The following is a 111,411-nucleotide window of genomic DNA, read 5'->3' as shown; positions in this document are numbered from 1 at the left end:
CTGGCGGGGCTTCCGTGGACCGGGCACCCGGCGTCGTACTTCCGGTGGCTGCCGCTCGCTCCCGACTCCCGGCCGGACCGCATCGCGGCGGAACTGGCCCGGCGGCGGGTGGCGGTCGCCACAGCCGAGCCGTTCGCGACGACTTCGTCGGTGCCGCAGGCGCTTCGGCTGGCGCTCGGCTCGGTGGGACACGCCGAACTGCGCGCCGGGCTCGAAGCGGTCCGCGAGGAGGTCGAGCGGGATGTTCACCGCTGATCACGGCTTGATGACGAAGGTCACGCTGCGTACCGGAGCACTCACGTATTAACATGATCCACGGGTCCGCGCTCCATGAGCGGAAGTGGCATATCCAACAGCCCGCTGACCCGCTGCCAACAGGCGCTTCCCAGTGCCTTCATGGGAAATTCACAGAATGGGTGGCAAGTCTGACAACGTGAACCACGCCGACGACGGTGCCGGAACGGCGGCACGATGACGACTGCCCAGGCCACTCTCGAAGCTCCCTCCCGGATCGCGAGACCGGGTGGGAAAGCGCCGTACCTGCACCAGATCGACCTGTTCCGGCTGGTCACGTTCGCCTGCGTGATCCTCATCCACGTGGTCGGCGCGACGAACTTCCCGCAGGACGTCGGCGCCAACGCCGTCGAGACCCCGCTGCACTTCACGCGGGAGGCGTTCTTCGCGCTCACCGGGTTCGTGCTGGTGTTCCAGAACCGCGGCCGCGAGATCACGCCGTCGGACTTCTGGCGCAAGCGGCTGCCGCTCGTCGCGACGCCCTACCTGGCGTGGTCGATGTTCTTCTGGGCGTTCTCGCTGGTGACCGGCACGCAGCAGCCGGGGTCGCTCGAGGCGTCGATGCGCCTGCTGCTCAAGGACCTCGTCACCGGCGGCGCCTGGTACCACCTGTACTTCCTGCTCGTGACGATGCAGGTGTACCTGCTGTTCCCGTGGATCATGAAGCTGCTGCGGGCGACCGAGGGCAAGCACAAGTGGCTGCTGCTCGGCAGCGCCGGGCTGCAGGTCGGCGTCACGCTCTTCATGACGTACCAGCCGTTCGGCGTGAGCTACGAGACGATCACCCACCTGTACGCCACGGTCCTGCCGTACCAGTTCTACACACTGCTCGGCGCCGTCGTGGCCATGCACTTCGAGGCCGTGCACGCCTGGGTCGGGCGGCACCGGCTGCTGCTCGGCGGCCTGCTCGTGGCGGTGCTGGCCGGCACCGAGTGGGTCTACCTGCGGACCGTCCACAGTGGAACGTTTCCGCAGGTGGCCAGCGACCCGTTCCAGCCGTACCTGATCCCGTGGTGCGTCACCGTCATCGCCGCGATCTACGCGTTCGCCACCTGGTGGTCGGGCCGTCGCCGCGAGGGCAGCCGGGGCGCCCGCCTGGTCTCCTGGGCGGCGAACCGGTCGTTCAGCATCTTCCTCGTCCACCCCCTCGCCCTGGCCCTGCTCGGCCCGGTGATCCCGGTCGTGGCGGAGCACTTCGGCGCGCCCTGGCTCAGCGTGGTCATCTACCTGGCGACGATCGTGTCGACGATCCTGATCGTCGAGGCCCTGCGCCGCCTCCCGGGCAGCCGCGCGCTCACCGGACGGCCGCGGCTGCGGCCCGCGAAGGCCGCCGCCTGATCCGCCCCCGAAAGGGTGGTCAGGAGCACAAAAGACGGTTCGGGCGAGTCACAGCGCGCGGATCCGCGGACTTGGGATATGCTGGCGGCCCGTGGGACTTCAGTCACGGGCTACCAAGTACGTTTTTGTCACCGGAGGCGTCGCCTCCTCTCTGGGTAAAGGACTCACGGCTTCGAGCCTGGGACAACTCCTTACCGCGCGCGGGCTTCGCGTCACGATGCAGAAGCTCGATCCGTACCTCAACGTCGACCCCGGGACGATGAACCCGTTCCAGCACGGTGAGGTGTTCGTCACCGACGACGGCGCCGAAACCGACCTCGACATCGGGCACTACGAGCGCTTCCTCGACCGCGACCTCGACGGCAAGGCCAACGTCACGACCGGTCAGGTCTACTCCGAGGTGATCGCCAAGGAGCGCCGCGGCGAGTACCTCGGCGACACCGTGCAGGTCATCCCGCACATCACCGACGAGATCAAGTCCCGGATCACCGCCGCGGCCGAGCCCGACGAAGCCGGGAACGCCCCGGACGTCGTGATCACCGAGGTCGGCGGCACGGTCGGCGACATCGAGTCCCTGCCGTTCCTGGAGGCCTGCCGCCAGGTCCGCCACGACGTCGGGCGCGACCACTGCTTCTTCCTGCACGTCTCGCTGGTGCCGTACCTGGCGCCGTCGGGCGAGCTCAAGACGAAGCCGACCCAGCACTCGGTCGCCGCGCTGCGCAACATCGGCATCCAGCCCGACGCGCTGGTCTGCCGGGCCGACCGGGAGATCCCCGAGGACCTCAAGCGCAAGATCGGCCTGATGTGCGACGTCGACACCGAGGCCGTCATCGCCTGCCCGGACGCGCGGTCGATCTACGACATCCCGAAGGTGCTGCACGGCGAGGCGCTCGACGCCTACGTCGTCCGCCGCCTCGGGCTGCCGTTCCGCGACGTCGACTGGACGGTGTGGGGCGACCTGCTCGACCGGGTGCACAACCCGAACGAGATCGTGCGGATCGCGGTCGTCGGCAAGTACATCGACCTGCCGGACGCCTACCTGTCGGTCACCGAGGCCCTGCGCGCGGGCGGGTTCGCCCACCGCGCCAAGGTCGAGATCGTCTGGGTCGCCTCCGACGACGCGCAGACCGCGTCCGGCGCGGCTTCGGTGTTGTCCGATGTGGACGGTGTGCTGATCCCGGGCGGGTTCGGCATCCGCGGCATCGAGGGCAAGGTCGGCGCGATCGAGTACGCGCGCACCCGCGGTGTCCCGCTGCTGGGCCTGTGCCTCGGCCTGCAGTGCATGGTCATCGAGGCCGCGCGGCACCTGGCCGGGATCAAGGACGCCGGGTCGTCGGAGTTCGACGAGAACACCACGCACCCGGTGATCTCGACGATGGCCGACCAGCGCGACGTCGTCGCGGGGGAGCGGGACATGGGCGGCACCATGCGGCTCGGTGCCTACCCGGCGAAGCTCAAGGCGGGTTCGCAGGTCGCGAAGGCGTACGGCACCACCGAGGTGTCCGAACGCCACCGCCACCGCTACGAGGTGAACAACGCCTACCGCAAGCAGCTCTCGGACGCGGGCCTGGTCTTCTCCGGCACCTCGCCGGACGACCACCTGGTCGAGTTCGTCGAGCTGCCGGCCGACAAGCACCCGTTCTTCGTCGGCACGCAGGCGCACCCCGAGCTGAAGAGCCGCCCGACCCGGCCGCACCCGCTGTTCAGCGCGTTCGTCAAGGCCGTCGTGGACCGCAAGGTCGCCGAGCGGCTGCCGGTGGAGTTGCCCGAGGCGCCGGTGGCGGCCCGATGACCGCGCCGGGCGAGCACGAGTTCAGCGTCGCTTCGAGCCGGGACGTCCACATCGGACGCGTCGTCGGCCTGCGCGTCGACGACGTCGTGATGCCGGGTGGCGACACCGCGGTCCGCGAGGTGATCGAGCACCTCGGCGCGGTGGCGATCGTCGCGCTGGACGACGAGCAGCAGGTCACGCTGATCCACCAGTACCGGCACCCGATCGGGCACCGGCTGTGGGAGCTGCCGGCGGGCCTGATCGACCACCTCGGCGAGGACCCGGTGGGCACGGCCAAGCGCGAGCTGGTCGAGGAGGTCGGGCTGGCGGCGTCGGACTGGGTGACGCTGGTCGACGTCGCGGCGTCGCCGGGCTTCACCGACGAGGTCGTGCGGGTCTTCCTGGCCCGCGGACTGTCCGATGTGGACCGGGATGTGCTCGGCGAGGAGGAGGCGGACCTGGTCATCCGCAAGTTCCCGCTCGCCGAGGCGGTCCGGATGGCCCTGGCGGGCGAGCTGCTGAACGGCGCCACGGTGTCGGGGGTGCTGGCGACGCACGCGGTGCTCACCGGCGCGGGCACGGCGCGTCCGGCGGATGCCCCGTGGGAGGACCGCCCGACGGCGTTCGCCAAGCGCAAGCAGTCCTGACCACCGAGTACTGACGTGAATGACTCATTCATGTCGCCAGGCGACATGAATGAGTCATTCACGTCAGTTCAGGGGCGCAGGGGGCGGCCTTGGGAGTCGAGGCCGCCGTCGCGCAGCAGCATGATGCCGTCGATGATCGGCCACAGGATGCCGATCCCGGTCACCAGCACCACGAACAGCTGGAGCAGGCCCAGCCCGACCTGGCCGGTGTAGAACCGCCCGGCGCCGAACGGCAGCACGATCTGCAGCACGCCCGCCACGGTCTTGGACCGGTAGGAGTACGGGACCGGCGCGTACGGCATCGGGGGCGGCGGGGCGTACGGCATCGGCATCTGCACCGTCTGCTGCGCGTACGACGGCGGCGGTCCGAAGAACCCCGGGTGCGGTGGTGGCAGGTCGCGGAACAGCGGCCGCAGGTCGCCGAGCGTCGTCGCCGCGTAGGCGTCCGTCACCCGCGTCTCGTACTCGTCCGGCGTGATGCGGCCCATGCCGAAGTGGTCGGCGAGCAGCCGCGCCGCTTCCTCCCGCTCGGCCGTGCCGATGCGGAGCTGGTCCGACTCCATGAATCCAAGGTAACCGCGCGAAGCTGAGAACGGGGTTTCTGCCGGGTCACGAGCCCCGGGCGGCCTAAGGTGTGCCGCGTGGCCTCCAGCCCGGACAGCACGGACGGCGTGATCGCCGCGTACCTCGACCACCTGGCCGTCGAACGCGGGACCGCGCGCAACACGCTGGACAGCTACGCCCGTGACCTGCGCCGGTACGCCGCGCACCTCGACGGCGCCGGCGTCGCCAAGATCGCCGACGTCACTTCCGCGCACGTCACGTCCTTCGGTGCCGCGCTGCGCGAAGGCGACGAGGAACACCGGCCCCTGGCGGCGTCTTCGGCCGCGCGGGCGCTCGTCGCCGTGCGCGGCCTGCACAAGTTCGCCCACGCCGAGGGCCTCACCGAGCACAACCCGGCCCGCGAGGTCCGGCCGCCGACGCCGGCGAAGCGGCTGCCCAAGGCGTTGCCGGTCGACGACGTCCTGCGGCTGCTCGAGACCCCGCCGCCGGACGGCGAGCGCCCGCTGCGCGACCGGGCGCTGCTGGAGCTGCTGTACTCGACCGGCGCCCGCATCTCGGAGGCCGTCGGGCTGGACGTCGACGACGTCGACGACGCCGAACGCACCGTCCTGCTCGACGGCAAGGGCGGCAAGCAGCGGCTGGTCCCGATCGGGCGTCCCGCGCTCGCCGCGGTGCACGCCTACACCGTCCGGGCGCGGCCGGCCCTCGCCGCGCACGGCCGCGGCACCGCGGCGCTGTTCCTCAACGCCCGCGGCAGCCGGCTTTCGCGGCAGAGCGCGTGGCAGGTCCTCAAGGACACCGCCGAACGAGCGGGGATCGTCGCCGCCGTCTCGCCGCACACGCTCCGCCACTCCTTCGCCACGCATCTGCTCGAGGGCGGCGCGGACGTCCGCGTCGTGCAGGAACTGCTCGGCCACGCCTCCGTCACGACGACGCAGGTGTACACGCTGGTCACGGTCAACACCCTGCGCGAGGTGTACGCGACGGCGCACCCGCGAGCACTGGGCTAGATGGCCCTATAGGGGGTCAAGGGCCTTCATACGCTGCACCGACGGTCGAGTGACATTGCCCCGTCGAGTCCGGCGCGTTGCTTTGCCGGGGCTCCGGCTCCGCGCATAGGCTGCGTCGGACGCGACGAACAAGGAGTCTTCTCGCCATGTCGACACCGAACCAGCCGGCCGTACCGGCCGAGTCCGCCGGGTCGGCGGCGGCGAACCTCAACGACGTCAAGATCGCGACGCCGGAGATCCACGACGGCGACGAGCCGCAGGAGCGCAACGGCAAGAAGGTCAAGCTCGAAGGCATCGGGCCGACCGGCCGCCCGATCCGCGAGCACCCCGATCCGGCGCCGCTGGAGACCCACGGCCCGGCCAAGATCATGGCGATGTGCAACCAGAAGGGCGGCGTCGGCAAGACGACGTCGACCATCAACCTGGGTGCCGCGCTCGCCGAGTACGGCCGCAAGGTGCTGCTCGTCGACTTCGACCCGCAGGGCGCGCTCGCGGTCGGCCTCGGCATCCAGCCGCACGAACTGGACCACACGGTCTACAACGCCATCATGGAGCGGTCGGTCAGCGCCACCGACGTGTTGATGAAAACCCGCGTCGACGGCGTTGACCTGCTGCCGAGCAACATCGACCTGTCCGCGGCGGAGGTCCAGCTCGTCGCTGAGGTAGGGCGCGAGCACACGTTGTTACGGGTCCTGCGTCCGGTCATGAACGACTACGACTATGTTCTTGTCGACTGCCAGCCCTCACTCGGCTTGCTCACGGTGAACGCGCTGACCGCCGCGGACGGCGTGATCATCCCGCTCGAGTGCGAGTTCTTCAGTCTCCGAGGCGTCGCGCTCCTGATCGACACGATCGAGAAGGTGCAGGAACGCCTCAACCCCAAACTGGACATAGTCGGGATTCTCGCCACCATGTACGACCCGAGAACCCTGCACTCGAAGGAGGTCATGGCTCGCGTGGTGGAGGCATTCGGCGAGACCGTGTTCGACACGGTCATCAACCGCACCGTGCGGTTCCCCGAGACGACGGTCGCGGGTGAGCCGATCACGACCTGGGCGCCCAAGTCGGCCGGCGCGGCGGCGTACCGCCAGCTGGCCCGCGAGGTGATCGCTCGGTGAGCAGGCGCGCCTCCCTGCCCGGAGCGTCGGAACTCTTCCGCATCACCTCCAACCCCGCCCTCGATCTCCCTCCCCAGGCCCCGCCCGAGCCTCCCGCCGAGAAGCCCAAGCCTGCGAGCGACGGCCGCGCGGAACAGCTCTCCCGCAGCGCGGCCCCGCACGGCTCGGGCCGGACCAAGCACGACGCGAAGATCACCGTGTACGTCTCCGGCGACGAGCTCGTCGCGATGGAGCAGGCCCGGCTGACGCTGCGCGCGAAGCACGACCTGGTCGTCGACCGCGGCCGGCTGGTCCGCGAGGCGGTCGCCGTGCTGCTGGCCGACTTCGACCAGAACGGCGAAGAATCGGTGCTGGTGCAGCGGCTGCGGGTGGTCGGCTCAGACGGCGGCGAAACCGAGGGCTGATGGACGAGCCGGCACCGGCTCCGGAGGTCCCCGAAGAGCACCAGACGGTGCACGGCGGGATGATCCCCGAAGGCGTCAACACCGAAGAGCTGAGCACGTCGAAGTTCAAGGTGCGGCTGGCCAACTTCGAGGGACCGTTCGACCTGCTGCTGCAGCTGATCTCGCAGCACCAGCTCGACGTCACCGAGGTCGCGCTGCACCGGGTCACCGACGACTTCATCGCGTACACGCGGGCGCTGGGCACCGACTGGAACCTCGACGAGACGACGGAGTTCCTGGTCATCGCGGCGACGCTCCTGGACCTGAAGGCAGCGCGGCTGTTGCCCGCGGCCGAAGTCGAGAGCGAAGACGACCTGGCGCTGTTGGAGGCCCGCGACCTGTTGTTCGCGCGCGTGCTGCAGTACCGCGCGTACAAGCAGGTGGCGGCGCTGTTCGGCGAGCTGGAGCAGGGTGCGCTGCGGCGCTACCCGCGGTCGGTGGCGCTGGAGGAGCGGTTCATCGGGTTGCTGCCCGAGGTGATGCTGGGCGTGACGCCGCAGAAGTTCGCGGAGATCGCGGTGGCGGTGTTCCGGCCGAAGCCGCCGCCGACGGTGTCGATCGCCCACATCCACATGGGCCGCGTGTCGGTCCGCGAGCACGCGGCGCTGCTGCGGGTGAAACTGGCTGCCCGTGGGCAGGCCACGTTCGGCGAGCTGGTCGACGACTGCGAGCACACGGTCGAGATCGTGGCGAGGTTCCTGGCGCTGCTGGAGCTCTACCGCGAGGCGACGGTCCAGTTCGAGCAGACGGAGGCGCTGGCGGAGCTGCACGTCCGCTGGACGGGCGGCTCGATGGCGGACGCCTCCGCGGCGGCCGAGCTGGACCGGTCCGCCGGAGACGAAGAGGAGTACGGGTGAGCCCCGAAGACGAGACGCCGGAGCCGGTTCCGGAGGCCGCCGAGGCGGAGCTTTCACGTGAAAGCTCCGCACCCGCGGAGCCCGAGCCCGAAGCCGAGGCGGCACTTTCACGTGAAAGTGCCGCGCCGGCCGAGTCTGAAGCCGCGGCCGAGATGGTGCTGGAGGAGGCGCTGTCCGGCGAGCCGGTCACCGAGGAAGGTGAGCCGGAGGAGCCGCTGCCCGCGCCGGTGCCGCCCGAGCCCGAGCCCGAGGCGGAGCTTTCACGTGAAAGCTCCGCGCCCGCGGAGTCCGAAGCCGCGGCCGCCGCGCTCGATGCCGACGATCCCGAATCCGACCTCGTCGCCACCGGGGACATCAGCCTGCTGCCCGACGTCACCTCCGACGAGGCCCTCGAAGCCGCGCTCGAAGCGCTTCTCCTCGTCGTCGACTCGCCGGCCAGCGAGGAACTCCTCGCCGACACCCTCGAACAACCCAAGGCGCGGATCGTCGTCGCCTTGCGCACCATGGCGCAGAAGCTCACCGACCGGACCTCCGGGATCGACCTGCGGCGCGTCGGGGAAGGGTGGCGGTTCTACACTAGGGACGTCCATGCCCCGTTCGTGGAGAAGCTCCTGCTGGACGGCCAGCGGTCGAAGCTGACCCGGGCCGCGCTGGAGAGCCTCGCCGTGATCGCGTACCGGCAGCCGGTGACCCGCGCCAGGGTCGCCGCGGTGCGGGGCGTGAACGTGGACGGCGTGATCCGGACGCTGCTCGCGCGCGGCCTCATCGAAGAGATGGGGACCGACCCCGAGACGACCGGCACGCTGTACGTGACGACCGAGCTGTTCCTGGAGCGACTGGGGCTGTCGTCACTGAACGACCTGCCCCCGATCGCTCCGCTGCTACCCGAAGTGGACACCATCGATGACATCCAGTGAACACCCCGACGGCATCCGCCTGCAGAAGGTGCTGTCGCAGGCCGGGGTCGCCTCCCGGCGTGCGGCGGAGGACCTGATCGCGGCCGGCCGGGTCGAGGTGGACGGCGAGGTCGTCACCGAGCTGGGCCGCCGCGTCCACCCCGACGAGGCGATCATCCACGTCGACGGCACCCGCGTGAACCTGCGCGACGACCTGATCTACCTCGCCCTGAACAAGCCCAAGGGCGTGCACTCGACCATGTCGGACGACCGCGGCCGCCCGTGCGTCGGCGACTACCTCGCCGGCCGCTACGAGGAGACGCCTGGCGTCGTGCACGTCGGACGGCTCGACGAGAACACCGAGGGCCTGCTGCTGCTCACCAACGACGGCGACCTCGGTCACCGGCTGATGCACCCGTCCTACCGGGTGCTCAAGACCTACCTCGCCGAGGTGGACGGCCTGGTGCCGCGCGGGCTGGGCAAGGAACTGCGCAACGGCTGGGAGCTGCCGGACGGCATCATCAAGGTCGACCAGTTCCGGGTCAAGGACATGCACTCCGGCAAGTCGCTGGTGGAGCTGGTCATCCACGAGGGCAAGAAGCACATCGTGCGCCGCCTGCTCAAGGACACCGGCCACCCGGTGCTCAAGCTGGTCCGCACCGCGGTCGGCGACGTCCAGCTCGGCAACCAGCGCGTCGGCTCGATCCGGCGGCTCACGAAGGGTGAGGTCGGGGCGCTCTACCGGAACGTGGAGCTCTGACGCACGGCCGTCACGAATCCGTCGAGTGTCTCGTCGCCCGGACGGTCGTACTCCACGGCCAGCTCGGCGTGGGACACGACGGTGGGGGCCCAGCCGTGGCCGCGCAGCCACTCCGGTGCCCCGCCGCCGAGACCGCCCTGCCACAGCCGGGTGACGCGCTCGGCACCCGGGGTGGCCTTGGCGCGGGCGAGCAGGCCGTCCCGCGTTTCGGCCGACCGGTGTTCGAACGACACCCGGCTGCCCGGCGCCGACAGCTCGGTCACGGTCGAAAGCAGCTTTCCGGCGTCTTCGCGGGACAGGTAGACCAGCAGGCCCTCGGCGAGCCACGCCGTCGGGACGCCCGGGTCGAACCCGGCCGCCCGCAGCGCGGCCGCCCAGTCGCCGCGCAGGTCGGCCGGGACCACCACGCGCTCGCACGACGGCACGGCGTCCTGGCGGGCGAGCACCTCGTCCTTGAACGCGAGGACCTCGGGCAGGTCGAGCTCGAACAGTCGCACGCCCGGCGGCCAGCCGAGCCGGAACGCGCGGGCGTCGAGGCCCGCGGCCAGCACCACGACCTGCGCGCACCCGGCGGCCAGCAGGTAGTCGTCGTAGAACCGGGTGCGGATCGCCACCTGCCGGGCGAAGAGCGCGCCGAGGCCACCCTGCGGGGTCTCGCCCGGCGCGACGGGCAGCAGAGAGCTCCCGGCGGCGTGGAACGCCGCTGCGTACGGGTCGTCGAACAGCCGGTCCGGTCGGCGGCTTTCGTACGCGCGCAGCGCGGCGACCCCGACGGCGGTGACGCTCACGGCGGGCAGCGACTCGGTCATGATCTCCAACGTACGCCCGACTTTCCGCCGTGGTGGACGCCCGCGCCGGCTCGCTAGCGTGACGGGCATGCGACTCGGGGTGGTGTGCGGGGTCCTGGCGGTGCTCCTGTCCGGTGCGGTGGCCCCGGCGGCCGCGGCTCCCGCGGCGAGCGAACCGGTCTACGACTACGCGAAGGCGATCCGCGAAACCGTCTGGGTCGACATCGGCCACGACGGCGACGGCGACGGCCGCTCCGACCGCGTCGCCGCCGACATCGTGCGGCCGAGCGAGGCGACTTCGCGCGTGCCGGTGATCATGGACGCCAGCCCGTACTACTCGTGCTGCGGGCGCGGCAACGAGAGCGAGCTGAAGTCGTACGACAGCGCCGGGAAGCCGGTGAAGTTCCCGCTGTTCTACGACAACTACTTCGTGCCGCGCGGGTACGCCGTGGTGCTCGTCGATCTGGCCGGGACGAACCGCTCGGCCGGCTGCGCGGACGTCGGCGGCGGCTCCGACGTCGACTCGGCGCGCAAGGTCGTCGACTGGCTGAACGGCCGCGCCACCGGCTACAGCGCCAAGACCGGCGGCAGCGCGGTGACGGCGGGCTGGAGCACCGGGAACGTCGGGATGATCGGCAAGTCCTACGACGGCACGATCGCCAACGGCGTCGCGGCGACGGGCGTCGCCGGGCTGAAGACGATCGTGCCGATCTCGGCGATCAGCTCCTGGTACGACTACTACCGCTCCGACGGCGCGACGTTCGGCTTCAACCCGGCGGGCCTCGCGCAGACCGTCGAGGCGCGCAACAGCGGGCAGAACTGCTCGGCGCAGAACCAGGTCCTCACCACCGGCGCCACGGCCAACGGCGACTACGGGCCGCTGTGGGCCGACCGGGACTACGTGAAGAACGCGGGCAACGTGCGGGCGAGCGTGCTGCTTTCGCACGGCGTCAACGACCTCAACGTCAAGACCATCCACTTCGGACAGTGGTGGGCCGGGCTGAAGGTCGAGAAGAAGATCTGGCTGGCGCAGACCGGGCACGTCGACCCGTTCGACTACCGGCGCTCCGACTGGGTGGACCTGCTGCACCGGTGGTTCGACCACTACCTGCTCGGCCTCGACAACGGCGTCCAGAACGGGCCGCAGGCGAGCGTCGAGCGGCAGCCGGACCAGTGGGTGGACCAGAGCGCGTACCCGGCGGCGAACGCGATCGCGACGACGTTGCGGCCTCGTGCGGGTGGCACGCTCGGCACTTCGCCGGCGTCCGGGACGGCGTCGTTCACCGACAACCCCAATCTGGGCGAGGACACCTGGGTGACGAACCCGGGCGGCGCGGCGCTGACGTACTCGACCGGGACGCTGGCGTCGGACCTGCAGGTTTCCGGGACGACGTCGCTGACCGTGACGGCGACGCCGAGCACGTCGTCGGCCCGGCTGTCGGCGCTGCTCGTGGACCTCGGCCCGGCGACGATCCGCAACTTCGCCGGCAGCGGCGAGGGGATCAAGACGGGGACTTCCGAAAGCTGCTGGGGCTCGTCGGCTTCGGGCGACGACGCTTGCTACCGGATCGCGTCGGCGGACGTGAAGAAGGTGAACTACACGATCCTCAGCCGGGGCTGGGCGGACTTGGCGAACTACGCGTCGCTGTCGCAGGAGCGGCCGCTGACCCCGGGCACGCCGTACACGATGACGTTCCGGCTGGCGTCGACCGACCACATCGTGCCGAAGGGGCACGCGCTGGCGCTGATCATCGGCGGGACGGACGGGAGCTTCATCCGCGGGCCGGCCCAGCCGGGCCGGGTGACGCTGGACCTGTCGCGGACGTCGGCATCGGTGCCGCTGGCGGGCGTGGTGCCCGCGGCGACGACCCACCCGACCCTCGCCGGCGGTGAGCACGTGCCGTCGGCGGGCCGGGCCGACCTGCGCTAGTTGGCCTCGGCCGGCGCGGTCCGGGTGGCCGACTTCCGTTGCACCGCACGGACGATCGGCTCCACCACCCGTGCCGCCGTCGGGCCGAGGATCGCCATCAGCAGCACGTACGCCGTGGCCAGCGCGGCCAGTTCGCCGTCCACCGCTCCCGCCGTCACCGCCAACCCCGCGATCACGATCGAGAACTCGCCTCGCGCCACCAACGCCGCTCCCGCGCGGGCCCGGCCCATCTTCCCGATGCCCTGCCTGCGCGCCGCCCACCAACCGGTGCCGACCTTCGTCAACGTCGTCACCACCGCCAGCACGATCGCCCAGCCGAGCACCGGGGGGATCGACGCCGGGTTCGTGTTGAGGCCGAACACCACGAAGAACACCGCCGCGAACAAGTCGCGCAACGGTTCCAGCAGGTGCGTCGCGTTCTCCGCCGTCGAACCCGAGATCGCGATGCCCAGCAGGAACGCGCCGACCGCCGCCGACACCTGCATCGCCGACGCCACCCCCGCCACCAGCAGCGCCGCGCCGAGGACCTTGAGCAGGAACACCTCGCGGTCGGGGCTGTCGACCGCCGCCGAGACGTAGCGGCCGAACTTCAGCGCGATCACCAGCACCACCGTGATCACCAGCAGCGAGATCCCGACGGCCTCCATGCCGCCGAGCAGCGACACCCCGCCCAGCACCGCCGTGAGGATCGGCAGGTAGAGCGCCATCACCAGGTCCTCGAACACGAGGATCGACAGCACCACCGGCGTCTCGCGGTTGCCGAGCCGGCCCAGGTCGCCGAGGACCTTCGCGACGATCCCGGACGACGAGATGTACGTGACGCCCGCCATCACCATCGCGCCGACCGGGCCCCAGCCCAGCAGCAGCGCCACCGCCGCGCCCGGGGCGGCGTTGAGGACGATGTCGAGCAGGCCCGCGATCCACGACCGGCGCAGCCCGGTGAACAGCTCGGCCGCCGAGTACTCGAGGCCCAGCAGCAACAGCAGGAGCACGACGCCGATTTCGCTGGCCAGGTGCGTGAAGCCGCCGATGTCGGTCAGCGGGATCAGCCCGCCGGAGCCGAAGCAGAGGCCGCCGAGCAGGTAGAGCGGGATGGGGGAGAGGCCGATCTTGCCGGCCAGGCGCCCGAGCGCGCCCAGCACGAAGAAGACCGCCCCCAGTTCGATCAGGGACAGCGCGGTGTGGTCCATCGTGGGATCAGCCGTACTTCAGGATCTTGGCGGCGGCTTCGAGGCCCTCGCTGGTGCCGACCGCGACGAGCAGGTCGCCGCCGGTGAGCGTGAAGTCGGGCGTGGGCGAGGGGTGCACCTGGCCTGCCCGCGCCACCGCGACCACCGAGACGCCGGTGCGGGTGCGCATCGCCGTGTCGCCGAGCGTCCGGCCGTCGAAGGGGCCGGACGGCTTGATCGGCAGCTGCCGGGTGCTGATCCCCGGCAGGTCCCGGTGCTCCTCCGTGAGCTGCGCGACCAGCTGCGGCGCGCCGAGCAGGTTGGCCAGCGTGCCCGCCTCGTCCGCGGTCAGCGGGATCGAGGCGGCGCAGGCGTCGGCGTCGTCCGCCTTGGACACGATGAGCTCGGTGTGGCCGTCCCGCTGGGTGACGACCCCGATGCGGCGGCCGGTCCGGGTGCTGAAGTCCTTGCGGACCCCGATGCCGGGCAGAGGAGTTACTTCGACGTTCACCCAACCACCGTAACCCACGTGTCCGATTCGCGACGTTCAGCCGAGCAGGAGCAGGCCCGCCGCGATGACCATCACGAGGGCGGTCAGACCGTGGACGCTGTAGGCGATGACCTTCTTCCCGCGGTGGCGCAGGACGATCAGCATGTCGAAGACGGGCCAGACGGCCGCGGCGAGGATGGCCCAGCCCAGCGCGTGCGGGTCGCCGTAGACCATCAGGGCCAGGGGGACCAGGCCGGCGCCGACGTCCCGGCCGCCCTTGACGTTGAGGAAGCTCTCGGCGTGTTCGGGGACGTCGGTGAAACCGAAGCCCGCGGCGATCTTCTTCGGCGCGAAGAGGTAGTTGAGACCGACGTAGATGATGCCGAGCGAGACGAGCCCGACGAGGACGTAACCGGCGACGAGCATGGTGTTCCCTCCAGTTTTCTAGCATCGCTAAGATTGCTAGCAACGCTAATCTAGCGACGCTAGTTTGTCTAGCGGTGCTAGCATGTGACGTATGACCCAGCGACAGCGGCGTGTGCGCGACCGGACCGAACGCGGGCAGCGGATCGTCACCGCGGCCCGGGAACTGGCCGAGGCGGAGGGCTGGGACGCCGTCACGACCCGGCGGCTGGCGGCGCTGATCGAGTACAGCCAGCCGGTGCTCTACAGCCACTTCCCCGGCGGCAAGGACGCGATCATGGCGGCGGCCGCGCTGGAGGGCTTCACCGAGCTGGCGGCGACGCTGGTGGCGGCCCGCCCCGGCGGCCTCGGCGGGGTGGCGGCGGCGTACGTGGCCTTCGCCGAGGTGAAACCGGGTCTCTACGACGCGATGTTCACGCACGCGTCGGAACTGCGGTTCGCCCGGGACGACACCCCGGACGTGATGAAGGCGTGCTTCGAGGAGCTCTACGCGGTCATCGAGCCGACGGCGAGCGAGCGGAACGCGGGCGCGTTGACCGAGGTGTTCTGGAGCACGCTGCACGGGTTGGTGACCCTGGACCGCGGCCATCGGCTGTCGCCCGTCCACCGTGACGAGCGCCTCGCGCTGGTGGTGGAGCGCTTCGGCGCGCGGGCCGACTGATCTCCCCCGCGGCCCGACCGGCAGAATGGGGGACGGCCCAGCCATGTCGAGAACGCGAGGAGAGTGCCGGTGACGGGAGCCCTACGTGGTGTGGTCGCGCTGGACGGCCCGTCGGGGACCGGGAAGACCACCGTCGCCCGCAAGCTCGCCCAGCGGCTCGGGGCCGGCTACCTCGACACCGGCGCCATGTACCGGATGGTCACCCTCGCCGTGCTGCGGGCCGGGGTCGACCCGGCCGACGCGGGCGCCGTCGCCCGGCTCGCCGACAGCGCCGACTTCGCCATCGGCACCAGCCCCGACCGGCCCGAGATCCGGCTGGCGGGCGAGGACGTCGCCGCCGACATCCGCGGGCCCGAGGTCACCAAGGCCGTCTCGCCCGTCTCCGCCGTCCCGCACGTGCGCGAGCTGCTGGTCGCCCGGCAGCGGGAGATCATCGACGACGTCGTCGGGCACCGCGGCGGCATCGTCGTCGAGGGCCGGGACATCGGCACGGTCGTCACGCCGGACTCGCCGCTGAAGGTCTTCCTCACCGCGTCCGCCGACGTCCGCGCGTCGCGCCGCAGCACCCAGGACACCGCCGCCGGCCGGAAGTCGTCGGTCGCCGACGCCCTCGCGAGCGTCGAGCGCCGCGACCACCTCGACTCGACCCGTGCCGCCTCGCCGCTGCGCGCGGCCGACGACGCCGTGCACGTCGACACCTCGGAGCTGTCGATCGACCAGGTGATCACCGCACTGGCCGAGCTGGCCAGCCACCGCGGCATCCTGGCCGATTGCAAAGAAGAAGTCGTTCGATGACCGCTGACGGACTCCCCGCGGGATCCGTCGGCGCACTCCACGACGCCGGGCGGATTTTCGCCCGGTACCATCTGCGGTCGGCCTTCCGCATCCGGGTGCACGGCCGCGAGCGCATGCCCGCCACCGGGCCGGTGCTGGTGATCGCCAACCACAGCTCCATGATCGAACCGCAGCTGATCTTCGGAATGCTTCCCCGGCGTTCGGCGTTCCTGGTCAAGGCGGAGATGTTCACCGGGATCGTCGGGAAGTTCTTCCTGGCGATCGGGCAGATCCCGCTCAAGCGCGGCGAGATCGACCGCAAACCGCTGCTGACCGCGGTCGGCGTGCTGAAGGACGGCGGTGTCGTGGGCATCTTCCCCGAGGGGACCCGCGGGGCGGGCGACGTCGGCGCGGCCGAACGCGGCGCGGCCTGGCTCGTCCGGGCCTCCGGCGCGACCGTGCTCCCGGTCGCGACGCGGGGCACGCGCAAACCCGCCGACGGCAAGCGGCGGTTCCGGCCACGGGTGGACATCCTCGTGGGCGAGCCGTTCACGCCGAAGGTCGGACCCGGGAAGACCGGGCTCGACCAGGGCACCGAAGAGCTCCGCGGCGAGCTCGCGGCGCTCGTGAAGACTTTGGACGATTGGCGTTCCGAAAACGGATTCGGCTCGCCATAAGGGAAATTGGGTTCTGATGGCAGTGTATGATTCCGCCTCCGCGGGAAAGAGTGCGTCGGCGGAGCTAGACAGCGTCGGCGAGATCGACGGCACCTGGTCCGACGAGACCGAGTTCGCCGCGCTCGACGCGCAGATCGAGGCGGCGGAAGCGGCCGAGGAGGCCGCCCTCGGGCAGCCGGTGCTCGCCGTCGTCGGCCGCCCGAACGTGGGCAAGTCGACGCTGGTCAACCGCATCCTCGGCCGCCGCGAAGCCGTCGTGCAGGACGTGCCGGGCGTGACCCGCGACCGCGTCGCCTACGACGCCTACTGGGGCGGGCGCAAGTTCACCCTGGTCGACACCGGGGGCTGGGAGCCGGACGCGACCGGCCTGCAGGCCTCGGTCGCCGCGCAGGCCGAGCTGGCCATGCAGACCGCGGACGCCGTGCTCCTGGTCATCGACGCCACGGTCGGCGCCACCGCCACCGACGAGGCCGTCTCGAAGGTCCTGCGCCGCTCCAAGAAGCCGGTGCTGCTGGCCGCGAACAAGGTCGACGACGACCGCCTGCTCGCCGACACCGCGTCGCTGTGGTCGCTCGGCCTCGGCGAGCCGCACCCGGTCAGCGCGCTGCACGGCCGCAGCTCCGGCGACCTGCTCGACGCCATCCTCAAGGCCCTGCCCGAGGCGCCGCGCGAAGGCGGAGCCGTCTCGAGCGGCCCGCGCCGCGTCGCGCTGGTCGGCAAGCCGAACGTCGGCAAGTCGAGCCTGCTCAACAAGCTCTCCGGCGAGGAGCGCTCGGTCGTCGACTCGGTCGCCGGCACCACCGTCGACCCGGTCGACTCGCTGGTCGAGCTGGACGGCGAGACCTGGCGGTTCGTCGACACGGCCGGCCTGCGCAAGCGCGTCAACTTCGCCGCCGGCGCCGAGTACTACGCCTCGCTGCGCACCAAGACCGCGATCGACGCGGCCGAGGTCGCGGTCGTGCTGCTGGACGCGGCCGAGCCGATCTCGGAGCAGGACCTGCGGGTGCTGACCATGGTCGTCGAGGCCGGACGCGCCTGCGTGCTCGTGTTCAACAAGTGGGACCTGGTCGACGAGGACCGCCGGCACGCGATGGTCCGCGAGCTCGAGCGCGGCCTGGTCCGCGTGCCGTGGGCGGAGAAGGTCAACGTCTCGGCGCTGACCGGCCGCTCGGTGCGCAAGATCGCCCCGGCGCTGCGGACGGCGCTGGCGTCGTGGGACAAGCGGGTGCCGACCGGCCAGCTCAACGCGTGGCTGTCCGACCTCATCGCGGCCACCCCGCCGCCGGTGCGCGGCGGCAAGCAGCCGAAGGTGCTGTTCGCGACGCAGGCCGGCATCCGGCCGCCGACGCTCGTGCTGTTCACCACCGGCTTCCTCGAGGCGGGTTACCGCCGGTTCATCGAGCGTAAGTTCCGCGAACAGTTCGGTTTCGCGGGCAGCCCCGTCCGGGTGAATGTGCGGGTTCGCGAAAAGAAGGCGAAACCGAAGATCGGCGGGAAGGCCGCCCGGACGCGGTGATTTCCCCCCGTGGCGGACCCGCGTGAGGTCCGACACTCCCTCGTGACCCTGTGGACATCTTTTCGTCATCCGCGGGTATGGTGAAAGGTCGTCGCGGGCGCCTCAACCAGGAGAGCGAGCCCGGTTGAGGCTCCCGGAAGGTGAGTGATGGGCTTGCGCGCCCATGGTTTGTCCCTGCACGTCTTCGGCACGGTCGAGGTGATCGGTCGATGACCGTCACGATCGAACCCGCGGAATCCGCCGCCGAGGTGACGCTCGCCCCGGTCGCCGACCGCGCGCTGTTCTGGTCCAGCCTCGGCGCGAGCGAGCGCACCCTGCTCGACGTCCTCGCCGCGACCGCCGAGCAGCACCCCACCGCCGCCGCGATCGACGACGGCACCACCACGCTGACCTACCGGCGGCTGCTCGAGGAGATCGACGCCTACGGCCGCCGCCTGCGCGGCTACGGCGTGGGCCTCGGCGACCGCGTCGGCATCCGGATCTCCTCCGGCACCGCCGAGCTGTACATCGCGATCCTCGCCACGCTGTCCGTCGGCGCCGCCTACGTGCCGGTCGACGCCGACGACCCGGACGAGCGCGCCGAACTGGTCTTCGAAGAGGCCCAGGTCGCGGCCGTCGCCACCGACGGCAAGATCGAGGTCCACAGCACCCCGGGCGGCCGTGACGGCGTCCCCGGCCCGGCCGACGACGCCTGGATCATCTTCACCTCCGGGTCCACCGGCAAGCCGAAGGGCGTCGCGGTCACGCACGCCTCCGCCGCCGCGTTCGTCGACGCCGAGGCCGAGCTGTTCCTCACCGACGAGCCGATCGGCCCCGGCGACCGCGTCCTGGCCGGCCTGAGCGTCGCCTTCGACGCCTCCTGCGAAGAGATGTGGCTGGCCTGGCGCCACGGCGCCTGCCTGGTCCCGGCACCGCGCGCGCTGGTCCGCACCGGTGTCGACCTCGGCCCGTGGCTGGTCGCGCAGCGCATCACCGTCGTCTCGACCGTGCCGACGCTGGCTGCGCTGTGGCCCGCCGACGCCCTCGAAGACGTCCGCCTGCTCATCTTCGGCGGCGAAGCGTGCCCGCCGGAGCTGGCCGAGCGCGTCGCCGTCGAAGGCCGCGAAGTCTGGAACACCTACGGCCCGACCGAGGCCACCGTCGTCGCCTGCGCCGCGCAGCTGACCGGCGAGGGCCCGGTCCGGATCGGCCTGCCCCTGTCCGGCTGGCAGCTCGCGGTCGTCAACGACGAGGGCGAGCCGGTCGCCATGGGCGAGACCGGCGAGCTGGTCATCGGCGGCGTCGGCCTGGCCCGCTACCTCGACGAGCAGAAGGACGCCGAGAAGTTCGCGGCGCTGCCGTCGCTGGGCTGGCAGCGCGCCTACCGCTCGGGTGACATGGTCCGCGCCGAAGAAGAGGGCCTGCTGTTCCTCGGCCGCCTCGACGAGCAGGTCAAGCTCGGCGGCCGCCGCATCGAGCTGGGCGAGGTCGACGCCGCGCTGCAGGCCCTGCCGGGTGTGCAGGGCGCGGCCGCCGCGATCCGCCGCACCAAGGCCGGCAACCAGGTCCTCGTCGGGTACGTCGTGCCGACGGGCGAGAGCTTCGACCACGACGAAGCCGCGACCCGGCTGCGCGAGCACCTGCCCGCCGCGCTGGTGCCGCTGCTGGCCGTCGTCGACGACCTGCCGACCCGCACGTCCGGCAAGGTCGACCGCGCCGCGCTTCCCTGGCCGCTGTCCACTGTGGACGCCGCCGGGCTGTCGCCGACCGAGACGTGGCTCGCCGAAGGCTGGGCCGAGATCCTCGGCGTGTCGGTCGACGACCCGAAGGCCGACTTCTTCACCCACGGCGGCGGCAGCCTCACGGCCGCGCAGGTCGTCGCGCGCATCCGCACCCGGCACCCGCAGGTGTCGGTCGCCGACATCTACGCCCACCCCAAGCTGGGTGCGCTGGCCGCGATGCTGGACGCGCTCGACGGGCAGGCCACCGAGCGCCGCGACATCGCGCCGACCCCGCGCCGCGCGGGAGTCGTCCAGACGCTGCTGACGGTCCCGCTGATGGGCCTGGTCGGACTCCGCTGGGCGACGCTCGCCGCCGCGCTGTCGAACGTCATGGCGCTGCTCGGGGTCGCCTGGGCGCCGACGCTGAGCTGGGCGTGGATCGGCCTGGCCTGGGTCGTGCTGTTCAGCCCGGCCGGGCGCATCGCGATCGCCGCAGGTGGCGCGCGCGTGCTGCTGTCGGGCGTGACTCCCGGCACGTACCCGCGTGGCGGCAGTGTCCACTTGCGACTGTGGACGGCCGAGAAGCTCGCCGAGTTCTCCGGCGCGGACAGCGTCGCCGGCGCGTCCTGGATGACGACGTACGCGAAGGCGCTCGGCGCGCGGATCGGCAAGGACGTCGACCTGCACTCGCCGCCGCCGGTCACCGGCTTCCTCAAGCTGGGCCGCGGTGCCGCGATCGAGCCCGAGGTCGACCTGACCGGCCACTGGGTCGACGGCGACGTCGTGCACATCGGCAAGGTCCGCGTCGGGGCGGAAGCCCGCGTCGGCGCGCGCAGCACGTTGTTCCCGGGTGTCCGCATCGGCAAGGGCGCGGAGATCGCGGCGGGCTCGACCGTCCGCGGCGCCGTCCCGGCCGGGCAGCGCTGGGCCGGTTCGCCCGCCGCCCGCGTCGCCAAGGACGAGCGCGACGCGCTGAAGTGGCCGTCGAGCCGCCCGCCGCGGTCGCACTTCTGGGCCGCCGTCTACGGCGCGACCTCCCTGGCGCTCGGCTTCATGCCCGGCGTGGCCGCGCTGGCCGGCGTCGCCGTGTTCGGCTACGCGATCGCCGGTGCGCCGACGCTGCTCGACGCGTTCACCCGCGCGCTGGTCTTCGTCCCGGCCGCGACGGCCGCGTACTTCCTCGCGTACATGCTGCTCGTGCTCGTCGGCGTCCGGTGCTTGAGCATCGGCATGGTCGAGGGCTACCACCCGGTGCACGGCCGCGTCGCGTGGCAGGTCTGGGCCACCGAACGGCTGATGAACATGGCCCGCGAAGGCCTGTTCCCGTTGTACGCCAGCCTGTTCACGCCGGTGTGGCTGCGGCTGCTCGGCGCGAAGGTCGGCCGCAACGTCGAGGCGTCGACGGTGCTGGCGCTGCCGAAGATGACCAAGGTCGACAGCGGCGCGTTCCTGGCCGACGACACCATGGTCGCCACCTACGAGCTCGGCCACGGCTGGCTGCACGTCGCCCCGGCCCGGATCGGCAAGCAGGCCTTCCTCGGCAACTCGGGGATGACCGCGCCCGGCCGTTCGGTGCCGAAGCGCGGACTCGTGGGTGTGTTGTCCTCGACGCCGCTGAAGGCGAAGAAGGGCTCGTCGTACCTCGGGATGCCGCCGCTGCCGGTCCGCCGCGCGATCGGCGAGGCCGACACCAGCCGCACCTACACCCCGGCGCTGCACCTCAAGGCGGCGCGGGCGCTGGTCGAGCTGTGCCGGATCATCCCGGTGATGTGCGGGGTCGCGCTGACCGTCTCGGTCGCCTTCGGGCTGCTGTGGGCCGCGTCGACGTTCGGCTTCGGCGTGGCGCTGCTGCTGGCCGGGCCCGCCCTGCTCGCCGCCGGCGTCGTCGCGGCGCTGACCGCGACCGCGATGAAGTGGCTGCTGGTCGGCAAGTTCCGCGAGATCGACCACCCGCTGTGGAGCTCGTTCGTCTGGCGCAACGAGCTGGCCGACACCTTCGTCGAGGCCCTTGCCGTGCCGTGGCTGATCGGCTCGGTGGGCGGTACCCCGCTGCTGAGCGCGTGGCTGCGCACGATGGGCGTCAAGATCGGCCGCGGCGTGTGGCTGGAGACGTACTGGCTGCCCGAGGCCGACCTCGTCGAACTCGGCGACGGCGCGACGATCAACCGCGGCTGCGTCGTGCAGACGCACCTGTTCCACGACCGGATCATGAGCATGTCGCGCGTGGCCCTCGGCGAGGGCGCGACGCTCGGCCCGCACGGGATCGTGCTGCCGGGCGCCGGCATCGGGGCGCGCACCACGGTCGGTCCGGGCTCGCTGGTGACCCGCGGCGACGAGGTGCCGGCCGACACGCGCTGGCTCGGCAACCCGATCTCCGCGTGGACGGGTAAGTAGAAGGTCACGAAGTACCCGCCTGGCTCGCCGGACTCACTCGTCCGTGCGAGCCTGGTTTGGTACGTCGGTACGAGGAAAGGTTCGGCACGGGTGATTTCGAAGGCTCCGGCTCCGGCTCCGGCACCCGGCGCGGATACTTCCGGTGATCCCTACCTCCCGGCCCACGGCAACGGCGGCTACCGCGTCCGGCACTACGAGCTGAACCTGGACTACAAGGTCGGGCCGAACCGGCTGTCGGCGTCCGCGGTGCTCACCGCCGAGGCGACGCAGGCGCTTTCCCGCGTCAGCCTGGACTTCGGCGAGTTCCGGGTCAACCGCGTGCTCGTCGACGGCAAGCCCGCGAAGTACCTCAAGCGCGGCGCGAAGCTGCACGTCCGGCCGGCGAGGTCGATCGCGCCGGGCGCGGTGTTCCTCGTCGAGGTGCACTACGTCGGCAACCCGCGTCCGGTGCGCAGCCGCTGGGGCGACGTCGGCTGGGACGAGCTGACCGACGGCGCGCTCGTCGCGAGCCAGCCGGTCGGCGCGCCGTCGTGGTTCCCGTGCAACGACCACCCGTCGGACAAGGCCACCTACCGCGTGACGCTGACGACGGCGTCGCCGTACCTGGTGGCCGTCACCGGCAACCTGGTCGAGCGGGTCATCGGCGGCAGCACCACGCGGTGGGTGTTCGAGCGGCCCGAGCCGACGGCGACATACCTGATGGGTGTCCAGATCGGCCGCTACGACGAACTGGAGCTGACCGGCCGCGGCTGGTTCCCGCACACCGGCGTCGGCACGCGCCGGTTCACGCTCGGCTTCGGCCGCGGGCACGTCGACTCGGTCCTGCAGACCGTGCCGCAGCGGGCCGCCGTGCCCCCGCGGCTGCGCCGGGCGTTCGAGCGCGACTTCGGCCGGCAGGGCCGGATGGTCGAGATGCTGCAGCGGCTGTTCGGGCCGTACCCGTTCGCCGAGTACGTCGTCGTCGTCACCGACGACGACCTCGACGACCCGATCGAGGCCCAGGGGATGGCGATCTTCGGCGCCAACCACGTCGACGGCCGCCGCACGTACGAGCGGCTGGTGGTGCACGAGCTGGCCCACCAGTGGTTCGGCAACAGCCTGACAGTCGCGGATTGGCGCCACATCTGGCTGAACGAGGGCTTCGCGACGTACGCGGAGTGGCTGTGGTCGGAGGAGTCAGGCGGCCAGTCGGCTTCGGCTTCGGCCCGCGGCTGGCACACCCGGATCAAGACCAGGCCGGCGGACGTCCGGATCGCGGACCCCGGGGTTTCGCGGATGTTCGACGAGCGCGTGTACAAGCGTGGCGGGCTGACGCTGCACGCGCTGCGGGCGGAGATCGGGGACCCGGCGTTCTTCGCGTTGCTGAAGGCGTGGACCTTGGATCACCGGCATGGACTGGTGACGACCGAGCAGTTCGTCGCGATGGCCGAGGCCTATGCGGCCCGGTCGCTGGACACGTTCTTCTCGCAGTGGCTCTTCACCCCGGCGCTGCCCCCGCTGCCCGGCGCCTGATCTCAGACATCGGATGTCTCTTCCGCTTTCCGGGTGAATCCTCCTGGCGTTTCGGGACGCTCTCTGCAAGTATGGCCGCACGCCGCCTGCTGATCTCGCCGAAACGTAGTATGAATTCGGAGGACGCTTCATGGATGCAGTGTCGCGGCGTGCGGTGCTTCGCTCTGCTTCGGTCACCCTGGGGGCCGCCGCGCTCGGAGGCCTCTGGGCGAGCGCCGCCCCGCCCGCGTTCGCTGTTGGTGGCGGCGACGGTGGGAACCCGCACCGGGACGTCGCCGCCGATGCGCGGATGGTCTGGAAGCGGCTCCCGAAGAACTGGCAGGAAGGTCCCTTCCTCGCCAACGGCTTCCTCGGCGCCCAGGTCTACGCCGGCAAGACCCCGGAAACCCTCAAGGTCATGCTGAGCCACACCCAGGTGCAGGACCAGCGCATTCAGTGGGAAGCCGGCATCGGGCTGTCCCGCCTGCCGATCGGCTACCTCACGCTCACCCTCGCCGGCGCGATCACCGCCGTCGACTGGACGCTCGACCTCTACAACGCCGAGCTCGGCGGCACCATCACCACCACCCGGGGCTCGGTCGCCTTCTCCGCCGTCGTGCACAACGACCTCGGCGTGCTGCTCTTCTCGCTGACCCCGAGCGCAGGCGAAAAGAACGCCGCCTGGGCGTTCCAGCCGCTGGAGTCCGCGACCACCCGGACCGTCCGCAAGCCGCCCGAGTACGTCGCCAACCCCGCTCCCGAGGTCGCCGACGGCCACTGCGCGCAGCCGATGCTCGCCGGCGGCGGCTACACGACCGCGTGGCGTGAACGCGCGATCGGCACGAAACGGCTGCTCGCCGCGACCGTCGCCTACAGCTTCCCCGGCACCACACACACCGCGGACGCCCTCGAGAGCGTCGAGAAAGCGCTTGCCGCCCGCCCGGACGCGCTGCTGGCCCGCCACCGCCGCTGGTGGAACGACTACCACCGCCGCAGCTTCGTTTCGGTGCCGGACAAGCAGGTCCAGCGGTTCTACTGGATCCAGCTGTACAAGATCGCCGCCGCCACCCGCGCGGACGGGCCGGTCGTGTCCGAGTGGGGGCCGTGGTTCCCCGAGGTCGGCAACAGCTGGACCGCCGTCTGGTGGAACCTCAACGTCCAGGTCACCTACCCGATCGTGAACAGCAGCAACCACCCCGAACTCGACGCCGTCACCGAGACCTTCCGGCGCGACCACGCCAACCTCGAGACGTCCGTGCCGCCCGCCTACCGCGACGGCGACACCTACGCGCTCTCGCACCCGGGGGACTGGCGGCTGCGGCCCGGCGGAACGCGCTCGGTCGGCGTCCCCGGGACGACGTCCAAGACGGACCAGACCGGAAACCTGCTGTGGGGCCTGCACAACGTCTGGCTCGCCTACCGCCACCACCTCGACCGGCGCGTCCTGCGTGACGTCCTGTACCCGACGCTGGCCAAGGCGCTCAACTTCTACCGCCACTTCCTGGTCACCGGCCCGGACGGGTTCCTGCACCTGCCGCTGACCCGCTCGCCGGAGTACGCCGACGCGCCCGACTGCACCTACGACCTGTCGCTGATCCGGTGGGCCGCCCGGACGCTCGTCGACACCGCGCGGATCCTGCGCCTCGACGAGCCGCGCGTGCCGATCTGGCGGGAGATCGGCGCGAAACTCGTGCCCTACCACGAAGATCCCGCGAACGGTGTGCTGATCGGCGACGGTGTCCCCTTGGCCGCGTCGCACCGGCACTTCTCGCACCTGCTTTGGCTCTACCCGCTGCGGGAGAAGGTCTGGGACCGGCCGGCCGACCGCGACCTCATGACGCGGACCTTCGACCACTGGGCCGCCGACCAGTCCGCTTGGCACGGCTACAGCTACGCGGCCGCGTCCTCGATGAAGTCCGCAATGGACTCACCGGAGGAAGCGTTGCGCTACCTGAAGTTCTTCCTCGACCGCAACGTCGTCGCCGACACCGAGCTGACCGCGAACACCGTGTACCGTGAGGGTTCCAACTTCGCCATCGAGAGCCCGATCACCGCTGCACAGTCCGTTGTGGACATGCTGATGCAGGGCTCCGGCGGCGTGCTCAAGGTCTTCCCCTCGGTGTCGCGGACCTGGCGGGATGCCTCGATCGCCGGGCTGCGCGCGGAAGGCGCGTTCCTCGTGGACGCCTCCCGTCGCGACGGCCGGACCGAATTCGTCCGCGTGCACAGCGAAGCCGGCGAGCCCCTGGTCCTCCAGCACGGCGTCCCCGGCGACGTCGACGTCCGCGAAGAGCATGGCCGCCGGCTGCCGTGGCGCCCGGCCGGACCCGGGCGGATCGCGATCGGGCTGCGTCGCGGCGGCACCGCAGTCGTCACGCCACGCGGTGCGCGCCCGGACTTCGCGCCCCGCGACGTCCCCGCTCTCGGCCCGGCACCGGCGTGGGGGCTGCCGGGCTGAAACCGCTTTCGACAAGGAGGTCGGAATGGACATCACCCGCAGGACCGTGCTCGGCGGCGCGCTCGCCGGGATCGCCGCGGCCGGGCTCACCCCGGCGTTCGCCGAAGCCGCGACGGCACCCGGCGCCGACGACTTCGGCTGGGCCGGCTTCCTCGGCACCGCCGATCTGCACTGGCGGCGACTGCCGAAGACCTGGTACGAGGGACCGTTCCTGGGCAACGGCTTCCTCGGCTCCGGCATCTACGCCGAGCCGGGGCAGAACGCGATCCGGTTCAACGTCCAGCACAGCCAGGTCCAGGACCACCGCCCGGAGTTCGGTTCGCTGTTCGGCCTGGCGCGGCTGCCGATCGGGTACTTCACCCTCGAACCGGTCGGCGCGATCACCGCGATCGACTGGCGGATGGACCTCTGGAACGCCGAGCTGACCGGCACGATCACCACGGCCGCGGGCAGCCTGAGCCTGCGCGCGATCGTCCACACCGGACAGTCGCTGCTCGCCGTCGAAATCCGGCCATCCGAAGGGGAACGCGGGTTCAAGTGGGTGTTCCACCCGGCGGTCGCGGTCAGCCCGCGCGCCGACCCGGTGTGGAACAAGCCGCCGCCCGCCGGTTACACCGCGAACCCGCCGGTGAACCTGACGAACAGCGGCGACGCCCGGCTCGCCGTTCAGCCGCTGCTGGCTGGCGGCGAGCACGTGACGGCGTGGCGCGAGGTCACCCGCGGCGGCGCGCGGACGCTGTACACGTCGGTGGCGTGGTCGCACCCGGCGAAGACGTCGGTGGCACGGGCGCTCTCGACGGTCCGCCACGCGGAACCGTTCGGTGCGCTGACCCAGGACCACCGCCGCTGGTGGCACGACTACTACCGGCGCAGTTTCGTGTCCATTCCGGACACCCGGTTGCAGAGTTTCTACTGGATCCAGCTGTACAAGGTGGCGTCGGCGGCCAGGCGCGAGGCGCCGGTGATGGCGACGTCGGGGCCGTGGCTGGAGAACACGCCGTGGCCGGCGACGTGGTGGAACCTCAACGTCCAGCTCGAATACTGGCTGATCCACGGCTCGAACCACCTGGAACTGGACGCCGTCAGCTACGCACTCGACAAGTACCGGGCCAACCTGACGAGCCAGGTGGCCGAGCCGTACCAGGCGGACTCGGCGGGCATCCCGCGCACGACCGACATGACGCTGCTCAACGGCGTCTCGAACGCGACCAGCGGGTTCCCGGTCGGCATCCCCGGGCAGGACACGCCGACGCCGGAGGTCGGCAACCTGACCTGGGCGCTGCACAACGTGTGGCTGTCCTATCGGCACACCATGGATCGATCGCTGCTCCAGAAAACCTTGATTCCGTTGCTGCGCAAGGCGATCAGCTACTACCTGCACTTCCTCGCCCCGGGCCCGGACGGCAGGCTGCACCTGCCGCCGACGTTCTCACCCGAGTACGGCGTCAACGCGCCCGACTGCAACTACGACCTGTCGCTGATCCGCTGGGGCTGCAAGACGCTCCTGCAGCACGCGCCCGGCGACCCGCTGGCGCCGAAGTGGCGGGACGTCCTGGCGACGCTGGTGGACTACCCGGCCGACGCGAACGGGTACATGATCGGCGCCGGCGTGCCGTTCGCGAAGTCGCACCGGCACTACTCGCACCTGCTGCAGATCTACCCGTTGTACGACGTCACCTGGGAACAGCCGGAGCACCGGCAGATCATCGAGACGTCGCTGAACCGCTGGGTCGGCTTCGAGGGCGCGCTGCAGGGCTACACGTTCACCGGGGCGGCGTCGATCTCGGCGCAGATGCTGCGCGGCGAGCAGGCGGCGTTCTACCTCGGCGAGCTGCAGCAGCGGTTCATCCAGCCGAACACGATGTACAAGGAGTCCGGGCCGGTCATCGAGACGCCGCTGTCGGCGGCGAAGTCGATGCAGGACATGCTGGTCCAGAGCTGGGGCGGCGTGCTCCGCCTGTTCCCGGCGGTGCCCGCGGCCTGGGGCGACATCGCGCTGCGCGACTTCCGGACCGAGGGGGCGTTCCTGCTCAGCGCGTCCCGGGCGGCGGGGAAGACGCGGTGGCTGAAGGTGCACAGCGAGGCCGGGGCGCCGTGCGTCCTGCGGCCGGGCATCGAGGGTGACCTGGCGGTGACGGACGCGCGGGGCCGGTCGCGGCGCTGGCGCCGGCTGGCCACCGGGGACGTCCAGGTCGAGCTGGGCCGGGGTGAGGACGCCTTCGTGTACCGGAAGGGGGACCGGCCGGACTTCGCGGTGCGGCCGGTCGCGCCGGGTGGGGCGAGCACGCCGTGGGGGCTGCCGTGAGCTGAGCACCCCCTCTTCCTGCCCCGAAGACCCTCCTTTGCGCCAATCCTGCCCCGGGGAGGAGGTCTTCGCGGCACAATGGGCGGCTGACGAGGGGAGCGCGGATGAGCGAGCCGGGGGATCGGCCGGGCCACAACCACGCCGAGAGGTTCCAGCAGCCGCCACCGTCCCACCAGTACCCGCAGTGGCAGCCGCCGGTGCCGCCGAAGAAGACCTCGCCCGCGGCCGTCGTGCTGATCAGCGGTTCGGTCGTCGTCGTCATCGTGATGGCGCTGGCCTTCCTGGCCTGGGGCGCTCCCGGGTTCCTGCGCGACGACCTCCCCAGGGCCGCCACCGAAACCGGGCCCGCGGCACCGCCGCCGCCCCTTCCCCCGTCGTCGTCGACGACCACCACCGCGTACACGCTGCCCACCATCGGCCGGGCCCGGATGCCGCAGCGGCCGAAGCCCCTCGCCGACCCGGTGACCTGCGCCTTCACCCCGGACCCGACGTCGCCGGCGCCGAAGAAGGTCGCGCCGCCGCCCGATGGGCCGGCGTCGTCGTCCGGCACCACCCCCGTGCGGCTCGCGACGAGCGCGGGCGCCATCGGGCTCACGCTCGACCGCGCGCTCGCGCCGTGCACCGTGGTCAACTTCCTGAGCCTGGTGAAGCAGGGGTTCTACGACGGCACCTCGTGCCACCGGCTGTCCGTGACGGCCGGGCTGCAGATGCTCCAGTGCGGCGACCCGGCGGGCGACGGCACCGGCGGCCCCGGCTACACGATCCGCGACGAGGTGTTTCCCGAGCTGACGTACGGCCGCGGTGTCCTCGCGATGGCGAAGACGGCCCAGCCCGACTCGGGCGGCTCCCAGTTCTTCCTCGTCTTCGGCGCGACGCGGATCCCGCCGGAGTACACCGTGTTCGGCAGCATCGACGACCCGGGGCTGGCCGTGCTGGACAAGGTCGCCCGCGGCGGGGTCGACACGGCCAAGTCGACCATCGGCGACGGCAGCGGCCCGCCGAAGACCCCGGTCACCTTCACCCAGGTCACCACGCCGTGATCAGGGTCGGTCGAGCAGCTTCCGCAACGCCGTGAGCAGCGACTTCGCCGCTTCGGGCGACGCCGTGCGGTGGCGCCAGGCGACGTAACCGTCCGGGCGGACCAGGAGGCAGCCGTCCTCGTCGATGCCGCTGAGCCGCGACCAGTCGCCGTACGCGTCGCGGCCTTCCGGATCGCCCACGCGCACCGCACGCAGGTCGAGGCCCAGCTCCGCGGCCACCTTGGCCGCGGCGTCGCGCCACGCCGTGCCGGTCAGCCCGGTCAGCACCGTCCAGCGGCCGCCGCCCACCAGGTCCAAAGTGGACACGCGACGGCCGTGCGGGCCGACCAGCCACGCGTGCGGGAGCTTCGCGCCCGGCTCGGTGCTCGGCCGGTGGAACAGCTCGGGGTCGCGGTCCGGCTCGGCGACGACGCCGTCGGGCAGCACCGCGCCCGAGGCGTACCGCTGGTCCATTTCGACCCCGTGGGCGTTGAACTCGTAGTGCTTGAGTTCGATCGCCTTCTCCAGCTCACGGCGTTTGCGCGCGCCCTCGGCGGTGGGCGCGAGGCAGGTTTCGAGCCCGGCCGTGATGCCGTCGGCGTCGGTCTCGCCGGTGATGCCCAGCGCGGCGAAGATCGGCCCGAACTGGTCGCGGCTCAGGTTCGCGCGGTCGACGATCTGCTTGCCAACGGGTGCCCGTTCGGCGGTGTAGCTGTCGAGCAACCCTTCGCCCGCTTCGCCGCGAAGGACCATCGCGAGCTTCCACGCGAGGTTGGCCGAGTCCTGGATCGAGGTGTTCGAGCCGAGCCCGTTGGACGGCGGGTGCCGGTGGACGGCGTCACCGGCGCAGAACACCCGGCCGCTGCGGTACTCCGTCGCGTAGTTGTGGTTGACCGTCCACAGGGACGTCGAGGTGATCTCGACGTCGAGGCCGGGGTCGCCGACGAGGTCGCGCACCAGCCGCGTCGCCTCTTCGACGTCGACCTCCGGCGGCGCCTGCTCGATGTCGTAACCCCAGGTCAGCAGCCACTCGTTCCACGGACGGACCATCCGGACCAGGCCCATCCCGATGCCGCCGAGGTGCGCGCCCGGCCGCATCACCCAGTAGAGGACGCTCGGGCGGTGCGCGACGTACGGCCCCAGGTCGGCGGTGAACGTGATGTTCATGCTGCCCGCCTTGCCGGTCTGCCCGGCGATCGGCAGGCCGGCCTGCTCGGCGACGCGGCTGCGGGCGCCGTCCGCGCCGACCAGGTACTTGGCGCGCAGCGTGAACTCGTCGCCGCGGACGCTGTCCCGGAACCGGGCGGTGACCCCGTCGGCGTCCTGGGTGAAGTCGAGGAACTCGGTGTCCAGCCGCAGTTTCGCGCCGCGCGCGGCGGCCTCGCTCGCCAGGATCGGCTCGAGGTAGGTCTGCGGGAGGTCGATCATGTGGCACGGGCTCGCCGCGGCGTACTCGGCGGCCGAGGCGTCGCCGGTGCCCCAGCTGGAGATGCGGCCGATCTCGGGCCCGGTCAGCGACGTGCACAGGACGGTGTCGCCCATCAGCTCCGGCGGTGTTCCGACGGCGAGGGCCTTGTCCTCGACGCCGAGGTCGCGCAGCACCTCCATGGTGCGCTGGTTGGTGATGTGCGCGCGGGGCGTGTTGGCCGTCCAGCCGTACTTGGTGGCCAGCACGGTGGGCACGCCGTAGGTGGCGAGCAGCAGGGCCGCGGAGCCGCCGGCCGGGCCGCTGCCGACGACGATGACGTCGGTGTCGTAGCTCATTTGCTGCTCCCTGAGATGCGGAAGGTGAACTCGAGGCGCTGCCGGGAGAAATCGGCGATCAGGCCGTCCTTGACGCCGAACACGGTGTCGGAGTCGAGGTAGTCGCCGCCGGCGACGAACAGCTGGGTGATCAGCGTCCGGTAGCCGGGCTTGGCGATCATGAAGTGCACGTGCGGCGCCCGGTAGGGGTGCCGTCCGACGGCGTCGAGCAGCTGCCCGACGGGGCCGTCGGCGGGGATCGGGTAGGCGCTCGGGACGATGGTGCGGAACTTCAGCCGGCCGTGCTCGTCGGTGCGGAAGCGGGCGCGCAGGACCGGTCCGTCCACATCGGGCAGCTGGACGTCGTAGAAGCCGTCCTCATTGGACTGCCAGACGTCGACGACCGCTTCGGGTACGGGGTTGTCTTCGGTGTCCGTGACCTTGATGTCGGTCCACAGTGGAGTACCGGGCAGACCTTCGGCGAGGTTCGCGCCCTGCGGAGTCTCCGGTGGGCCGTCTACGTAGAACGGTCCGAGCACGGCCGACGGGGTCGTGTCCGGCGTGCGGGAGTTGGTCAGGACGTCGACGACGCTCGACACGCCGAGGGTGTCCGACAGCAGGATGAACTCCTGCCGCGTGTCGGTGGTGATGTGACCGGCGCGGGTGAGGAAGCCGATCGCGTAGTCCCACTCGTCCTGCGTCAGGTCGGTGCGGATGGCGTAGGCGTGCAGCGTCTCGACGAGATCGGTGAGGAGCGTGCGGACGCGGTCCGGCGCGGCGGCGAAGCTGTCGACGACCTGCTGGGTGAGCGCCTTGAGGCTGGGTGGGGTGGCGGGCCGGATGCCGGTGAGGGCCTGGCGGAGCAGGTCGGCTTCCGGCTCGTCGGCGATGTCGGCTTCGGTGAGGCCCAGTTCGGCCAGCGAGTGCGGGATCGGCAGGCTCTCGGCGAGCGCGAAGACGTCGCCGGCGTCGTCGAGGCCCTGGTGCGCCATGACGTACGGGAGGAGGACGGCGTGCGTTTCGGCGTGGGGCAGGCCGAACTTGCCGCCGAGGAGGTGGCAGAGCCGGTGGTGCAGGCCCATTTGGACGGCGTCGAGGCAGGTACCGGCCAGGTAGGCGCCGCGGAGGGCGTCGGTGCGGGCGTCCACATCGGACGGATCTTCGGCGATGCGGGGGAGGGCGCCGGTGAGGAGTTCGATGGCTTCGTTCGCGAGGAGGTCGGTGATCGGGTTGGCGTCCGGGGCGTAGCGGGCCTCGACGGCGTGGGCGAGGGCGTTGAGCCCGCTGGCGGCCGAGAGGGGGACGGGCAGGCCGAGCGTGAGGTCGACGTCGTAGAGGACGGCTTCGGGCCGGACTTTCGGGGTCTTCTGGGTGGTCTTGCGGCCGTCGGCGGTCTGCCCGAGGACCGCGGTGAGTTCGGAGCCGGCGTAGGTGGTGGGGACGATGAGCTGCGGCAGATCGGTGTGGAGGGCGATGGCTTTGGAGAGCCCGGTGGCCGAGCCCCCACCGACGGCGACGACGCCATCGACGTCGTGCTCGGCGACGACCTTGAGGGCGCGCTCGGTGACGTCGACGGGGGTGTGCATGGCGGGTTCTTCGAATCGGGCGGCCAGCAGCGGGCCGAGGACGTCCTTTGCCCGGTCGGAGTGACGTGGGGTGCCGACGAGCAGGACGCGGCTCATCCCGAGGCGGCGGACCTCGTCCCCGAGGGAGCCGAGGGTGCCGCGGCCGAAGATCACCCGGACGGGGTTGGCGGCGTAGGTGAACGAGGTCATGCGGGGGAGTATCCGGGCGGAGAGGGCGGCGGTCCTGCACGTTCCTGCTGCGGGGCGGCACGAAAAGCGCGAGCTGAAGGGCACCTTCCGCACGTCACATGCGCCGAAGGTGCCCTTCAGCGCGTCTCATGCATCGAAGGTGCCCTTCAGCCCGTTCGGCGCAGGGCCGCCGGCGTCGTGCCCAGCTGGGCCCGCAGCACCCGCGTCAAATGCTCCTGGTGCGAGAACCCGCACCGGGCCGCGATCTCCGCGATCGGGTCGTCCCCCGTGCGCAGCAGCAAGCCCGCCCGCTCCACCCGCAACCTCAACAGGTACCGGTGCGGCGGCACTCCCGTGCGCGCCTTGAACTGGCGGGAAAACTGGCTCACGCTCAACCCCGCCAACGCCGCCAGCTCGGCCAGCGGCACCGCCTCCGCCAAGCGTTCCGCCATGAAGTCCCGCACCCGCGTGAACTGGCGGTCGGACAGCCCCCGCGCCGCCGCCGGCTGGGGGACCGGCCCCGCGTGGTGGCGGCGAACCAGCTGCGCCGCCACCAGCGCGCCCAGCTGGTCCGCGTACGTGCGCGCGCTCGGCTCCCAGTCCCGGACCACTCCGTCCAGGCTGAGCACCAGTTGCTCCAGCAGGGGGTCCGTGCTGCCCAGCTCCTCCGCGAGCCGGATCGGCGCGTGCTCGCCCGCCGCCTCTTGGACGGCGTCGTCCGCGATGTACACGTGCACCGTCTCGAGCTCACCGCCCAGCTCGACCGACAGGTCCGCGTGCGACGGCTGCAGGAACAACCCGCCCACCGGCATCCGGCGGCTGCGCTCGCGCGGGGTTCCGACGCCGCGGCGGACCGTCACCGGGCCGTCGAGGTGCAGGATCAGCTGGTGGCTGCCGGCGGGCGCGAACTCGGCCCGGTACGGACGTTCCCGCTGCTTGGAGACGTAGACCCGATCCCAGCCGAGCCCGGCGCTGGTGCGTTCGGGTCGGACCCAGGGCAGCGCGAGGATGCCGTTGGTGTCGCCCAGCCCGAGTTCGCCCACGCCTGCCTCCTCGACGTCGAGGCTGCCCGCGATGGTACGCGAACCGGTGCTCAACCCGGGGCGGAGCGGCCGTGGCGCCAATAGCCGAGGAACGCGATGTCGGCTTTCGGCCAGCCGCGCTCGCGCACGAGGTGCCGCCGGACGCCGGTGGCGAGCCCGCTCTCGCCGGCCACCCACGTGTACGCGCGTCCGTCCGGCAGCTCCGCGGCCGCGATCGCCTCGAGTGCCAGCGTGCCCGGACGGCGGCCGGGCTCGTCGCGCGGCAGCCAGTGCACCCGCGCTCCCGGCGGCGCCTCGACCGCCCGGACGTCCGCCGTCGACGGCACCTCCAGGAACACCTCCGCCACCAGGTCGGCAGGGGCGCCCTCGAGGATCGCCAGGATCGCCGGCAGCGCGCTCTCGTCACCGGCCAGCAGCTGCCAGGACACCCCGGCCGGCGGCAGGTAGCTGACGCCCAGGTCGAAGACGCCCGCCGGATCGCCGGGACGCGCCCGCCGTGCCCACGAAGCCGCCGGGGCGTCGCCGTCGTGCAGCGCGAACTCGATGTCGATCTCGCCCGGGCGGGCTCGCCGGATCGTGTAGTTGCGCACCCACGGCCGCCGCGACTTCGGCATCATCAGCACCTCGGCCATCCAGCCCTCGTTGTTCCGGGTCGGCATCCGCAACGCGTCCTGGCCCACCCGGGGGAAGAACAGCCGCACGGCCTGGTCGTCGCCCACGACGTCGAGGTCCTCGAGCGCCGCGCCGCCGAGGGTGATCGTCCGGAACGCCGGGCTGGGCGCGGTGGTGGCCAGGACCTCGAGCGTGATCATCCGGCGGGCAGCCGGGCGGCGCACCTTCGGGATCATCAGACGTCCAGCACGAGCCGGGGCGACACCGCGCGCGAGACGCACGGGTACATCCGCCCGTCCGGCGCGCCGATGTCGTCGCGGTGCTCGGGATCGCCGTCGAGGACGGACAGTTCGCAGCTCCCGCAGACGCCCTCGCGGCAACCGGACGGCACCGGCTTCCCGGCGTGGTTCAGCACGTCCAGCAGAGACTCGTCGACCGGCACCTGGAGGGTCTGCCCGGAGCGGGCGCACACGACCTCGAACGGCGCGTCCGGCCCGAACACGCGCTGGGTGGGCTGGAAGCGTTCGGTGTGCACGCGCGGGAACAGGGCTTCGGCTTCGTCCACCATGGACGCCGGGCCGCAGCAGTAGACCTCCGCCGCCGGGAACTCCGCCGCCAGCGCCGCGAGATCCGGGCGGCCGTGGTCGAACAGCCGGACGCGATCTCCGTACTCGGCCCGCAGTTCCGCGGCGAACGGCATGGCCGAAGGCGAGCGGCCCGCGTACACAAGCGTCGCCCCGGTACCGGCGGCTCGCAGCATCGGCAGAATCGGCGTGATCCCGATCCCGCCGGCCACGAACAGGTACTCCGGCGCGGGCACGAGCGGGAAGTGGTTGCGCGGCAACGAAACTTCGAGTGTCCGGCCGGGACGCAGGTACAGGTGGACGTATTCGGAGCCGCCCCGGCTCAGCGGGTCGTGCCGGACGGCGATGCGGTAGGCGGAGAGGTTTTCGGGATCGCCGCACAGGGAGTACTGCCGGGTCAGCCAGTTCGGCAGCGCGAGGTCGATGTGCGCGCCGGGCTCCCACGGGGCCAGGTCGCCTTCGTCGCCGCGCAGCACGAGGGAGACGACGTCGTCGGCGACGCGCTCGACGCGGTCCAGGATCGTTTTCTGCATGGTCAGTACAGCTTCCGGTAGCTCTCTTCGAGGACCTGCTCGAACACCGCCGGGTCGACGGCCACGCCGAGCTGGTCGGTGACGATCTCGCCGGCCGACGGCATCTCCGCGGCCAGCGCCTGGCTGGCGGGGTCCCACAGCCGCGACCGCAGCAGCGCGCGGCCGCAGTGGAAGTACGCCTCGGCGACCTCGACGATGATGGCGAGCGTGGGCGCCTTGGCTTCGGTGCGCATCCGGGCGAGCACGTCCTCGTCGTCGGTGACGTACGCGCTTCCGTTGACGCGCAGCACTTCCCGCATGCCGGGGATGAGGAACAGCAGGCCGACGCCGTCGTTCTCGGCGATGTTGCGGAACGAGTCGGCGATCTTGTTGCCGGGCCGGTCGGGGAGGGCGAGCGTGTGCTCGTCGAGCACCTTGGCGAAGCCGGGGTAGTCGCCGCGCGGCGAGCAGTCCCCGCGGCCGGACGCGTCGGAGGTGGCCAGCGCGAGGAACGGCGAGTGGGCGATGAAGCGCCGGGCGTGCTTGTCGACGTGGTCGAGCTTCTTGCCCTCGAGCATCTCCTCGGGCGCTCCCAGCCGGCTCCTGACTTCGTCCATGGACACCCGCCGGTACCGGCGGGTCAGCGTGTTTGTGCTGGTCATGACATAATTATGAGCAAATACTCAGATCTTGACTACTCGCTTTCCACGCTCGACCGAGGAGGGGCCGTGACGCCGGACCAGCGCCGCATCCAGCCACGTAAACAGCCGCGCCAGGTCCGCGCCGAGCTGACCCGGCAGCGGATCCTGACGGCCGCTGCTCACGTTTTCGCCGACCACGGCTACGCCGCCGGCACCACCAACCGCATCGCCGAGCGCGCCGGCATCTCGATCGGCTCGCTGTACCAGTACTTCCCGAACAAGGACGCGATCCTGGCCGAGCTGCTGGTCCGCCACCTCGACGACGGCACGGCGGCCGCGGCGAAGGTCCTGACCGGCCCCCTGCCGGACTCGATCGAGGACATCTTCCGCGTCTTCGTCCGGCTCGCGGTGGAAGCCCACCTCGACGACCCTCACCTGCTGCGCATGCTGCTGGAGCAGGCCCCGCGGTCGAACGAGCTGCTCGAGCGGATCGGCGGGGTGAAGCGAACCATGGTCGGCCACACCCAGGACCTCTTGGAGGGCCACCCCGAGGTCCGCGTCGCGGACACGGCCACGGCGGCCCGCTTGGTGATCGCGACGGTCGAGCTGGCCGTCCACGATTTGCTGGCTGAGCCCGACCCCCTCGACGCCCGGCGGCTGGAGGACGAGATGGTCGCGATGCTGACGCGGTACGTCAAGGGGTGAACGCGGGCGAGTCAGGCGTTCGCTCGGCGCAGGCGTTCGGCAGCCTGGGCGCGAACTGCCTCACCGCACACCCGGGGATCACCGTGCAGCGCCTCCCACCGCGCGTTGTGCTCGGCAGTCCAGAGGCTCGCCGCCCACGCGATCTCCTCTTCCTCCGCGGTGAACCGGCGGCCACGGAGTTCTTGGTACGTGGCCAAGAACGCGGCGGAACTCGCGATGGGAGCGAGGGTCGGCGGCGACGCGTTGGCGAACGTCCCGGAGGCTGCTCCTACGAGCGCGGCTTCCGGCTGCCACGCCAGGCTGTCCCAGTCGTGGACCGCCCGGATCTCCCCGTCGCGCCAGCGGAGGTTCTGGGCTTCGAAGTCGGCGTGGCCGAGCACGCACGGCAGTTCCGTGGCCAGCAGGCGCTTGCGGGCGCGGACCGCCGTCTCGACGACGAACTCCGGCACGGCGCTCTGGTCCCGCTCGTCCAGGAACCCGATTGCCGGCCACAGCCCCGGATCCCGATGATCCCAGCGTGCCCAGCGGGGGTTCGGCAACGGCGGTGCGACGACGACGTCGGCCAGTTCGGTCATCAGCCGCGCGAACACCGCCGCGTAGCGCTCGGCGATGTCCGGGGTGTCGCCGAGCAGCAGCTCGCCACCCGGCCGCGACTCTTCCGCGTGGACGGCCAGGGAGCCGACGCGGACGACGTCCGTCAGCGGTAGTGCGCAAGGAAACCCCCGCTCCGCCAGCCGGGCCTGGGCGGCGACGCAGGACTCCTCCCGGCCTTCGGCTTCGCGAGCCTTGACGACGACTTCGCGGCCGTCCGCCAGCCGCAGCCCGACCACCTCGGACAGCGAACGGCGCTCGAAGAGCACTTCGACCGGGACGCTCCCGAGGTGCTCCGCGCACCACGACGGGATCACCGGTCCCTCGCCACGAGCGCCGCCTGGGTGCGGCTCGTGACGCCCAGCTTGGCCAAGACGTTGCCCACGTGCACCTTGACCGTCCGCTCCGCCAGCCGCAGCCGCGCCGCGATGTCCCTATTGGACAGTCCCTCGCCCAGCAGCTCCAGGACGTCCCGTTCGCGCGGGGTGAGTGAGCCGCCCGCGCTCAACGCCGATGCCGCCGCGGGGCTCAGCGCCGTCACGCCGTGGTGGGCGGCCCGGACCGCGGCCGCGAGTTCGTCCCCGGAGGAGTCCTTCAGGACGAACCCGGCGGCTCCCGCGGCCAAGGCCTCGCGGATCTCCCGGGGCCGGCCGACCGTCGTCACCATCAGCACCCGCGGTGCCGTCGGCGGCAAGCGGCGCAGGACTTCGAGGCCGTCCATGCCCGGCAAGTAGAGGTCCAGCAGCACGACGTCCGCCTCGACGGCCGAGCCGAGCAGCTCGGGACCGCTCGCGTACCGCCCGACGACGTCGAGGTCCGGCTGCGCGTCCAGGATCAGCGCGATGCCCTCGCGCACCAGCGCGTGGTCGTCGACGACCTGAACCCGGATCATGCCGGCACTCTACTGTCGGGCGCATGCGCCAGTCCCTCGTCACGACGGCCGCGGCCGCCGCGGTGTTCTTCGCCAGCGGTGCCTGGACGCCGCACCAGGGCTGGGTCGCGGCGGTGCTCAGCGCGGTCCAGCTGGTGCCGCTGCTGTGGTCGCGGCGCGCGCCCGCCGTCGTGCTCGTGGCCGTCAGCCTCGCCACCGCCGGGCACCTGCTGCTCGACCAGCCGCGCAACACGATGTACGTGCCGGTGCTGCTCGCGCTGTACAGCACGCCGCAGCGGTGGCTCGCCGCGGCGGCCGCGCTGGCGGTGGGGATCGCCGTGTACCCGGCGAAAGGCCCGTTCGACGGCACGCTCCTGGCCCTCACGATCTGCGCGGTCGCCTGGCTGCTCGGCGCCGAACGCCGGCGCGCGCTCGCCGACCGGGCCGAGCGCGCGGCCCGTCGGCTGCACGACACGCTCGCCCAGACGACGGCCGTGATGCTGGTGCAGGCGGAGACGCTGCGCGCGGTCGGTGACCTGACCGACGCCGACCGCGAGCGCCTCGACACGCTGCTGGCCGCCGGCCGCGGCGCGCTCACGCTGGTCCGCCGCACGCTCGACGACCTGCGCGACGACGCCGAGCGCCCGCCGGACCTCGCGGAAGTCCTGGCCCGGCTGCGCACCGCGGGCCTGGTCCTCGACCGCGATCCGGTGCTGCCGGCCTTACCGCGTCCGGTGCGTGAGCTGGCCGAGCGGTTCGTCGCGGAGACGGCTGTGAACGCGTTGCGGCACAACGGCCCTGGCGTCCGGCTGCGAATAGACGTCGACGGCGTGACGATCACCGCGCGCAACACCCTGAAGGGGACGCCGCGAACCGGCACGGGGTACGGCCTGGCCGGACTCGCCGAGCAGGCCGCCGCGGCCGGGGGAGCGGTGACGCACGGCCCGCACGACGGCGAGTGGGTGGCCACCCTCGCCCTGCCCGCCGGCCGCCGGACCCTCGTGAGTGAGAAACCGGGTTAGAACACTGTTTCTCACTCACGAGGACGGGGGAGTTCGGCCTCGATGTCGGCGAGGTGGGCGGCGATGAGATCTTCGAACGCCGCGCGGCGGTCGGCCCCGAGCGGGCGGACCTCGCGGGCGAAGTGGGCCAACGCGGGGAAGCGCTCGGGGTCCGCACCCAGCACCGCGACGCGGAACAGCTCCATGCCCTGCTCGTGTTCCTCGGGCGTGACGGTGCTGACGCCGGCCTCCGACGCGATCAGCGCGGCGAAGAGGATCGCGATCCGGTGGTAGCGCGCCGGGATCCGCTCGTCGGGCAGGCCTGACGCGCGCAGGGCCTGCAGCACCTCCTCCATCACCAGCCGGGACCCCGCGCCGCTGGAGGCGTAGCGCCCCCAGACCACGGCGATCTGCGGCTGCTCGCCGAACGCCTCCCGCAGGCGCAGGGCCAGCGCGGTCAGGCGCTGCTTCCAGTCGCCTTCGGAGCGGTACCCGGCCATCGCGCCGACGAGGATCCGGTCCGCGAGCGCCCGCAGCAGCTCGGTCTTGGTGCGGAAGTGCCGGTAGAGGCTCGACGAGTCGGTCCCCAGCTCCGCGGCGAGCTTGCGCACGCTGAACGACTCGGCGTCGCTACGGCGCAGCAGATCTGCCGCCGTGTCCAGGATTTCCTCGGTCGTCCAACGCCTTCGGTTCGCCATCTCGTCCCTTCGCCGGCCGTCAGCATAGCTTATACACTTGCCGTTGCACGCACCGCGTGCATAATGAGGACACTTCCCTTCCCGAAAGGAGTTCCCATGGATCACGCGAGGTTGGACGCCGCCCTGGACGCGGTCCACCGCGCCGGCGTGCCGGGCGTGTTCGCCGAGGTGCGGGCGGGTGACGAGGTCTGGTGCGGCGCCGCCGGGGTCGCCGACGTCGAGACCGGCCACCCCGTCACCGCGGGCCTGCGCCACCGCGTCGGCAGCGTCACGAAGACGTTCACCGCCGCCGCGGTGCTGCGCCAGGTCGAAGCCGGCCGGATCGGGCTCGACACCCCGATCGGTCACTACCTGCCTTCGCTCGTGCCCGGCGACCGAGGCCAGACGATCACCGTCCGGATGCTGATCGACCACACCAGCGGGCTCGCCGAGTACCTCCCGTACGCCTACCCGAGCCTCAAGGCGTTCCCCGACCTGGCTTCCACCACGCCGGACAGCCTCGACGACCACCGGTTCACGCGGTTCGACCCGGTCGAGCTGATCGCGCTGGGCTTCGGCGCGCCGCCGGTCGGCCCTCCCGGGGTCTATTCGAACACCAACTACCTGCTGCTCGGCCAACTCATCGAGCACGTGACCGGCGGCAGCGCGGAGGAGTGCATCACCCGTGACGTCATTGACCGCGCCGGGCTGCGGCACACGGGGTTCCCCACCGGAACGCACGTCGAGGGGCCGCACTCGAAGCTCTACGAGTCGTGGTTCGGCATGATCGACCCGCCGCGCGACTACAGCGTCTTCGACATGTCCTGGGTCGGGCCGTCCGCTTCGCTGATCTCGACAGTCGCGGACCTCAACCGGTTCTTCAAGGCGTTGCTGGCGGGGGAGATCGTCTCCTCGGCGTCACTGGCGGAGATGCGGCGCACGGTCCGGATCGTTTCCCAGGAGGGCAAGCTGATCGACTACGGTCTCGGGCTGCACCCGGTGGAGTCGACGGAGTTCTGGGGCCACGGCGGCACGGTCTGGGGCGGCGGCACCCTGGCCGCGGCCTCGGCGGACGGCCGCCGGCAGTTCGCGATCGCGGTGAACGCGCAGCGCTGGAACCGGCTCGACGAGTCGGGCCGGCCGCAGCCGCATCCGATCGACGCCGCGCTCGCCGCTCTCTACCGGGAGGCGATGAGCTGGGACACCGTCACGAACCGGTAGCCCTGCTCCTTCAGCCGGTCGATGATCGGCCCGATCGCCTGCCGGGTCTGCTCGCGGCTCGCGTACATCCCGTGCAGCAGCACGATCGAGCCCGGCCGGACCTGGCTGACGGTCGTCGAAACGACGCTCGCGGTGTCGGGCGTCCCGTCGGAATCCGGCTCGACGTCCCACGTGACCGTCGTCCGGTCGTGCGACGCCAGGTAGTGCGGCAGAGCGAAGAGCTTCTTGCCGTTCGGCGGCCGGAACAGGATCTCGCCGGTGTAGCCCGCCGTGCGGATGAGGGCGTCGGTGGCTTCGACCTCGTCGGCGACCCACGCCGGCGTCACGCCGATCATCCGCTCGTGGCTGAAGCTGTGGTTGCCGAGTTCGTGGCCCGCCGCGGCGATGTCGTGCGCGAGATCGGGGTGCGCGGCGATGTCCCGGCCGATGAGGAAGAAGGTCGCCGGCACCTCGCGCGCGCGAAGCGTCTCCAGGATCGCGTGCGTGCCGGCCGGGTCGGGGCCGTCGTCGAAGGTCAGCGCGACGACCTTCTCCGTCGTCTCGACGCGGTTGACGAGGGTGCCGAAGAACTGGAAGGTCCGCGACTTCGAGACTTCGAACAGCGTGAAGGCGCCGGCGAGCAGCACGACCAGCACGCACGCCACCACGATGGTCCACTTCCGCGCGCGGCGGGATTTCAAGATCATGCGGCCACCCTGGCGACGACACGGGAACGCGGGAAGCCGCGAAGGTACTAGTACCTCCGCGGCTTCCCGGAAACCGTCACAGCGGGTTGAAGACGCCCAGGGGAGCGGTGCAGAACGGGCCGCCGACGTACTCGGCCGCCGCGCCGGTCGGGGCGGGCTTGGAGGCCAGCTGCTCCGCGTACACCTCGGCGTCGTCCAGCGACTTGTAGCCCAGCGCTTCCGCCTCGGCGAGGGAGTAGATCCGGCGCGTGTTGTCCGAGACGCCCCAGATCAGCCGGTACCCCGGCGACGGCGCCGACAGGCACGCCTCGAACAGCCGGGCGCCGTCGTCCGGGGACAGCCACGTCGTCAACCCGCGCGGTCCCAGCGGCAACGGCGTCTCGAAGCACGAGCCGATCCGGATCACGATCACGTCCATGCCGAACCGCGAGTGGTACAGGCTGCCCAGCGCCTCGATCGCCGCCTTGGAGACGCCGTAGTAGGTGTCCGGGCGCGGTGACGAGTCCGCCGGCAGGTCGGAGTCGTTGCGGCGGAAACCCACCGCGTGATTGCTGGAAGCCAGGATCACTCGCGAGACGCCCGCTGCCTGCGCGGCCTCCAAAACCGTCTGCGTGCCGTTGATGTTGACGTCCAGGGTCGCTTCCCACGAGTTCTCGCGGCTGTGCCCGCCCAGGTGGATCAGCGCGTCGACGCGCTCGCACGCCGCGGCCATCGCTTCCGGGTCGGTCACCGACGCCGTCACGACCTCTTCGGAGTCGTCCGACGCCGTCTGCGGGGCCAGGTCGAGCAGGCGCAGCACGCGCCCGTCGCGCTTCAAGCGGGGGCGCATCAGGGTGCCGACGACACCCGCCGACCCGGTGATGAGCACGCGCTGGTCCGTCATGGGGTTCCTCTCCTAACAGGGAATGGCGGCGGTCAGCGAATACCGGCGCGGCGCAGCTGCTGCCCGAGCTCGGCGGTGGTTTCGGCGAGCAGCTCGCCGACGCGCTGCGCGTCGGCGTCGGTCACCTGGGCGATCGGCATCGAGCAGCTGATCGCGTCCGTGCCCGGGATCCGGTAGGGGATCACCGCGGCGACGCAGCGGACGCCCAGCGTGCCCTCCTCGACCTCGGCGGCGTACCCGCGCTCGCGGGTTGCCGCGCACTCGGCGTGCAGTCCTTCGAGCGTGGTGATGGTGTTCGGCGTCAGCGCGGTCAGCGACGCCGGCAGCATCAGCGCCTCGATCTCGTCGTGCGTCAGCTCGGCCAGCAGCGCCTTGCCCAGCGCGGTCGCGTGCGCGGGAAGTGTGCGCCCGACGCGGGAGACGAGGTGCGTGGACCGCTGCGACTCGCGCGTCTCCAGGTAGACGACCTCGGTGCCGTTGCGCCGCGCGAAGTGCGCGGTGAAGCCGGTCTTCTCCCGGATCCGCTCCAGGGCTTCGGTGGCGAACGGGACGACGGCGTCGCGGTCCAGGTACGCCGTGCCGCAGATCAGCGCGCGGACGCCGAGGCGGTAGCGGGCGGTGTTCGTGTCGGCTTCCAGCCAGCCGGCTTCCAGGAGCGTCCGCAGCAGGCCGTGCAGCGACGAGCGCGGGAAGCCCGTGCGCGCGTGCAGGTCGGACAGCGACAGCCAGACGTCGTTCGCCGCGAACGTCTCGATGAGGTCCACGGCCCGGCGCGCGGACTTCACGCCGGACGACTCGGCGGGGGCGCCGTCGGCCGCTACCGGGTTGTCCACCTTCTGCGGCATTTGTGCTCCTCCGTCCGGCCGTTGACTTGTGACTCCGGCCATATTAGCGTCCCGAACAACGTTCTTATGGATGAACATAATCACTATAACAGACTCCGTTCATAGGTGTGAACAGTGAAACCACATCGACGTGGACGCGGAAAGGAGCCTGCGGTGCACGCACTCGACTGGACGATGGTCTGCGCGTACTTCGCGCTGATGATCGTGATCGGCTGGTGGTCGCACAAACGGGTCAGCGACGTGAAGGACTTCTTCACGGCCGGCGGCAAGATGCCCTGGTGGCTGGCCGGCATCTCGCACCACATGTCCGGCTACAGCGCCGTGCTCTTCGTCGCGTACGCGGGCGTCGCGTACACCAGCGGCGTCACCGTGTACTTCTGGGGCTTCGCCAGCATCGGCATCGGCGTGGGCATCGGCAGCTGGCTGTTCGCCGCGCGCTGGAACCGGCTGCGCTCGAAGCTCGGCGTCGCTTCGCCGCTGGAGTACCTGGCGAAGCGGTACAACGTGCCGACGCAGCAGGCGCTCGCCTGGAGCGGCAGCCTGCTGAAGATCTTCGACATCGCGGCCAAGTGGTTCGCCGTCGCGACGCTGCTGCACGTCTTCGCCGGGCTCGACTACAACCTCGGCATCCTCATCACCGGCGCGGTCACCCTCGTCTACTGCACCATCGGCGGGCTCTGGGCCGACGCGCTCACCGACTTCGGCCAGTTCGTCATCCAGGCCATCGCGGCGATCGTGATGATCGTCGTCGTCCTCGGCAAGCTCGGCGGGATCTCGGCGCTCTGGACGATCTGGGACAAGCTGCCCGAAGGGCACGTGAACCCGGTCACGTCCAAGTACACCACCATCTTCCTCCTGGTCTACGTGCTCGTGAAAACGCTGGAGTACAACGGAGGTATGTGGAACCTGGCGCAGCGGTACATGGCCGCGCCGAACACCCACGAGGCCAAGCGCGGCGCGCGGCTTTCGTCCGCGCTGTACCTGTTGTGGCCGCTGGTGCTGATGTTCCCGATGTTCGCGGCGCCGCTGCTCATCCCCGGCATCAAGGACCCGACGCAGTCCTACGCGATCATGACGACGACGTTCCTGCCGCCGGGCCTGATCGGCCTGGTGCTGGCCGGCATCTTCTCGCACACCATGGCGATGGTCTCCTCCGACGCCAACGCGATCTCCGCGGTGATCACCCGCGACATGATCCCGGCGATGGTCCGCCGCACCCGGCAGTGGACCGACGTCCAGGGCCTCAAGGCCGCCCGGATCACCACCGTGATCTTCGTGGCGCTCACCATGCTCGTGGCCACCCAGGCGCAGAACCTCGGCGGTGTGCTGCAGATCGTCGTCAACTGGGTCGCCGCGCTGATGGGCCCGATCTCGATCCCGCTGCTGCTGGGCATGCTGCCGTGGTTCCGCAAGTGCGGCCCGCGCGCGGCGCTGATCTCCTGGGCGGGCGGCCTGATCGACTACGCGCTGGTGTACTACGTGTTCAACGCGAACCAGACGGTGCTGGTCGCGACGCCGATCCTGGTCTCGCTCGCCCTGTACATCGGCCTCGGGCTGCTCGCCCCCGAGCGCAGCGCGGCCGCCGATGAGATCGTCGACACCGTGAACGCCGCCGACGACGTCGACACCACGCCGAAGGAAGGCACGACCGTGCCCGCCTGACGATGGCCACACCCGGCCGAAACCGAAAAAGGACAGAGAGCGGAAACTGATGGCACAGAACGAGATCGAGCTGGACGGCCTGCTGGCGTTCCCCCTCACCCCGTTCACCGAGGACCTCGAGGTCAACCTCGACGCGCTCGCGGAGAACGTGGAGAGCCACATCGCGGCGGGCGCCGGTGCGCTGTTCGTGGCGTGCGGCACCGGCGAGTTCAGCTCGCTCTCGCCCGCCGAGCACGCCTCGGTGCTCACCCGGACCCGCGAGGTGGCCGCCGGCCGCGTCCCGGTCTGGGTGGGCGCCGGGGGCGGCGCGGCGTCGGCGCGGGCCGGGGTCGCGGCGGCCCAGGCGGGCGGCGCGGACGGCGTCCTGCTGCTGCCGCCGTACCTCGTTTCCGGGCCGCAGGCGGGACTGGTCGATTTCGTCCGCTACGCCGTCGGCGACTCGACGGTGCCGGTGATCGTCTACCACCGCGGCACCGGCGTGTTCGGCGCGCCGGCCGCGGCTTCGCTGCTGGACATCCCCTCGGTGGTGGGGCTCAAGGACGGCTACGGCGACGTCGAGGTGATGACCCGGATCGTCACCACCATCCGGGCACTGGACACCGAGCGGGCGCGGAAGTTCCTGTTCTTCAACGGGTTGCCGACCGCGGAGGTCTCGGCCAAGGCGTACGCCTCGATCGGCGTCGCCCGCTACTCGTCGGCCGTCCACTGCTTCGCGCCGGAGATCGCGCACCGCTTCCACCGCGCGCTCGGCGAGGGCGACACCCGCGTGATGGACGCGCTGCTGACCGGCTTCTACCTGCCGCTGGTGGCGCTGCGGGACGAAACGCCCGGCTTCGCCGTCTCGCTGGTGAAGGCGGCCGCCCGGTTGCGTGGCGACAAGGTCGGCCCGGTCCGCCCGCCGCTGGTCGAACCGACGCCGGAGCAGATCCGCCGGCTCGAGAAGATCGTGGAGGACGGCTTCGTCACGCTGAAGGCGCTCGGCTGATGAAGATCCTCGATGTGGTGCTGACGCCGGTCGCGTTCGCCGACCCGCCGCTGCTCAACGTCATGGGCGTGCACGAGCCGTTCGCGCTGCGCAGCGTCGTGCAGGTCAAGTGCGAGGACGGCATCGTCGGGCTCGGCGAGTCCTATGGGGACTCGGCGTTCCTCGGCGAGGTGCGCAAGGTGCTGCCGCGGCTGCGTGGCCACGACGTCTTCGACCTGCCCGGCCTGCAGCGGCTGGTCGCGCAGGCGTTGTCGGACACGGTCCTGACCGACGCGCACGGCCTGATCGGCGGGTTCTCCATCCGCAAGACCGTGGCCAGCGTGTACTCGCTGTTCGAGGTCGCGTGCCTGGACGCGCAGGGCCAGTACCTCGGCCGGCCGATCACCGACCTGCTTGGCGGGAAGGCGCGCGACGCCGTCGAGTTCTCCGCGTACCTGTTCTACAAGTACGGCAAGCACGTCGACGGCCGCGAAGACACGTGGGGCGAGATCACCACGCCGGAAACCCTGGTGGGCTCGGCGAAGCGGATGATCGACGAGTACGGCTTCCGCTCGATCAAGCTCAAGGGCGGCGTCTACGAGCCGGCGCAGGAGGTCGACGGCATCCGCGCGCTGGCCGAGGCGTTCCCCGGGCACCCGCTGCGGATCGACCCGAACGGCGCGTGGACTCCTCAGACCGGCATCCGGGTCGTTGGTGAGCTCGACGGTGTCCTGGAGTACCTCGAAGACCCGACGCCGGGCATCGAGGGCATGGCCCAGGTCGCCGCCGAGGCGTCGATGCCGTTGGCCACCAACATGTGCGTGGTGAACTTCGGCGACATCGAGCCGGGCTTCCGGGCGCGCGCGATCGGCGTTTTGCTGTCGGACCACCATTTCTGGGGCGGCCTGCGGGCGACGCAGTCGTTGTCGACGACGTGCGAGAGCTTCGGCGTCGGCCTGTCGATGCACTCGAACAGCCACCTCGGGATCAGCCTGGCCGCGATGGTGCAGGTCGCCGCGGCGACTCCGCACCTGACCTACGCCTGCGACACGCACTGGCCGTGGAAGGTCGAGGACGTCATCGAACCAGGCGTGCTTTCGTTCCGGGACGGGGCCGTCGAGGTGCCCACGACGCCGGGTCTCGGCGTCAAGCTGGACGAAGACGCCCTGGCGCGCCTACACGAGAACTACGTCCGATGTGGACTGACCAAACGGGACGACGTGACCTACATGCGCAAGTACGTTGCCGGGTTCGAGCCCAACACGGCGAGGTGGTGATCCGGTGAAGGTGACGGGATACGCCTACCCCTGGGACGTCCTGGAGTCCGGGTTCGTCTCGCGCGTCCGGGACCTCGGCGTCGACGAGGTGGCCGTGGCGCTGTCGTACCACAGTGCCCGGGCGGCGACGCCGTGGTCGGCTTCGCGGACTTCGGTCGTTGCGCGGCACGCGGCGTTCTACCGGCCGGTTGCCGACGGGTGGGGTGCGCTGCGTCCGTCCACTCCGGACTGGGTGACTTCGGAAGATTCCGGCGGCGATGCCGTCCGGCTGCTCAATGAAGCCGGGATCCCGGCGGCCGCGTGGATCGTGCTGACCCACAACTCCCAGCTCGGCTACGAGCACCCGGACGTCGTGGTGCGCAACTGCTTCGGCGAGTCCTACCCGTGGGCGCTGTGCCCGTCGCAGCCCGCCGTGCGTGAGTACGCGGCGACGCTGACCGCCGAGGCCGTTGCCGGGCTGGAGCTGTCCTCGGTGATCCTCGAAGCCTGCGGGCCGCTCGGCGCGGTGCACCAGCACCAGCACGAGAAGACCGACGGCGTCTGGGCGCCCGCGGTGGCCCGGCTCCTGTCGATCTGCTGCTGCGACGCCTGTGCTGCTTCGTGGGACCTCGACGCGGACGCCGTCCGCGCCCAGCTCGTCGAGGAGGTCCGGCGGCTGGTCGCGACCGGTGACCTGAGCGTCACGGCCGACGGTCTGCCGCCGTCGTTGACCTCGATGCTGCTGCGGGTCCGCCAGGACGCCACCGATGCCCTGCGGGCCGCGGTTTTGGCGACGCTGCCGGCGGGCATCCGGGTCGTGCTGCACGGCGCGCTCGACCCGTGGGTCACCGGCGCGCTGCCGGGCCTCACGCCGTCCGCTGCGGACGACGTCGACGCGGTCGTATTGTTCGGCTGGGCGCCCGCCACGGGTGCCGAAGCCGTCGCGGCGGCCCGGGAGGCCCTGCCCGACCGGGTCGCGATCGGCAGCTACATCACCGCGGTCGCCGCCGCCCCGGTGCCGGACATCGCCGCGTACGCCGGCGAGCTGGCCAAGGCGGGTGCCGCGGAGCTGCACCTGTACCACCTCGGACTGGCCGGTCCGGGTCGCTGGAGCGACCTGGCCACGGCCACCGCCGCCGCCCATGAAAACTGAGGAGCTGTTCCACCCATGAGCCAGGCCACCGACGCCGCCACGCTCGAGAAGATCCTGGCGGGGGCCGCCGCGGCCGCCCGTCCCGCCGCCGCGGCCACCCCGGCCGAGCGCGCCCGCTGGCTGGTCGCGGCCGCCGACGCCCTCGACGCCGCCGCCGACGACCTCGTCCCGCTGGCGCACAGCGAGACCCACCTGCCGGCGACTCCGCGGCTGGCCGGCGAGCTGAAGCGCACGACGTTCCAGCTGCGCCTGTTCGGCGAGGTGCTCACCGACGGCGAGTACCTGGGCGCGACCGTCGACCACGCCGACCCGGACTGGCCGATGGGCCCGCGGCCGGACATCCGCCGCGTCAAGACCGCGATCGGCCCGGTGCTGGTGTTCGCGGCGAGCAACTTCCCGTTCGCGTTCAGCGTCGCCGGCGGCGACACGGCGTCCGCGCTCGCCGCGGGCTGCCCGGTCGTCCTCAAGGCGCACCCCGGGCACCCGGAGCTGTCCGCGCTGACCGGCCGGATCCTGCGCGAAGCCCTGGTCGGCGCGGGCGCGCCGGAGGGCATCTTCGACGTGATCTTCGGGCAGGAGGAAGGCGTCACGGCGCTGAAGGACCCGCGGATCGCGGCGGCGTCGTTCACCGGCTCGATCCCCGGCGGGCGGGCGCTGTTCGACATCGCGAACGCGCGGCCGCGGCCGATCCCGTTCTACGGCGAGCTGGGCAGCGTCAACCCGGTCGTCGTTACCGAGGCCGCGATCGCGGCGCGCGGGGAGGCTGTCGCGAAGGGGTACGCCGGGTCGTTCACCCTCGGGGCCGGGCAGTTCTGCACCAAGCCGGGCCTGGTGTTCCTGCCGGAGGACCACGGCCTGACGTCGACTTTGCGGGACGCGCTGGACGGTGCGGCAGCCCAGCCGATGCTCAACGACCGCATCGCTTCGGGTTACGCCTCCAAGCTTTCGTCGCTGATGGAGGTCCCGGGCGTCGAGGTGGTGTCGTCGTCGGATTCTTCCGCGCCGGCGTTCACCCCGACGCTGCTGGCCACGACCGGCAAGCAGTTCCTCGAGGGCGGCGACACCGTGCTGGAGGAGTGCTTCGGGCCGGCGTCGCTGATCGTCACCTACGCCGACCAGGCCGAGCTGCTGCGCCTGCTGGAGGTGATCGAACCGGGGCTCACCGCCACGATCCACGGCGAGGAGTCCGATGTGGACTGGATCCGGCCGGTGCTGCCGGCGCTGGCCCGCATCGCCGGCAGGCTGCTGTGGAACGACTGGCCCACCGGAGTGACGGTGAGCTGGGCCCAGGAACACGGCGGCCCGTACCCGGCGACGACGGCCCCGACCACGACGTCCGTCGGCACCGCGGCGATCGAGCGGTTCCTGCGCCCGCTGGCGTGGCAGGGCTTCCCGGACGCGTTGCTGCCCGAACCCCTCCAGGAGGCCAACCCTTGGCAGCTGCCCCGCCGCACCGACGGCTCCCGCTGACCCGCTGATCCCGGGAGGCGCTTCCCGCGGGGGCGCCCCCCGGTTTCCACTTTACCGTCTGGCACCGACAATTTTCGGCGCCGGTGATCCGGCGCCGGTGGACCGCGGGGGCGCCCCCCGGTTCCACTTTACCGCTCGGCACCGACAATTTCGGCGCCACCGACCAGAGCCCGCTGAGCCCACTGACCAGAGCCCGCGGGGGCGCCCCCCGGTTCCACTCTATCGTTTGCCACCGACAGTTTTCGGCGCCACCGAACCGGAACCTGCTGATCGCCGCGGGGGCGCCCCCCGTTTCCAGTCTATCGTTCGGCACCGACAGTTTTCGGAGCCGAGCACCGAATCCGCCGCCGCACAACTGAAAACCCGTTCCCCGTAAGCCGAGGATGTCTTCCTGGGAGGCATTGCCATGCCCGTGAACCGGAGAAACGCCCTGCGCGGCGGCGCGCTGGCGGCCGCTTCGACCGTGTTGCTCACCCGTCCCACTTTCGCTTCCGCAGCACCCGTGGCCACCCCGGCCGCGGGTGGGGTGCCGGCGGCGACCGCGCCGATCGTCGCCGCGTACCGGCAGCTGCAGACCGGTATCAACCGGCCGTCGCCGGAACGCACCGCGGCGCTGGCCAACCTGGGCCGCGTCGCCAAGGCCTACAACGCCAGCCTGTCCGTCGCCGGCGGGGGTGCTCCACTGTGGACGGACCTGCCGCTCGGTCCCGGCAGCGACTACACCACGTCGATGTACGCGCGGCTGCGCGCCATCGCCGTCGACTGGGGCACCCCGGGCGGCGCCCTGTCCGGAGACCCCGTGGTGCTCGACCGGATCAAGGCCGCCCTCGAGCTGATCTACGCGAGCCAGTACAACGAAAACGTCGGCGAGATCGGCAACTGGTACACCTACGAAATCGGCATCCCGTACTACCTGCTGCACACGCTGTCGGTGGTCGCCGACCAGCTCACCGCGGAGCAGCTCGCCCGCTACCTCGCGCCGGTCAAGCGGTTCGTCGGCAACCCGAACCTGCGCGCCAACAACGCGTCGGTCATCGAGACCGGCGCGAACCGCGCCGACAAGGCGCTCATCTCCATCGTCTCCGGCGCGATGCTCGGCGACACCGCCTGGATCAAGACCGGCATCGACGCGCTCACCGACGTCGCCGGCGGGGGAGCGGCGAGCGTCGTCGCCAAGCTGGACCGCGCGGCCGGCGACGGCTTCCACGTCGACGGCTCGTTCATCCAGCACGACACCATCCCGTACCCCGGGCACTACGGCATCGTCCTGCTCACCGCGCTCGCCGGCGCCATCCACGTCACGGCGGGCACCGAGTACGCGCTGCCGCAACCCTTGAAGGACAAGATCTACGCGCTGGTGGCGGACAGCTTCGCGCCGTTCGTCTACGCGGGCGCGCTGATGGAGCCGGTACGCGGCCGGATGCTTTCGCGCCAGGGCGAGACCGGGCACGACATCGGCCACCAGCTGACTGTCGCGACGCTGGTGCTGGCGCGCACCGCGTCCGGCAAGACGAAGACCGACCTCAACGCCCTCGCCGCGAAGTGGATCAAGGAAGGCGAATACGCGCCGTTCCTGAAGATCCCCGACCCGGAGCGGTTCGCGCCCGGCCCGGACCTGGTGGCGACACCCGGCATCGAGTTCGCGCAGGACATGCTGGCCTCGGGCGCGCGCCCGGCGCGGGTCGTCGCCACGCACCGCGACTTCGGCCAGCAGGACCGGATGGTGCACGTCACCGACGACTGGTCGGCGTCCCTCGGCGTCAGCTCGACGCGCATCTCGCGCTACGAGTCCATCAACGGCCAGAACCTCAAAGGCTTCCACGTCGGCGACGGCGTGCTCTACACGTTCCTGCCCAACGCCAAGGGCCACTACACCGACGCGTACTGGCCGACGGTCGACCCGCTGCTGCTGCCCGGCACGACCGAGAACGACGGCCCGGTCGACCCGAAGTTCGGCGGCGTGCCCGTCGGCCCGAACCCGCACACGGGCGGCGTCCGCTGGGACGCCCGGACCGGCGCGTACGCGTTCGACTTCACGTCCTGGGACGGCTCGCTGGTCGCGAAGAAGTCGTGGTTCTTCACACCGTCCGGGATCGTGTGCCTCGGGGCCGGGATCACCAGCACGTCGGCGAGTGCGGTGCGCACGACGATCGAGAACCGCAACCTCGGCGAGGGCGGTCGCGGCTCGTTGCTCGCGGACGGCCGGCGCGTCCCGACCGACCTCGGCAAGGCGTCGGCGCTGCGTCGTTCGCACTGGCTGCACCTGGAGAACGTCGGCGGGTACGTGCTCCTGGACGACGCTTCGGTTACGGCGCTGCGCGAGGACCGGACCGGTGCGTGGCGCGACATCGACACCGGCGCGAACACGAAGGGCACGACGACACCGAACACGCGCCGGTACCAGAAACTGGTGCTGGAGCACGGCGTCAAGCCGGTCGACGCGACTTATGCGTACGCCGTGCTGCCGGGCGCGTCGGTGATCGGCACGCTGACGGCGTCGTGGGCGTGGCGGGTGGTCGCGAACACGCCGGTGGTGCAGGCGGTCCGGGTGGGCGAAGCGCTGTTGGCGAACTTCTTCACCGCCGGTTCGGTCGACGGGGTGCGGGTGTCCGGGCCGGCGTCGGTGGCGGTCGGGCGGCGTCAGCTGGCGGTGTCGGACCCGACGCAGACGCAGGACAGCGTCACGGTGACCGTGCACGGGAAGGCCGTGACGGTGCCGCTGAAGGGCACCTTCGGCGCGACGACGGTGGTGCGGCTGTAGTGGTTCTCCCCGCCGGACCGGTGCCCCGACCCGGTCCGGCGGGGTCCCCACCTCGGTTACGCTGGAAGCCATGACCGAACACGTCGACGTCCTGATCGTCGGGGCCGGGCTGTCCGGGATCGGCGCGGCCTGCCGGCTGCAGGAGCGGCTGCCGGGCAAGACGTACGCGGTGCTCGAGGCGCGTGACACGATCGGCGGAACCTGGGACCTGTTCCGGTACCCGGGCATCCGGTCCGATTCGGACATGTTCACGCTCGGTTACCCGTTCCGGCCGTGGAAGGACCCGAAAGCAATCGCGGACGGGCCGTCGATCCTGTCGTACATCCGCTCGACGGCGTCGGTGTACGGCATCGTCGACCGGATCCGCTTCGGCCACCAGGTCGTGCGGGCGTCGTGGTCGTCCGCGTCGGCGCTGTGGACGGTGTCGACGGCGCACGGGGCGACGTTCACCTGCCGGTTCCTGTACCTGTGCAGTGGCTATTACTCGTACGAGTCCGGGCACGTGGTCGACTTCCCGGGGCGCGCGGACTTCGCCGGCGAGATCGTGCACCCGCAGCATTGGCCTGCTGAATTGGACTACACGGACAAGCGGGTGGTGGTGATCGGCAGCGGCGCGACGGCGGTGACGCTGGTCCCGGCGCTCGCCGCGCGGGCGTCGCACGTGACGATGCTGCAGCGGTCGCCGTCGTACATCGTGGCGCGCCCAGGCAGCGACGCGCTCGCCGACCGGCTCCGGGCGCTGCTGCCGGAGAAGCTCGCGCACCGGGTGGTGCGCGGCAAGAACGTCGTGCTGGGGACGCTGTTCTTCCAGCTGATGCGGCGGCTGCCGCGCCGGGCGTCGCTGGCGCTGCGCAAGCGCGTGGCGGCGCAGCTGCCGGCGTCGATCCCGGTGGACCCGCACTTCGTGCCGTCGTACGACCCGTGGGACCAGCGGTTGTGCCTGGTGCCGGACGCGGATCTGTTCCGGGCGTTGCGCTCGGGCAAGGCGGACGTCGTGACGGACGAGATCTCGCGCTTTACGGCTTCCGGAGTGTCGTTGGCTTCGGGCCGTTCGCTGGACGCGGACCTCATCGTGACGGCGACGGGGCTCCGGCTGGTGGCGTTCGGCGGGATCGCGCTGACGGTCGACGGCCGCGCTGTCGAGCCGGGCGACCAGCGGGCGTACAAGGGGATGATGTTCGGCGGTGTGCCGAATCTGGCGTGGTGCGTGGGGTACACGAACAATTCGTGGACGCTGCGGGCGGATTTGACGTCGCAGTACGTGTGCCGGTTGCTGGCGTACCTGGATCGGCGGGGTTTCGCGTTCTGCGCGCCGGACGCGGAGTCGGCTTCGGGGGCGGGCCGGCCGCGGCCGATCGTTGATCTGGCTTCGGGGTACATCAAGAGGGCCGCTCCCGGTCTGCCGAAGCAGGGTGAGAAGCGGCCTTGGATGATGCGGCAGAACTACTTGCTGGACTTCGCGGATATGAGGTTGGGCCGGGTCGACGACGGAGTGATGCGCTTCGGCCGCGCGGAGGATCGGGTGACCGCGGCGCGGTAACCGGGCAACACCTGCCCTCCGGTGTACCCGCGAGGTGCGGCGGGCGGGCTGCGCCTCGCCTCCGCCGGCCAGTTGCTGGGATTGCCGGGCGGCGAGTCAAGCCCGGCGGGCGCGCGAGGATCGGACAGCGGCTGCTTGGCCGGGGGCCCCGGCCCTGCGGCGTTCCCGCCGCGGGTGGGCCGCGCCTCGCCGCCGGCTAGTCGCTGGGATTGCCGGGCGGCGAGTCAAGCCCGGCGGGCGCGCGAGGATCGGACAGCGGCTGCTTGGCCGGGGGCCCCGGCCCTGCGGCGTTCCCGCCGCGGGTGGGCCGCGCCTCGCCGCCGGCCAGTTGGTGGGATTGCCGGGCGGCGAGTCAAGCCCGGCCGGCGCGCGAGGATCGGACACTGGCCCTGCGGAGCCGCCCCCTTGCGTCCGGCCGGTTGCTGGGATTGCCGCGCGGCCGAGTCGGGTCGGGCCACCCGGCTCGGCCGCGCGTTCCCCTCCGGGCGTCAGCCCTGGCGGGCCTTGTTGCGCGGGTTGTCCTTGTTGATCACCAGCACCTTTGTCCCCCGGCGGATGACCTGGGCGCCCGGCTGGCGGGCCAGTGAGCGGATCGAGCTGCGGACCTTCATGGCGAGCCGTCCTTCCTGCGGGATCTGCGTCCCACATCCCCGTCAACCACCCGCCAATCAGTTTCATTCCGCAACTCAGCTGGTCTCGCGCGCCACCCAGGACTGCAGGTCATCACCCCGCACCGCTGCTGCCATCAGCTCGGGGAACTGGTCCGGTGTGCACGCGAACGCCGGTACTCCCAGCTCGGCCAGCGCCGCCGCGTTCTCGTGGTCGTACGAGGGCGCCCCCGAGTCCGACAGCGCCAGGAGCGTCACCACCTGGACCCCCGCGCCCACCAGCTCCGCTATCCGGTGCAGCAGCTCTTCCTCGTCGCCGCCCTCGTACAGGTCGCTGATCAGCACCAGCAGCGTCTGCTCGGGCCTGCCCACCAGGCCCTGGCAGTACGCGATCGCGCGGTTGATGTCCGTGCCGCCACCCAGCTGGGTGCCGAACAGGACGTCGACCGGGTCCGCGAGGTGCTCGGTCAGGTCCGCGACCTCCGTGTCGAACGCCACGAACGACGTCCGCAACGCCCGCATCGACGCCAGCACCGCCCCGAACAACCCCGAGTACACCACCGACTCCGCCATCGACCCCGACTGGTCGACCGCCAGGATCACGTCCCGCTGCACCGCCTGCTGCCGCCGCCCGTAGCCGATCAGCTGCTCCGGGACGATCGTGCGCAGCTCGGGGGAGTAGTGCTTGAGGTTGCGGTGGATCGTGCGCGCCCAGTCGATGTCGCCCGGGCGGGGACGGTGCGTGCGCGACGCCTTGTCCAGCGCCCCCTTGATCGCCGCGCGCGTGCGCTCGGCCAGCCGCTCCTCCAGCTCCTCGACGACCTTGCGGACGACCTCGCGCGCGGTCTCCTTCGTCTCCTCCGGCAGCACGCTGTTGAGCGACAGCAGCGTGCCGACCAGGTGCACGTCCGGCTCGACCGCCGACAACAGCTCCTTCTCCAGCAGCATCCGGGTCAGCCCCAGCCGGTCGACCGCGTCGCGCTGCATCACCTGCACGACCGTGCTCGGGAAGTACCGCCGGATGTCGCCCAGCCAGCGCGCGACCCGCGGCGCCGACGCGCCCAGGTTCGCGCTACGCGGGCCGCCCGTCGCCTCGTCGTCCGGCTTGTCGTAGAGGGCGGCCAGCACCGCGTCGACGCCACTGTCCTCATCGGACAGCGGGGCGTCGGCCAGCCCCGACCCTTCGCCCGCGCCCTCGGCGCCCAGCACCAGCCGCCAGCGCCGCGCCCGTTCGGCCTCCGCACTCACGCCCCCACCCCCAACAGCGTCGCCAAGACGGGCAAGACGCGCTCCGCCCGGTCCTCGTCCAGTTCCTCGGCCGCCGCGACGACCGCCGCGGTGCCGTCGAGACCCGACGCCCGGTGCCCGATCGCTCGCTTCTCGGGGCCGCTGAACGCGCCGAACGTCCGGCGCAGCAACGGAAGCACCTCGGTGAAGACGTCGGCGGGGATCGCCGCGAGCCACGCGTCGATCACCCGCAGCAGGCCTTCGTCGTGCACCAGCAGCAGCGCGCCGCCGTCGAAAAAGCCTTCGACGTACGCCGCGCCCGCCGACGGTGCGATCCCCGGCGTGAGCGCTCGGCCCAGCCGCAGCTCGATGTCGAGCGCGTCGAGCAGCCCGGCGTCGTGCAGGATCCGGGTGAGACGCCCGGCCAGCAAAGGCGGCAGCGACGGCCGTTCGGCCAGCCGGGCCAGCGCCGCGAGCCAGCGCTCCTTCGGTTCCTCACCCAGCAGCGATGTCGCGTCGTGCACACCGTCGACCAGCTGGGCCATCCGGGCCGCGGCGTCGTCGTCGATGCCGTGCGTCGCCGGCGGCAGCCCCGCGCAGATCCGGTCGAGCATGCGGTCGGCCACCGCGCGCAGTGCTTCGGTGTCGGTGCCGCGCACGTTCCCGTAGCGCGTCGCCCGGGCCAGCGCGGGCAGCGCCGACATCAGCCGCGCGACGTCCGCGTCCGCCGCCGCTCGCGCGTCGAGCGCCGCCAGTGCTTCGGGCAGCGCCTCCGGCAGGTCGGCGAGCAGGCAGTTCTCGACCGCTGTGGTCACCTCGTCGAGCGGGGGCGTGCCCTCGACGGTGCCGCGGACCGCCGCGGTGGCCGCCGACGGCACGGTGGTGCCGTACACCGCCGCCGCGACCAGGTCGACCTCGAACGACGGTTCCCAGGCCAGCGCCCACGTCTCCCGGAACGTGCCCTTGTTCCGCCGCGCCGACGCCTCCCGGCTGCCCCACTCGATGCCGAGGATGCGCAGCCGGTGCAGCAGCTTCGAGCGGTCGAGCCCGCCGGGCGTCCGCAGGTCGAGGTCGAGCTCCTTGACGACGGGGTCCTTCTTGAGCCGCAGGCGTTTCGCCGTCGCGGTCAGGTCCGCGGCCAGCGGTGGCTGGGGCACCCGGTCGGGCACCTCGCCGAGCCGTTCGCCGACCACCAGCCGCCGCGTGACGAGCTCGACCTGCACCTCGTCGCCGCCGCACAGCACCGACCGGGTGGCTTCGGTGACCTCGGCCAGCCCGGCCGACGACCGCCCGCGCAGCGTGGCCAGGGTCTCGGCCAGCCGGACCGCCTCGATGACGTGCGCGGTCGAGACGGGCAGGTCCTCCTCCCGCAGCACCGCCGCGACGCCGGCCAGCCAGCGCGTGGTGACGTCGTCGGCCGTCGTGAACAGGTGGTGGTACCAGCCGGGGGAGCGCACGCCCGCGCCGTAGCCGCTGGCCGTCGCGAGCCGGCCGTGCGTCCACGGGACCCAGGTGCACGCGACCTTCCGCTTCGGCAGTCCTTTGAGGACGGTCTGGTCGTGCGACGCCGGCGGTAGCGGGTCGGCCAGCGCGGGCACGTGCCAGGCGCCGCAGACGACGGCGATGTTCTCGAAACCGTCCTTACGGGTGCGGCGCAGCACCGAGCGCATGTACGCCTCGCGCCGCGCTTCGTTGCCCTGCGGGGGTTTCTCGTCCTCCCGCACCGCGGTCATCGCGTCCGCGATCACGTCGAACGGGTTTTCGCTGTCCCGCCGGGACTCGACGACGTCGTCCCACCAGCGTTCGGGGTCGTCGTAGCCGCCGGCCGAGGCCAGCAGCGCCAGCGGATCGACCGGCGGGCCCGCGTGTTCGTCGGGCCCCGCGGCGAACGTGTGCGCGGCCGGGAGGTCGCAGAACCGCACGGGAATCCCGGCTTCGCGTGCGTACGTGAGCGCCTGCCACTCGGGGCTGAAGACGGCGAACGGCCAGAACGCGGCCCGCGAGACGTCGTCGGTCGCGTACGCCAGCAGCGCGACCGGCGGCTGCATGGCCGGGTCTTCGGTCAGCTCGACCAGGGCGTCGGCTTCGGGCGGACCCTCGATCAGCACGACGTCCGGCTCCAGTTCGGCGAGCCGCGTCGCCACGGCCCGGGCGGACCCCGGGCCGTGGTGGCGGATGCCGAGCAGGTGGGTGGTCACGAGATCTCCTGGCCCGCCCGGTAGAAGTCGGCCCAGCCGTCGCGCTCGCGGACGACCGTCTCGAGGTACTCGATCCAGATTGCGCGGTCGGCCACCGGGTCCTTCACGACGGCGCCGTGGATGCCCGCCGCGATGTCGTGCGGGCGCAGCACGCCGTCGCCGAAGTGGGCCGCCAGCGCGAGCCCGCCGGTCAGCACGCTGATCGCCTCCGCCGTCGACAGCGTGCCGGACGGCGACTTCACCGCCGTGCGGCCGTCTTCGGTGCGGCCCGAGCGCAGTTCGCGGAACACCGTGACGACCCGGCGGATCTCGGCCAGCTCGGCGGCCTCGGCGGGCAGCTGCAGCGACGTGCCCAGCTCGGCGACGCGCCGGCTGACGATCTCGACCTCCGCCTCGGCGCTGTCCGGCAGCGGCAGCACGACGGTGTTGAACCGCCGCCGCAGCGCGCTCGACAGCTCGTTGACGCCCTTGTCGCGGTTGTTCGCCGTCGCGATCAGGTTGAAGCCCGGCCGCGCCTGCACCTCGGTGCCCAGCTCGGGGATGGGCAGCGTCTTCTCCGACAGGATCGTGATCAGCGAGTCCTGGACGTCGGCCGGGATGCGCGTCAGCTCCTCGAGCCGGGCCAGCTTGCCGTCCCGCATCGCGCGCAGCACCGGGCTTTCGACCAGCGCGGCGGCGCTCGGGCCCTCGGCGATCAGCCGGGCGTAGTTCCAGCCGTAGCGGATCGACTCCTCGGACGTACCCGCGGTGCCCTGCACCAGCAGCGTCGAGTCCCCGCTGATCGCGGCGGACAGGTGTTCGGACACCCACGTCTTCGCCGTCCCGGGCACGCCCAGCAGCAGCAGGGCTCGGTCGGTCGCGAGCGTGGCGACAGCCACCTCGATCAGCCGTCGCGGGCCGACGTACTTCGGGGTGATCACGGTGCCGTCCGGCAGGGTGCCGCCGAGCAGGTACTCGACGACGGCCCACGGCGACAGGTGCCAGTTGGGCGGCTTGGCCCGCTCGTCGGCGGCGGCCAGCGCGGCCAGCTCGGCGGCGTGGTCCTGTTCGGCGTGCGGCCGGAGGACGGTGGGGGCGGTCATGCGAGCTCCTCGTACATTTCGCGGCGGAAGTTCAGCGTTTCGGTGAGCGCCCGGCGCCACGGCCCGGCGTCCATGGTCAGGCGGGTGGTGGCGAGCGGGTGGCGCAGGCACTCCGGCGGGACCGCGCGGGCGATCACGACGGCGGCGTGCGAGACCAGGCGGTGGTCGTCCTGGCGGGCGATCCAGTCGAGCAGGGCGGTGCCGAGCTCCTTCGTCCACGGCCGGGGCAGCTCGTGCACCAGCCGCGCGAACGATTCGACGGGCAGCCGGCTGATCAGGTGCCCGACGGTGGCGGCCTGGCTCGCGGGGCTGAGCACGCCGAGCAGCGGCGGCGTGGTGCGACCGCCGGGGTCGGCGCCGATCAGGGCCTGCGCCCAGGTTTCGTCGCGCTGACGCAGGGCGGCAGTCGCCCAGGAGTCGCGCAGGACACCGGCCGGGCAGCCTTCGACGGTCATCCGGACGACCTCGGCGGGTGGGCCGAACTCCGTCCAAAAGGCCAGGGGAGCGGCGGCGGCGAGCGTGCGCAGCCGGACGGTGCCCTCGCCGCGTTCCCCTTGCGGCACGGTGACTTCGAGGACCCGGCCCCGGCGGCGGACGAGCGGCCGCAGGCGTTCGGCCATGCTTTCGCCGTACCGCGTGCCGGGCAGCCGGCCGAGCAGTTCGGCGGCCCGTTCGCGGACGGCCGCGGCGCGATCGGTGAGGGCGGCTTCGAGGAAGTCTTCGTCCCGCGGTTCGAGGTGGCCGGCGAGCACGCCGAGGAAGTCCGAGCGGACTTCGGCGGGTTCGGTCTTCCAGGACGCGTGGAGGGCTTCGCGAGCTTTGCCGGGGTCCTGGCTGAGCTGGGCGGCGAGCCACCGGCGGCGCTGGGCGAGGCTGCCGAACTGCCAGACGTCGGCGTGCTCTTCCGCGGGCGCGGAGAGGAACGACCAGTCGGGGTTCCGCTGCCCGAGCCACGCCCCGACGGGCCCGGCGACCGCGACGAGCGGCCCCCGCAGGGCGGCCTTGCTCCGCGCGGCTTCGGCGAGGAGGGGGAGCGTCTCGGGCGGGACGCGGTAGTCCGTGCCGGCGACGATGCCGAGCCATTCCAGGAGGAGATCGGGATGGCTGGCGGCGAGCAGGCGGGCCAGGCGTTCCCGCGCGAGGGGCGGGACGAAGGGCCGGTCGTCCCGCGCCGCGACGGGCAGGGGGCGGACGTCGTGGAGCGGTTGCCGGCCGGCCCGGCGGTAGGTCGTGAGGACGGCCGCCGCGGCGAGGAGCTGTTCGGCGGGGTCTTCGCGGTCCTGGATGAGGTCTTGGACCGCGGGCGGCTGCGTCGCGGGGTCCAGCGTGCGACGGCGGGTGCCGAGCAGCGCGGTGCCGACGAGGTCTTCCCAGGCTTTCACGGTCGCACCGCCTTTCGGAGTCGGAGGGTGGGGCGGCTGGGGGTGCCGCGGGGGCTGGAGGTGGGGCCGGCGGGAAGGTGCGCTCGGGTGGCGCGGCTCGGCGCCGGGTCGGTCCCGCGCGAGGTGGTGGGTGGGTTTGGGTGGTCGGGTTCGGCCGGGTGCGAGGTGATGGGCAGCCTTGCCTGGCTGCGGTTCGTGGGGCGCGAAGTGGGGGTGGGGCGCGCGTGGCCGTGGTTCGCGGGGCGCGAAGTGTCGGTGGGGCGTGTGCGGTCGCGGTTCGCGGGGCGCGATGTGGCAGTGGGGCGTGTGTGGCCGTGGCTCGCGGGGCGCGAAGTGGGGGTGGGGCGTGTGTGGCCGCGGTCCGCGGGGCGCGAGGTAGCCGGCGCGTGTGCGTCGCCGGGGTGCGCCGGTGGTGGCGTGGCCAGGGCAACCGCGTGGCCGGACAGTGCTTCGCTCACAGCCGCACCGCCCGGTTCTCGTGCCAGCACGTCAACGGCCTCAAGCCTGCCGGGCTCCACTCGCCTGCCACCGTCAGCGGGCGGCCCGCCGACATCGCCAGCAACGACCACGGCCACGCGTACGGGACCAGCGGCAACGCCGTTCCGTCCTTTTCGGACAGACACCAGCCGCCGGCGTGTTCCGCCGGCGTCACTCCCGACAGCAGCACCGGCCAGCGCTCCAGCCACGGGTCCGCCGCCATCGCCCGCGCGTACGAGCCCAGCGCCTCCGCGATCGATCCGCCGGACGCCGCGGAGGCCGCCAGCGGGATGCCGCTCTCCACCACCAACGCGCGCAGCGGGGCCGCTCCCGGGTAGAACGCCAGTGATGCCGTCAGGAAATGCCCTGGTGGCAACGAAGAATCCAGCGGACGGCCCGGTGGCGCGAACGACAGCACCAGCGCGTCCCGGCCCGTGTCGCGCCCGCGCAACCACGTGCGGCGCGTCAGCAACCTGTCGTTCTCCTCGTCCGCCGCGCCCGTGATCAGCCACTCGTCCGAGACCCGCTCGCCGGTTTCCAGCACCCGGGCCGTCTCCACCGAGAACCCGAGTCGCGTGCGGACCGTTTCCGCCAACGGCGAAGGCAAGGAATCCAGCCGGGTCGCCGAATCCGCCAGCAGGTACACCAGCGACAGCTCGCCCAGCAACGCCTCCGGCCAGTCGCGACGGCCGACGATCCCCGCCGCCCGGCGCAACCCGCCCGCCAGGCCGGACGCCTGCGCGTCCACCATTCGCGCGGCCACCGTGCGCAGCTCTTCACCGCCGCTGCGCTCGAAGCCGGCGAAACCCGCGCCGATCCGGTCGGTCAGCCAGACTTTCAGCTCCGCGACGCCGCCTTCGACACGCGCGGCACGCTCCGAAGCACGGCGGGCGGCCGCTTCTTCGTCCTTCGGTCCGGCCGCCTCCGCGCGTTTCTCCGCGCGCTGGGCCCGGTCGGCGCGCTCGGCCAGCCACGAGTGCACCCATTCGGGCGGCTCGGCCGTGTCCAGCCGACCAGCGGCCCACAACAGCAACAGCCCGAGCGCGTGCTTGCACGGGAACTTCCGGCTGGGACAGGAACACCGGAACGCGGGCTCGGCGAGCTCGACGCACGTCTGGTACGGCTTCTTGCCACTGCCCTGGCAGAAGCCCCACACGGCGTCTTCGGACGCACCCGCGCCCGACCACTTCGCCGGCGCGGCCAGCGCCCGGCCCGCCTTCTCCGAAGCGGGATCCGGCGCCAGCCCGGCCACGCGTTCCGCGGTCCACGGCACCGCCGTCACCACCTGTCCCCCCACTGTTCCGACCTCGCTTTCCGGTACTCGCTGAAGCATGCCAGCACCCACCGACAATTTCCGGCAGCCTTGACGAACCGGGCTATTCCAGCACTAGAATAGTCGGGTGCTGACCGACGCGGAGCTGACCGTCCTCGGCCTCGTCGTCGAGCGGCCGAGGCACGGCTACGAGCTGGACGAAGTCGTGTCGGAACGCGGCATGCGCGAGTGGACCGCCCTCGGTTTCAGCTCGATCTACTACGTCCTGGGCAAACTCCGCGACCGCGGCCTGGTCACCGAAGTCGCGGAAGAACGCGCGCACGCCAAGGCCAAGAAGACGTACACGGCCACCGACGCGGGCCGGCGAGCCTGCGCGGCCGCAGCGGAGGCGGCCGTCGCCGAACTGCGCCCGGTGCACCCGCCGGTGCTCGTCGGGCTGGCCAACAGCCCGGCCATCCCACCCGAGAGGCTCGCGGCCGCGCTCGCCCGCCGCGCCGAAGCCGTCGCGGAACGCCTGGAAGAAGTGCGCCGAGCCGCCCAAGCCGACGCTCCGCCGTTCGTCCGCGCGATCTTCGACTACTCCCTCAAGCAGCTGGAAGCGGAAGCCGCCTGGCTGGAAGGACTGGCCTGATGCCGTACGACATCAAGAAGGATCTGAAGCAGCTCTACGCGCCGAAGAACACCGACTGGGCGCTGCTGGACGTGCCCGAGCAGCAGTTCCTCGCGATCGACGGCCGAGGCAACCCCAACACCGCGGACAGCTACAAGAAGGCCGTCGAAGCGCTCTACTCCTTCGCGTACACGATCAAGATGACGGCGAAGCGCACCGGCGAGGACTTCGTAGTAGGTCCGTTGGAGGGCCTGTGGTGGGCCGAGGACTACGCCGCGTTCACCGTGCGCGCCAAGGACTCCTGGCAGTGGACGATGCTCATCTCCCTGCCACGACACATCGGCGAGGAAGCCGTCGAAGAAGCCCGGGAAGCCGTCCTGCGCAAGAAGAAGATCGACGCGCCGGTCCGGCTCGAAAAGCTGCACGAAGGCCGCTGCGCGCAGGCGCTCCACATCGGCTCGTACGACGACGAGGGCCCGCTGCTCGCCCGCCTGCACGACGAGTTCCTGAAGCGCGAAGGACTCAAGGAAACCGGCCTGCACCACGAGATCTACCTCGGCGACCCGCGGAAGACCGAGCCCGCGAAGCTCAAGACCGTGCTGCGTCAGCCGGTCGGCTGATCGAGTTCGGCCAAGCCGCTTTCCCAGCGCGCACGGCGTTGCTCGGACGTCTGCTCCCACCACGGCTCACCGCGCTCACCCAACGCGACCTTCGCGGTCTGGGTGCGCGCCCGGTCCTGGACGCGCCGCGCCGCCATCAAGTGCTTCTGCAGGCGGTCGCGGACGTCGTCCGGGATCTCCGGGTCCGTCGCGCGCCACCGGCGGCCGTTCACCACGATGTACCGGCCGTCCGGCGTGTGCTCGGGCATCAGTACTCGCTGGTGACCGGCCAGGTGTCGTCGTGCAGCAGGCGCTTGAGGATCTTGCCCGTCGCGTTGCGGGGCAGGTCCGGCACGAAGTACACGTCACGCGGCACGGCGAACCGGGCCAGGCGCTGGTGGATGTACGCACGGATGTCCTCGGCGTGCAGCGAAGCGCCGCGCCGCGGGACGACGTACGCCGCCAGGCGCTGGCCCCACTCCGCGTCCGCCACGCCGACCACCGCCGCGTCGTGGACGCCCGGCAGCGCGACCAGCGCTTCTTCCACCGGACGGGGGAACACGTTCTCGCCGCCGGACACGATCATCTCGTCGGCCCGGCCGGTGACGAACAGGCGGCCCGCGGCGTCGAGGTAGCCGACGTCGCCGGTGGCCATCAGGTCCGCCGCGCGCGCCGGGTCCTTGCCGTTCGTGTAGCCGTCGAACAGCATGTCGTTGCCGACGAAGATCTGGCCTTCGCCGCCGGGCGGGACGGGCTTGCGGTCCTCGTCGAGGATCGCGACGCGCGTGCCGAGCGGACAGCGGCCGGCCGTGGTCGGCGCCGCGCGCAGGTCGGCCGGGGCGGCGATGCTCGCCCACGACACCTCGGTCGAGCCGTAGAAGTTGTAGAGGACGTCGCCGAAGGTGTCCATGAACTGCGTGACGAACGACCCGGACATCGCCGAGCCACTGCTCGCGACGATCCGCAGCGACGACAGGTCGTAGCGCGCGCGGACCCGCTCGGGCAGGTCCATGATGCGCTGCAGCATGATCGGCACGGCGAACAGCGCGTCGCACTTCTGCTCGGCGATCGCCCGCAGCGTCTCCTCGGCGTCGAACTTGCGGATCAGCGCGAGCGACGCCCGCAGCGCCATGCCGAGCTGCATCGCGGCCAAGCCCCAGCTGTGGAACAGCGGCGCCGCCACGAGGATCCGGTCGCCGGCGCGCAGCGGGATGCGGTCGAGGATCGCCGCGGCCGTCCCCATGCCCTTCGGCGTGGGCCGCCGCGCGCCCTTCGGCGTCCCGGAGGTCCCGGACGTCAGCACGACGACGCGGCCCGGCCGGTCGACCGGCTTCGGCGGGTCGGCGGGCGCGGCGTGGATCAGCTCGTCGACGGTGGGGTAGCCGGTCTCGGCGTCCGGCCAGGTGCTGATCCGGGCGAAGTCGCCCGGGACGTTCGCGATGGTCTGCGCGAACTCGTCGTCGGCCAGCACGGCCGACGGCTGGTGCTCGGCGATGACGTCCTTGACCGACGCCGCGGACAGGCCCGTGTTGAGCAGGATCAGGTCGGCGCCGAGCTTGCTGGCGGCGACGAACGACTCGACCATCGCGGCGTGGTTGCGGCACATCAGCGCGATCCGGTCGCGTTCGCCGACGCCGAGCTCGCTCAGGCCGTTCGCGAGCCGGTCGCTGCGCTCCTGGACCTGCCGGAACGTGCGGAGGTTGCGCTCGTCGTGCAGGGCGGGCTCGTCGGGGACGCGGGCCGCGGCGGCCTGGTAGCCGCCGGCGATCGTGGCGCCCCACTGGGCGAGCGAGCTGAGCTGGCGGGCGATCTTGTCCGGGCGGCCCGCGGACAGGACGCCGGCGCGCACCAGGACGCTCGTGGTGCGCAGCTTGGTGGCCTTGTTGCCGTCGCGGTCGGCGTCGGGGTCGGCTTTGCCGGAGAGGTGCAGGTCGAGGCGCCGCGCGAGGGCGCGGACGTCCTTCTTCACCGACGACACGAGATCCACGTGCGACGGCGGCAGCATCATCCGGACGAACAGCTCGGTCTTGCCGCCGGCCAGCGGTCTCAGCTCGAGCGAGACCCACGTGCCTTCGTCGGGGACGCCGCACCACACGACGTGCTCGCCCGGCCGGTAGACGACGGCTTGGACCTGCGCCTCGATCAACGGCCCCCGTTCGGGGACGATCCGGATGACGCCCTTGGGTCCCCGGCCGCGGGCGGCGTGCTCGACGATCTCGCACCCGGCGATCTCGGGCACGAACCGCGGATACCACTCCGGCGAACCGACGATCTGCCACACCACATCCGGCGTGTGCCCGACCACGGCACTCGCCTCGACCACATCGTCACGCATCTTCTGCCCTCACCGCAGTGTCACCGAACACACGTTCAGGTCACGGAGACGTCACAGTAACAGCAAACGGGTGATCCGGGATACTCCGAACGGCCAGATACCGGAGAGTAACGGACACTCGTAGTAGGTATTCCTAGTGTCCACTGTGGAGTGATTAACGCCGTTCACCGAGGATAACGGCCACGGGGAGTATGTGCAGGCCCTCCGCCCGGGTCTTGAATGACTCATTCAGGACCGCTGACGCCTTGAATGACTCATTCAAGACCTCCGGGGTCCTGAATGACTCATTCAGGACATGTGGGGGCATAGCGGGCGACCAGCTCGCCGCCGAGCCGGGCCAGTTCGGATCGGACGGACTCGGGACCCTCCACCTCGACGAGTGCGCCCCACCCGGCCAGCTCCTGCGCGATCATGATCGGCGCCGGCGCGGCCACCCGCGCGCGGACCCGGTCGCCGGGCAGGTCCGCGACCCGCTCGCAGTGCCGGCCGAACCGGCCGCGCAGCACGGCGAAGTAGCGGCGCTCCAGCACCACGTCCGCGGTGAGCAGTGACCGGCGCTTCTCGATCTCCTCGACGACCTCGTCCCACACCTTCGCCAGTTCGAGGTCCGCCGGGCGGTCGGCGGGGTCGTCCGTCGCGGCGGGTTCGACGATCCGGTCGACCCGGAACGTCCGGCGCCCGGCAGGCGTCCCGGCGACGAGGTACCAGACGTCGTCCTTGTCGACCAGCCCCCACGGGTCCACGAGCCGCTCGCGCCCGCTGTAGGTGAACCGGACGCGCCGGCGCGCGATCACGGCGTCGCGCAGCAGTTCGACCGTCGGCGGCCGGTCCTTGACGCGTTCGCCCCAGCCGGCCGGGTCGACGACGATCGCGTCGGCGGCCGCCTCGGCGTCGGAGCGGAACGTGCCCGGCAGCGCGCCCATCAGCTTGCGCAGCGCCGACTTCACCTCGGGGGACGCGGCCGCGGCCGGGCCGGCCAGGAGGAACAGCGCCTGCGACTCGCGCGCGGTCAGGCCGGACAGGTCGGTCCGCGCGCCGCCGACCAGCTGCCACCCGCCGCCGCGGCCCGGCTGCGGGTAGACGGGCACGCCCGCCGTCGAGAGCGCTTCGAGGTCACGGCGAGCCGTCGCGACGGAGGTTTCCAGCTCCGCGGCCAGTTCGGCGGCCGTGACGCGGCCGCGCGCCTGCATCAGCAGCAAGGTGGCGACAAGGCGGTCGGCGCGCATGGGAGGAGTGTCGCAAACAAAGTGCTCAGTCGATGAGCACTTTGCCTCCGCATGATGGCTCCAGAACCGCTTGAGAGGAGCAGAGATGCTGCGAGGAATGGCCACCGTGACGTACTACGCCGAGGACCACGAAGCCGCGAAGGCGTGGTACACGGAGTTCTTGGGGATCGAGCCGTACTTCGAACGGCCGGGGTACTTCGAGTTCCGGATCGGCGACTACCAGCACGAACTCGGCGTCATCGACGCCCGGTACGCGCCGGGGCAGCGGACCGAGCCGGGCGGGGAGATCGTCCGCTGGCACGTCGACGACCTCGAAGCGACCCTTGCCCGCCTGCTCGAACTCGGCGCGAAGGAGTTCGAGCCGATCATCGAACGCGGACCCGGGTTCGTGACGGCGACCGTCGTCGACCCGTTCGGCAACGTCCTCGGCATCATGACGAACGTGCACTACCTGGACGTGCTGAAGGAACGCTCGTGAGGCGGTAGGCCTCCTTGACGCACTTGTCGCACCGCTCGTGCCGGACGGTCCTTTCGGCCGGATCGGTGCCGTAGAACGGGAAGCAGCCCGCGCCGCAGCTCGCGAAGTAGATGAGGCCCAGGCGGACCTCGCCGCGGCCGACGTAGTGCGCGAGACGCCGGCGCGGCTCCGGCCCGCACTCCGGGATCCAGCCGTGGGCGGGCAGACGGGCGGCGGCGATGTCGTCGAGGACGCCCGCGCGGGAGATCAGGTCGGCGCCGAGGCAGGTGAAGCGCTCGCCGAGGTCGCGCATGCCGTCGGCGCGCAGGGGCGGGCCGGCGAGCCAGGCGACGTCGCCGGGGAGCGTCGCGGCCAGGTCGCGCAGACGGGTCAGGAGGGCGTGGTCCGGGTCCATGACCTGCAGGAAACCTGACGCGGATTTGTGACACCAGCCGATGAGCGGGCGCGGGAAATGTCGGACCCCGGTGACAGAATGCGCTCATGGCGACACCCTTCGCGACACCCCGGGCGAGAGCGCTCGGCTTCGGGCTCAGGACTTGCCGGACGGCTCGGAACCTCGGCGTGCGCGAGCTGGCGAGGTTGATCGATGTGCTTCCGCAGGAACTGTCCAATTGGGAGTACGGGAAGCGGATTCCCAAGGTGGAGCAGGTGGGGCTGCTGATGGGGGTGCTGGTCGTGGAGCCGCGGGAGCGGGCCCGGCTCCTGGACCTCGCCAAGAACGCAGCCGAGGTGAGCTGGCTCGAGAAGGTGATGCCCGGCGTTTCGCTGAAGCCCGGCACGTATGTGCAGTACGAGCGGGAAGCGAACGAGTTGTTCGGGTGGGAACCGGCGCTGGTCCCCGGGCTGCTCCAGACTCCGGACTACGCGCGGACAGTGCTGGCCGGCTTCGGGGTGGTCGGCGCGGAGATCGAGCGGCTGGCCTTGGCCCGGGAGACCCGGCGGGGCCTGCTGACCAACCCGTGGCCTGCGGAGTTCCGGGCGGTGGTCGGGGAGGCGGTGCTGCGGCCCGACTTCATCGAACCGGCGGTGATGGTCGAGCAGCTTCGCTTCCTGCGCACCTTCTCCCGGCGGAGCAACGTTTCGCTGCAGGTCCTGCCGCACAGCCCGGGGTTTCACCCCGGGCTGTGCGGGCCGTACGTGATCCTCGGGTTCCCGAACCTGCCGCCGATCGTCTTCATCGAGCAGTACCGGTCGAGTGCCTACCTCTACGCTGCCGATCAGGTGGCCGACTACCGGTCGGCCGCCCAGACCTTGGCGGCGCTGGCCCTGAGTGAGCAGGAGAGCTGCGCGCTCATCGGGGAGGTGATCGCCGAACTCGGAGGCTCGGATGGGTGAGTGGCGGACTTCCCGCTTCTCAGGTGAGGACAATTGCGTCGAGGTCGCGCTCGGACCTGCGGCAAAAATCCGCGACACCAAGGACCGCGCCGGCGGCACCCTCGAAATCTCCACCCGATCGTGGGATGCCTTCGTGATCGGCCTATGTCGCTCGACCCCATCGGATCTTCGCGAGCTGTAGCTCCCGCGCACATAGCCCGCGACCCGGGGCACGCTTACCGTTCCCGTCCATGACCAGCGATCTGGACGGGCGCACCGCCCTCGTCACCGGCGGGGCCTCGGGCATCGGCCTGGCCTGCGTCCGGGCTCTCGCCGCGGCCGGGGCGAAGGTGCGCGTCGTCGACTTGGACCGGGACCGCGCCGAAGCCGCCGCCACTGAAGTCGGGGGTTGGGCGCACGCCGCCGATCTCACCGATCCCTCGACGATCGACGCCTTGCCCGCCGAGGTCGACATCCTGGTCAACAACGCCGGGATCCAGCACGTCGCGCCGCTCGAAGACTTTCCGCCGGACGTCTTCACGCGCATCCAGTCCCTCATGGTCACCGCTCCCTTCCTGCTGATCCGGCACGTCCTGCCGTCGATGTACGCGCGGGGCTGGGGGCGGATCGTCAACATGTCGAGCGTCCACGGGCTGCGGGCCTCGCCCTACAAAGCCGCGTACGTCGCCGCCAAACACGGGCTCGAAGGCCTCTCGAAGGTCGCCGCCCTCGAAGGGGCCGCGCACGGTGTCACCAGCAACTGCGTGAATCCCGGGTACGTCCGCACGCCGCTGGTCGACAACCAGATCGACGCGCAGGCCGCCGAGCACGACATCCCGCGCGAGGACGTCGTCTCCGAAGTCCTCCTCAAGCGCGCCGCCATCAAGAAGCTCATCGAAACCGACGACGTCGCTTCCCTGGTGACGTGGCTGTGCTCGCCGCACGCCGGCCACGTCACCGGGGCGTCCATCCCGCTCGACGGCGGCTGGACAGCCGCATAAAAGCCGCCGCATTAAGCCGCCGCCTGGAACCGCCGTCCAAGAACCCGCCAAACCACAAGGAAGTGGAGCCCGCAGTGAGCCAACCCCACCGGTCGGCGATCGCCAAGATCGTCGGCGCGAGCCTGATCGGCACCACCATCGAGTGGTACGACTTCTTCCTCTACACCTCGGCCGCCGCCCTCGTCTTCAACAAGCTGTTCTTCCCGACGGCGGACCCGCTGACCGGCACGCTGCTGGCGTTCCTGACCTACGCCGTCGGGTTCCTGGCCCGCCCGATCGGCGGCCTCGTCTTCGGCCACTTCGGCGACCGGCTCGGCCGCAAGAAGCTGCTGATCGTCAGCCTGGTGCTGATGGGCGGGTCGACGTGCCTGATGGGCGTCCTGCCGACGTACGCGTCCGCGGGCGTCGCGGCGCCTCTGCTCCTCACGCTGCTTCGCCTGGTGCAGGGCTTCGCGCTGGGTGGCGAGTGGGGCGGGGCGGTCCTGATCGTCTCCGAGCACGGCGACGACCGCCGTCGCGGGTTCTGGGCGAGCTGGCCGCAGTGCGGCGCGCCCGGCGGGAACCTCCTCGCGACGGCCGTCCTGGCGATCCTTTCGGCCACGCAGTCCGATGCGACGTTCATGTCGTGGGGCTGGCGCGTCCCGTTCCTGCTCTCGGGCGTGCTGCTGCTGATCGGGCTGTGGATCCGGCTGGCCGTCTCGGAGTCGCCGGTGTTCCTGGCCGCGCAGAAGCAGGCCGAGAGCCGCACCGAAAAGCACGTGCCCGTCGTCGAGGTCTTCCGCGACAGCTGGCGCCAGGTGCTGATCACGATCGGCGCGCGGATGGCGGAGAACGTCTCGTACTACGTGATCACCGCGTTCATCCTCGTGTACGTCACGACCGGGCTGCACCTGCCGAAGGGCGTCGGCCTGACCGCGGTGCTGATCGGCTCGGCCGTGCACTTCGTGACGATCCCGCTGTGGGGCGCGCTGTCCGACCGCGTCGGCCGCCGCCCGGTCTACCTGTTCGGCGCGATCGGGATGGCCTTGTGGGGCTTCGCGTTCTTCGCGCTGCTGGACACGAAGTCGTCGCCGGTGATCGTGCTGGCCGCGACCGTCGGGCTGGTGCTGCACGGCGCGATGTACGGCCCGCAGGCCGCGTTCTTCGCCGAGCAGTTCCCGACGCGGGTGCGCTACACGGGCCTGTCGGTCGGCGGGCAGCTGTCGTCGATCGCCGCGGGTGCCGTCGCTCCGCTGATCGCCGTCGCGCTGTTCTCCGCGTGGGGCAGCACCGTGCCGGTGTCGCTGTACGTCGCCGCGATGTGCGTGCTCACGGTGATCGCGCTGCTGTCGGCCCGCGAGACGCGCGGCGAATCGCTGCACGACGACGACGTCCAGGCGGAGACGGCGGCCGTTTCGCCCTAGCATGACGGCCGTGACCGCACCTTCCGACGCGCTGCGCCGGCTGCTCGACCTGCTCGCCTCCGGGGCGAGCAGCGAGCAGCTGGCGCACGTCGTCGTGGCCGCCCGCGCCGAGGGCACGCTCGGCGCGGCCGACCTGGCCGCCCTCGCCAGCGCGGGCGAGCTGGCGCTGCGGATCCGCGAGACCCTCGCCGAGCACCGGCGCCGCGAGGCCCAGCTCGGCGCGCTGTTCGACACCGCGAGCGAGCTGGCCGCACTGTCCGATCCGGACACCGTGCTGCGGTCGATCGTCCGGCGGGCGCGGGCGCTGCTGAACGTCGACGTGTCGTACCTGTCGCTCAACCGCGAGGCCGAGAACAAGACGTACGTGCGGGTCAGCGACGGGTCGGTGTCGGCGGAGTTCCAGCAGATCGTGCTGGGCATGGGGGAGGGGCTCGGCGGGCTCGTCGCGCAGACCGCGCGGCCGTACGCGACGGCGGACTACTTCAACGACGAGCGGTTCAAGCACACGCGGCACATCGACTCCGGCGTCAAGGACGAGGGCCTGACCGCGATCCTCGGCGTCCCGCTGGCCATCGGGCCGAAGGTGCTGGGCGTGCTGTTCGCGTCCGACCGCGCGACGCGGGAGTTCAGCCCGGACGAGGTGGCGCTGCTGTCCTCGCTGGCCGACCACGCGGCGATCGCCCTGGACAGCGCGAACCTCCTGGACCAGACGCGCCGGGCCGTCGCCGAGCTGAACGAGGCCAACGCGACCATCCGCGCGCACACCGAGGCGATGGAACGCGCCCAGGACGCCCACGACCGGCTGACCGACCTGGTGCTGCGCGGCGGCGACCTGCCGGACGTCGCGGCGGCCGTCGCCGGGGTGCTGCACGGCGACCTCACGGTGTACGACGCCGACGGCACACTCCTGGCCAGTTCGGCTTACCCCGCGCCGCTCGATCCGGACGCGCTGTTCGCGGCCCGCACCGCCGGCCGGGCCGTGTCCACAAAGGACAGCTGGGTGTGCGGTGTCCAGGCCGGTCCCGAACTGCTCGGCAGCCTGGTGCTGACGGGTCCCGACGGGCTCAGCGACCCCGACCGGCGGCTGTTCGAACGCGCCGGCGTCGTGACGGCGCTGCTGCTGATGCTGCGGCGGTCGGTGGTCCGGGCGGAGGACGAGGTCCGCGGTGAGCTGCTGACCGACCTGCTCACCGCGCCGGACCGCAATCCGCGGGCGCTGCTCGCGCGGGGCCGTCGGTTGGGGATCGATCTGTCGGCGCCGCACGCGGTGTTGGTGGCGCACGCGGACGGCGGTTCGCGACGACGTCTGGCGAGCGCGGCCGCCCGGCACGCGACGCTGGTGGGCGTCCATGCCGAAGAGGTCGTCCTGCTGGGTGCGGGCGACCCGGACGAGCTGGCCCGCCGCGTCGCGGCCGACCTCGGTGCGGCGACCGGCCGCCCGGTGACGGTGGGGGCGGCGGGCCCGGCGAGCGGCCCGTCGGCGATCGCGTCGGCGCACGGCGAAGCGGCGCGGTGCGTCCGGGCGTTGCTGGCGCTGGGCCGCACCGGCGAGGGCGCGGCGATGGCGGGGCTGGGGTTCCTCGGGCAGCTGCTGGGGGACCACGCGGACCTGGACGGGTTCGTCCGGCAGACGCTGGGGCCGGTGCTGGACTACGACGCGCGGCGCGGGACCGAGCTGGTGGCGACGCTGCGGGCGTACTTCGCGAGCGGGTCGCAGCTGGCGCGGACGAAGGACGTGCTGCACGTCCACGTGAACACGGTGGTGCAGCGGCTGGAGCGGGTGGCGTCGCTGCTGGGGGAAGACTGGCAGGCCCCGGATCGGGCGCTGGAAATTCAGCTGGCCCTGCGGGTGCACCGGTTAGGCGGTTGAGGCGAACGCCTTCGACCGCCACACCACGAGTGCCGACGTCAGGCCACCCACTGTCGCGATGAGCACCGCCAGCGGCAACATCCCGTGGTCCAAGCCCAGTCCACCCAGCGCGGCGCCCAGCGCGATGCCGATCTGGAACGCCACGATGTACACCGCCGACGCCAGGTCCGGCCGGTCCTTCGCCACCCGCAGCACCGCCGCCTGCAGCACCACCCCGATCCCCGCCGCCGGTCCGGCCCACGCCACGATCGCCGTCCCCGCGACCACCGGGCCCGGGGACACCAGCAGCGCCAGCATGCAGACCGCTAGGCCGGCCGTCGTGACCAGCGCCGTCGCGCGCGGGTGGTGGTCGATGTGCCTGCCGATCAGGACCAGGCCGAGCAAGCCCGCCAAGCCGTGAGCGAAGAGCAATGCCGACGTCGACGGCCCGGTCAGGTGGACGTACCGCGCGATGATCGCCGTGATGTACGTGAACGCCGCGAAGTGCCCCGTCACGACCAGCAACGTCGTCACGTTGACCGGGAACTGCGCGCGGTCGACGGCGATCCGGGAGCCGGACGCGGGGGCGACGGCGGGCATCGGGACGACCGTCACGCGGATGACCAGCGCCGTCACCGCCGCGACCGCCGCCACCACCAGGACCGCGAGCCGCCAGCCGAAGGTCGTGCCGAGCCACGAACTCACCGACAGCCCGAACAGGAACGCCAGCGAGTTGCCCGCGAACACCACCGCCGTCGCGCGGCCGCCCCGGCCGGGCCCGAGCAGCCGGGCGGCCATCGACGCGACCACCGACCAGAACACGCCGTGGCCCGCGGCCGCCACCAGCCGGGCCGCGATCGCGACGCCGTAGTTCGGCGCGACCGCCAGCACCACGTTGGACACCACGACCATGCCCAGCGTGACCAGCGCCGTCGTCCGGCGGTCCCAGCGGGACGTCAGCGCGACCAGCGGCACCACCGAGACCGCCACGACCAGCGCGTACCCGGTCATCAGGAGCCCGACCGCGGAGTCGCTCACCCCCAGCCCGGACGCGAGCTGCGGCAGCAGCGCCACGGGCAGGTTCTCCGAGGTCACAGACACGAAACAGGCGGCGCTGAGCGCTCCCAGTGCCAGCCGGGTCCGGGGTTCGACGAGCATTGTTTAACGATACACAGCTAGGGTGGGGCGATGTCCAGACCGACGATGGCCGACGTCGCGCGCCGGTGCGGGGTCTCGGCGATGACCGTGTCGTACTGCTACAACCAGCCCGACCGCGTCGCGCCCGAGACACTGCGCCGCGTCCTTGAGGTCGCCTCCGAGCTGGGTTACCGCGGGCCGGACCCCACCGCGCGGTCGCTGCGCCGCCGGCACAACGGCGCCATCGGCGTCGTGCTCGGCGAACACCTCGCGTACGCCTTCGAAGACCCGCAGGCCCGTCGGTTCCTCGCCGGCGTCGCCGAGGTCTGCCGGGAGCGCGGCAGCGGCCTCAACCTGATCCCGACGACCGGCGCGGAGGACGACGTCGAGCGCGTCCGGTCGGCGTCGGTCGACGGCTACATCGTGTGGACGACCGTCGACGGCGATCCCGTGCTCGACGTCGTGAGCGGGCTCGGCAAGCCCGTCGCGATCCACGGCGGCCCCGCGTTCGCCGGGGCGCGGGTCGTCAGCATCGACAACCGGGCGTCCGCGCGAGAACTCGCCGAGCGCGCCTTCGCCGGGGCGCGCCGGCCCGCCGTGCTCAGCTTCCCCTTCGACCGCGACCGCCGTCCCCGGCTGGAAACCGCGCCCGCGGCGGAAACCATCGCCTTCCCCGTTACGCGCGAACGGCTTCTGGGCATCTACGACCACCTCGGCGACCCCGGCGGCTTGCCGGTGGCCGTCGTCGCCCGCAACGACCGTGACGAAGCCGCGAAGCAGGCCGAAGCGCTCCTCGACACCGAGCCCGACGCGGTGATCGGCATGAGCGACCAGCTCGCGTTCGCCGTCCTCGACGCCGCCCGCCGCCGCGGCCTGCGGGTGCCCGAAGACCTGGCGGTCGCCGGGTGGGACGACGACCCCGACGCCGGCCGCGCCGGGCTCACCACCGTCGCGCAGTCGCTGTTCGAGCAGGGCCGGGACTGCGCCCTGATCGCGCTCGGCTCGCGGGTGCCCGACCGGCCGGCGGAGTGGACGACGACGGTCCGGGCGTCTACTCGCTGACCTTCACGACGAGCTTTCCCCGCCTCGGCCCGCGTTCGGCGGCGGCGTGCGCGGCGGCCGCGTCGGTGAAGACCGCCTCGACGGGCACGCGGAACCGGCCTTCCTCGAAGAGCCGGGCCGCGATGGCGAGGCCGTGGCGCCCGTCCGGTTCGCCGGCCAAGGCGCCGACCGAGACGCGAACGCCGTGGGAGGGTCCGCTGAAGTCGGCGAGCGTGACGACCGACGACGGCGTCCCGGTCAGCTCGACCAGTTCCGGCAGCGACCCCTTCCCGGCGACGTCAAGGGCCGCGTCGACCCCGGACACCCGGGCGGGCAGGCCGGGACCGTACGGAACCGGCGTCGCACCCAGGCTTTCGACGAACTCCAGGTCGCCGCCCGTCCCGAGCACCCGCGCGCCCCGCGCGAGCGCCAAGCCCACGACGAGACTGCCGACGCCGCCGGACGCGCCGTCGACCAGCAGGGTCATGCCGTCCCGGACGTCGAGGAGGTCGAGCGCGCGGGTCGCCGTCTCGATCCCGGAGGCCGCCGCCCCGGCCTGCGCCCACGGCATCGACGGCGGCTTGGGCGCCCAGAAGGCGAGCACGGCGAACTCGGCGGTCGCCCCGCCGAGCCGGGCGACGTCGACCGCGCCGAACACCTCGTCGCCGACGTCGGCTCCCGGGCCGGCTTCGTCCACGACACCGGCCGCGTCGACGCCGGGGATGTGCGGCAAGGCGATCGGCGACCGCGACTTCCCGGCTCGGATCGCGAGGTCCACCGGGGAAACCCCGGCCGTCCGGACGCGGATCCGCACCTCGCCGGGACCGGCGTGCGGCTCCGGGAGTTCGCCTGCCGCCAGGACTTCCGGCGGCCCGAACCGCTCGAACCGGGTTGCGAACACGATCACTCCTCCACATCGGACAGGCTGACCGCGCCTACGCTAGGAAAGATCACCGGAGCCGAACGGGAAGTGAGAACCGTGGCCGACGAACCGACTCGGAAACGCCGGGTGGACGCCGAACACAACCGCCGGCACCTCGTCGCGGTCGCGCACACGGCGTTCGCGCGCCACGGCCCGGACCTGCCGGTGCGGGAGATCGCGCGGCGCGCGGGCCTGGCGACGGCGACCGTCCACCGGCACTTCCCGTCCCGCGCCGACCTCCTCGCGGCCGTGCTCGACGGCCAGGTGGACCGCTGTGAGCGGCAGCTGCGGGCCGCGCTCGCCGACCCGAACAGCCGCCGCGCGCTGACCCGCACGTTCCACCGCTTCGGCGAGTGGCGCGCCGAGGAGCCGGGGCTGACCGGTGTCCTCGCCGGGCCGGAGTTCGCGGGACGGCGCCACGCGCACGCTTCGGCGTTCGAGCGGCTGGTCGAGCGAGCCGGTAACGACGGCGTCCTGCGGCCCGGGGTGACGGTCGACGACGTCCGGCTCGCGTTGACCGCCCTGACATCGGCGCGGACGGGCGAGTCGGCGCGGCGGCTGACCGCGGTGCTGCTCACCGGGCTGCTGACGTGATTGCCTCCATCTGGCCCTGGTGAAGTGCTCGCGGAACTGGGCACGATGGGAGTTGCCGGAAACGACATCGAGGGGGATCTCGTGGACGAATTCACGCGCGCGCTCCAGACGGCGTTCGGCGCCGGGCCGGCCGGGTCGGCGGAGTTGACGGTCGACCGGCTGGACGGCCGGGCGGTGACCGGATCCGGCGGTTCGCGGCTCTGCGCAACGGCGGCGGGCTTCGGCGGGAACGACCCGGTGCGGCCGTCGGTCAGCCCCTGCCGGCTGGAACACCCGGCCCCGGAGTGCATGTGCCAAGCCGAGCCGCCGGTGTTCTCGACCCGGTGCATCTGCCGCGTCGAGCACCCGGCGCCGGTGGCCGCGATCCACGGGTGACCGAACCGCCCCGGCCGCTCGTCGGGTTCAAGCGCCACCTGAGCGTCGCGGTGGTGCCCGGCGACGCGGTGTACGTGCTGTCCGAAGACGAGGCCGCGGCCCTGCGCGGTCCGCACCTGGAGTCACTGGTCCCGCTGCTGGACGGCACCCGGGACTTCACCGCGGTGCGCCGCGAGCTGCCCGAGGACGTCCCCGCCGAGCAAGCCGCCGGCCTGCTGGCCCACCTCGCGAAGACGCAGGTGGTCGGCCTGCGCTCCGCGGCCGGTTCCGCGGCGGATCGGCCGGCGCTGGCTTACTGGGACGCCATCGGCGGCGACGGCGAAGCCGCGACGGCCGCCGTCGCGCGCGGCCGCGTCGCACTGGCCGGCACGGCTTCCGCGCCGGCCGCGGCGGAAGCCCTGCGCGCGTCGGGGCTCACGGTGGTCGAGCGAGCCGAGGACGCGGACCTCTCCGTCGTGCTGTGCCAGGACTACCTCGAGGCCCGTCTGTCCGAAGTGGACGCACGACAGCGGGCGGCCGGGCGGCCCTGGCTGCTCGCCAAGCCGGCCGGGGCGCGGCTGTCGATCGGTCCGTTCTTCACCCCGGGAGACGGGCCCTGCTGGCACTGCCTGGCCACGCGGCTGTGGGGTAACCGGCCCGCCGAAGCGCACGTCCGGGACACCCTCGGCCTGCCGGGGCCGCTACCGCGCCCGGAGGCCACGCTCGCCCCGCTGGCCGCCGTCGCGGTGAACCTCGTCGCCTTGGAAGCGGTCAAATGGGTGGCGGGACAGCGAAATCCCGGCCAACGTGCACTGTGGACGTTCGACAGCAGCGACCTGACCGGGGAACGGCACGAGGTCCGCGCCCGTCCGCAGTGCGCCTCCTGCGGGAACCCGGAGCTGGTGCGCGAGCGGACCCGCCGGCCCGTGCGCCTGGCACCCAGGACGAAGACCGACACCGCGGGCGGCGGGCACCGCGCGGTGCCGCCGGAGCAGGTGCTCGGGACCTACCGGCACCTCGTCAGCCCGCTGACCGGCGTCGTCAAGGAGCTGCGGCGCGACACGCGCGGTCCGGCCCTGTTCGCCTCCTACCGCTCCGGGCCCAACATCGCGCTGGGCCGCCGCGGTGCCGACCGGCTGCGCACGGCGTTGCGGAGCCAGAACGGCGGAAAGGGCGTCACCCCGGTCCAGGCCGAGGTGGGAGCGCTGTGCGAGGCCCTCGAACGGCACAGCGGCCACTACGACGGCGACGAAGAACGCGTGCGGGCCAGTTTCCGCTCGCTGGGCGACGCGGCGGTGCACCCCGACACCTGCCAGCTTTTCCACGAGCGCCAGTACCCCGGCCGGGCGCACGAAAACGGGAGCCACGGCCCGTTCCAGTTCGTCTGCGACCCGTTCGACGACGACGCCGAGCAGGACTGGACGCCGGTGTGGTCGCTCACCCGCGGCGAGCACCGGTTGTTCCCGACCGCGATGCTGTACTTCGGGGTGCCCGCCGAACCGGGGCCGGTGTCCTTGTTCGCCGACTCCAACGGCAACGCCGCGGGAAGCACGCTCGAAGACGCGGCGCTGCAAGGGATGCTGGAGGTCGTGGAGCGCGACGCCGTGGCGCTGTGGTGGTACAACCGCACCCGTCAGCCGGGCGTCGACCTCGACGCGTTCGGTGATCCCTGGATCGGCGAGCTTCGCGAGGCGTACGCGGGGCTGGGCCGCGAGGTCTGGGCGCTGGACGTGACGTCCGACATCGGGGTACCCGTCTTCGCCGCGCTGTCCCGGTGCGTCGACGGGCCGTACGAGCGGATCATGCTGGGCTTCGGCGCCCACCTCGACCCGGCCGTCGCCCTGCGGCGCGCGCTGACCGAGCTGAACCAGATGATGCCCCCCGTCCTCGACGGGTGGGACGGCGGCGACGACCCGGACGCGGCCCGGTGGCTGCGCGACGCCGCGGTGGCCGGGCACCCGTACCTCCTGCCCGATCCGGCGGGGCGGGCGGTCGGACCGGCGGACCACGGCTACGCGTACTCGGCCGACCTGCTGGCGGATCTTCAGCTGGTGCAAGGAAAACTGGAGCACGCCGGGCTGGAGGTGTTCGTGCTCGACCAGACGCGTCCCGACATCGGCCTGCCCGTGGTCAAGGTGATCGTGCCGGGCATGCGGGGGTTCTGGGCGCGGTTCGCACCCGGCCGGCTCTACGACGTGCCGGTGCGGCTCGGCCGCCTGGCCGAGCCGACCGCGTACGAAGACCTCAACCCCTTCCCGATCTTCCTCTAGCACTGCCCGTCGGCGAGGACCCAGTAGCCAGGGGACGTTTCGCGCAGGGCGTGCGTGGTGAAGGTGTTCCACAGGCCCATGGCCTGGTTGGAGCCGTTCGCGTAGACCTGGCCGGCGCTCTGGTGCGCGCGGCCCGCCTGCGTGTGGGCGTAGTTGCTGGCGTTCACGCAGGTGCCCGGCGGCTGGGTGGACGTCGTGGTCGTGGTCGTCGGCGGCGTGGTCGTGGTGCCGCCGGATCCCTTGTCCAGCCCCCAGAACACACCCGTGTAGTAGCTGGAGCAGATGCCCGCGAGGAAGTACGCGCCGGTGCTGCCGCACTGCGTCGCGCCCGTGCCCGGGTCGACGGCCGTGCCGTGGCCCATGCCGGCGATCGAGTACAGCTGAACCTTGTCGGCGTAGTTCGTCAACGTCGTGCCGCCGGGCAGGGACTGGGTGCTCGTCGGGGTCTGGGAGACGCCGTGCACCGCGGTCCACTGGTCGCGCAGCTCGGTGCCGTTGACCGGGTAGACCGTGTAGTCGCCGGTGCCCTGCCAGATCGCGACGCGCGGCCACGGCCCGCTGTAGCCGGGGTACTGGGCCTTGACCTTCGAGGCCCACTGCGCCGGCGTCAGGTTCTGGTTGTTCTGCTGGCAGTTCGTCGCCTGGGTGACGCTCGTGGCGCACTGCGCGGGGAGCCCGGCGTTGATGCCGCCGCCTGCGAAGACGTCCGGGTAGGCGGCGAGCAGGTCCGCCGTCATGCCGCCGCCCGCCGACAAGCCGGTGACGTACACGCGCGAGCGGTCCGAGCCGTGGTCGGCGATCGCCTTGTCCACCATGGACTTGACGGACGCGGCCTCGCCGTTGCCCCGGGTGTCGTCGGCGGTGGAGAACCAGTTGAAGCACTTGAGCGAATTGTTGGACGTCGACTGCTGGGGGAACACGACCTCGAACCGCCACTTGTCGGCCAGCTGGGGCCAGCCCGAGTGGGCGTAGTAGTCCGACGCGCTCTGCGTGCAGCCGTGCAGGGCGACGACGACCGGGCGGCCGGTTTCGAGCCCGGACGGCGTGTAGGTATACATCGCGAGGGCGCCGGGGTTGGCGCCGAAGTTCGAGACCTGGACCAGGGACGACGGTGGCGGGTCGGCGCTCGCCACCCCGACGGTGGTGAGCACGGCGGCGGTGATCGCGGCGAGTCCGGCGAAGGCGAGCTTGCGCATGGGGGAGTCCTTCTCGTCGTTGAGAGGGGTTTCCAGCGACGCTAGGTCGGTCCGGTGGCCTGGACCATGTGGCCGTCCACCACATCCCGGCGGCGATTCATGGTGACCGCCGGGGTGGCTCTCCCCGGGCGCACGCGCTTGGGTTCTCTTTCATCGAGACCGGAGGTGAACCGTGCGCAGATGGCTGGTTGTGGTTCTGGCGGGGGCGCTCGCGGCGGGGCTGCCCGCCTCGGCGTCGGCTTCGGCCGGGGGGTGCCGGGTGAACGTGCCCGGGGCCGCGAAGTCCGTTTCCGTGTGCCTGGACGACCTGACGACGACGGGCACGGTCGCGTCCGGGCACACCGTCGAGGCGGACTGGGCCGGGCTGACGTCGGCCGGGCTGCCGACGTACGGGCGCGTCCCCGGCGTCCAGGTCGACGGGTACTTCCCGGACACGTCGACGGCGAACACGAACAACGGCTGGAACCACGACTCGCAGTTCGTGCTCCGGCTGCCCGCGCACTGGAACGGCGGCCTGGTCGTCTCCGGCTCGCCGGGGGTGCGGCGCCAGTACGCGAACGACCGCGCGATCGGCGACCAGGCGCTGGCCGAGGGGTACGCGTTCGCCGCGACCGACAAGGGCAACACCGGCGCGGCCTTCTACGACGACGGCGTCCGGCCGGGCGACGCGCTGGCCGAGTGGAACACGCGCGTCACGCAGCTGACGCTGGCCGCGCGGGCGGCTGCTGTTCGGTTTTACGGCCGTCCGGTGACGCGGACACTGGCGGCGGGGCTGTCCAACGGCGGCTACCTCGTGCGGTGGCAGCTGGAGAACCGGCCGTGGCTCTACGACGGCGGCGTCGACTGGGAAGGGACGCTGTGGCGTGCCGATGGGCCGAACCTGCTGACGTTCCTGCCGCCGGCTCTGCGCGCGTACCCGGCTTACGCGGCAGGGTCGGCTTCGGCGCACCAGTCCATTTTGGACGCGGGGTTCGCGCCGGGGTCGGAGTTCCTGTGGGACTACCACTACCGCGTCTACTGGGACCTGACCCAGCGGATCTACCGGGAAGAGGTGGACCCGTCGTTCGACGGCTCGCTGTCGGCCGGGGTTCCGTTCTGTGCCTCGGGAACGCCGTCGTGTGACGCCGACTATGCATATGCGTCCCGGCCGGCGTCGGTGACGCGGGCGGTGGAGCGGATCTCGCTGACCGGGCGGATCGGCAAGCCGCTGCTGACCCTGCACGGCACGCTCGACACGCTGCTGCCGATCACTCGCGATTCTGACGTGTACGACCGGATGATCACGGCGGCGGGCCGTGGAGCGTTGCACCGGTACTACCGGGTGGAGGGCGGCAACCACGTGGACGGTCTGGTCGACGCGTACCCGGACCGGCTGCGGCCGTTGGGCCCGTGCTTCCGCACGGCGTTCGACGCTTTGGGCGGGTGGTTGCGCGGGGTGCGGCCGCCGGCGTCGTCGACGATCGCCCGTCCGGGTGGTGCTAGTCCGGCCGATCTCGCGCGCAGCTGCTCACTGGGCTGAGTCCCAAGCGCCCCAATGTGGCCTTGGTTGCGTCTGACGCACCCAAGGCGGCCTTCGGTGCGTCTGACGCACCGAAGGCCACATTGGGGCGCTTGGGTCAGTCACCCTTGATGAGGTGGGTGGCCAGCGTCGGGCTGAACGTTCCCGCCGGGATGCCCGTTCCGTAGCCGCAGTCGCCGTCCGAGTCGCCCGGGACCTTGATCCACAACTGCATCTCCGGGCCGCCGCCCAGCTGGGACGGCGCGCCCAGCTTGCGCTTCGGCGGGTTGCACCACTCGGTGTCCGTGCCGTGGCCGGCGCCGTTCCGGCTCGTGTCCACCACGAACGGGGCCGCGTAGCCCAGCGCCGCGTCGACAGCCTTGCCGTACGTCGTCGAGTCGGCCGTTGTGTAAAAGTTGGACGTGTTCAGCACGAACCCGTGGATCGACTGCACGCCCGCCGACTTCAGGCGCGTGGCCATCGTCGCCGCCGGGATCCACGTCGCGTTGCCGCCGTCCAGGTACGCCCACGTGTTCGGCGCCTTCGCGGCGAACTGCGTCGCCGCGTAGTTCAGCAGGTCGAGGCGAGTCTGGCGGGCGTCGCCGGGGAGGCAGTCGAGCTGGGCGAGCGCGTCCGGTTCGATGATCACCACCGCCGGTTTGCCGCCGATGCCGTCGGCGAACGCCGAGATCCAGTCGCGGTACGCCTGCGGGCTGCCCGCGCCGCCCGTCGACTCGCCGCCGCAGTCGCGGCCCGGGATGTTGTACGCGACCAGGACCGGCAGCTTGTCGGCGACGTCGGCGGCGTAGGTGTACCTGTCCACCGACGTCCGGATGTCGCCGCTCCAGGTGCCGAACCAGCGGGCGCCCGGCTTCGTCGCGATCGACGTCCGGATCGGGCCGGCCAGGCTGTCGCCGGGGTGGTCGCGGACCCAGACCGCCGGGTTCGAGTCCGGGTCGACGTAGAAGCCGTTCGTCTTCTCGAGCGGGTTGCCGTCGGCGGCGACGGCCGGGGATGCGAGCCCGGTGAGCGCCAGCGCGGCGGCCACGAGGAGGGTCGTTGTGCGCATTCGGCGAGCTTGCCGCGCCGGCGTACAGGAGATGTACAAAAGGATCTGAACCGGATGCGGCCGGGGTCCGTGCTACCAGGTGAGGGGCTCGTCGAGGCTACCCGAAAACCGGCCTTGACCTGCTGTTTCACCACCCGGACGGGGCACCCCGTTCGGCCGCTTGCGGGAGCGTTGCCCCTCGTTCATGATGGGGCTCCGGGGTCCGCGAAACATTCGTTCACGTCGAATATCCAGGTGTCGGTCATGCTTCGGAAGAACCGCAAGTCCGGAAGTGAACGCCATGCTCTTACCCGTCGCCGGGGCCTGCTGATGGCCGCGGACCTGCCCGGTTTCGCCATCGTCGCCGGCCTGCTGCTCCCGGTGCTCGCCGCCGCGGCGTGGGCCGTCGCGCTCGAACGCCGTCCGCGCCGCGCCGACCCGGCGCCCGACCTCGAGCCCGACTGGACGGTGGCCGGCATCCAGGCCCGCCTCCGCTTCGAGCAGGCCGCCGAATCGGGCACGGCCGCGCTGCCGACCCTGCCGATCCCGGAGCAGACGCGCCGCGACTCGTCCCCGGACCGGCTGCCGTGGCGGACACCGCGCACACTCCCGCCGCCACGGCCGCCGTCGGGCCGCTTCCTGATGCCCCAGCTGGCGTTCGCGGCCCCGGACAACGAGCTGATGCGGCGCATCCTCGACGGTCTGCGCAAAATGGACTGACCGCGCTGTCGATCCCGGCATCCGCCGTTCGTGTGGGAGGTAACCACGAACGGAAGGACACCCGGATGCGCTCGATCCACGTCACCATGAACGTCACCCTCGACGGCGTCGTGCAGGGCCTCGGCCGCCCCGATGAAGACACCCGCGGCGGCTTCGCCCAAGGCGGCTGGGGCACCCGCTACCAGGACGACGTCCTGGCCCAGGAGATGGCCGCGGGCATGAACCGCCCCGGCGACATGCTCTTCGGTCGCCGGACCTGGGAAGACTTCATCGGCGCCTGGGCACACCGCGATGACGGCAACCCCTTCACCACCCACCTGAACGCCGTCACCAAGTACGTCGCCTCGACCACCCTCGAGGACGCCGGCGCGTGGCAGAACTCCATCCTCCTGCCGGGTGACGCCGAGAAGACCGTCGCCGAGCTGAAGGCCGAGCCCGGCCGAGACCTGTCCGTCGTCGGCAGCGCGTCGCTCGTGCGCAGCCTGCACGCCGCCGGCCTGGTCGACCGCTACACGCTGGTCATCTGCCCGCTGACGCTCGGCGAAGGCCACCGCCTCTTCAACGGACCGGCGCCGCTCACCGAGTTCACGCTCACCCGCAGCGTCACGACCCCGAAAGGGGTGCTCATCGCCCACTACCGGCGTCGCTGAGCGCGGCCGGGGACTCGGCCTCCGGGATCAGCAGCCGGGGCGCGCCCGAGCCGTCCGCCGGGACCGACCAGACGTCCGAGTGGCCCGGGCCGCGCGGCACGCCGTAGCCGATCGTGTGGTCGTCGAGCCACGCCGGCTGGTCGTCGACGCTGCGGGTCTCGGCCAGCGGCGTCACCTTCGCCGCCGCCAGGTCGAGCACCGACAGCCGCCACCCGTGCGCCGGGTCACCGTCCACAGCGGACTTGAACGCCACCCGCGTCTGGTCCGGGGAAAGGGAAGGGCACTCGACGTTCTCCCGCAGCGTCCGGACGGTGTGCGCGGCGAAGTCGCCGGCGACGAGGTAGCGGTGGCCCGCCGTCGACATCGTCGCGTAGAAGTGGCGGTCGTCGCGGGTGAACGTGACGCCCCAGAAGTTGAGGTCCGCCGCCTGGTACGGCCGGCCGTCGACCGTCACCGCGTAGTCCTCCAGGGTGCCGGCCAGGTCACCGGTCGCCGTGTCGAGGATGCCGGCGCGGGTGGAGAACATGCCGCCGTTGTAGGAGTCGCCGGTGACGAACACCGTCCACGCGAGCATCCGGCCGCTCGCCGACACCCGCGCCCGGTTCGGCAGCCCGACCAGCGGGATCTCGCGCTTCGACGTCAGCCCGGCGTCGAGCACCACCAGCTGGTAGGTGGTCAGGTCGCCGTCCGGGCGCAGGCAGAGCCCGGTGCCGCCGGCGGCGTAGACCCGGCTGCACGAGAGCGGCGACACCGTCCGCGCGCCGCCCGGGTCCGCGGCCGACACCGTGGCGACGTGGCCGCGGTCGGCGTCGGCGGTGCTGCGGAACAGCAGCCGCGGGCCGGGGGAGAGGCTCACCACGCCGGTCGCGGTGACGTCGTGGCTGCGTGCGCTCGCCAGCCCGACGTACGCGACCGCCGCCCCGGCCAGCACGAGCACGCCGGCGACCGCGATCAGGATCCGGGTTTTCACGCGGCGACCTTCCTGGGGGAGAGGACCACGAACGTCACGGCGATCGCGAGCACCGCCGCACCGGCGGCGACGCCGATCGCGAGCCCGGGGCCCCAGAACTGCCATGCCAGTCCGAAAAGGACGGAGGAGGCGAAGTACGCGAGCGCTTGCGCTGTCTGCACCAGGGAGATTCCCGTGGTGCGTAACGACTCCGGCAGCAGCGGACCGGCCAGTGCCATCAGGACGCCGTCGGTCGCCGCGTAGAACGCGCCGTACAACGCCAGCGACAGGACGAACAGCGGCCAGCCGGACACCGGCCCGGCCAGCAGCAGGTAGACGAGCGCGAGCGCGCCGTAGCCGCCGAGCACCACCGGCAGCCGCCCGACCCGGTCGGCCAGCGCGCCCAGCGGCGCGGCCAGCAGCAGGTAGCTCAGGTTGGTGCCCACCGCGAGCAGCGGGAACCAGCCCGTCGCGATGTCCTCCTTGTGCTGCAACAACAAGTAGACGAACCCGTCGCCGACGGTCGCCAGCCCGAGCACGCACGCCGCGACGAGCAGGCGCCGGACGCCGCTACCGCGCAGCAGGTCGGCCGCCGCCCTCGGGGAAACCGGGTGCGCCGCGGCTTTCGGCGTCCGGTGATCGCGGACGAACAGCACCAGCAGCAGCACGCCGATCGCGGCGACGCAGAAGCTGACGACGAACACGGCGTCGAACGCCTCCGGGTTCGTCGCGCCCACCGCGGCCAGCACGGCGAGCGCGACCAGCGGCCCGGCGAACGCGCCCATGCTGTCCATCGCCCGGTGCACGCCGAAGGCGCGCCCGAGCAGCGGTTCCGGCGTCGACAGCGTGATCAGCGCGTCGCGCGGCGCCGTCCGGAGGCCCTTGCCGGTGCGGTCGAGCGTGATCACCGCGCCGATCGCGCCCGCCGACGACCCGGCGGCGAGCAGGCCGAGCTTCATCACCGCGGACAGCGCGTAGCCCGCGCCGGCGACGACCTTGCGGCGGCGGACCCGGTCGGCGACGTACCCGCCGACGATCCGCAGGAGCGCCGTCGCACCGGTGTAGAGGCCGTCGACCAGGCCGTATGCGGCGGGGCTCAGGTGCAGCCCGAGCACCAGGTACACCGGCAGGACCGCGGTGACCATCTCGGAGGAGACGTCGGTGACCAGGCTGACGGCGCCGAGCGCGAAGACGTTCGCGCCGACCGCCGAGAGCTTGCCCTTCGAGGTGTGCTCCCGGCGGCCGATGGTGGCGAGGTACACGCGGTTACTGCCAGACGTCGAGGATCGGCGACTTGCTCGCGGCGCCGCCGATGCCCGGCAGGCCGTAGGACGCCTCGATCGTGCGCAGCACGGTGAAGTGGTTGATCGATTCGCTGTAACTGCCGACCTTGACGTGCGCGCCGGTGAAGCTGGTGAAGATCTGGTTGACCGACGTGCCGCTGTCCTCGTCGAAGGTGGTGATCAGCAGGCTGTTGTGCGTCTTGGCCCACTGGGCGTAGGCGTCGAGGTGGTTCTTCAGCCAGGTGTCGCCGGTGCCGACCGAGCAGTCGTGCATGTCACTGCACATATCGGGCGTGACGAACGAAACGGTCGGCAGCTGGGTGAAGTCGGACGGGAAGCTGGAGTAGCGCACGTTGCTCGCGGCCGGGACGTTCGAGAAGTCGACCCAGCTGTTGTGCTTGCGCCGGTAGGTGCCGCTGGAGCAGCCGGTGTAGCCGTCCGAGGGCATGGCCTCGGAGTAGCCCTTGAAGCTCTTGCCCGCGTCGATCAGCTGACGGCCGAGGTTGGCCTTCGCGCCGAGGTTGGCCGGGCAGGCGTCGTCGGTGACGCCCTGCGTCGCGCCGGAGAAGAGAGCGACGTAGTTGGGCTGGCTCGGGTGGGTGATCGCGAAGGAGTTCGTGAACTTAGCGCTCTGCGAAGCGAGGGTGTTGAAGTAGGGCGCGCTGGAACTGCCGTTGATCGAGGAGTACTTCTTGTTCTCGAACATCACGAGGACGATGTGGTCGAACGCCGGCACGGTGGCCGCCGCCGGCTGCACGGCGGGCTCCGCCGTCCGGGTGACGACCGTGGTCGTGATCGCCCCGGCCGTGACGAGCGCGGCGGCGGCGAACACGGCGAAGATCCGCTTGCGGATCATGGGTCCTCCAGCGTGTGGTGGGTGAGGGCGCCTCATGATGCCGACGCCGGAGGGCCGGTGCGTGCCGTGTCGTGGTCCGGTTCGTGAACACCTGGGAACCTCCGGCGGACAACAAGAAGAGTGGGTTAGCGGTTTTCCGGTGTCAACCTCCTTTGGTAGGTGTCCACTGTGGACCGTCAGGGAGTTGACAGGTCACTCCCAGGCCGTTCAAAGGAACGGCGCCGAGACTCAGGTCCCATGGACCCCTACACGACCGGCGGCGCGGCCCGCCGCGAGCACGGCCGCCGCAAGGCCGCGCTGGTCACGGCCACGGTGGCGGTGCTGGGCGCGGCCACGGCGGGCGCGATCGGCTTCGGCCTCTCGACGGCTTCCGCGGACTCTTCGACCACCACCTCGACCACGTCCGGCACCCAAGACCAGCTGCAGTCTTCGGACAGCGGGCTGAGCTCGGGTTCCGGCAGCGCGCACACGGGCTCGGGAGCGTCGTGACGACGGCGGCGCGGGCGTTCCCGGCGTTGGGGACGACGGCGGAGGTGCTGGTCACCTCGCCGGGCGACCTCGGCGCGGCGGTGGACCTGCTTTCGGCGGAACTGGCCGCGATCGACTCGGCGTGCAGCCGGTTCCGGGCGGATTCGGAGATTTCGCGGCTGCACGAGACGGCGGGGCGGCAGGTCCGGGTGGGGGAGTTGCTGGCGGAGGCGCTGGGGGCGGCGTTGCGGGCGGCCCGGTTGACGGGTGGGCTGGTCGATCCGACGGTCGGGGCGGCGATCCGGGCGCTGGGTTACGACCGCGACTTCGCGTTGGTCGCCGGCGGGGGGGGGGGGGGGGGGGGGGTGGGGTGGGGGGGGGGGGGGGGCGCGGCCGCCCGCACCCCCCCCCCGGGCGGGCCCCGGCGGGGGGGCCCCCCCGCCGCCCGCGGGGAGGGGGGCGGGGGGGGGCGTTATTGAAACACTGTTTTAAACCGGTTTTTCTCACCCACGACCGGTTCCCGCGCCGGGCTGGCACCGCGTGCTCTTCGACCCCGCCCAGCGGCTTGTCGTTCTCCCGCGCGGGGTGCACCTCGACCTCGGCGCCACCGCCAAAGCCCTCGCGGCCGATCGGGCGGCGCGGCGGATCCACTCCGCGCTCGGCTGCGGTGTCCTCGTCAACCTCGGCGGCGATCTGCGCGCCGCCGGGCCGGAACCCGCCGGCGGCTGGCAGATCGCGCTCGGCGATGACCACGCCGAGGCCGTCGTCCGGCCCGACACCACCGTCGCCCTGCACCGCGATGGCGCCCTCGCCAGCTCCGGCACCACCCGGCGGCGGTGGCGCCGCGGCGGCCGGACCGTGCACCACATCGTCGACCCGCGCACCGGGGACGCCGCCGAACCCCGGTGGCGCACCGTGACCGTCGCCGCGAAGTCCACTGTGGACGCCAACACCGCGAGCACCGCCGCCGTCGTCCTCGGCGCCGAAGCTCCTGGCTGGCTCGAAGCACGACGGCTGCCCGCGCGGCTCGTCGGCGTCGGCGGCGACGTCGTCACGACGCCCGGCTGGCCCACCGAAGGGGAAGCTGCCTGATGTGGTACTTCAGCCGCGGGACCGGGATCGTCTCGCTCGTCCTCTTCACCGCCGTCGTCGTCCTCGGCGCGCTCGGCGCCGGCCGGTTCGCGACGCGGGCGTGGCCGCGCTTCACCGTCGCCGCCGTGCACCGGAACCTCGCGCTGACCAGCCTGGCGTTCCTCGCCGCGCACATCGCGTCGGCGATCCTCGACGGCTACGTCCCGCTGAGCTGGTTCGACGTGCTCGTCCCGTTCGGCTCGGACTACCGGCCGCTCTGGGTCGGGCTTGGCGCCGTCGCGATCGACCTGCTGCTCGCGATCGTCGTCACCAGCCTGCTGCGCACGCGCATCCCGGCGCGGGCCTGGCGCGCGGTGCACTGGCTGGCCTACCTCTGCTGGCCGGTCGCGCTGGCGCACGGCTTCGGCATGGCCGAAGACGACGCCGCGTACGGCTGGATCGTCGCGCTCGACGTGGTGTGCGTGCTGGCCGTGCTCGGCGCCGTCGCCTACCGCGCCACCCGCCACGACGCCGACACCGCGACCCGCAAGCTCTCGCCACTCGGAGGCACCCGATGACCATCCTCCCGCCCCACCGCCTCGACCTGGCAGGCCACCGGCGCCGCAACGGCGTCGTGCCCTGGGTCGCCTACCACGGCGAAGACGGCCGCGACCGGCTGATCGACGCCGTCGCCGCGGCGGACCTGCGCGGCCGCGGCGGCGCGGGCTTCCCGACCGCTCGCAAGCTGCGTGCCGCCCGGAAACCGCGTTCGATCGTCGTCGCGAACGGGTGTGAAGGCGACCCGCTCAGCCACAAGGACGCCGCGCTGCTGACGTTGTCGCCGCATCTGGTGCTGGACGGCCTGCAGCTCGCCGCGCACGCCATCGGGGCCGTGGAGACCGTCCTTTGTGTACACCAAGGGAGCCCGGTGCTGCCGAGCGTCCGGGCGGCGCTCGCCGAACGCGACGATCGCGTGCCGGTGCGCGTCGAGGAGGTCCCGCGCCGGTACGTCGCCAGTGAGGAGACGGCGCTGGTCCACCACCTGACGTCGGGGGACGCGCGGCCGCTCGGCAAGTCGCCGCGGCCCGACGAACGCGGCGTGCGCGGCCGGCCGACGCTGGTGGACAACGTCGATACGTTGGCGCACCTGGCTTTGGTGGTCCTGCAGGGCCCGCAGCACTACCGCGCGGCGCGGGCCGATCTGGTCACGGTGACCGGCGCGGTCCGGCGGCCGGGGGTGGTGGAGGTGGCGTCCGGTGTCTCGCTCGCCGGCGTGCTGGCCGCGGCGGGCGGCGAGACCGAGCCGGTGCAAGCGGTGCTGGTCGGCGGCTACGGCGGGACGTGGACGTCGGACTTCCGGTCCGGGCTGTCGGGGATTTCGGCGGTGTACGCGCTGCCGGCGCGGGCGTGCGGGCTCGAGTACACGGCGAAGGTGCTGGCGTTCCTGGCGGCGGAGTCGGCCCGGCAGTGCGGACCGTGCATGTTCGGCCTCCCGGCGATCGCGGCGGACTTCGCGGAGCTGCTGCGCGGCGGTCCCGCGACGGACCGGCTGGCCCGCAGGTTGCCGTTGCTGACCGGCCGCGGGGCGTGCGCGCACCCGGACGGCGCGGCCCGCCTCGCGGCGAGCGCGCTGAGGGTGTTCGACGCCGACGTCTCGGCGCATTCGGCCGGTGGCCGGTGCCGGATCCTGGAGAGTGTCGCGTGAGGGTGACAGTGGACCCGATCGGGTGCCGTGGGCACGGGTTGTGCGCGGATTTGCTGCCCGAGGCCGTCCGGCTGGACGAGTGGGGTTATCCGGTGGTGGCGCCGTGGCCGGTACCGCCGGAGCTGGCGGCGGAGGCCCGCCGAGCGGCGGCGGCCTGCCCGGCGCTGGCGTTGCGGCTGCGGAAGGACTGACCCCTCAGACGGCGGTCGCCAGGCTGGTGGCCGGGTTCGCTTGTTCGCAGGCGTGTGCCCACGAGCACAGCTTCTTGCACCGGTCATCGACCATGCGGTCGAGATAGCCGTCCGGGTTGTGCGTTCCGCTCGCGGCGGCCTTTTCCAACTCGCTCAGCAGCACCGTCTTCTTGCCCTGCATGAAGTCGACGTATCCGAGCGTTCGCAGGGCCGGGATCACCGCGCCGATGAGCCGACCGACACATCCCCGGACGCGCGGGTTTTCGTCGCGGCTCCAAACACCGTAGAGCCGGACCGCGATGGACCGCAGGGCGTCCTCGGTGCTCGGGTGCGCGAGAGTCATCCCGATGAGCGCATCGATCAACAGTAGCTTCGTCTTGGGACAGAAATCCGGATTCCAGTCCCCGTCCACGGCGCTTGGCCAATGCAAGGAATGGCAGGAGTTCAGCCGATGCGCGTTTCGGCACAGCAGCTCCGCGGCGACCAGCTGGGCGTTGCCGGTCGACTTCAAAGCGGCATCGATGACCAGCACAGCCGTCTCGGGAGCCACTTGTGGTTCTTCTTCCGACCACAGGTTCACCAGGAGCGCGACCGCGAGTTCGGCGTTGTCGAGCTTCGTGAGGGCGAGAAGACCGGACACCACCGCGGCGGGATCGGCCGGATTGTCCTCCTTCGCCGAGAACAATTCTCCGGCTCGCATCGCCGCGTCCAGCCGCAACCGCGCTTCCTCGTCGGCGTGCTCCTGGCGAAGCCGGCGATTCGCCTGCCGGGTGGTGAGCACACTGACCAGGACTCCGGACAGAGAGACCAGCGCCGTCAGCACGCCGACCGATACCGCATTCACAGAATTCCTCCTCGGCTTTCCCGGTGAGTCGCCGCGAGAGGCCTCGGTGTGACATCGGGACGGGAAAACCGCTCGTCGGGGTGCCCGATCGGTCGTTACCCTCCGCTCCATGAAGCTCATCGACCGGATCCGCGGTGCCCGGCTCGTCGGCGTGCTCACCGGGGCCGGGATCTCCACCGCTTCCGGCATTCCCGACTACCGCGGCCCCGATGGGGTCTGGACGCGCGAACCGAGTGCCGTCAACGCCTTCACCCTCGAGAACTTCATGGCCGATGCCGACGTGCGCCGGGCTTTCTGGCGCAGCTATCGCGGCCACGCGGCCTGGCGCGCCGAGCCGAACGCCGCTCACCGGGCCCTCGCCGGCCTGGATGGGGACGGCGTTGCCGTGCGCGTGCTCACCCAGAACGTCGATGGCCTGCACCAGAAAGCCGGCCTCGCCGCGCGGAAGGTCCTCGAACTGCACGGCAGCATGCACACCACGCGGTGCACCGGCTGCGCGGCACGGTTCCCGACCGTCGAAGTGCTCGAGCGGGGCGACGACGACCCGCATTGCCCGCAGTGCGCGAGCATCCTGCAGCTCGACGTCGTCCTCTTCGGACAGACGCTGGACGCCGACGTCCTCAGGCGCGCGCGGAAGGTCGCCGCGGCGAGTGAGGTGTTCCTGGCCGTCGGCAGCTCGCTGCAGGTGGAGCCGGCCGCGTCGCTGTGCGCCGTCGCCGTGCAGGCCCGGGCGACGCTCGTGATCGTCAACCGCCAGCCCACGCCGTACGACGAGGACGCCGACTTCGTGCTGCGCGAAGACATCGAAACGGTGGTCCCGGAACTGTGCGCGGCGGTCCGCGCGTGATCCGCGAGGCCCGCGACGGCGACTGGCCGGGGATCTGGCCGATCGTCCACGACGTCGTCACCGAGCAGCGGACGTTCGCCTACGACCCGGCCATGACCGAACCCGAGGCCCGGCGGCTCTGGCTGCTGGAACCGCCGGCCCGGGTGGTGGTCGCCGTCGCGGGGGAGCGGGTGACGGGCACCGCGAACATGTACGCCAACCGGCCGGGGCCCGGGAGCCACGTCGCGTCCGGGAGCTTGATGGTCGCGAAGGAGGCGCGCGGCACCGGGGTCGGGCGCGCGCTCGCGACGGACATGGTCGCCTGGGCGCGGCGGAGCGGGTTCGCGGCCGTCCAGTTCAACGCCGTCGTCGAGGTGAACACCGCGGCGATCCGGCTGTACGAGAGCCTCGGGTTCGTCACGCTCGGCACGGCGCCGGGCGCGTTCCGCCACCCCGACCACGGCGACGTCGGGCTGCGCATCCTGTGGCTGGACTTGCGCTGAGCGCCCTCCCTACCACCGGACGGCATGCGCGGTCGCTGCTGGTTGCTGCTGTTCTACGCCCCGCCCGCGAGGGCTTCGGGTCGAGGTGAATCACGCGAGCCCCGAGTCGCCGACCAGGCGGCAGCAGCCCGCCCGGCAGTCGGCGAGGCAGTCCGCCGCCGTGCGGCGCACCCGTTGCAGCCGGGCGATCCGCTCGTCCAGGCGCGCGACCACCGCCTCGAGGCGCCAGCGTTCCGTCTCGCACGTCGCGTCGCCGGTGTCGTGCGCGCGCAACGCGTCCACGACCTCGTCGAGCGTGAAACCCAGGTCCTGCAACGCTTTCGCCGAGCGGATCCGGTCGGCCGCCGACGCCGGGAACTCCCGGTAGCCCGACGGGCGGCGGTCCGCGGCGGGCAGCACGCCGCGGCGCTCGTAGAAGCGGACCGTGTCCACGCTGACGCCCGCCGTGCGGGCCACCTCGCCGATCTTCACGCCGGTTCTCCCTTGACTCTGGAGTCGAGTCCAGACTCTAGGCTCGGCACTCCGAGACCACAAGGAGGCCGTCATGCAGATCCCGCCCGCGTCGACCCCGATCGCCTGCGACATGTCGAACGCCCGCGACACCCCCGACGAACGGCTGGCCGAGTACCGCAGGCTGTTCGCCGAAGCGCTGGTCGCGCGGGAGCGGACCGCCATCGGCATCCGGTTCCGGTTCCGCGCGGACCCCGGCGTCGAGGACTGGATCCGCGACCTCGCCGCCCGCGAAAAGGCGTGCTGCCCCTTCTTCGGCTTCGACATCGCCGCCGGCGCCGGGGAAATCCGGTGGGACGCGGCGGTTCCCGACACCGACGAGGCCCGTGCCGTGCTCGAGGACTTCTACGCGCTCAATTAGTCGAACGGGCCGCTCGTCCGCGCGACGACGTGCTTGCGGACCCCGCCGTCCTCGAACGGGAGCCGCACCGTCGGACGCGGCGCGCTCGCCCGCCAGGCGTCCAGCACCTCCTCCGACTCCCAGTACTCGAAGATGTTCACCCGCCCCGGCTCGACCGGATCGGGTGAGATCGAGACGTCGAGGCAGCCCGGGTGCCGCCGCGCCCGCTCGACGATGGTCCGGTGGCCGTCGACGAACCGGTCGCGGTCGGCCGGCTCGACGTACACCGGTCCGGCGATGATCACGGTCATGGGGGAGCCCTTTCCCGGGGTGCTGGTCACCCCACCGACGAACGGCACCCCGGGAAACCGACAGGCTCAGGCGGACGCGAGCGGCACCGTCGTCAGCAGGTGGCGGGCCGCGACGCTCGCCCCGTCCGCGCGCACCCTGCCGGAGAACGCCTTGGCCCGCGAAGCCACTTCAGGCCGCAACGCCGCTTCGAGCGCTGACGTCAACGTCGACGCCGTCGGCACGCCCGGGTCGGTCGCCGCGCCGAGCCCGAGCGACCGGACCCGGCCCGCGAAGTAGTGCTGGTCGTACATCTGCGGCACCACCACCTGGGGCGCGCCCGCGCGGGCGGCCGCCGTCGTCGTGCCCGCGCCGCCGTGGTGGACGACCGCGGCCACCCGCTTGAACAGCGCCTGCTGGTTGACCTCGCCGATGCCGAGGCAGTCCGGCGCGCCGGCGGCCACGAGGTCCGCCCACCCGCGCGCGACGACCGCGCGGCGGCCGTGCGCCCGAGCCGCGGTGAGCGCGGCCTCGGCGACCTCGCCCGGCGCCCGCATGCTGCCGAACCCGAAGTACACCGGCGGCTCGCCCGCGTCGAGGAACTCCCGCAGCTCGTCCGGCAGCGGCCGCTCGTCCGGCCAGATCCAGGCGCCCGTCTGGACGACCCGCGGGTCGCCCGGCTCGGGCCACGGCGCCAGCGCGGCGTCGGCGGCGAGCCACGGCCGGTCGGTGAAGACGTGGCCCGGCAGATCGTCGACCGGGGCCTGGCCGGCGGCCGCGCGGTGTTCGTTGACCTTGCCGCCGAAGAAACTGTTCCAGCGCCGCGCGTCTTCGGCCCACATCGCGCGGTTGTCCGTTTCACCGGGTGTCCGCCACGGCATCGGCGGTGGCGCGTGCGAGTCGGACGGCAAGGTGATCGGGCAGAAGCTCGCGTAGACGTAGGCGGCGCCGATCCGCTCGGCGATCGAGCGGGTGGCGAACTGCAGGGCACCGCCGGCGACGAGGACGTCACAGCCCCCGGCGGCCACGGAGATGGTCTCGAACTGGGTGGTGACGGTGTCCTCAGTGGACTTCCGGATCTGTCCGGGCGTCGGCTTCCCGCGGTGCGCCGACGCCGTCGAACGCAGCTCGGGACCGATCGGCACGACGTCGAAGCCGAGCCCGTCGAGCCAGTCCCGGAAGTCGGGCGGCACGCACAGGCGGACGTCCTGCCCGAGCGCCCTCAGCTCCGAGACCAGCGCCAGCACCGGCTGCACCTCGCCCCGCGAGCCGATCGTGGACAGCAGCACACGCATGGAGAATCCCCTCGGCAGAAAATGGTGAGCCCGGATTGTGGACCCGCACCGGGGTCTTGCCACAAGCCCAGGGGTCGGCTATACGTTGAAGTGGGGAGAGGGAACTCGGCTCGACCGCACGGCCGCGACCGCGTCGCCGACGTCTTCCGGACTGCCCTCCGGGACCACCCGCCCACGTTCGCCGATGTACGAGTTCCGGGGTGCGAACGTCCGGCCCGAACGGCCGCCGGCCGCCTTTCCGTTGATCAAAAGGGAAAACCGCGGGAGAGAACCACCCGTCGTGCGTCCTCCTCGACGTCGAGCCGTGCCGCTTTCGGCCTGCACCCGTACCGGGGCCTGACGTAACCTTTTACGAAGAACCCGGACCGGTGGGAAAAACCCGGTCGGCAGGAGGCCAGGATGACACTTCGCAGCGTTCTCCTCGAAGACGAGGTCATCGTGTCCGTCGACGGGCTCTTCGACGGCGGTCTGGCCCCCACCTACCACCGCGCGGTCGAAGACGCGTTCGCCGCCGGAGTCCGCCGGCTCGTCGTGGACCTGACGATGGCCACGGCGGTCGACGGCGGCGGAGCGGCGGTCCTGGCCGCGACGGCGGCCGGCTGCGCGGCGCGGGACACGCACCTGATCATCGCGATGCCGCGCGGCGTCGAGGCCGAGATCAAGGACCCGGCGCAGGTCAGGCTGCTGTTGCGCAGCTTCGAGCCCTGGCGGGACGCGGGCTAGCGGACCCGGACGGTCAGGCGGAACCGGCGCAGCTCGGTTTCCGGCGCCCACGGGCGGGCGTGGCGCGCCACCAGCGTCGTCTCGCCCGGGGCGTCCGCGTGCAGGACGAACCGGTGCTCGCCGGTGGCGCCGGCCCGGTCCGCCGCCGGGTGGCGGGTCTCCGCCACCACCCGCAGCGGCGGCTCCGGGCCGTCCAGCACCCACTGGTAGCCGGTGCCCGCGTTCTCGGGCAGGCGCAGCTCCAGCCGCTCGCCGGGCGCGACGTCGGCCGCCGCGCCGTCGGCTTCGAGCGTCAGGACCTTCACCAGAGGTAGATCTCGTGGATCAACCCGTCGGCGGCCTCGGGGTAGGTGATGGAGCCGGCCAGCCGGCCCGACGACGAGAGGGCCAGCAGTGCCTCGTGCACGCTGTCGCTGTTCGTCGCGAGGCGCTTCCAGCCGACGCCGTCGACGTAGGCGTAACCGTTGCGGTCGGAGTTGTTGGTCCAGAGCGCCAGGACCTTCTTGTTCGACTGCCAGGCCGTGGCGGTCGCGGCCGGGGCGGACGTCTGCGGCGCGCCCGGCGGGCTGAGCACCGGGGCCACGCTCGGCTCCGCGGTCACGGCCGTCGTGGCGGCGGTCAGCTGGTCCGGGGTGAGGGGCTGGGGCGCGTTGTCCGGGCTGGCGCCGGGTGCCACCGCCGCGGGCGCGGCGGACGGGCTGGTCGATGCGGCCATCTCGCGGCTCCTAGAAGACGTAAGTTTCGACGATCGTGCCGTTGTTGTTGAACGCGTTGACCGGACGGCCACCCTGCTTCGCGACGACGAGTTCGGTGAGCATCGCCTTGTTGACCACTTCGTCGTCCGACGCGAGGTGCAGCCAGCCGAGGTCCTTGAGGTACGCCCAGGTGTTGCGGTCCTGGTCGTTGCCCCACAGGCCCAGCACCGACGTCGAGCCGGTCCACGAGCGCAGGTTCACCGCGCCGACCTGCTCCACCTGCCAGGTCTCGATGCCGCACTCGCCGTAGCCGATCCGGAAGAAGCCGGCGTCGCCCCAGGTGGTGTTCCAGCTGTTCTTCGCGATCCAGCAGCCCTGGGCGTCGTCGTAGCCCACGAGCGTGACGCAGTGACCGCCGGCCAGCCCGCCGGTGACGTGGCGGTACACGCCCGTCCGGTAGGAGAAGAAGTCCTGGTACACGAAGAAGCACGCGATCAGCGCGCCGCAGGCGGCGAGCTTCTCCTTCATCGCCGCCGGGTTGCCGGTCAGCGCGGTGTACGACGGCGTCGTCGCGAGGCGGTTCGGCCAGTCGGCGTTCAGCTTGGCGCCGGAGCGGTTGCGCGGGCTGTACGGGAAGTAGTCCTCGTACGTGATGCCGACGTCGTGGCAGGCCTTGAGCGCCCGGTCGGGCATCCAGCCGGTGTCGCAGGTCGCGCCGTCGTTCGCGCCGTGGGTGTAGAACAGGTGCGCTTCGGACAGGTCCAGCTTGAGGCCCGGCTGGCCGCGCGTGAACGCGGCGACCGTCTCCATCGCGGCCACCGTGCCGAACGAGACGCACGAGCCGCAGTCGCCCTGGTCCTTGACCGGCGTGACGTAGTTGGCGCCGCCGGCGCTGCGGCTGTCGAACTGCGCGGGCGCGCCGGCGCCGGAAACGGCCGACGCGCGGCCGGCTTCCCCGGCGGCGAGCGACTTCGCCTGCGATTCCAGGTCGCGGCGGTCGCCTTCCGGCGGCAGCAGCACACCCAGCCGGTGCCGGCGCTGGTCTTCTTCGAGAATGGTCATGGAGTTCTCGCCCATGACCCACGGGTGGCCCTGTGCGGCCAGTTCGGTGCGGACGCGGTCGAGTTCGACCGGCGTGGCGGGGGTAGCGGGATCGGCCATTGGTGACTCCCCAAAGTCGGGTGGCGCTGTGCCCGACCCGTTGTACGCCGGGGCGCGGCGAGGTCACCAGGGTTGTCATCCCTTTGCCGAGGAGCAGTTTTGTGGCGCGGGAAAGTCAGGAGATCTCGATGCTGCCGCCGGTTTCGGGAACCGTTTCCCGCGGCAGTTCTTCGGCGAAGATCGTATCGATCTTCCGGGACGCGGTCCGCAGTTTCGCGACGCTCGCGACGAGCAGCAGGAGGACGGCGGCGGGCACGACGAGCAGCACGGGCGGCCACTCGGCGACGACGACCAGGCCGACGGAGATCAGGGCGAACGCGAGGAAGAGCGTCCTGGCGACGACGCGGGGCCACGCCGGGAGCGGCTTGGCGTGCCGCCCGCGGGGTGTTCCGGAAACCGGCCGCGCGAGGGCAGCGTGGACGCTCATCAAGGACCTCCGAAGAGTCGGGTACGGGGTTTCCCGGCGGGAGTGCCGGAGCCGGAACGCAGCCGGGCGGACACGTGGTGTGTGTCGGGGTGCGGCGGGTTCGGGTTACGGCTCGTTATTGGTTCGAGTCCGAATTCGGGAAAACAATTCCGCGCTATTCCGATTCGGTTTCGGCTACTAGGGCCGTTGGACCCGGGTCAGGCCCGGCCGGAGGTCCCGGAGCCCTTGCCCTTGCCGTGGTTGCGCGTGCGCTGCGGGTTGGCGGGCTTCGCGGGCTTCGGCTTGTCGTCGTGGGTCACGGCGGCGGGTTCGAGCTCGGCGGACTCGGTGGCGCGGGGGCCCGGATCGGGGGTGCCGGAGACGGCGAGCGGAGCCGGGGAAGGAGCCGCGGGCGCGGGCGAGCTGGGCGTGGGCCGCTGGGCCGGGGTGGTGGTGCTGGCGTCGTGAGTGGACAGGAGCAGAGCGGAGGCGGCGGCCACGGCGGCGGCGGTGAGCCCGGCGGTCGCGGTGAGACGGCGGCGTTTCGCGGGCTCGCTTGTTGGCGTGAGGCCGATTGCGGAGAGGATTTTCCGCGGGGCGGCCGGGTGGGGCCGGCTGGTGTTGCCGACCGTAGGGGGGAGGGTGGAATGGTCGGCTGAGCCGGTGGGCAGGCTGTGCCGGGAATCGGTGGCTGCGCTCGCGGCGGCGCGGGGTGAGTCGGGGTGGCTGGTTGCGCCGTGGCCACCCGCGGCGGCGGGCGAGTCAGCGTGGCCGGCACCACTCGCCGCGGCGAGGCGCCAGCCCTTCGCACCGCCGACCGGTGCCGCGCGGTGGCGCCTCAACGCCTCACCCAGCCGACCCGCCGGCCACGGCCGCGTCGGGACCGGTGCGTGCAGCAACTCCCGGACCTCCGCCGCCGTCGGGCGGTCTCCCGGTTCGCGACGGGTCATCCGGCGCAGCGTGTGCGCCAGCGACGGCGGCAACCCCTCCGGGATCCTCGGCGGCCGGGTCAGCCGGGCCATCGCCGCCTCGACCATCGTGCCCGGGTACTCGCGGCGGCCCGTCACGCACTCCAGCAGGATCAACCCCAGCGCGTACACGTCCGCCGGCGGCCCGGCCCGCTCGCCGCCGACCTGCTCCGGCGCCAGGTACGCCGCCGTGCCCGGGACCACGCCCGTGCCCGTGATGTGCGTCGTGTCCAGGGCGTGCGCGATGCCGAAGTCGCCGATCAGCGGGCCGTCCACGGACACGAACACGTTGGCGGGCTTGAGGTCCCGGTGGACGACGCGCCGCGCGTGGACGTGGGCCAGCGCCTCGGCCAGCCCGTCCGCCAGCTCCGTCACCTCGGCCACCGGCAGCGGCCCGGACAGCAGCCGCTCCGCCAGGTTCTCGCCTTCGACCAGCTGCATCACCAGGTACGTGCGGCCGTGGTCGGTGCCGCTGTCGAGCAGCGCCACCACGCCCGGATGGGTGATGCTGCCCTGGATGCTCATCTCCCGCAGCCGGCGGCGCTGGTCGAGCGCGACGGCGTTCCGGTCGTAGATCTTGACCGCGACCTCGCGCTGGAGCCGCAGGTCGTAGGCCCGGTACACCCGCGCCGTCCCGCCGCTGCCGACCAGCCTGCCGACCTCGTACCGCCCGGCCAGCAAGCCCGGCGGGCGGTCGTCCTCGAGGGAACGCGGGGTGGCGGGAACCTCGTCGAGGGTGAAACGCGCACACGTGACGTCGTCCGCGTCGCCCATCGGCGCGTTCCCCGTTCTGCCGGCTTCGTCGGCCACGGCCGCGATGTACCCCGATCACGTGCCGGGCAAACGTCAAAAGATCACGCGAAAGCGTCCACCCCGGTCAGTTCGGCCGACAGCGTCCACAGGCGACGGGCCTCGTCGCGGTCCACGGCGTACCGGCGCACTCCGGACTCGGCAAGGCCTTCGGCGTCGTCCGGGGCCAGTTCGGCGACGTCGCAGTCCTCCAGGTACAGCCCGCCGAGCCCGGCCAGCTGCGGTGACGTCGCGGCCCAGACCGTCGTCGCCGCGCCCTGCTCCGGCGTCTTGAACTTGACCAGGTAGTTGCCGGCTTCGTCGATCCAGCCGCGGGCGATGTGCTCCTCCCGGGACAGGTGCCGCTGCAGCGGCGTCATGATGCCGCCGGGGTGCAGCGCGAACGCGCGGACACCGCGGGACGCGCCCAGTTCGTCCAGCCGGACGGCGAAGAGCACGTTGGCCGTCTTGGCCTGCCCGTAGGCGGCCCACTTCTCGTAGCCGTGCTCGAACTGGACGTCGTCCCAGCGGATCGGCGAGTAGTGGTGGCCGCGCGAGGACAGGACGACGACGCGGGCACCGTCGGCGACGGCCGGCCACAGGCGGTTGACCAGGGCGAAGTGGCCGAGGTGGTTGGTGGCGAACTGGGCTTCCCAGCCGGGGCCGACGCGGGTCTCCGGGCAGGCCATCACGCCGGCGTTGGTGATCAGGAGGTCGATCCGCCGTCCGGTGGCGAGGAAGCGCTCGGCGAACGCGCGGACGCTGTCGAGGTCGCCCAGGTCCAGCTCGCCGACCTCGACGTTCTCCAGGCCGGCCAGTGCCTCTTCGGCGGTCTCGCGGCGGCGGGCCGGGACGACGACGTGGGCGCCGGCGCCGGTCAGCGCGCGGGTGGTCTCGAGGCCGATCCCGGAGTACCCGCCGGTGACGACGGCGAGCTTGCCGGTGAGGTCCACGCCTGCGACGGCTTCGGCGGCCGTGGTGGCGGCGCCGAAACCCGAACCGATCTTGTGCTGTGCGGTGGTCATGCCCCGACGCTACGAGCTGGAGTGCGCTCCAGCGCAAGTCGCGCGGACGCGGCCGAAAGAGGGGACAATCGCGGGGGAGAGGCAGCCGACCCAGGAAGGCTCTGATGTCCGACTACTACGGGAACCAGCCCCAGGACGTCCGCCCGGGGATCGACGCGCGCCGGCTGTGGGCGGGCGGGGTGGCGACGGCGGTGATCGCGGCCCTGCTCGCGGTGGTCGGGTTGCTGATCGCGCGCGGCGTCTTCGAGGTCGAAGTGCTGGCCCCAAAAGGCGAGGGCGTCTGGGGCAACGCGAGCACCACGACGTACGCGCTGGTCGCCGCCGCGGTGGCCCTGCTCGCCACCGGGCTGATGCACCTGCTGAGCGTCGCGACGCCGGCGCCGTCCCAGTTCTTCGGCTGGATCATGGTGCTGGTGACGCTGATCGCGGTGGTCCTGCCGCTGACGTTGACGGTCGCACCGAGCGCGAAGATCGCCACGGCCGCGATCAACCTCGTCATCGGGCTCGTCATCGCCGCGGTCGTGAACAGCATGGCGGCCAGCGCCCGGACGCTGCACCGGCGCCGCACGAGCCAGCAGAACGCCGCGCCGCCGCCGACCCGGCAGTACCCGCAGCAGCAGCCGCCGCCGACCCGCTACTACGACCAGTGACCGTGGACACGGCCGACGTGCGGGCGACGAACCGCCGCGTGATCGAGCAGTTCCGGGCGGGCGGCGAGGTCGAGGGCATGCACCGCGAACGGCTGGTGCTGCTGACCACGACGGGCCGCAATTCCGGGAAACCGCGCACGGTCCCGATGATGTACCACCGCGACGGCGACCGGCTGCTGGTCGTGGCGTCCAACATCGGGTCGCCGAAGCACCCGGGCTGGTACCTGAACCTGATCGCCGACTCCCGGGTCAAGGTGGAGGTGGACGGCCACGAGTTCGACGGGGAGGCGCTGCCGCTGCTGGGGGCGGACTACGTGCGGACGTGGACGGAGCTGGAGAAGCTCTACCCGTTCCTGGCCGACCACCAGGCGAAGGCCCGGCAGGCCAGGCGGGTGATCCCGATCGTGGAGCTGTCCGAAGAGGACTGACCGCAGCCAGTCCTCTTCGGACGGACTCCTACTTGCTCGCCACCCGGCGGTACTTGGCCGTCGCCAGGGGAGCGAACACCGCGATGATCGCCACGCAGCACAGGATCGAGTACAGCGCCGCGTTCTCCGCCGGCCAGCCCGTCTGCGCCGGGCCGAAGCGGTTGCCGAACAAGTCCCTCGTCGCGTTGATCACCGCCGTGAACGGGTTCCAGTCCGCGATCGCCTTCAGGAACGCCGGCAGCGTCTGGGTCGGGACGAACGCCGAGGAGATGAAGCTCAGCGGGAACATCCAGATGAGCCCGAGGCTCTGCGCCACCTCGACGCTGCGCGCCGCCAGGCCGATCAGGGCGCCCACCCAGGACAGCGCCCACGCGAACATCAGCATCACCAGGTAGCCCAGCAGCGCGTCCCAGAAGCTCCCGCGGATGCGCCAGCCCACGATCAGCCCGCACGCCGACATCACGACCAGCGCCACCACGCTGACCACCAGGTCGGACGTCGTCCGGCCGAGGACCACCGCGATGCGGGACATCGGCAGCGAGCGGAACCGGTCGATGATGCCCTTCTGCAGGTCGTTGGCGAAGCCGATGACCGTGAACGCCGAGTTGAACGCCACCGTCTGGGCGAAGATCCCGGCGATGAGGAACTCGCGGTAGGCCGCGCCGCCCGCTTCGCCGCCGATCGCGTTGCCGAAGACGTACGCGAACAGCAGCACGAACATGATCGGCTGCAGCGTCGCCGCCATCAGCCAGTCCGGGTTGCGGCGGACGTTCATCAGGTTGCGCCACGTGATGATGCCGCCGTCGGAAATGCCCTTCGCCAGCGCGTTCACTTCGCGGCCTCCTCGGGGGCTTCGGCGCCGTGGCCGGTCAGGGACAGGAAGACGTCGTCGAGGGTCGGCCGGTGCAGGGCGACGTCCTGGACGGCGATGCCCTGGGCGTCCAGCCGGCGCAGGGCCTCGATGAGCGCCTTCGGGCCGGTGTCGACGAGGATCTCCGCGCGCCGCGTGTGGTCGTCGCCGGACGGCTCGCCCGTCCCCACCTCGCGCAGCACCGCCAGCGTCGTCGGCAGGTCCGCGGGCGAGGCGACGACCAGCTCCAGCCGCTCGCCGCCGATCTGGGCCTTGAGCTCGTCGGCCGTGCCGCGCGCGATCACCTTGCCGTGGTCGATCACCACGATCGAGTCGGCGAGCTGGTCGGCCTCTTCGAGGTACTGGGTGGTCAGCAGGACGGTCGTGCCGTCGGCGACCAGCTCCTTGATGACGCCCCACGTGTCGAGCCGCCCGCCGGGGTCGAGGCCGGTGGTCGGCTCGTCGAGGACGACGACGGTCGGCTCGGCGACCAGCGCGCCGGCCAGGTCGAGCCGCCGTCGCATGCCGCCCGAGTAGCCCTTCGCCGGCCGGTCGGCGGCCTCTTCGAGCGCGAACCGCGCCAGCAGCTCCCGGGCGCGTGTGCGGGCGGCCGATTTCCCGCGCCCGTAGAGCCGCCCGACCATGTAGAGGTTCTCGAACCCGGTGAGGTTCTCGTCGACGGCCGCGTACTGCCCGGACAGGCCGATCCGCTGCCGGACCTCGTCGGGCTGGGCCAGGACGTCGTAGCCGGCCACGTGCGCCGAGCCCGAGTCCGGCCGCAGCAGCGTGGTCAGGATGCGGACCGTGGTGGTCTTGCCGGCGCCGTTCGGGCCGAGCAGGCCGAGCACGCGCCCGGCCGGGATGTCGAGGTCGACGCCGTCGAGCGCGCGGGTCGACCCGTAGGTTTTGACGAGCCCGCGCACCTGGACGGCGCTGTCCGGTTCCGGCATGGCGGTTTCCCCTCTCGGTGACCCCGCCAAGCTAGGCCAAGTGCGTCCGGTTTGTCCTCCGGGTTTCTCCCTGAGCCGGTTCAGTTCGCCGAAAGCGTGACGGCGAACTCCGGCGGCGTCCGCAGCGTCTGGAAGACGACGCAGTAGCGCTCGGTCAGCTTCTTGAGCGTGGCGAGCTGCTCTTCGGAGGCGTCGGTGTCCAGCGCGAACGACAGCCGGATCGCGCGGAAGCCCACCGGGGCGTCCTTCGCGACGGCGAGAGTGCCGCGGAAGTCGAGGTCCCCTTCGGCGCGCACGCGGCCGCCGCGCACCTCGAGCCCCAGCGACGTCGCCACGGCCCGCAGCGTCACCCCGGCGCAGGCGGCGAGCGCTTCGAGCAGCATGTCGCCCGAACAGGCGAGGCTGCCGTCGCCACCGGTGGCCGGGTGCAGGCCGGCTTCGACGACCGCGCGGCCCGTTTCGACCTTGCACGAGATGCCGAGGCCGTCCAGTTCGGCGTCGGCGTGCAGCGTGACGAGCGCGCTCTCCGGCTGCTCGCGGTACTTGTCCTTCAGCGGGGCCTGGGTCGCGCGCAGCTCTTCGGTGTCCATGCGCCGATTCTGCCCCCCGGGGACGCGAAAACGGGGAGGCCGGGAATCCCGGCCTCCCCGCTTCGATCGTCAAAGCGTCAGCTCAGGGTGACGGCCACGTCGTCGATGACGAACGAGGTCTGCAGCGAGCTGTCCTCGGTGCCGGTGAACTTCAGCGCCAGGGTGCCGCCGGCGGCCGACGAGACGTCGATCGTGCGGAGGGTGTACCCGGTCGCCTTGTTCAGGTTGGAGTAGCTGCCCAGCGTCGCGCTGCCGTTGGTGACGGTCAGCTTGTCGTAGGCGGTGGTGGAGGTGGTTTCCGCCGTGTCGATGTGCAGGTAGAACGTCAGGCTGGCGTGGCAGCCGGCCGGGATGCTCACCGACTGGGCGACGGACTCCGTGTGCGTGGAGCCGTAGCCGTCGAGGTAGGCGGAGTAGGTGCCGCCGTGCGCGGCCTCACCCGAGGACGCCCACTGGCCGATGGCACCGGTGGTGCCGGTCCAGTTCGCCGCGCCGGACTCGTAGCCGCCGTTGACGATCTTCTGGCCGGTGCAGTTGCCGGTGGTGCCGACGGTCCAGCTGAACGACGCCGTGCCGGTCTTGTTGGCCGCGTCCTTCGCCGTCACCGTGACGTTCGAGGTGCCCGCGGTGGTCGCGGTGCCCGAGATCGTGCCGGTGGAGGCGTTGATGGACAGGCCGGCCGGGAGACCGGTGGCGGTCCAGGTGTACGGCGAGGTGCCGCCGCTCGCGGAGAGCGGGAGGTTGACCGAAGCGCCGGTCACGGTCGACTGGTTGCCCGGGTTCGAAACCGTGACGGTGCCGGTCGCCGAGCAGGTCGGGTCGGCCGACTGCGCCGGGACGGAGATCGCGTCCCACGCCGCCTTGACGGTGTTGAACTCGGTGCAGCTGCCCGGGAAGAGGTTCTTCGCCGCGGTCAGCGTCCAGGTGCGGTACTTCAGGTACGAGCTGCTGGAGGTCTTGAGCAGCATCGCGTTGTAGAAGATCTTCACCGCGTTCTGGACACCGATGCCGGTGACCGTGGAGCTGTTGCACGTCGTGCTGGTCGGCTGCCCGTTGGTCGGGTTGGTGCCTTCGGCCAGCAGGTAGAACCAGTGGTTGCCGGGGCCGGCGGCCGCGTGCACCTCACCGTTGGGGACGGAGCTGTCGTAGCAGTTCTTGTCGCCCAGCGCCGACGGGTTGTACATGTTGCGGATCGGGCCGGAGCCGACCAGGTTCACCGACTCGCCGACGAGGAAGTCCGGCACGTCGCCGCCCGAAGGCTCATTCGCGAACCACTCGGTGGAGGCGCCGAAGACGTCCGCGACGAACTCCTGCGTGCCCGCGCCCGAGATGCCACCCGGGGTGTGGTCGTCGATGCCGTGGCCGTGCTCGTGCGCGACGACGTCGATCGAACCGATCCACTGGTTCTGCGTGTTGTGGCCGATCTGGACCTGCGTGCCGTCGTAGTAGGCATTCTCGTCGTTCAGGCCGACGCGGATCGGCCAGCCGCCGCCGTTGCCGTCGAACCCATTGCGGCCCAGCCACTGCGAGAGCATCTTGTTCTCGGTCTGGGCGGCGAACAGGGCGTCGACGCAGCCGGTCTCGCGGCTGGTCGCGTTGCCGTTGCCCCAGGCGTCGTCCGGCCCGCTGAAGGTGGTGTTGCTGGCCGCGTCCTGGCAGGACGTGTTGGTGATGGCCGGGTCCTTCAGCGTGTACGTGCTGCCCGAGTGGGTGGTGTCGAGGTGCACCGGGTTCGGGCGGTTGTACGCGCTGGTGCCGTCGCCGTTCATGACGTGCTCTTGGGTCTTGAGCACCTTGCCGCTGGCGGCGTCGACGATGACGTCGAGGCGGCTCGGGCCCTCGGCGTCGCGGCCGACGACGGTGCTCTTCCACGCCAGCGTCGGCGTGCCGAGCGCGTAGACGACCTGCTGCGCGGGGCTCACGCTGTCCACGGCGGACAGCTGCTGCCGCGCGGTCGCCTCGGCCGCGGCCTTCGTCACCTTGGCGCCGGTGGTGGCGAGGTCGATGGTCTGGTCCTGCGCGACGGAGGTGCCGAGCACCTGGCCCGTCGAGTTGGTCGCGACGACGAAGTCGCCGCCGACCACCGGCAGGCCCTTGTAGCTGCGCTCGTACGGGATGTACTGCAACCCGTTGGTGGCGGAAATCGCTTTCTGGGCCAGGAAAACGTCGTCCGCGCTGGCGTGCAGCGCGGCCGGCCTGCTCGCCACCAGACCGGCGGCCGCGGTCGCGGCCTGGGCCACGGCGCTCGGGGCGGCGCCGGGAGCGGCGTTCGGGGTGGGTTGTGCCTGTGCGGTGCCGGTGATGCACAGCGCGCCGACGAGCACGCCGGTTGCTGCCAAGACGACAGGACGTCTCAGATCCATCGAGGATTCCCTCCGGGCAGGGTGAACCAGGCCCGGGTTCGAGGCCGGGCCGGATCAAGGGGACGAGAGGTGGTGCCGTGGAACGGAAATCAGAATCCGGTGCCGGAGCCTCGTGAACAAGCGACTAACGTACGGTCTTGTCCACTGACCGCAATACTTCCCAAAAAGGACATTTCCCGCCATTGGGATTCCCGGGCTGTCGGTCCACTTAGGACTAGATGCGGATCACCGCCGTTCGGGTGATCTTTTCCGCGTCCGAACGGAGAAGGCCCCTTCACCGGGAATCGGTGAAGGGGCCTTCTTGGTACGACTGTGTCAGGCGGTCGTCTCGCGCTTCGGGAGTTTCCAGCCCGGGCGCACGAAGTGACACGTGTACCCGTTCGGAATGCGCTGCAGGTAGTCCTGGTGCTCCGGCTCGGCCTCCCAGAAGTCGCCGACGGGGCTGACTTCGGTGACGACCTTGCCCGGCCACAACCCGGATGCCTCGACGTCGGCGATGGTGTCGTCGGCGACGCGCTTCTGCTCGTCGTTTTCGAAGAAGATCGCCGACCGGTAGCTCAGGCCGATGTCGTTGCCCTGGCGGTTCTTCGTCGTCGGGTCGTGCACCTGGAAGAAGAACTCGAGCAGGTCGCGGAACGTCGTCTGAGTGGGGTCGTAGACCACCTCGATGGCCTCGGCGTGCGTGCCGTGGTTGCGGTAGGTGGCGTTCGGGACGTCGCCGCCGCTGTAACCGACCCGGGTCGAAATCACCCCGGGCTGACGGCGGAACAGCTCCTGCATGCCCCAGAAGCAGCCGCCGGCCAGGACGGCCCTTTCGGTTGACGTGGTCACGGCGTCACTCCTTCTCCTCGTGTGGTGCTGCCACCTGTACAACTTCGGTGCTCAGCCGATGATTCCACGGGAGTCTTACGAGAGCGTGACGTCACCCCGCCTGCAGCTTCGCGAGGGTGAGCACCTCCCCGCCGATGCCCCAGCCGCCGTCGGCGACCTCTTCGACCAGCACCATCGTGTTCGCGCGGGCGCGGTCGCCGTAGATCTCGGCGTAGAGGTCGGTGGCGCGGGTGACGAGCTGCTCCTTCTGCTCGGCGGTGAGGGTGCCGGCGGGGACCTTGAAATTGGCGAACGGCATGGACGTGTCCTTCGGTATCGATGTTCTCAACTTGACGTGATCGACGCTAACACGTGCTGCGGATCATCGCTACCCTCAACTTGATATCGATGGTATCCGCTGGTAGCTTCGGTGTGGTGGACGTACGGACGCGAATTCTGGAAGCGGCGGCAGCCTTGCTGGCGCGGTCCGGCGAGTTCTCCACGCGGGCCGTCTGCGAGGCCGCGGGGGTCGGCGCGCCGGCGTTGTACCGGCAGTTCGGCGACAAGGAGGGCCTGCTCGCCGCCGTCGTCGACCACGCCTTCGAGGCGTACCTGGCCGGGAAGCGGGCCGCCCGGCGGTCCGACGACCCGGTGCGCGACCTGCGCGACGGCTGGGACAACCACGTCGCGTTCGCGCTGGACCACCCCAACCACTACCGCGTGCTCTACGCGGGCCTGTCGACCCCGCCGGGCGCGGCGGCCGAAGCGCACGGGCTGCTGCTCGCGGTCCTCGAGCGCTGCGCGGCGGCCGGGCGGCTGAAGGTGCCGCCGCCGCTCGCCGCGCAGATGGTGATGGCGGCCAACGCCGGCGTCGCGCTGTCGATGGTCACCCGGCCGGAGCTGTACCCGGATCCGGAGTTTTCCGTGCGGGTGCGCGAAAGCGTGCTCGCCGGCATCCTCGCCGAGGGTGCGCCGGAGCCGGGTGGCGTCGCCGTGGCGGCGACGACGCTCGCCGCCCGGCTGAACGGGTCGACGTCGCTGTCCGAGGCCGAGGTGACGATGCTGCGGGAGTGGCTGGGGCGGTTGAGCGTCCACAGTGGACGCTGAGCCGGACGGAGGGCCGCGTTGGTCCGTTCGCTTGCGGCGCGAGGTTTCTTCCCGCTCCACACGGCCACTGCCGGGTGCCGGTGGGACGATGAGCCGGGGCCGCCCCCGAACCGGCCCCGGGGAGGCGCGCGATGCGCGAGCACGACGGAGCCGTCTCGGAACGCACCAGCGGGGTGCTGGTCATCGAAATCCGCGGCGAACTCGACATCGACACGGTGCTGCGGTGGACGACGCTGATCGAAGCGGCCCTGTGTGAATTACCGGCCCCGCATTTGCTGGTGCTGGACCTCGCGACGCTCGAATTCCTTTCCGCGCGCGGGGCGAGGGGGCTGCTTCAGGCCGTGGAGTGCTGTCGGGACCGCGGAATCGCCGGTTGCCTGATCGTGACGCCGGGGAGTGTGGCCGACCGGGTGGTGCGGATGACGAGCCTCGGCGAGCGGGTTCGGGTGTTCCCGAACCGGCTGTCCGCAATCGCGGCCAGCCAGCCGGTGGCGGTGCGCTGGCTGCCCGGCTGACAGCCGGCGGCAGTGCGCGGGCTGTCGGGCCGGCCAGGCCGCCGGTTGCGGTCGGCTGGGCCCACCTCACCGGCCTCCTTGCGGTTGGCCGTGGCGGTGCCCTGCTGCTGAGCCGGCTTCCTGACCGTCCGTCAAGCCGGTTCGCGCACCAGCTCCGCCGCCGCGTCGGCGAACGCCCGCACCCGCGCCGTCGCCGAACCCTCCCGCCACACCAGGCCCCACTCCAGCCGCGGCGCGTCGTCCAACGGCACGTACGCCACGTCCGGCCGCGGGTAGTACCTCCGGATGTGCGCGCCCACCGGCAGCACGCCCGCACCCGCACCCGCCAACGTCAGCAATTCCTGCAGCCCAGCTCGCGGCCGCGTCACCGCGTCCGGTGCGTGCTCGTCCAGCCACGGGTCCGGCAGCGCACACCGCAACACCGTCACCCGTCCGAAATCCGCGACAGACACCGTGTCACGCCGCGCGAACGGGTGACCCGCCGCCATCGCCAAGAACCGCCGCTCCCGCACCAGCACTGGGCCGGTGACCAGCCCCGGAGCATCGAGCGGGAGACCGGCCAGCACCACGTCCACCTCACCCTCGTGCAACCACGGCAGCACCTCCGCCGGGCGGACCTCGCGGAATTCGACCTCGCAACCGGGCACCCGCCGCCGGACCAGCTCGGCCACCCCGGCCAGCAGCTGCCCGCCCGCGGCGTCGCCGAACGCGACACGCAGCGTGCCCGTGACCCCGCGGGCGGCCGCCACCGCGCCGTCCAGCGCCGACACGACCGCCGCCCACGCCGGCGCGAGGTCGGCAAGCAACTGCCGCCCCACCGGCGTCAGCTCGACCCGGCGGCTGGTCCGGGTGAACAGGGGCGCGCCGATCCGCCGTTCCAGCTTCCGGATCGTCTGGCTGACCTGCGCGGTCGACACGCGCAGCCGCTCCGCCGTCCGGCCGAAGTGCAGCTCCTCGGCCAGCGCCAGGAACGACTCGACCTCGCGCGTCTCCATCAGCTAGCTGTGATGTCCAAGGACGTTGTTCCGCGATGAGGTGACCGGTGACGGCCTGTCGCACAGACAGGTGAAGGCCTCCGGAGGTGAAGTGGAG

General features: G+C 71.8%; 110 protein-coding genes (1 of these 110 only partly in view). 59 read left to right on the top strand and 51 right to left on the bottom strand.

Going from position 1 to position 111,411, the window contains the following annotated elements; all coding sequences use genetic code 11:
* From ACIQWX_RS49130 to ACIQWX_RS49115, 4 genes are all read left to right on the top strand, one after another.
* Nucleotides 1–255, top strand: the final stretch of a protein-coding gene (locus ACIQWX_RS49130; protein ID WP_400886855.1) for a PLP-dependent aminotransferase family protein. 1,077 nt of this gene lie to the left of the window's left edge; the window shows 255 of its 1,332 coding nt (coding positions 1,078–1,332); its start codon lies off the left edge, out of view; the stop codon is at nt 253–255.
* A gap of 216 nt (nt 256–471) precedes the next feature.
* On the top strand, nt 472–1,632 hold the full coding sequence (locus ACIQWX_RS49125) for an acyltransferase (RefSeq protein WP_400886854.1): 1,161 nt from the start codon (nt 472–474) through the stop codon (nt 1,630–1,632).
* Between the two features lie 91 nt (nt 1,633–1,723).
* A complete protein-coding gene (locus ACIQWX_RS49120; RefSeq protein ID WP_400886852.1) occupies nt 1,724–3,424 on the top strand; it encodes a CTP synthase in 1,701 nt (566 codons plus the stop codon).
* Nucleotides 3,421–4,050, top strand: a complete 630-nt coding sequence (locus ACIQWX_RS49115; protein ID WP_400886849.1) for an NUDIX domain-containing protein — start codon at nt 3,421–3,423, stop codon at nt 4,048–4,050. The genes ACIQWX_RS49120 and ACIQWX_RS49115 overlap by 4 nt, the downstream gene beginning before the upstream one ends.
* A 68-nt stretch (nt 4,051–4,118) precedes the next feature.
* Here the strand turns inward: ACIQWX_RS49115 and ACIQWX_RS49110 are convergent, their stop codons facing one another.
* Nucleotides 4,119–4,613 carry a DUF1707 domain-containing protein gene (locus ACIQWX_RS49110; protein WP_400886847.1) on the bottom strand — a complete coding sequence of 165 codons (495 nt, stop codon included), beginning with the start codon at nt 4,611–4,613 and terminating at the stop codon, nt 4,119–4,121.
* Between the two features lie 108 nt (nt 4,614–4,721).
* Between ACIQWX_RS49110 and xerD the strand changes: the two genes are divergently transcribed.
* The 6 genes from xerD to ACIQWX_RS49080 all read left to right on the top strand — a co-directional run bounded on the left by xerD (nt 4,722) and on the right by ACIQWX_RS49080 (nt 9,698).
* On the top strand, nt 4,722–5,624 hold the full coding sequence (xerD, locus tag ACIQWX_RS49105; RefSeq protein WP_400886885.1) for a site-specific tyrosine recombinase XerD: 903 nt from the start codon (nt 4,722–4,724) through the stop codon (nt 5,622–5,624).
* Nucleotides 5,625–5,770: 146 nt separating this feature from the next.
* Nucleotides 5,771–6,742: a ParA family protein gene (locus ACIQWX_RS49100; protein ID WP_400886845.1), complete on the top strand. Its 972-nt coding sequence runs from the start codon at nt 5,771–5,773 to the stop codon at nt 6,740–6,742.
* Nucleotides 6,739–7,146, top strand: coding sequence for a cobyrinic acid a,c-diamide synthase (locus ACIQWX_RS49095; protein ID WP_400886844.1), 408 nt, complete (start codon nt 6,739–6,741; stop codon nt 7,144–7,146). Before ACIQWX_RS49100 ends, ACIQWX_RS49095 begins: the two co-directional genes overlap by 4 nt.
* Nucleotides 7,146–8,042: a segregation and condensation protein A gene (locus ACIQWX_RS49090; protein ID WP_400886843.1), complete on the top strand. Its 897-nt coding sequence runs from the start codon at nt 7,146–7,148 to the stop codon at nt 8,040–8,042. The genes ACIQWX_RS49095 and ACIQWX_RS49090 overlap by 1 nt, the downstream gene beginning before the upstream one ends.
* A complete protein-coding gene (gene scpB, locus ACIQWX_RS49085) occupies nt 8,039–8,959 on the top strand; it encodes an SMC-Scp complex subunit ScpB (RefSeq protein ID WP_400886841.1) in 921 nt (306 codons plus the stop codon). The genes ACIQWX_RS49090 and scpB overlap by 4 nt, the downstream gene beginning before the upstream one ends.
* A complete protein-coding gene (locus ACIQWX_RS49080; protein WP_285479874.1) occupies nt 8,946–9,698 on the top strand; it encodes a pseudouridine synthase in 753 nt (250 codons plus the stop codon). Before scpB ends, ACIQWX_RS49080 begins: the two co-directional genes overlap by 14 nt.
* Here ACIQWX_RS49080 and ACIQWX_RS49075 read toward each other — a convergent pair.
* Nucleotides 9,677–10,507, bottom strand: coding sequence for an SAM-dependent methyltransferase (locus tag ACIQWX_RS49075; RefSeq protein WP_400886839.1), 831 nt, complete (start codon nt 10,505–10,507; stop codon nt 9,677–9,679). The two genes, ACIQWX_RS49080 and ACIQWX_RS49075, sit on opposite strands and share 22 nt — an antisense overlap.
* 67 nt (nt 10,508–10,574) lie before the next feature.
* Here ACIQWX_RS49075 and ACIQWX_RS49070 point away from each other — a divergent pair, with 67 nt between their 5' ends.
* Nucleotides 10,575–12,416 carry a Xaa-Pro dipeptidyl-peptidase gene (locus ACIQWX_RS49070; RefSeq protein ID WP_400886836.1) on the top strand — a complete coding sequence of 614 codons (1,842 nt, stop codon included), beginning with the start codon at nt 10,575–10,577 and terminating at the stop codon, nt 12,414–12,416.
* Here ACIQWX_RS49070 and ACIQWX_RS49065 read toward each other — a convergent pair.
* The 3 genes from ACIQWX_RS49065 to ACIQWX_RS49055 are packed head-to-tail and all read right to left on the bottom strand — an operon-like array spanning nt 12,413 to nt 14,501.
* Nucleotides 12,413–13,606, bottom strand: a complete 1,194-nt coding sequence (locus tag ACIQWX_RS49065) for a cation:proton antiporter (RefSeq protein ID WP_400886834.1) — start codon at nt 13,604–13,606, stop codon at nt 12,413–12,415. The genes ACIQWX_RS49070 and ACIQWX_RS49065 overlap by 4 nt on opposite strands.
* A 7-nt stretch (nt 13,607–13,613) precedes the next feature.
* On the bottom strand, nt 13,614–14,096 hold the full coding sequence (locus ACIQWX_RS49060) for a TrkA C-terminal domain-containing protein (RefSeq protein ID WP_364464715.1): 483 nt from the start codon (nt 14,094–14,096) through the stop codon (nt 13,614–13,616).
* A 36-nt stretch (nt 14,097–14,132) separates the two neighbouring features.
* Nucleotides 14,133–14,501: a DUF4267 domain-containing protein gene (locus tag ACIQWX_RS49055; RefSeq protein WP_400886832.1), complete on the bottom strand. Its 369-nt coding sequence runs from the start codon at nt 14,499–14,501 to the stop codon at nt 14,133–14,135.
* Nucleotides 14,502–14,613: 112 nt separating this feature from the next.
* On the opposite strand from ACIQWX_RS49055, the gene ACIQWX_RS49050 reads away from it, so the two are divergent.
* The 9 genes from ACIQWX_RS49050 to ACIQWX_RS49010 all read left to right on the top strand — a co-directional run bounded on the left by ACIQWX_RS49050 (nt 14,614) and on the right by ACIQWX_RS49010 (nt 29,514).
* Entirely contained in the window at nt 14,614–15,159 is a 546-nt protein-coding gene (locus tag ACIQWX_RS49050) for a TetR/AcrR family transcriptional regulator (protein ID WP_400886884.1), read from the top strand.
* 90 nt (nt 15,160–15,249) lie between these two features.
* Nucleotides 15,250–15,954 carry a (d)CMP kinase gene (gene cmk / locus ACIQWX_RS49045; RefSeq protein WP_400886882.1) on the top strand — a complete coding sequence of 235 codons (705 nt, stop codon included), beginning with the start codon at nt 15,250–15,252 and terminating at the stop codon, nt 15,952–15,954.
* Nucleotides 15,951–16,610: a lysophospholipid acyltransferase family protein gene (locus ACIQWX_RS49040; protein ID WP_400886830.1), complete on the top strand. Its 660-nt coding sequence runs from the start codon at nt 15,951–15,953 to the stop codon at nt 16,608–16,610. Before cmk ends, ACIQWX_RS49040 begins: the two co-directional genes overlap by 4 nt.
* A gap of 16 nt (nt 16,611–16,626) precedes the next feature.
* On the top strand, nt 16,627–18,126 hold the full coding sequence (gene der, locus ACIQWX_RS49035) for a ribosome biogenesis GTPase Der (protein WP_400886828.1): 1,500 nt from the start codon (nt 16,627–16,629) through the stop codon (nt 18,124–18,126).
* Nucleotides 18,127–18,335: 209 nt separating this feature from the next.
* On the top strand, nt 18,336–22,220 hold the full coding sequence (locus tag ACIQWX_RS49030) for a Pls/PosA family non-ribosomal peptide synthetase (RefSeq protein ID WP_400886826.1): 3,885 nt from the start codon (nt 18,336–18,338) through the stop codon (nt 22,218–22,220).
* A gap of 90 nt (nt 22,221–22,310) precedes the next feature.
* On the top strand, nt 22,311–23,732 hold the full coding sequence (locus ACIQWX_RS49025) for a M1 family metallopeptidase (protein ID WP_400886823.1): 1,422 nt from the start codon (nt 22,311–22,313) through the stop codon (nt 23,730–23,732).
* A gap of 130 nt (nt 23,733–23,862) precedes the next feature.
* Nucleotides 23,863–26,169: a glycosyl hydrolase family 95 catalytic domain-containing protein gene (locus ACIQWX_RS49020; RefSeq protein ID WP_400886820.1), complete on the top strand. Its 2,307-nt coding sequence runs from the start codon at nt 23,863–23,865 to the stop codon at nt 26,167–26,169.
* Between the two features lie 25 nt (nt 26,170–26,194).
* On the top strand, nt 26,195–28,474 hold the full coding sequence (locus ACIQWX_RS49015; RefSeq protein ID WP_400886818.1) for a glycosyl hydrolase family 95 catalytic domain-containing protein: 2,280 nt from the start codon (nt 26,195–26,197) through the stop codon (nt 28,472–28,474).
* Between the two features lie 104 nt (nt 28,475–28,578).
* Nucleotides 28,579–29,514, top strand: coding sequence for a peptidylprolyl isomerase (locus tag ACIQWX_RS49010; protein ID WP_400886815.1), 936 nt, complete (start codon nt 28,579–28,581; stop codon nt 29,512–29,514).
* Here ACIQWX_RS49010 and ACIQWX_RS49005 read toward each other — a convergent pair whose 3' ends face one another.
* From ACIQWX_RS49005 to ACIQWX_RS48980, 6 genes are all read right to left on the bottom strand, one after another.
* Nucleotides 29,515–31,257, bottom strand: coding sequence for an FAD-dependent monooxygenase (locus ACIQWX_RS49005; RefSeq protein WP_400886813.1), 1,743 nt, complete (start codon nt 31,255–31,257; stop codon nt 29,515–29,517).
* Nucleotides 31,254–33,011, bottom strand: coding sequence for a maleylacetate reductase and hydroxyquinol 1,2-dioxygenase domain-containing protein (locus ACIQWX_RS49000; protein ID WP_400886812.1), 1,758 nt, complete (start codon nt 33,009–33,011; stop codon nt 31,254–31,256). Before ACIQWX_RS49000 ends, ACIQWX_RS49005 begins: the two co-directional genes overlap by 4 nt.
* Before the next feature lie 146 nt (nt 33,012–33,157).
* Entirely contained in the window at nt 33,158–34,033 is an 876-nt protein-coding gene (locus ACIQWX_RS48995; protein ID WP_400886809.1) for a helix-turn-helix domain-containing protein, read from the bottom strand.
* A 50-nt stretch (nt 34,034–34,083) separates the two neighbouring features.
* Nucleotides 34,084–34,881: a siderophore-interacting protein gene (locus ACIQWX_RS48990; protein WP_400886807.1), complete on the bottom strand. Its 798-nt coding sequence runs from the start codon at nt 34,879–34,881 to the stop codon at nt 34,084–34,086.
* The gene (locus ACIQWX_RS48985) at nt 34,881–35,762 is read right to left on the bottom strand and encodes a PDR/VanB family oxidoreductase (protein WP_400886804.1); all 882 of its coding nucleotides are present in this window, start codon (nt 35,760–35,762) and stop codon (nt 34,881–34,883) included. Before ACIQWX_RS48985 ends, ACIQWX_RS48990 begins: the two co-directional genes overlap by 1 nt.
* 2 nt (nt 35,763–35,764) lie before the next feature.
* Nucleotides 35,765–36,403, bottom strand: coding sequence for an MSMEG_1061 family FMN-dependent PPOX-type flavoprotein (locus ACIQWX_RS48980; RefSeq protein ID WP_400886801.1), 639 nt, complete (start codon nt 36,401–36,403; stop codon nt 35,765–35,767).
* A 66-nt stretch (nt 36,404–36,469) separates the two neighbouring features.
* Here ACIQWX_RS48980 and ACIQWX_RS48975 point away from each other — a divergent pair, with 66 nt between their 5' ends.
* The gene (locus ACIQWX_RS48975) at nt 36,470–37,087 is read left to right on the top strand and encodes a TetR/AcrR family transcriptional regulator (protein ID WP_400886799.1); all 618 of its coding nucleotides are present in this window, start codon (nt 36,470–36,472) and stop codon (nt 37,085–37,087) included.
* Between the two features lie 11 nt (nt 37,088–37,098).
* Here the strand turns inward: ACIQWX_RS48975 and ACIQWX_RS48970 are convergent, their stop codons facing one another.
* Nucleotides 37,099–37,995 carry a phosphotransferase gene (locus ACIQWX_RS48970; RefSeq protein ID WP_400886797.1) on the bottom strand — a complete coding sequence of 299 codons (897 nt, stop codon included), beginning with the start codon at nt 37,993–37,995 and terminating at the stop codon, nt 37,099–37,101.
* Nucleotides 37,992–38,570: a LuxR C-terminal-related transcriptional regulator gene (locus ACIQWX_RS48965; protein WP_400886794.1), complete on the bottom strand. Its 579-nt coding sequence runs from the start codon at nt 38,568–38,570 to the stop codon at nt 37,992–37,994. The genes ACIQWX_RS48970 and ACIQWX_RS48965 overlap by 4 nt, the downstream gene beginning before the upstream one ends.
* 23 nt (nt 38,571–38,593) lie before the next feature.
* Here ACIQWX_RS48965 and ACIQWX_RS48960 point away from each other — a divergent pair, with 23 nt between their 5' ends.
* Nucleotides 38,594–39,571 carry a sensor histidine kinase gene (locus ACIQWX_RS48960; protein ID WP_400886792.1) on the top strand — a complete coding sequence of 326 codons (978 nt, stop codon included), beginning with the start codon at nt 38,594–38,596 and terminating at the stop codon, nt 39,569–39,571.
* Between the two features lie 11 nt (nt 39,572–39,582).
* On the opposite strand, the gene ACIQWX_RS48955 is transcribed toward ACIQWX_RS48960, so the two are convergent.
* Nucleotides 39,583–40,248: a TetR/AcrR family transcriptional regulator gene (locus ACIQWX_RS48955; RefSeq protein ID WP_400886789.1), complete on the bottom strand. Its 666-nt coding sequence runs from the start codon at nt 40,246–40,248 to the stop codon at nt 39,583–39,585.
* 96 nt (nt 40,249–40,344) lie between these two features.
* On the opposite strand from ACIQWX_RS48955, the gene ACIQWX_RS48950 reads away from it, so the two are divergent.
* A complete protein-coding gene (locus ACIQWX_RS48950) occupies nt 40,345–41,448 on the top strand; it encodes a serine hydrolase domain-containing protein (RefSeq protein ID WP_400886786.1) in 1,104 nt (367 codons plus the stop codon).
* On the opposite strand, the gene ACIQWX_RS48945 is transcribed toward ACIQWX_RS48950, so the two are convergent.
* From ACIQWX_RS48945 to ACIQWX_RS48935, 3 genes are all read right to left on the bottom strand, one after another.
* Nucleotides 41,406–42,134, bottom strand: coding sequence for a polysaccharide deacetylase family protein (locus tag ACIQWX_RS48945; RefSeq protein ID WP_400886784.1), 729 nt, complete (start codon nt 42,132–42,134; stop codon nt 41,406–41,408). The genes ACIQWX_RS48950 and ACIQWX_RS48945 overlap by 43 nt on opposite strands.
* A 76-nt stretch (nt 42,135–42,210) precedes the next feature.
* Entirely contained in the window at nt 42,211–43,017 is an 807-nt protein-coding gene (locus ACIQWX_RS48940) for an NAD-dependent epimerase/dehydratase family protein (protein ID WP_400886782.1), read from the bottom strand.
* A gap of 32 nt (nt 43,018–43,049) precedes the next feature.
* The gene (locus ACIQWX_RS48935; RefSeq protein WP_400886779.1) at nt 43,050–43,862 is read right to left on the bottom strand and encodes an IclR family transcriptional regulator; all 813 of its coding nucleotides are present in this window, start codon (nt 43,860–43,862) and stop codon (nt 43,050–43,052) included.
* Nucleotides 43,863–44,015: 153 nt separating this feature from the next.
* On the opposite strand from ACIQWX_RS48935, the gene ACIQWX_RS48930 reads away from it, so the two are divergent.
* The 7 genes from ACIQWX_RS48930 to ACIQWX_RS48900 all read left to right on the top strand — a co-directional run bounded on the left by ACIQWX_RS48930 (nt 44,016) and on the right by ACIQWX_RS48900 (nt 54,668).
* A complete protein-coding gene (locus ACIQWX_RS48930) occupies nt 44,016–45,524 on the top strand; it encodes a sodium:solute symporter family protein (RefSeq protein ID WP_400886777.1) in 1,509 nt (502 codons plus the stop codon).
* A 49-nt stretch (nt 45,525–45,573) separates the two neighbouring features.
* Nucleotides 45,574–46,509 carry a 5-dehydro-4-deoxyglucarate dehydratase gene (locus tag ACIQWX_RS48925; RefSeq protein WP_400886775.1) on the top strand — a complete coding sequence of 312 codons (936 nt, stop codon included), beginning with the start codon at nt 45,574–45,576 and terminating at the stop codon, nt 46,507–46,509.
* A complete protein-coding gene (locus ACIQWX_RS48920; RefSeq protein WP_400886773.1) occupies nt 46,509–47,765 on the top strand; it encodes a glucarate dehydratase family protein in 1,257 nt (418 codons plus the stop codon). The genes ACIQWX_RS48925 and ACIQWX_RS48920 overlap by 1 nt, the downstream gene beginning before the upstream one ends.
* A gap of 4 nt (nt 47,766–47,769) precedes the next feature.
* On the top strand, nt 47,770–48,897 hold the full coding sequence (locus ACIQWX_RS48915) for a hypothetical protein (protein ID WP_400886772.1): 1,128 nt from the start codon (nt 47,770–47,772) through the stop codon (nt 48,895–48,897).
* A 15-nt stretch (nt 48,898–48,912) separates the two neighbouring features.
* Nucleotides 48,913–50,367, top strand: a complete 1,455-nt coding sequence (locus ACIQWX_RS48910) for an aldehyde dehydrogenase (NADP(+)) (RefSeq protein WP_400886770.1) — start codon at nt 48,913–48,915, stop codon at nt 50,365–50,367.
* 406 nt (nt 50,368–50,773) lie between these two features.
* The gene (locus tag ACIQWX_RS48905; RefSeq protein WP_400886768.1) at nt 50,774–53,128 is read left to right on the top strand and encodes a polysaccharide lyase 8 family protein; all 2,355 of its coding nucleotides are present in this window, start codon (nt 50,774–50,776) and stop codon (nt 53,126–53,128) included.
* Nucleotides 53,129–53,198: 70 nt separating this feature from the next.
* On the top strand, nt 53,199–54,668 hold the full coding sequence (locus tag ACIQWX_RS48900) for a flavin-containing monooxygenase (RefSeq protein ID WP_400886766.1): 1,470 nt from the start codon (nt 53,199–53,201) through the stop codon (nt 54,666–54,668).
* 488 nt (nt 54,669–55,156) lie between these two features.
* On the opposite strand, the gene ACIQWX_RS48895 is transcribed toward ACIQWX_RS48900, so the two are convergent.
* The 6 genes from ACIQWX_RS48895 to ACIQWX_RS48870 form a co-directional block, all read right to left on the bottom strand.
* Nucleotides 55,157–55,279: a ribosomal protein bL36 gene (locus tag ACIQWX_RS48895; protein WP_086684836.1), complete on the bottom strand. Its 123-nt coding sequence runs from the start codon at nt 55,277–55,279 to the stop codon at nt 55,157–55,159.
* A 75-nt stretch (nt 55,280–55,354) separates the two neighbouring features.
* On the bottom strand, nt 55,355–56,524 hold the full coding sequence (locus ACIQWX_RS48890; RefSeq protein ID WP_400886763.1) for a VWA domain-containing protein: 1,170 nt from the start codon (nt 56,522–56,524) through the stop codon (nt 55,355–55,357).
* Nucleotides 56,521–58,701 carry a DUF5682 family protein gene (locus ACIQWX_RS48885; protein WP_400886761.1) on the bottom strand — a complete coding sequence of 727 codons (2,181 nt, stop codon included), beginning with the start codon at nt 58,699–58,701 and terminating at the stop codon, nt 56,521–56,523. The genes ACIQWX_RS48890 and ACIQWX_RS48885 overlap by 4 nt, the downstream gene beginning before the upstream one ends.
* Nucleotides 58,698–59,783, bottom strand: a complete 1,086-nt coding sequence (locus ACIQWX_RS48880) for an AAA family ATPase (RefSeq protein ID WP_400886760.1) — start codon at nt 59,781–59,783, stop codon at nt 58,698–58,700. The genes ACIQWX_RS48885 and ACIQWX_RS48880 overlap by 4 nt, the downstream gene beginning before the upstream one ends.
* Nucleotides 59,780–61,165, bottom strand: a complete 1,386-nt coding sequence (locus ACIQWX_RS48875) for a DUF5691 domain-containing protein (protein WP_400886758.1) — start codon at nt 61,163–61,165, stop codon at nt 59,780–59,782. The genes ACIQWX_RS48880 and ACIQWX_RS48875 overlap by 4 nt, the downstream gene beginning before the upstream one ends.
* Before the next feature lie 454 nt (nt 61,166–61,619).
* Complete coding sequence (locus ACIQWX_RS48870; RefSeq protein ID WP_400886756.1) at nt 61,620–62,939, bottom strand: SWIM zinc finger family protein; 1,320 nt, start codon at nt 62,937–62,939, stop codon at nt 61,620–61,622.
* Between the two features lie 103 nt (nt 62,940–63,042).
* Here ACIQWX_RS48870 and ACIQWX_RS48865 point away from each other — a divergent pair, with 103 nt between their 5' ends.
* Nucleotides 63,043–63,546 (top strand): PadR family transcriptional regulator, encoded by a 504-nt coding sequence (locus tag ACIQWX_RS48865; RefSeq protein ID WP_400886755.1) that lies wholly within the window; start codon nt 63,043–63,045, stop codon nt 63,544–63,546.
* Complete coding sequence (locus tag ACIQWX_RS48860; protein ID WP_400886752.1) at nt 63,546–64,145, top strand: GyrI-like domain-containing protein; 600 nt, start codon at nt 63,546–63,548, stop codon at nt 64,143–64,145. Before ACIQWX_RS48865 ends, ACIQWX_RS48860 begins: the two co-directional genes overlap by 1 nt.
* Here ACIQWX_RS48860 and ACIQWX_RS48855 read toward each other — a convergent pair.
* The 3 genes from ACIQWX_RS48855 to ACIQWX_RS48845 all read right to left on the bottom strand — a co-directional run bounded on the left by ACIQWX_RS48855 (nt 64,130) and on the right by ACIQWX_RS48845 (nt 67,685).
* A complete protein-coding gene (locus ACIQWX_RS48855; RefSeq protein ID WP_400886749.1) occupies nt 64,130–64,393 on the bottom strand; it encodes a hypothetical protein in 264 nt (87 codons plus the stop codon). The genes ACIQWX_RS48860 and ACIQWX_RS48855 overlap by 16 nt on opposite strands.
* A complete protein-coding gene (locus ACIQWX_RS48850; protein WP_400886746.1) occupies nt 64,393–66,459 on the bottom strand; it encodes an AMP-binding protein in 2,067 nt (688 codons plus the stop codon). The genes ACIQWX_RS48855 and ACIQWX_RS48850 overlap by 1 nt, the downstream gene beginning before the upstream one ends.
* A gap of 284 nt (nt 66,460–66,743) precedes the next feature.
* Nucleotides 66,744–67,685 carry a helix-turn-helix transcriptional regulator gene (locus ACIQWX_RS48845; RefSeq protein ID WP_400886744.1) on the bottom strand — a complete coding sequence of 314 codons (942 nt, stop codon included), beginning with the start codon at nt 67,683–67,685 and terminating at the stop codon, nt 66,744–66,746.
* Between the two features lie 85 nt (nt 67,686–67,770).
* On the opposite strand from ACIQWX_RS48845, the gene ACIQWX_RS48840 reads away from it, so the two are divergent.
* Nucleotides 67,771–68,163 carry a VOC family protein gene (locus tag ACIQWX_RS48840; RefSeq protein ID WP_400886741.1) on the top strand — a complete coding sequence of 131 codons (393 nt, stop codon included), beginning with the start codon at nt 67,771–67,773 and terminating at the stop codon, nt 68,161–68,163.
* Here ACIQWX_RS48840 and ACIQWX_RS48835 read toward each other — a convergent pair.
* The gene (locus ACIQWX_RS48835) at nt 68,117–68,557 is read right to left on the bottom strand and encodes a hypothetical protein (protein WP_400886739.1); all 441 of its coding nucleotides are present in this window, start codon (nt 68,555–68,557) and stop codon (nt 68,117–68,119) included. The two genes, ACIQWX_RS48840 and ACIQWX_RS48835, sit on opposite strands and share 47 nt — an antisense overlap.
* A gap of 86 nt (nt 68,558–68,643) precedes the next feature.
* On the opposite strand from ACIQWX_RS48835, the gene ACIQWX_RS48830 reads away from it, so the two are divergent.
* The 5 genes from ACIQWX_RS48830 (at nt 68,644) to ACIQWX_RS48810 (ending at nt 73,751) form a co-directional block, all read left to right on the top strand.
* Nucleotides 68,644–69,498 (top strand): helix-turn-helix transcriptional regulator, encoded by an 855-nt coding sequence (locus ACIQWX_RS48830; RefSeq protein ID WP_400886737.1) that lies wholly within the window; start codon nt 68,644–68,646, stop codon nt 69,496–69,498.
* A complete protein-coding gene (locus ACIQWX_RS48825) occupies nt 69,491–69,679 on the top strand; it encodes a DUF397 domain-containing protein (protein ID WP_400886734.1) in 189 nt (62 codons plus the stop codon). Before ACIQWX_RS48830 ends, ACIQWX_RS48825 begins: the two co-directional genes overlap by 8 nt.
* 49 nt (nt 69,680–69,728) lie before the next feature.
* Nucleotides 69,729–70,478 carry a 3-hydroxybutyrate dehydrogenase gene (locus ACIQWX_RS48820; protein WP_400886732.1) on the top strand — a complete coding sequence of 250 codons (750 nt, stop codon included), beginning with the start codon at nt 69,729–69,731 and terminating at the stop codon, nt 70,476–70,478.
* Nucleotides 70,479–70,552: 74 nt separating this feature from the next.
* On the top strand, nt 70,553–71,881 hold the full coding sequence (locus ACIQWX_RS48815) for an MFS transporter (RefSeq protein ID WP_400886729.1): 1,329 nt from the start codon (nt 70,553–70,555) through the stop codon (nt 71,879–71,881).
* 1 nt (nt 71,882) lies between these two features.
* Complete coding sequence (locus ACIQWX_RS48810) at nt 71,883–73,751, top strand: helix-turn-helix domain-containing protein (RefSeq protein ID WP_400886726.1); 1,869 nt, start codon at nt 71,883–71,885, stop codon at nt 73,749–73,751.
* Here the strand turns inward: ACIQWX_RS48810 and ACIQWX_RS48805 are convergent.
* The gene (locus tag ACIQWX_RS48805; RefSeq protein ID WP_400886724.1) at nt 73,740–74,888 is read right to left on the bottom strand and encodes an MFS transporter; all 1,149 of its coding nucleotides are present in this window, start codon (nt 74,886–74,888) and stop codon (nt 73,740–73,742) included. The genes ACIQWX_RS48810 and ACIQWX_RS48805 overlap by 12 nt on opposite strands.
* A 30-nt stretch (nt 74,889–74,918) precedes the next feature.
* On the opposite strand from ACIQWX_RS48805, the gene ACIQWX_RS48800 reads away from it, so the two are divergent.
* On the top strand, nt 74,919–75,929 hold the full coding sequence (locus ACIQWX_RS48800; protein ID WP_400886722.1) for a LacI family DNA-binding transcriptional regulator: 1,011 nt from the start codon (nt 74,919–74,921) through the stop codon (nt 75,927–75,929).
* On the opposite strand, the gene ACIQWX_RS48795 is transcribed toward ACIQWX_RS48800, so the two are convergent.
* Nucleotides 75,919–76,809 carry an NADP-dependent oxidoreductase gene (locus tag ACIQWX_RS48795; protein WP_400886720.1) on the bottom strand — a complete coding sequence of 297 codons (891 nt, stop codon included), beginning with the start codon at nt 76,807–76,809 and terminating at the stop codon, nt 75,919–75,921. The genes ACIQWX_RS48800 and ACIQWX_RS48795 overlap by 11 nt on opposite strands.
* A gap of 78 nt (nt 76,810–76,887) precedes the next feature.
* On the opposite strand from ACIQWX_RS48795, the gene ACIQWX_RS48790 reads away from it, so the two are divergent.
* The 3 genes from ACIQWX_RS48790 to ACIQWX_RS48780 all read left to right on the top strand — a co-directional run bounded on the left by ACIQWX_RS48790 (nt 76,888) and on the right by ACIQWX_RS48780 (nt 80,048).
* Entirely contained in the window at nt 76,888–77,424 is a 537-nt protein-coding gene (locus tag ACIQWX_RS48790) for a TetR/AcrR family transcriptional regulator (RefSeq protein WP_400886719.1), read from the top strand.
* A gap of 81 nt (nt 77,425–77,505) precedes the next feature.
* A complete protein-coding gene (locus tag ACIQWX_RS48785) occupies nt 77,506–77,799 on the top strand; it encodes a hypothetical protein (protein ID WP_400886716.1) in 294 nt (97 codons plus the stop codon).
* Nucleotides 77,796–80,048, top strand: a complete 2,253-nt coding sequence (locus tag ACIQWX_RS48780; RefSeq protein ID WP_400886715.1) for a TOMM precursor leader peptide-binding protein — start codon at nt 77,796–77,798, stop codon at nt 80,046–80,048. The genes ACIQWX_RS48785 and ACIQWX_RS48780 overlap by 4 nt, the downstream gene beginning before the upstream one ends.
* On the opposite strand, the gene ACIQWX_RS48775 is transcribed toward ACIQWX_RS48780, so the two are convergent.
* The gene (locus ACIQWX_RS48775; protein WP_400886712.1) at nt 80,045–81,244 is read right to left on the bottom strand and encodes an alpha/beta hydrolase family esterase; all 1,200 of its coding nucleotides are present in this window, start codon (nt 81,242–81,244) and stop codon (nt 80,045–80,047) included. The two genes, ACIQWX_RS48780 and ACIQWX_RS48775, sit on opposite strands and share 4 nt — an antisense overlap.
* 190 nt (nt 81,245–81,434) lie before the next feature.
* Between ACIQWX_RS48775 and ACIQWX_RS48770 the strand changes: the two genes are divergently transcribed.
* Nucleotides 81,435–82,763, top strand: a complete 1,329-nt coding sequence (locus ACIQWX_RS48770; RefSeq protein ID WP_400886881.1) for a 3-hydroxybutyrate oligomer hydrolase family protein — start codon at nt 81,435–81,437, stop codon at nt 82,761–82,763.
* A 97-nt stretch (nt 82,764–82,860) separates the two neighbouring features.
* Here the strand turns inward: ACIQWX_RS48770 and ACIQWX_RS48765 are convergent, their stop codons facing one another.
* Nucleotides 82,861–83,811, bottom strand: a complete 951-nt coding sequence (locus ACIQWX_RS48765) for a glycoside hydrolase family 6 protein (protein ID WP_400886710.1) — start codon at nt 83,809–83,811, stop codon at nt 82,861–82,863.
* 243 nt (nt 83,812–84,054) lie between these two features.
* On the opposite strand from ACIQWX_RS48765, the gene ACIQWX_RS48760 reads away from it, so the two are divergent.
* On the top strand, nt 84,055–84,510 hold the full coding sequence (locus ACIQWX_RS48760) for a hypothetical protein (RefSeq protein ID WP_400886709.1): 456 nt from the start codon (nt 84,055–84,057) through the stop codon (nt 84,508–84,510).
* A gap of 65 nt (nt 84,511–84,575) precedes the next feature.
* Nucleotides 84,576–85,160, top strand: a complete 585-nt coding sequence (locus ACIQWX_RS48755; RefSeq protein ID WP_400886707.1) for a dihydrofolate reductase family protein — start codon at nt 84,576–84,578, stop codon at nt 85,158–85,160.
* On the opposite strand, the gene ACIQWX_RS48750 is transcribed toward ACIQWX_RS48755, so the two are convergent.
* From ACIQWX_RS48750 to ACIQWX_RS48740, 3 genes are read right to left on the bottom strand one after another with little or no spacing between them, the layout of a single operon-like run.
* Nucleotides 85,135–86,130, bottom strand: a complete 996-nt coding sequence (locus ACIQWX_RS48750; protein WP_400886704.1) for a hypothetical protein — start codon at nt 86,128–86,130, stop codon at nt 85,135–85,137. The genes ACIQWX_RS48755 and ACIQWX_RS48750 overlap by 26 nt on opposite strands.
* A complete protein-coding gene (locus ACIQWX_RS48745) occupies nt 86,127–87,371 on the bottom strand; it encodes an MFS transporter (RefSeq protein WP_400886702.1) in 1,245 nt (414 codons plus the stop codon). The genes ACIQWX_RS48750 and ACIQWX_RS48745 overlap by 4 nt, the downstream gene beginning before the upstream one ends.
* Nucleotides 87,372–87,375: 4 nt before the next feature.
* Nucleotides 87,376–88,248, bottom strand: a complete 873-nt coding sequence (locus tag ACIQWX_RS48740) for an alkaline phosphatase family protein (RefSeq protein ID WP_400886700.1) — start codon at nt 88,246–88,248, stop codon at nt 87,376–87,378.
* 237 nt (nt 88,249–88,485) lie between these two features.
* On the opposite strand from ACIQWX_RS48740, the gene ACIQWX_RS48735 reads away from it, so the two are divergent.
* The 6 genes from ACIQWX_RS48735 to ACIQWX_RS48710 all read left to right on the top strand — a co-directional run bounded on the left by ACIQWX_RS48735 (nt 88,486) and on the right by ACIQWX_RS48710 (nt 91,683).
* Nucleotides 88,486–88,737 carry a hypothetical protein gene (locus tag ACIQWX_RS48735; protein WP_400886699.1) on the top strand — a complete coding sequence of 84 codons (252 nt, stop codon included), beginning with the start codon at nt 88,486–88,488 and terminating at the stop codon, nt 88,735–88,737.
* Nucleotides 88,734–89,195, top strand: coding sequence for an FAD:protein FMN transferase (locus ACIQWX_RS48730; RefSeq protein WP_400886697.1), 462 nt, complete (start codon nt 88,734–88,736; stop codon nt 89,193–89,195). The genes ACIQWX_RS48735 and ACIQWX_RS48730 overlap by 4 nt, the downstream gene beginning before the upstream one ends.
* Before the next feature lie 61 nt (nt 89,196–89,256).
* Nucleotides 89,257–89,808, top strand: a complete 552-nt coding sequence (locus ACIQWX_RS48725) for an FAD:protein FMN transferase (protein ID WP_400886694.1) — start codon at nt 89,257–89,259, stop codon at nt 89,806–89,808.
* Complete coding sequence (locus tag ACIQWX_RS48720) at nt 89,808–90,365, top strand: ferric reductase-like transmembrane domain-containing protein (RefSeq protein ID WP_400886692.1); 558 nt, start codon at nt 89,808–89,810, stop codon at nt 90,363–90,365. Before ACIQWX_RS48725 ends, ACIQWX_RS48720 begins: the two co-directional genes overlap by 1 nt.
* Entirely contained in the window at nt 90,362–91,492 is a 1,131-nt protein-coding gene (locus ACIQWX_RS48715) for an NADH-ubiquinone oxidoreductase-F iron-sulfur binding region domain-containing protein (RefSeq protein ID WP_400886691.1), read from the top strand. Before ACIQWX_RS48720 ends, ACIQWX_RS48715 begins: the two co-directional genes overlap by 4 nt.
* Complete coding sequence (locus tag ACIQWX_RS48710; RefSeq protein ID WP_400886689.1) at nt 91,489–91,683, top strand: ferredoxin; 195 nt, start codon at nt 91,489–91,491, stop codon at nt 91,681–91,683. Before ACIQWX_RS48715 ends, ACIQWX_RS48710 begins: the two co-directional genes overlap by 4 nt.
* A gap of 4 nt (nt 91,684–91,687) precedes the next feature.
* On the opposite strand, the gene ACIQWX_RS48705 is transcribed toward ACIQWX_RS48710, so the two are convergent.
* A complete protein-coding gene (locus ACIQWX_RS48705; RefSeq protein WP_400886686.1) occupies nt 91,688–92,527 on the bottom strand; it encodes a hypothetical protein in 840 nt (279 codons plus the stop codon).
* A gap of 109 nt (nt 92,528–92,636) precedes the next feature.
* On the opposite strand from ACIQWX_RS48705, the gene ACIQWX_RS48700 reads away from it, so the two are divergent.
* Nucleotides 92,637–93,374 (top strand): SIR2 family NAD-dependent protein deacylase, encoded by a 738-nt coding sequence (locus tag ACIQWX_RS48700; protein ID WP_400886683.1) that lies wholly within the window; start codon nt 92,637–92,639, stop codon nt 93,372–93,374.
* Nucleotides 93,371–93,856 (top strand): GNAT family N-acetyltransferase, encoded by a 486-nt coding sequence (locus ACIQWX_RS48695; protein WP_400886681.1) that lies wholly within the window; start codon nt 93,371–93,373, stop codon nt 93,854–93,856. Before ACIQWX_RS48700 ends, ACIQWX_RS48695 begins: the two co-directional genes overlap by 4 nt.
* Nucleotides 93,857–93,946: 90 nt before the next feature.
* On the opposite strand, the gene ACIQWX_RS48690 is transcribed toward ACIQWX_RS48695, so the two are convergent.
* A complete protein-coding gene (locus ACIQWX_RS48690) occupies nt 93,947–94,327 on the bottom strand; it encodes a MerR family transcriptional regulator (protein WP_400886680.1) in 381 nt (126 codons plus the stop codon).
* 73 nt (nt 94,328–94,400) lie between these two features.
* On the opposite strand from ACIQWX_RS48690, the gene ACIQWX_RS48685 reads away from it, so the two are divergent.
* A complete protein-coding gene (locus ACIQWX_RS48685) occupies nt 94,401–94,727 on the top strand; it encodes a hypothetical protein (protein ID WP_400886678.1) in 327 nt (108 codons plus the stop codon).
* Here the strand turns inward: ACIQWX_RS48685 and ACIQWX_RS48680 are convergent.
* Nucleotides 94,724–95,017, bottom strand: coding sequence for a putative quinol monooxygenase (locus ACIQWX_RS48680; RefSeq protein WP_400886675.1), 294 nt, complete (start codon nt 95,015–95,017; stop codon nt 94,724–94,726). The genes ACIQWX_RS48685 and ACIQWX_RS48680 overlap by 4 nt on opposite strands.
* Nucleotides 95,018–95,083: 66 nt before the next feature.
* The gene (locus ACIQWX_RS48675; RefSeq protein ID WP_400886674.1) at nt 95,084–96,289 is read right to left on the bottom strand and encodes a glycosyltransferase; all 1,206 of its coding nucleotides are present in this window, start codon (nt 96,287–96,289) and stop codon (nt 95,084–95,086) included.
* 399 nt (nt 96,290–96,688) lie between these two features.
* Here ACIQWX_RS48675 and ACIQWX_RS48670 point away from each other — a divergent pair, with 399 nt between their 5' ends.
* A complete protein-coding gene (locus tag ACIQWX_RS48670) occupies nt 96,689–97,012 on the top strand; it encodes an STAS domain-containing protein (protein WP_400886672.1) in 324 nt (107 codons plus the stop codon).
* On the opposite strand, the gene ACIQWX_RS48665 is transcribed toward ACIQWX_RS48670, so the two are convergent.
* The 6 genes from ACIQWX_RS48665 to ACIQWX_RS48640 form a co-directional block, all read right to left on the bottom strand.
* Nucleotides 97,009–97,317 (bottom strand): protease inhibitor I42 family protein, encoded by a 309-nt coding sequence (locus ACIQWX_RS48665; protein WP_400886670.1) that lies wholly within the window; start codon nt 97,315–97,317, stop codon nt 97,009–97,011. The two genes, ACIQWX_RS48670 and ACIQWX_RS48665, sit on opposite strands and share 4 nt — an antisense overlap.
* On the bottom strand, nt 97,314–97,727 hold the full coding sequence (locus ACIQWX_RS48660) for a hypothetical protein (RefSeq protein WP_400886667.1): 414 nt from the start codon (nt 97,725–97,727) through the stop codon (nt 97,314–97,316). Before ACIQWX_RS48660 ends, ACIQWX_RS48665 begins: the two co-directional genes overlap by 4 nt.
* 10 nt (nt 97,728–97,737) lie before the next feature.
* Complete coding sequence (locus tag ACIQWX_RS48655; protein ID WP_400886664.1) at nt 97,738–98,868, bottom strand: C1 family peptidase; 1,131 nt, start codon at nt 98,866–98,868, stop codon at nt 97,738–97,740.
* Between the two features lie 115 nt (nt 98,869–98,983).
* Nucleotides 98,984–99,295 (bottom strand): hypothetical protein, encoded by a 312-nt coding sequence (locus tag ACIQWX_RS48650; protein ID WP_400886661.1) that lies wholly within the window; start codon nt 99,293–99,295, stop codon nt 98,984–98,986.
* A 197-nt stretch (nt 99,296–99,492) separates the two neighbouring features.
* On the bottom strand, nt 99,493–101,052 hold the full coding sequence (locus tag ACIQWX_RS48645) for a protein kinase (RefSeq protein WP_400886658.1): 1,560 nt from the start codon (nt 101,050–101,052) through the stop codon (nt 99,493–99,495).
* A gap of 44 nt (nt 101,053–101,096) precedes the next feature.
* A complete protein-coding gene (locus tag ACIQWX_RS48640) occupies nt 101,097–102,056 on the bottom strand; it encodes an SDR family NAD(P)-dependent oxidoreductase (RefSeq protein ID WP_400886655.1) in 960 nt (319 codons plus the stop codon).
* Between the two features lie 104 nt (nt 102,057–102,160).
* Here ACIQWX_RS48640 and ACIQWX_RS48635 point away from each other — a divergent pair, with 104 nt between their 5' ends.
* On the top strand, nt 102,161–102,706 hold the full coding sequence (locus tag ACIQWX_RS48635; protein ID WP_364464553.1) for a DUF6069 family protein: 546 nt from the start codon (nt 102,161–102,163) through the stop codon (nt 102,704–102,706).
* Complete coding sequence (locus ACIQWX_RS48630; RefSeq protein WP_400886652.1) at nt 102,703–103,134, top strand: nitroreductase/quinone reductase family protein; 432 nt, start codon at nt 102,703–102,705, stop codon at nt 103,132–103,134. Before ACIQWX_RS48635 ends, ACIQWX_RS48630 begins: the two co-directional genes overlap by 4 nt.
* A gap of 28 nt (nt 103,135–103,162) precedes the next feature.
* Here ACIQWX_RS48630 and ACIQWX_RS48625 read toward each other — a convergent pair whose 3' ends face one another.
* The 6 genes from ACIQWX_RS48625 to ACIQWX_RS48600 all read right to left on the bottom strand — a co-directional run bounded on the left by ACIQWX_RS48625 (nt 103,163) and on the right by ACIQWX_RS48600 (nt 109,016).
* Complete coding sequence (locus ACIQWX_RS48625; protein WP_400886649.1) at nt 103,163–103,966, bottom strand: ABC transporter permease; 804 nt, start codon at nt 103,964–103,966, stop codon at nt 103,163–103,165.
* Entirely contained in the window at nt 103,963–104,934 is a 972-nt protein-coding gene (locus ACIQWX_RS48620; RefSeq protein ID WP_400886646.1) for an ATP-binding cassette domain-containing protein, read from the bottom strand. The genes ACIQWX_RS48625 and ACIQWX_RS48620 overlap by 4 nt, the downstream gene beginning before the upstream one ends.
* A gap of 80 nt (nt 104,935–105,014) precedes the next feature.
* Nucleotides 105,015–105,524, bottom strand: a complete 510-nt coding sequence (locus ACIQWX_RS48615) for an OsmC family protein (protein ID WP_364524846.1) — start codon at nt 105,522–105,524, stop codon at nt 105,015–105,017.
* Between the two features lie 77 nt (nt 105,525–105,601).
* The gene (locus tag ACIQWX_RS48610) at nt 105,602–107,887 is read right to left on the bottom strand and encodes a M4 family metallopeptidase (protein ID WP_400886644.1); all 2,286 of its coding nucleotides are present in this window, start codon (nt 107,885–107,887) and stop codon (nt 105,602–105,604) included.
* A gap of 315 nt (nt 107,888–108,202) precedes the next feature.
* On the bottom strand, nt 108,203–108,718 hold the full coding sequence (msrA, locus tag ACIQWX_RS48605) for a peptide-methionine (S)-S-oxide reductase MsrA (RefSeq protein ID WP_400886641.1): 516 nt from the start codon (nt 108,716–108,718) through the stop codon (nt 108,203–108,205).
* A gap of 91 nt (nt 108,719–108,809) precedes the next feature.
* Entirely contained in the window at nt 108,810–109,016 is a 207-nt protein-coding gene (locus ACIQWX_RS48600) for a 4-oxalocrotonate tautomerase family protein (protein ID WP_364464538.1), read from the bottom strand.
* Nucleotides 109,017–109,132: 116 nt separating this feature from the next.
* Here ACIQWX_RS48600 and ACIQWX_RS48595 point away from each other — a divergent pair, with 116 nt between their 5' ends.
* A complete protein-coding gene (locus tag ACIQWX_RS48595; protein ID WP_400886638.1) occupies nt 109,133–109,804 on the top strand; it encodes a TetR/AcrR family transcriptional regulator in 672 nt (223 codons plus the stop codon).
* 131 nt (nt 109,805–109,935) lie between these two features.
* Nucleotides 109,936–110,319: an STAS domain-containing protein gene (locus ACIQWX_RS48590; protein ID WP_400886635.1), complete on the top strand. Its 384-nt coding sequence runs from the start codon at nt 109,936–109,938 to the stop codon at nt 110,317–110,319.
* 131 nt (nt 110,320–110,450) lie between these two features.
* Here ACIQWX_RS48590 and ACIQWX_RS48585 read toward each other — a convergent pair whose 3' ends face one another.
* Complete coding sequence (locus ACIQWX_RS48585; RefSeq protein WP_400886632.1) at nt 110,451–111,314, bottom strand: LysR family transcriptional regulator; 864 nt, start codon at nt 111,312–111,314, stop codon at nt 110,451–110,453.
* Nucleotides 111,315–111,411: the final 97 nt, after the last annotated feature.

The organism is Amycolatopsis sp. NPDC098790 (assembly GCF_044759945.1).
Classification (GTDB): domain Bacteria; phylum Actinomycetota; class Actinomycetes; order Mycobacteriales; family Pseudonocardiaceae; genus Amycolatopsis.
Note: the sequence above shows the minus strand (reverse complement) of the source record. Positions and strands in the feature narration are given on the sequence as shown.

Bases quoted from the DNA above. Each gene is read 5' to 3' on its own strand.
- ACIQWX_RS49010 (WP_400886815.1), top strand. From the start codon at position 28,579: ATGAGCGAGCCGGGGGATCGGCCGGGCCACAACCACGCCGAGAGGTTC.
- ACIQWX_RS48965 (WP_400886794.1), bottom strand. From the start codon at position 38,570: ATGATCCGGGTTCAGGTCGTCGACGACCACGCGCTGGTGCGCGAGGGC.
- ACIQWX_RS49125 (WP_400886854.1), top strand. From the start codon at position 472: ATGACGACTGCCCAGGCCACTCTCGAAGCTCCCTCCCGGATCGCGAGA.
- ACIQWX_RS49090 (WP_400886843.1), top strand. From the start codon at position 7,146: ATGGACGAGCCGGCACCGGCTCCGGAGGTCCCCGAAGAGCACCAGACG.
- ACIQWX_RS48825 (WP_400886734.1), top strand. From the start codon at position 69,491: ATGGGTGAGTGGCGGACTTCCCGCTTCTCAGGTGAGGACAATTGCGTC.
- ACIQWX_RS48960 (WP_400886792.1), top strand. From the start codon at position 38,594: ATGCGCCAGTCCCTCGTCACGACGGCCGCGGCCGCCGCGGTGTTCTTC.
- ACIQWX_RS49065 (WP_400886834.1), bottom strand. From the start codon at position 13,606: ATGGACCACACCGCGCTGTCCCTGATCGAACTGGGGGCGGTCTTCTTC.
- ACIQWX_RS48700 (WP_400886683.1), top strand. From the start codon at position 92,637: ATGAAGCTCATCGACCGGATCCGCGGTGCCCGGCTCGTCGGCGTGCTC.
- ACIQWX_RS48675 (WP_400886674.1), bottom strand. From the start codon at position 96,289: ATGCGTGTGCTGCTGTCCACGATCGGCTCGCGGGGCGAGGTGCAGCCG.
- ACIQWX_RS48800 (WP_400886722.1), top strand. From the start codon at position 74,919: ATGTCCAGACCGACGATGGCCGACGTCGCGCGCCGGTGCGGGGTCTCG.
- ACIQWX_RS48945 (WP_400886784.1), bottom strand. From the start codon at position 42,134: ATGATCTTGAAATCCCGCCGCGCGCGGAAGTGGACCATCGTGGTGGCG.
- ACIQWX_RS48900 (WP_400886766.1), top strand. From the start codon at position 53,199: ATGACCGAACACGTCGACGTCCTGATCGTCGGGGCCGGGCTGTCCGGG.
- ACIQWX_RS48860 (WP_400886752.1), top strand. From the start codon at position 63,546: ATGCCGTACGACATCAAGAAGGATCTGAAGCAGCTCTACGCGCCGAAG.
- ACIQWX_RS48715 (WP_400886691.1), top strand. From the start codon at position 90,362: ATGACCATCCTCCCGCCCCACCGCCTCGACCTGGCAGGCCACCGGCGC.
- ACIQWX_RS49005 (WP_400886813.1), bottom strand. From the start codon at position 31,257: ATGAGCTACGACACCGACGTCATCGTCGTCGGCAGCGGCCCGGCCGGC.
- ACIQWX_RS48855 (WP_400886749.1), bottom strand. From the start codon at position 64,393: ATGCCCGAGCACACGCCGGACGGCCGGTACATCGTGGTGAACGGCCGC.
- ACIQWX_RS48820 (WP_400886732.1), top strand. From the start codon at position 69,729: ATGACCAGCGATCTGGACGGGCGCACCGCCCTCGTCACCGGCGGGGCC.
- ACIQWX_RS49080 (WP_285479874.1), top strand. From the start codon at position 8,946: ATGACATCCAGTGAACACCCCGACGGCATCCGCCTGCAGAAGGTGCTG.
- ACIQWX_RS48985 (WP_400886804.1), bottom strand. From the start codon at position 35,762: ATGCAGAAAACGATCCTGGACCGCGTCGAGCGCGTCGCCGACGACGTC.
- ACIQWX_RS48755 (WP_400886707.1), top strand. From the start codon at position 84,576: ATGCGCTCGATCCACGTCACCATGAACGTCACCCTCGACGGCGTCGTG.
- ACIQWX_RS48760 (WP_400886709.1), top strand. From the start codon at position 84,055: ATGCTTCGGAAGAACCGCAAGTCCGGAAGTGAACGCCATGCTCTTACC.
- ACIQWX_RS49055 (WP_400886832.1), bottom strand. From the start codon at position 14,501: ATGCTCGTCGCCGGTTACGTCCTCGTCGGGCTCGTCTCGCTCGGCATC.
- ACIQWX_RS48850 (WP_400886746.1), bottom strand. From the start codon at position 66,459: ATGCGTGACGATGTGGTCGAGGCGAGTGCCGTGGTCGGGCACACGCCG.
- ACIQWX_RS48670 (WP_400886672.1), top strand. From the start codon at position 96,689: ATGACACTTCGCAGCGTTCTCCTCGAAGACGAGGTCATCGTGTCCGTC.
- ACIQWX_RS49030 (WP_400886826.1), top strand. From the start codon at position 18,336: ATGACCGTCACGATCGAACCCGCGGAATCCGCCGCCGAGGTGACGCTC.
- ACIQWX_RS48765 (WP_400886710.1), bottom strand. From the start codon at position 83,811: ATGCGCACAACGACCCTCCTCGTGGCCGCCGCGCTGGCGCTCACCGGG.
- ACIQWX_RS48635 (WP_364464553.1), top strand. From the start codon at position 102,161: ATGTCCGACTACTACGGGAACCAGCCCCAGGACGTCCGCCCGGGGATC.
- ACIQWX_RS49015 (WP_400886818.1), top strand. From the start codon at position 26,195: ATGGACATCACCCGCAGGACCGTGCTCGGCGGCGCGCTCGCCGGGATC.
- der (WP_400886828.1), top strand. From the start codon at position 16,627: ATGGCAGTGTATGATTCCGCCTCCGCGGGAAAGAGTGCGTCGGCGGAG.
- ACIQWX_RS48660 (WP_400886667.1), bottom strand. From the start codon at position 97,727: ATGGCCGCATCGACCAGCCCGTCCGCCGCGCCCGCGGCGGTGGCACCC.
- ACIQWX_RS48735 (WP_400886699.1), top strand. From the start codon at position 88,486: ATGGACCCCTACACGACCGGCGGCGCGGCCCGCCGCGAGCACGGCCGC.
- ACIQWX_RS49070 (WP_400886836.1), top strand. From the start codon at position 10,575: ATGCGACTCGGGGTGGTGTGCGGGGTCCTGGCGGTGCTCCTGTCCGGT.
- ACIQWX_RS48955 (WP_400886789.1), bottom strand. From the start codon at position 40,248: ATGGCGAACCGAAGGCGTTGGACGACCGAGGAAATCCTGGACACGGCG.
- ACIQWX_RS48840 (WP_400886741.1), top strand. From the start codon at position 67,771: ATGCTGCGAGGAATGGCCACCGTGACGTACTACGCCGAGGACCACGAA.
- ACIQWX_RS48805 (WP_400886724.1), bottom strand. From the start codon at position 74,888: ATGCTCGTCGAACCCCGGACCCGGCTGGCACTGGGAGCGCTCAGCGCC.
- ACIQWX_RS49000 (WP_400886812.1), bottom strand. From the start codon at position 33,011: ATGACCTCGTTCACCTACGCCGCCAACCCCGTCCGGGTGATCTTCGGC.
- ACIQWX_RS48615 (WP_364524846.1), bottom strand. From the start codon at position 105,524: ATGGACACCGAAGAGCTGCGCGCGACCCAGGCCCCGCTGAAGGACAAG.
- ACIQWX_RS48835 (WP_400886739.1), bottom strand. From the start codon at position 68,557: ATGGACCCGGACCACGCCCTCCTGACCCGTCTGCGCGACCTGGCCGCG.
- ACIQWX_RS49115 (WP_400886849.1), top strand. From the start codon at position 3,421: ATGACCGCGCCGGGCGAGCACGAGTTCAGCGTCGCTTCGAGCCGGGAC.
- ACIQWX_RS48620 (WP_400886646.1), bottom strand. From the start codon at position 104,934: ATGCCGGAACCGGACAGCGCCGTCCAGGTGCGCGGGCTCGTCAAAACC.
- ACIQWX_RS48845 (WP_400886744.1), bottom strand. From the start codon at position 67,685: ATGCGCGCCGACCGCCTTGTCGCCACCTTGCTGCTGATGCAGGCGCGC.
- ACIQWX_RS49110 (WP_400886847.1), bottom strand. From the start codon at position 4,613: ATGGAGTCGGACCAGCTCCGCATCGGCACGGCCGAGCGGGAGGAAGCG.
- ACIQWX_RS48920 (WP_400886773.1), top strand. From the start codon at position 46,509: ATGAAGATCCTCGATGTGGTGCTGACGCCGGTCGCGTTCGCCGACCCG.
- ACIQWX_RS48590 (WP_400886635.1), top strand. From the start codon at position 109,936: ATGCGCGAGCACGACGGAGCCGTCTCGGAACGCACCAGCGGGGTGCTG.
- ACIQWX_RS48740 (WP_400886700.1), bottom strand. From the start codon at position 88,248: ATGATCCGCAAGCGGATCTTCGCCGTGTTCGCCGCCGCCGCGCTCGTC.
- ACIQWX_RS48940 (WP_400886782.1), bottom strand. From the start codon at position 43,017: ATGACGGACCAGCGCGTGCTCATCACCGGGTCGGCGGGTGTCGTCGGC.
- ACIQWX_RS49020 (WP_400886820.1), top strand. From the start codon at position 23,863: ATGGATGCAGTGTCGCGGCGTGCGGTGCTTCGCTCTGCTTCGGTCACC.
- ACIQWX_RS48810 (WP_400886726.1), top strand. From the start codon at position 71,883: ATGACGGCCGTGACCGCACCTTCCGACGCGCTGCGCCGGCTGCTCGAC.
- ACIQWX_RS49075 (WP_400886839.1), bottom strand. From the start codon at position 10,507: ATGACCGAGTCGCTGCCCGCCGTGAGCGTCACCGCCGTCGGGGTCGCC.
- ACIQWX_RS48830 (WP_400886737.1), top strand. From the start codon at position 68,644: ATGGCGACACCCTTCGCGACACCCCGGGCGAGAGCGCTCGGCTTCGGG.
- ACIQWX_RS48935 (WP_400886779.1), bottom strand. From the start codon at position 43,862: ATGCCGCAGAAGGTGGACAACCCGGTAGCGGCCGACGGCGCCCCCGCC.
- ACIQWX_RS48775 (WP_400886712.1), bottom strand. From the start codon at position 81,244: ATGCGCAAGCTCGCCTTCGCCGGACTCGCCGCGATCACCGCCGCCGTG.
- ACIQWX_RS48585 (WP_400886632.1), bottom strand. From the start codon at position 111,314: ATGGAGACGCGCGAGGTCGAGTCGTTCCTGGCGCTGGCCGAGGAGCTG.
- ACIQWX_RS48895 (WP_086684836.1), bottom strand. From the start codon at position 55,279: ATGAAGGTCCGCAGCTCGATCCGCTCACTGGCCCGCCAGCCGGGCGCC.
- ACIQWX_RS48880 (WP_400886760.1), bottom strand. From the start codon at position 59,783: ATGACCGCCCCCACCGTCCTCCGGCCGCACGCCGAACAGGACCACGCC.
- ACIQWX_RS48950 (WP_400886786.1), top strand. From the start codon at position 40,345: ATGGATCACGCGAGGTTGGACGCCGCCCTGGACGCGGTCCACCGCGCC.
- ACIQWX_RS48980 (WP_400886801.1), bottom strand. From the start codon at position 36,403: ATGACCAGCACAAACACGCTGACCCGCCGGTACCGGCGGGTGTCCATG.
- ACIQWX_RS48685 (WP_400886678.1), top strand. From the start codon at position 94,401: ATGCAGATCCCGCCCGCGTCGACCCCGATCGCCTGCGACATGTCGAAC.
- ACIQWX_RS48720 (WP_400886692.1), top strand. From the start codon at position 89,808: ATGTGGTACTTCAGCCGCGGGACCGGGATCGTCTCGCTCGTCCTCTTC.
- ACIQWX_RS48640 (WP_400886655.1), bottom strand. From the start codon at position 102,056: ATGACCACCGCACAGCACAAGATCGGTTCGGGTTTCGGCGCCGCCACC.
- ACIQWX_RS49100 (WP_400886845.1), top strand. From the start codon at position 5,771: ATGTCGACACCGAACCAGCCGGCCGTACCGGCCGAGTCCGCCGGGTCG.
- ACIQWX_RS48905 (WP_400886768.1), top strand. From the start codon at position 50,774: ATGCCCGTGAACCGGAGAAACGCCCTGCGCGGCGGCGCGCTGGCGGCC.
- ACIQWX_RS48610 (WP_400886644.1), bottom strand. From the start codon at position 107,887: ATGGATCTGAGACGTCCTGTCGTCTTGGCAGCAACCGGCGTGCTCGTC.
- ACIQWX_RS48600 (WP_364464538.1), bottom strand. From the start codon at position 109,016: ATGCCGTTCGCCAATTTCAAGGTCCCCGCCGGCACCCTCACCGCCGAG.
- ACIQWX_RS48680 (WP_400886675.1), bottom strand. From the start codon at position 95,017: ATGACCGTGATCATCGCCGGACCGGTGTACGTCGAGCCGGCCGACCGC.
- ACIQWX_RS48655 (WP_400886664.1), bottom strand. From the start codon at position 98,868: ATGGCCGATCCCGCTACCCCCGCCACGCCGGTCGAACTCGACCGCGTC.
- ACIQWX_RS48925 (WP_400886775.1), top strand. From the start codon at position 45,574: ATGGCACAGAACGAGATCGAGCTGGACGGCCTGCTGGCGTTCCCCCTC.
- ACIQWX_RS48990 (WP_400886807.1), bottom strand. From the start codon at position 34,881: ATGATCCCGAAGGTGCGCCGCCCGGCTGCCCGCCGGATGATCACGCTC.
- ACIQWX_RS49040 (WP_400886830.1), top strand. From the start codon at position 15,951: ATGACCGCTGACGGACTCCCCGCGGGATCCGTCGGCGCACTCCACGAC.
- ACIQWX_RS48910 (WP_400886770.1), top strand. From the start codon at position 48,913: ATGAGCCAGGCCACCGACGCCGCCACGCTCGAGAAGATCCTGGCGGGG.
- ACIQWX_RS48650 (WP_400886661.1), bottom strand. From the start codon at position 99,295: ATGAGCGTCCACGCTGCCCTCGCGCGGCCGGTTTCCGGAACACCCCGC.